Here is a 90,727-nt window from a genome sequence, read left to right as displayed (position 1 = left end):
GCCGCCGGCGCTCGCCCGCCGGGCCGGCTTCGCGCCGGGCGCAGCCGCGCCTGTCCCGAACGGCGGCGCGGTCCCGGCAGGGGTCGCTCCCCTGGCGCGGCCCCTGCCGGGTGCGCCGGTTCCGCAGCCGGGCGTGAGGCCGGGCGCTCCCTTGAATGCCGGCCCATTCCCGCGGAACGCCCTGCCGCAGCAGCCGGGCGGACCGGCCGCCGGCGCCGCCGCGGCGCGGACCGCACCGCCGGCCCAGCCCACCCTCCGCACGCCGCAACCGGGGCAGCCAGTCCAGGATCCGGCGGCTGCACGCGCCGCCCGGGCGGCGGCCCTCCAGCAGCGCGAGGCCGTGGCGCGCCAGCAGCAGGCGGCGCGGCAGGCCCAGGCCCAAGCCCAGAGTCAGGCGCGGGCTCAGGTACAGGCCCAGTCCCGTGCCCAGGCGCAGCAGGCCCAGGCCCAGGCGCGACAGACCGGCCGGATGCAGGCGATGCAGCAGATGCAGGCCGCCCGCGCGCAGCAGGCCCAGGCGATGCGCGCCCAGCAGATGCAGCAGGCGGCCCAGCGCCAGCAGATGATGCAGATGCAGCACCAGCAGGCGGCCCAGCGCCAACAGGCCGCCCAGCATCAGCAGGCCATGCAGCGGGCCCCGGCGCCGCAGCGGCAAGCGCCCCCTCAGGGCGGAGGGGGGCACGGCCATTGCCAGCCGGGCAAGCCCTGCCGCTAGAGCCGGTCCCGATCGCGTTGCAATCGGGCACGGCTCCAAGCTCTTGTTGTGACGCGCTCTCTTGCGCCGAACCGGTGTCCACTTCGGCGGAGAGCGCTTTAAGGCCGCTCCCGATCGCGTTGTGATCGGGGCCGTATCTCCGAGCTCTTTGTCACGGCGCGTTCGCCGAACCGGCGAACGGAGCCGCCCGCACCGCGTTGAGGCACGGCCCGACGATCCCCCGCGCCGAGGAAGAGACCCGCTCCGGCATGCTCGACAAGATCCGCTCCCGGCCGATCGGCCTCGCCTCGGTCGCCGCCGAGCCCCTCGCGCAGGCCGACCGGGCGGCGACCACCTGGAAGATCGTGAGCTGGAACCTCTTGCGCCGCACCGGCGCGGCGGTGGGCGACCTCGTCGCGCTGATCGAGCAGGAGAAGCCCGACCTGCTGCTGATGCAGGAGGCGACGCGCTGCATCGGGGCCCTGCCGGACCGGGTCGGCGGCGCCTATGCCTGGGCGCAGCTGCCGAACCGGATCCACGGGCTCGCCATGTGGAGCCCGACGCCCTGGCCCATGCAGCCCAGGGTGATCGAGCTGCCCTCCGGCGCGATGTTCGACCGCGTCTGCCAGGTGCTCGACCTCGGCGGCTTCGGCGTCGCCAACGTCCATCTCTCGCACGGGCAGGTGCTGAACCGGCGCCAGCTCCGCCGCATCATCGCGACGCTGCCCGAGCGGGCCGCGATCCTCGGCGACTACAACATCGTCGGCCCCGCCCTGATGCCGGGCTTCCGCGATGTCGGGCCGCGCGCCCCGACCCACGCGATGGCGCAGATGGTGCCGCTGCGCCTCGACCGCTGCCTCGTGCGCGGCCTCGCCTGCCACGAGCGCGCGGTGCTGCCGCGCGGCCCCTCGGACCACCGGCCGATCGTGGTGCATCTGCGCGAGGCGCCGGAGACGGAGCGGCCCACGCGCCTGCGGCCGACGCCGATGGACCGCTTCGCGATCCGCCTCTCGGCCTCGATCCGGCGGCGCAAGGAGCGCCGCTAAGGATCACAGATAGGGCAGCATCAGCCGCGCCGCGGCATTGCGCAGGCGCAGGGCCAGCGGCAGCGCGACGATGTCGTCCAGGATGAGTTGCGTCTCCATCTTGCCCTGGATGAAGCGGTCGAGCTCACCCGCCATGGCCTCGTCGTAGAGCTCGACGTTCAGCTCGAAGTTCAGGCGGAAGCTGCGCATGTCCCAGTTGGCGCTGCCGACGAAGCACCAAGCGCCGTCGATCACCAGCGCCTTGGAATGGTCGAAGGGCGGCTCGTCGAGCCAGATCCGGGCCCCGCTCTTGAGGAGCGACGGCACGTGGGCACGCGTCGCCCAGTCCACGAAGGGGTGGTCGCTTTGGCGCGGGATGACCACGTCGACGGTGACGCCGCGCTCGGCCGCGAGCGACAGCGCGCTCATCACCACCTCGTCCGGCAGGAAATAGGGCGTCACGAAGCGCACGCTCTCGCGGGCGCCGTTGAGCGCGTGCAGGATCACCGATTCGATCTTCTCGACATCGGCGTCCGGCCCCGAGGTCACCGCCCGGGCGATGGTCGGGCCCAGGGGGACGAGATCGGGGAACCAGGCCGGCCCGTCGAGGATCTCGCCATCCACGAAGGCCCAGTCGCTGGCAAACGCCATCATCAGTTGCTCGACCACCGGACCCTCGATCCGGAAATGCGTGTCGCGGATCGGGTGGTCCGGCCGCGAGGCGAGCCGGTTCGGCTGCGAGATGTTGACCCCGCCGGTGAAGGCGATCCGCCCGTCGGCGATCAGCAGCTTCTTGTGGTTGCGCAGGTTCAGGAAGGGCATGCGCCAGGGCAGGGCCGAGTGCATGAACAAACCCGCCGGCACGCCGGCCGCCCGCAGGCGCCGATAGGCCAGCGCGCGGAAATAGCCGCCGCCGATGCCGTCGATGATCACCCGCACCGCGACGCCGCGCGCCTTCGCCTCGGCGAGCGCCGCGCAGAAGGTCCGCCCGGTCGCGTCGTCGCGGAAGATGTAGCTCGTCAGGACGAGGCTCTCGCGGGCCGCCCCGATCGCCTCCAGCATGGCCGGATAGGCCTGGTCGCCGTTGCGGTAGAGCCGCACCGCGTTGCCGGCGAGCGCGGGCAGGCCGGTGATGCGGCGCACCGCCCGGTCGAGGGGCCACAGGATGCGGGGCACCACCGCATCCTCCTGGCTCGGCGCCTCCAGCGCCTCGGACGGCTTGGTGCGCAGGCGCCGCGCGCGCCGGGTCACCCGGTTGATGCCGAACATCAGGTAGAGCACGGTGCCGATCACCGGCGTGAGCCAGGCGAGGCCGACCCAGGCCACCGCGACGCTGACCCGCCGCTTGCGCATCAGCGCGTGGACCGTGACGGCGAGCGCGAGCAGCGTGCCGATGACCGCGAGGACGTCGGCCCGCAGGACGGCGGTGGACTGGATCCAGCGGATCAGCGCGTCTTCCAAGGAGCCATGTTCCGTTCGGGGTGCCCGGTGCCGATATAGGCACGCCGCGCCGCCGGGCAGGCGGACCGGCGAGAGTTTTCCTCAGGCAGGCGGTGCAGGATCGGGTCTGCGTCCCGAAAAATGCCGGGCTCGGCTGCGAGGGGCGATCCCATGCCGATGCCGACCCTGCCGCCCGATCCGCCGGCCCTCGTCGCGACGGTCGCCGCCCCGCCCTGCGACGCGGCGACCCGCGCGCGCCTGCTCGCCCCACCCGAAGCCGGCGAGGACGCCGTCGCGCTCACCTGCTCCCTCCGCCTCGCGCCCGGCGACCGGGTGCTGAAGCGCATCGTGCTGGAGGGAAGGGCGGCCTCCGGCGTCACCCTCGATTGCGCGGGCGCCGCCATCGGACATCCGGGCGCGCCGGCGCGCCTCGACGCCATCACCCTCGCCATCCGTTCCCGGCCGCCGTCCCGGCCCGGCGCGCAATGGGAGCGCCCCTCCGGCATCACCATCCGCGACTGCGCGGTGTTCGGCCATGTCCGCATCTGGGGCATGGGCGTGAACGGGCAGGCGCCGGCGCTCCGCGATTCCTCGCACAGCCTCGGCCATACCGAGCGGGCGCAGGCGGCGGCGCCGACCGGCATCGCGATCAGCGGCACCACGATCACCGCGTCCGGGCCGATCCCGCTCTATATCGGGCCCGGCGTGACCCGGGTGACGCTGACCGGCTCGCGGCTTGCCGGCCGCACGGTCGGCACCGCCCTCTACCTCGACGCCGAGAGCGCAGAGAATCGGATCGAGGACAACGACGTCGTCGCCGAGACCGGGCGCGAGGCGATCGCGGTGGACGGCTCGGCGCGCAACCGCATCGTTGGCAACCGCTTCGCCCTGAACGGCCAGGGCGGCGTGCGGCTCTACCGGAATTGCGGGGAGGGGGGCACGGTGCGCCACCAGACCCCGTCCGACAACGTGGTCACCGGCAACGTCTTCCGCGGCGTCGGCCTGTTCGGGGCGGACGCCGTCGTGGCCAATTCCCGCAACGGCTGGCGGCTCTATTGCGGTGAGGATGCCGGCTACCCGTTCGGGAGCAGCATCGACAATTCGGATGGCGGCACGGGGAACGTCGTGGCGCCGAACCGGGTGGAGTAGGGCTCAGCCCCCCGCCATGACCAGAGCCCAGAACCGGCGGTAGCGGGTGCCGGGCGCGTCGACGCGGGCGATGCCGATGCGGCGGATCTGCGGGATCAGCATGTTGGCGTTGTGCTGGGGCGAGGCCTTCCAGCGAGCGAGCACCTGGTCGAAGGTCTCCGAGCCCGCGCTCAGGTTCTCGGCCGTGTGGGTCCGGCCGAGGCCGGCGGCGGCCATGCGCGAGGTGAAGGTGCCGCCGAGATCGTGGCTGAGCTGGCCGGCCCGGGCATTGTTGCCCGCCTGGAAGGCGGCGGCCGTCACGAGGCCGGGATCGATCGTGACCGGGCCGAGCCCGTGCTGGGCGCGGTAGCGCGAGATCGCCGCCGCGGCGGCCGCCTCGTCGAGCACGATTGGAGTCACCGGGCCTGCCGATTCGGGCAGGATCGCGGGGGTGCCGCAGGCGGAGAGGCCGAAGGCGAGGCAGGCGAGGAGGACGGCGCGGAAGGTCTGCACGGCAAGGCTGTTCGCGTGACGGGGAGACGCCTGCCTTGGCTGCAGCTGCGGCGAAAGCGGGGCAGCGACGGCCGCCGCGCCGCCGCGTCCGCCCGGTGTGACATCGGCGTCACGCCGCCCATGGGCCTCAGAGCGCCTGGAACATCACCAGCGCGTCGACCTCGCCCTCGGCCGGATGGTGGAAGGCCAGGGGCAGCCGGCCGACGATCTGGAAGCCGAGCGCCCGCCACAGGCGCACCGCGCGCGCGTTCGTGCTCACCACGAAATTGAACTGCATGGCCCGGTAGCCGCGCGACCGGGCATGGGCGAGGGCGTGCTCGCACATCCGCCGCGCCACCCCGCGCCCGGTGGCCTCGGCACCCGTCATGAAGCCGCAATTGCAGACATGCCGGCCCCCGCCCGCCTGGTTCGGGCGGATGTAGTAGGTCCCGAGGACCGAGCCCTCCGCCTCGGCGACGAAGGTCTCCTTGTCCGGGCCCAGCCAATAGGCCAGCGCGTCCCGCTCGCTCATGTCCCGGTCGAGCGTGTAGGTCTCGCCGGCGCGGATGACGGGCTCGAGGATCGACCAGATGGCGGGGGTGTCGTCGGGACGGGCCGGGCGGATGAGCATGCCCGGGCTGATAGCCGCAACCGCGCCGGGATGCCAAAGGGATCGCCCCTCGCGGGGGATCGGTCAGGCGCCCTGCTCGGCCACCGGCGCGAAGGCGCGCAGGAGCGCCGGGTCGAGATGGCCGCGCTCGGCCTCCATGGCGGCCAGCGCCTCGCGGGGCGCCAGAGGCTTGCGGTAGGCGCGGCGCTCGGTCAGCGCCGAGAACACGTCGCAGATCGCGGTGAGGCGGGTGAGGTCGGAGATGGCGGGTCCGGCGAGGCGGTCCGGATAGCCCATCCCGTCGATGCGCTCGTGGTGGTGGCGCACGACGGCGATGACGGCCGGCTCGATGTCGCCCTGCGCGGCGAGGAGGTCCGCGCCGATCACGGGATGCCGGCACATCAGGCGCCATTCCTCCGGCGAGAGCCGCCCCGGCTTGTTCAGGATCTCCGCCGGGATGCGCGACTTGCCGATATCGTGCAGGAGCGCGGCGCGGGCGAGGCGGCCCTGGTCGGGCCCGTTCAGGCCGAGCACCGCGCCGAAGGCGGCGGCATAGCCCGCCACGCTCAGGGTGTGCTGGTAGACGCCGGCATCGTGGCGCCAGACGATGTCGAGCCAAGTGCGGATGCCGGCCTCGGACACCGCCGCCAGCACGATCTCGGTGCCCTGCTCGATCGCGGCGGGGTCGATCCGGGCGCCGAGCGCGGCGCTGTCGAACAGGTCGGCGACGATGGACGTGGCGGCGGCGCCCTGCTCGTGGAGCTTGCGCCCGCGCGCGCGGACGTCACGGGTCGCCGCCTCGATCATCGCGAAGATGCCGGCGAGCACCGTCTCGCGCGGCGCCGCCGCGGGCAGGACGCGGGAGGCGGCCGGCAGGCGCACCGGGCGGCTGCCGCTACGCGCCAGCACGAGGCGGGGCACGCTGCGCCAGGGGCCCTGGTCGAGGATGGAGGAGGCGGTGGCGAGCCCCGCGGCGTCGAGGTCGATCACGGCGAGCCGCGCATCCTCGCCGCCGGGCAGCGCCTCGCCGATCTCCGCGGTCAGGCAGGTGATGACGTGGCCGATCGCGCGTGCGAGCGCCGACCGCTCGGACGGTCGGTCCGACAGCAGAAGGACGAAGGGATCGTCCTCGATGCGGGCGCCCAATGGCACGTCAGCGCCCTCGACGGTTCGCTAGGGATCAACGGTTTGTTGACCATAGCACCGAATTGGTGAGCGAAACCTTGCGAGGACCACGCAAGCGCGCGAATCGCCTCCGCGCGCGCCACACGTTCGCGAGACCGGACGGCCCAGGGGGCCCGGGGGCCTCAGTCGAGGTAGTGCCCGTAGGTGTCGACGTGCTGGGCGAGGCCGAGCCCGTGGTCGCGCACGAGTTGCTCGGCGCGCTCGGACTCGCGCGCCTCCAGCGCCTTGATGATCGCCACGTGCTCGCGGATCGACTTCTCGGCGCGCTCGCCCTGGCGCAACGCCTTGTTGCGGATGCCGCGAACATGCATCAGCAGGTTGCTCGACAGGCCGGCGATCACCTCGCACTGGCCGAGCGAGATGATCTTCTGGTGGAAGCGGATGTTGGCGTCCGAGTACTCGTCGATGTGCTCGGACGGGCGGCCCTCGTAGAATTCCGGGAACTCGTCGCGCAGCGACTTGAGCTGCGCGTCGGTGGCGCGGGCGCAGGCGAGCCGCGCGGCCATGCTCTCCAGGGCCGCCCAGGCATGGATCATCCCGACGATCTCGGCCTTGGTCTTCTTGATCACGAAGATGCCGCGCCGCGCCTCGGAGCGCACGAAGCCCTCCTGCTCCAGCACGGTCAGCGCCTCGCGCACAGGGGTGCGGCTGACGCCGAGATCCTGCGAGAGCTTGCGCTCGTCGAGCCGGACCTCGTCGGGCCGACCGTACAGGTCCATGTTGGTGATGGCCTGCTTCAGCGCTTCATAAGCCAGCGTCCGCAGGCTGGACGTCGCGACGATCGGCTTGATGCTGAACTGTTCCGTGTTCGACATCCTGGACCCAGAGTCTGCTACATGACCGCGGCTCTGCGACCGCTTCCCAGACGAGACCTAGCGGAATCCGTATTCGGCTCCTAGCGGGCGTTTGCGAAAGCCCACAGAGAGCCGCGCATCCGCGCCGGCCCGGCGTCTCCCCTTATCGGTATTGGGCATACCACGTGTCAAATCCGTTGCGTAGGCACCTCCTGCCGCAGGCTGGGGACAGGGCTCGCGACGCACTCCCCGCGGCCCCAGACGGCACGTTTCAAGCGACCTGCACTTTTATTCCATGGAGATTGACAGGAGCGTGCGATTCGGCACAAAATCGTAACTGGTATACCGTCGACCATGTTGAGGTTGCGGATTAAGACCCGCGGACGCCCGTGCATGGCGGATTCCGTGGCACCCGACAAGAACGAGAAAACGCCAAACCAACGTTCGAGAAGCACCAGGAGGAAAAGACCCATGTCGGAGTCTGGGGTTGCAATAGGCCGTGGCCGCTGGCTGCAGCTGGTCTTCGGGATCGTGTGCATGTGCATGATCGCGAACATGCAGTACGGCTGGACATTCTTCGTGAACCCGATGCAGGAGCGTCACGGCTGGGACCGTGCCGCGATCCAGATCGCGTTCACGCTCTTCGTCGTCACCGAGACCTGGCTGGTCCCGATCGAGGGCTGGTTCGTCGACAAGTACGGCCCGCGGATCGTCACCCTGTTCGGCGGCCTGCTCTGCGGCATCTCGTGGATCATGAACTCCTACGCCGACAGCCTCGGCCTGCTCTACGTCGCGGCGGCCATCGGCGGCACCGGCGCGGGCGCGGTCTACGGCACCTGCGTCGGCAACTCGCTGAAGTGGTTCCCCGACCGCCGCGGCCTCGCCGCCGGCCTCACCGCCATGGGCTTCGGCGCGGGCTCGGCCCTCACGGTCGTGCCGATCCAGGCCATGATCAAGTACCAGGGCTACGAGGCCGCCTTCTTCTGGTTCGGCATCGGCCAGGGCATCATCGTCATGGCGATCGCCCTGTTCCTCAAGGCCCCGAAGGCCGGCACACTCCCGACCGTGGCCAAGGTCAGCCAGAGCCGGCGCGAGTACAAGCCTTCCGAGATGGTGCGCACCCCGATCTTCTGGGTGATGTACGCGATGTTCGTGATGATGGCCGCGGGCGGCCTGATGGCGACCGCGCAGCTCGGGCCGATCGCGAAGGACTTCCACATCGCCGACGTTCCGGTGAGCCTGCTCGGCATCACCCTGCCGGCGCTGACCTTCGCGGCGACCCTCGACCGCGTCCTCAACGGCGTGACGCGCCCGTTCTTCGGCTGGGTCTCCGACCATATCGGCCGCGAGAACACGATGTTCCTCTCCTTCGGCATCGAGGGCGTCGGCATCTACGCGCTCAGCGTCTTCGGTCACGACCCGATCGCCTTCGTGATCCTGACCGGCCTCGTGTTCTTCGCCTGGGGCGAGATCTACTCGCTGTTCCCCGCGACCTGCGGCGACACCTTCGGCACGAAATACGCGGCCACCAATGCGGGCCTGCTCTACACCGCCAAGGGCACGGCCGCGCTCATCGTGCCCTATACCAGCGTGCTGACCACGATGACCGGCTCCTGGCACACGGTGTTCCTGCTCGCCGCGGGCCTGAACATCCTGGCCGCCTTCATGGCCCTGTTCGTGCTCAAGCCGATGCGCGCGCACTACACCAAGGCGGCCGAGGCACCGATCCATCCGGTGGCCGCCCAGTAACGGCCCTGTAGCGGCGACGCCTGCCCTTGGGCTAGGCATCGGATCCGGCGCCCCGCGGCGCCGGGTCCTTTCTTTTCCGGGAGCGCGCATGGCGCGGCACGACGCTTTCAAGGTCCGCACCGCCATCGTGGAGGCGGCACGCAGCCTCAACGGGCTCGGGCTCAACCAGGGCACGGCCGGCAATATCAGCCTGCGCTGGGAGGACGGCCTGCTGATCACGCCGTCCGGCATGCCCTACGAGACGATGAGCGCCGACGACATCGTGTTCATGGGGCTCGACGGCGCCTACGACCACCGGCTGAAGCCGTCCTCGGAATGGCGCTTCCACCGGGACATCCTGGCGAGCCGCCCGGACGTGAACGCGGTCGTGCACGCCCATCCGATCTACTGCACGGCCTTCGCCATGTGCCGCCGGGAGATCCCGGCCGTGCACTACATGATCGCCGCGGCCGGCGGGCCGACCGTGCGCTGCGCGCCCTACGCCACCTTCGGCACGCCCGAGCTCTCGGAGCATGCACTCGCGGCGCTGGAGGGGCGGAGCTGCTGCCTGCTGGCCAACCACGGCATGATCGCGACGGGGCCGGATCTGCCGAAGGCGCTCTGGCTCGCGGTGGAGCTGGAGACGCTCTGCCGGCAATACGCGGTCGCGCTCCAGGTCGGCGCGCCGGTGGTGCTGCCCGACGACGAGATCGCGCGGAACGTCGAGAAGTTCAGGAGCTACGGGCTGAAGGCGCAGGATCGTCCGGACTGACGCCCCATCCGCGGTCTCATACGACATCCGGGTGATCCCTTCGGGATGGCGGATGTCGCCTTCGCTCAAGCGCCGCGCCGGCTTGCCGAGACCGCGTCCGGTCCGATCAACCGGACGCGGTCTCAGGCCCCGAGGATCGTCCCCACGGCGAGTCCGCTCTCGCGGGCGAACTCGGCGGCCGAGACCTTCTTGCCGCCCTCCGGCTTCACGCGGAACAGCTCGATCTGGCCGCCCTGGGCGGTCACCCGGATCGATTCGTCGCCGATCGCCGCGACCTCGCCGGGCTTGCCCTTCACGGCGCCGAGCGTCCGCGTCGGATGCAGGGCGGCGTCGAAGATCTGCAGCTTGGCGCCGTTGAGCGTGGTCCAGGCGCCCGGCGCGGGATTGGCGGCGCGAATCAGGTTGTAGACCTGGCTCGCATGGTTGGCCCAGTTGATGCGCGCCTCGGCGGCCCGGAACCAGCCCTCGTAGCTCGCCGCCTCCTCGTCCTGGTCGATCTCGACATGCTTGCCCGCGACCACCTGGTCGGCGGCCTCCAGCATGGCCTGCACGCCGAGCGGGAAGAGGCTCTTGAAGTAGACGTCGCCGATCGTGTCGTCGGGCCCGATCTCGCAGGCCTTCTGGAGGATGACCGGGCCTTCGTCGAGGCCGTCGGTCGGCCGGAAGATCGTCAGGCCGGTGACCGTGTCGCCCTTGGCGATCGGCCAGTTGATCGAGGAGGGGCCGCGATATTGCGGCAGCAGGGAGGGGTGGTACTGGATCGTGCCGTGCTTCGGGATGGTGACGAAGCTCTGCGGCGCGAATTGCAGCACGTAGGCCATCACCCCGATATCGGCGTTGAGGCCGCGCATGGCCTCTTCGGCCTCGGGGCTCTTCAGGCTCGGGAACTGGAAGACCGGCAGCCCCTTCTCCTCGGCCGCGGTCCTCAGGATGTCGGGCTTGGCGCCCGCCTTCTCGGGTGCGCAGAACACGCCGGCGACCGTGTCGCCGCGCTCCAGGAAGGCCTCGAGGACGGCCTTGCCGAAATCCTGCTGTCCGATGAAGGCGATGCGCATGGGCGGGTCCTTCGCAGATTGTATCACCGGGCCGCGATCGTCCCGTTCGCCTTCTCATGCGAGGCGCCCGCGGGGCGGGCCTCGACGGAGGACGTCCAGGATCACGGCGTCTTCGGGAGGCCCTTCAGGCCTCCGCATCGGTCCGGCGACTCGGGGCGAGGCCGGCGGACGGGAATAGAGCCGTGCCCGATCGCGTTGCAACCGGGCACGGCTCCGACAGGTCACGATGGGCTGAAGCGCCGCGGCCCGGGCCGCGGCGCCGGCCTGCTCACTCCGCGGCGATCTTCTGCACCGCGCCGATCGCGCCCGAATTGGCGATCTCGCCGATCTCGCCGTCGGAATAGCCGAGCACGTCGCGCAGGATCTCCTCGGTGTGCTCGCCGAGCAGCGGCGCGCGCGCCACCTCGGTCGGGCTCGCCGAGAGCTTGATCGGGTTGCCCACCGTGAGATGCTTGCCGCGGGTCGGATGGTCGACCTCGACGACGGTGCCGGTGGCGCGGAGCGCCGGATCCTCGGCGATCTCCTTCATCGACAGGATCGGGCCGCAGGGGATGTCGAACTTGTTGAGGATGTCCATCGCCTCGAACTTCTCGTGCTTCATCGTCCAGGCTTCGATGCGCGTGAAGATCTCGTTGAGGTGCGGCAGACGCGCCTTGGGCGTGGCGTAGTCCGGATCGGTCTTCCAGCCGGGCTCGCCGATGATGTCGCAGATCGGATCCCAGACCGGCCCCTGCGTGATGAAGTAGATGTAGGCGTTGGGATCGTGCTCCCAGCCCTTGCACTTCAGGATGCGGCCGGGCTGGCCGCCGCCGGAATCGTTGCCCGCGCGCGGGGTGGCGTCGCCGAAGGGGACGCCCTCGCCGAACTGGCTGTACTCCTTGAGGGGGCCGTGCTCGAGGCGCTGCTGGTCGCGCAGCTTCACGCGGCAGAGGTTCAGCACGCCGTCCTGCATGGCGCAGTCGACCTTCTGGCCGAGCCCGCTATGGGTGCGGTGGAACAGGGCCGTGACGATGCCGAGCGCGAGATGCAGGCCCGTGCCGGAATCGCCGATCTGGGCGCCCGTCACCATCGGGATGCCGTCGCGGAAGCCGGTGGTCGAGGCCGAGCCGCCGGCGCACTGGGCGACGTTCTCGTAGACCTTGCAATCCTCGTAGCGGCCGGGGCCGAAGCCCTTCACCGAGGCGAGGATCATGCGCGGGTTGGCCTCGTGGATCTTCTCCCAGGTCAGGCCCATGCGGGCGAGCGCGCCGGGGGCGAAGTTCTCGACGAGGACGTCGCATTCCTTGATGAGGCGCCAGAGCACCTCCTTGCCCTTGGGGTTCTTGGAGTCGAGCGTGATCGAGCGCTTGTTGTGGTTCAGCATCGTGAAATAGAGGCTGTCCACATCCGGGATGTCCTGGAGCTGGCCGCGGGTCGCGTCGCCCACGCCGGGACGCTCGACCTTGATCACGTCGGCGCCGAACCAGGCGAGAAGCTGCGTGCAGGTGGGACCGGACTGCACGTGGGTGAAGTCCAGAACCTTGATGCCTTCCAGGGCCTTGCTCATCGTCTTACTCGATCTGAAACCGGTTGATCGGAATGCGGGTGCGGCGTGCCCCTGCCGGGTCTTCATCGCCGTCCGCGCGGAAACCTGTTCACCGATCCGCCAGAGCCCCCTCTGGACGCGGATCGCCTTCGCACGTCGTGTATCTGGTATACGCGATCACGGATACATGGGCCGGCCCTTCGCTCCACCCTCGAATGCCGGGCGTGGCCCAACGGCGGAGGCGTGGCTGGTCCCGGAAACCGGGGCCGAGGACGGGAGGAGAAGGCGGCGTTCGGCGCGCAGGCCCGCGCGCCTGACGATTCCGACGCGGATGTCGGCTCGAATGCGGGCGCCGTGCCCCATGACCGCTCCCTCCGTTGCCCCCGCGATGCCGCCCGTGACGGCATCGTCGTTCCTGCCCGCCCGGCACGCCTGCGCGTCCGGACCCGGCAGCCGCGGACCATTCGGCCGCGATCGGGCATTTGTTGGCATACCAGATGCCATGTGTCAAATACCTCTGACTGTTTCTCCTGTTCGGCCGACTGATTTTCCGGTGATCGGATCCTGCGCCGATGTCGGGCCGGATTCACGCTGCACTGCACACGGAAAGATCTCGCGACCGCGAAAATGGCGATTTCTTCGCGGAGGGATGGATTAAATTGCTTCCCAAGGCTCGGTGGCGCGTTCATCCTGGGTGAAAGAGAGCCGCACAAGCGGCGCCGCCCAAGGAGATCTTCCATGCTGTCGAGCAGCCGCCTGATCAAGGCTTCGTGGATCGCGGTCGAAGTCACGCCCGAGCGCGCGGAGCGGGTTCTGGTGGTCGAGACCTACATCGCGGTGAGCCCGCTGGAGCGGAACTACGATGCCACCAAGTACGAGAAGGTGCTGGGCTGCGTCCGCTCCGTGCTCGAAGCGCATCCGGAGATCGACCGCGCCTCGATCCTGAGCATGCACCGGGATGCGGGCTGCACCGCCCTGTTCCGGGAGGCACCCGCTGCCGCCTGACGACTCCGCCCGGCAGCAGGCCGGAGCGCTCCCCGCCGAGACGGATGCCGTCTCCATGCAAGCGAGCGCATCGACCCGGGAGCCCGGAGCCGCGCCCCCGCGCGGCCCCTGGAACCCCGGCATCGAATCGGCGCTGCCGCGGGCCTTCCTGCCCCTCGCCACGGTCTTCCGCCCGGAGAACGTCTCGACCGCCTTCGCCGAGGCGCAGGAGCTGAGCGCCTTCTCCGGGCTGCCGCCGACCGAGGTGGTCGCCTTCCGGCCCGAGCGGCTCGTCGTCCATGAATTGCTGATCCGGGTGATGGCCGACCTCTCGGTCCCGGTCGGCGAGACCTACGGCGATCTCGGCGTCAACTTCCGGGCGATCGTCGCCCGCATCCGCGCGGCCTATGTCGAGCCGCACATGGACGAGATCCGCGCCTGCCACGAGGCCGTGCGCGGCGAGGTCTCGCAGCGCGTCGCCGCGGAGCTCGCCGCGATCCATGCGCGCCCGGCACCGGCGCAGGACAAGCCCCGGCGCGGCCTCCTCGGCCTGCTCGGCCTCGGCCGGCGAGAGGAGGCGGCCGGCCCGGCCCCGTCGCTCGAGACCCGCGCCCTCGATCATCTCGCGGCCTGGGGCGAGCGGATCGCGAACGCGCCGGTGGAGAAGGCCGCCCATGCCGGCCTCACCCGCGTGGTGTCGTGCCTGATCCGCCATCGCGGCGGCCTGATCGGCGATCCGGGCCTCGTGGCCGCGCTCGCCACCGTGCTCGCGGTGAACGACCTCGGCAGCCGCCGCATCGGCCGCCTGATCGAGCCGTGGTTCGCTGAGGCCGTGGAGCGCGAGGGCTACACCGCCGTGCGCGGCCAGGCCGACCCGATCGTGATGAACGTCAAGGGCGCCTCGGCCTCGGGCAAGAGCACCATGCGCCCCCTGCAGCGGGCCTTCGCCGAGCGGCTCGGCACGCCCTGGTCCGACTTCGCGGTGATCACCCCGGACATCTGGCGCAAGTTCCTGCTCGACTACGACAGCATCGGCGCCGCCTACGGCTATGCCGGCACGCTGACCGGCCACGAGGTCGAGATCGTGGACCGCAAGCTCGACCGCTACATGGCGCGCAAGGGCCGGGAGGGACGGATCTCCCACCTCCTGATCGACCGCTTTCGCTTCGACAGCTTCAACGCCGTGTCCGGCACGCAGGACGGCAGCCAGCTCCTCACCCGCTTCGGCCGGCGGGTCTTCATGCTGTTCATGATCACGCCACCCGAGGCGACGGTGGAGCGGGCCTGGCTCCGGGGCGAGCAGTTCGGCCGCTACAAGGCGGTGGACGATCTCCTCGCCCACAATGTCGAGGCCTTCACCGGCATGCCGGAACTGTTCTTCACCTGGGCGCTGAACGCCGGCAAGGAAGTCCACTACGAGTTCCTGGACAACAGCGTGGCGCTCGGCGCCCGGCCGCGCACCGTGGCCTTCGGCACGAACGGGGCGATGGTGGTGCTCGATCTCTCCGGCATGCTCGCCATCGAGCGCTACCGGAAGATCGATATCGAGGCGCGCTCGGCCGAAGCGGTCTACCCGGACGCGTCGGCCCTCGCGCCGGAGCGCAACACCGGCTTCCTGCGCGCCTGCGTGCGCCGGATGCGCAGCGTCGACTTCACCGACCGGGAGAGCGGGCGCCCCTATGCCCGCCATGCGGGCGGGCGCCTGACCTGCCTCGACCGGGCGCTGTTCACGCGCGTCCTCGCCGAGGCCGATGCGCGCGCCGCCTTCGCGGCGATCGGCGGCGCACGGCCCGAGGCGGTGCCCGACGGCGAGGCCCAGCCGGCCATCGCCCGCGACCAGACCGTCACCCTCGGCGCCTGGGCCGACGCACCGGCCACCATCGCGGAACCGGCCTGATCCGGGATCCCAAAGGGATCATCCCTGTGGTGGGGTGTCGGGGCAAAGCCCCGACGCATCCCGGGGCTCTGCCCTGGACCCGCGAAAGGGGCGACCCCTTTCGAAACCCGGATCAGGCGCGCTTGGCGGCGCGGGTCGCGGGGAAGCGGATCTCGACGAGGGTGCCCTCGTCCTTGCGGCTCGAGATATGCAGCGAGCCGGAATTGGCCTCGACGAGGGCCCGCATCAGCGGCAGGCCGAGCCCGCCGCCGATCTCCGGCCGGGCCGCGGCCTCGCCCGAGAACGGTTCGAGGGCGAAGGCGATCTCGTCCGCGCTGAGGCCGGCGCCGGTGTCGCGCACCCGCAGCGCGACGGTGCCCGCCTCGGCCGTACTCGTCGAGACGATGACCTGCCCGCCGGCCCCGGTGAGGCGGATGGCGTTCGCGATGACGATGCGCACCGCCCGGGCGATCGAGGCCCGGTCGGCCTCCAGCGGTGCCAGATCCTCGCCGAAGCTCGTGCGCAGCACGATGCGGCTGCGCGCGGCCTCCGGCTGCAGCTCCGTGACGGAGGCCGCGATCAGCTCGTTGAGCGGCAGGGGCTCGCGCGCGAGGGCGAGGCCTCCCGCCTCGATGGTGGCGAGATCGATGAGGTCGGTGACGAGGGCCAGGACCTGCTCGCCCGAGGCGCGGATGTCCTGGAGGTAGCCGCGGTAGCGTGGATGGCCGAGCGGCCCGTAGGGCTCCTTCAGGACCACGTCGGCGAAGCCGAGGATGCCGGTGAGCGGCGTGCGGATCCCGCGGTCGAGGGTGCCGAGGAAGCCGCTCGCGAAGGCCGGGACGCTGCCCTCGTCCTCCGGACGATCGGGGGCCCGCAGCATGGCCGCGCGCCGCTCGTCGGCAAGCGCCGCCACGCGCAAGGCTACGGGCCGGCCCGAGACCGCGATCGAGACCGCACCGTCCCCGGGTCGGCCGTCGAGGACGGCCTGCACGGCCGGCACCGCCTCGGGCGCGAACAGGGCGCCGAAGGCCCCGCCCACCACCTCGCGCGGGTCGCAGGCGAAGAGGACGGACGCGGCCCGGTTCAGCGCGAGGACGCGGCCCGCGCGGTCGAGGATCGCGACGCCGTCCTCCAGCGCGTCGAGGGCGGCCAGCGCGTCGGCCCCGCGGGCCTCGCGGACCCGGCGGGCGAGCTCCTCCGCCGAGTGGCGTCCCTGCGGATCGTCCACGGGGACGGGGCGCAGCAGCAGGCATTCGGCGGGGCCGCCGGGCCAGGCCATCCGCCCGCAGGTGACGGCGACGGGCCGGCCCGTCCCGTCCGCGGCCTCGATGGCGACCGTCACCGGCTCCTCGCCCACCCCGGCATGGCGCTCCGGCGGCAGGCCGCGGAACAGGCGCTCCGGACCCGCTGCCTGGAGAGCCGCGAGGTCGGCATAACCCGCGAGCGCGAGGAAGGCCCGGTTGGCGGCGAGGATCGCGCCGCCACGATAGACCAGCACCGCCCCCGGGATCCCTTCGAGGATCGCGGCCGGCTCCGTCTCGGCCGGCGGCCGCGCGCCGGGGAAGGGGGTCACCGAGCCGCCCGCCGGCCGGCCGGAAGGGCCTCCCTCCTCGGGCTCCTCATCGCCCGCGTAGCGCGCCCCGAGGGCGCGGGCGATCTCGCGGAAGGCGGCGTGCTCGGTGAGCGACAGACCTGCATCGGGCGAGGCCGCCACGGGCGGTTGGTCGGCCGTCGGCGTCTCGTCGGCCTCCCTGTCCGGGATCTCCTCCGCATGGCCGACGGCCGGCTGGTGGGCAGGGGACTCGGATGGCGAATCGGATGACGCAGACTGGGAGACGGGCGGTTCAGGCGGCTCGGGTTCTTGGGCCAGCTCCTGAGCCGGCGCCTCCGCGGCGCGGGCCGGTTCCGGGTCAGCCGGCGCCGGGCGCTGCTCCCCGAACCAGGTCTGTCCGATCCAGGCGGCGAAGATCGGCGCCGCCATGGTCGCGAGCGTGATCGGATCGCTTGCCAGCGCCGAAGCGGCGGGGGCCGGCGCCGGCCGGGGCCGGGCCTCGTCCTCGCAGCCGGCGCGCACGATCCCGAAGCCGCCGAAGCCCGCGAAGGGCTGGCCGGCCCGGGCCGCAGGCGCTCCCGAGAGGTCGGCCGTCACGCCGGGCCCGGTGCCGAGGCGGAGTTCGAGCGCGAGCGCCCGGAAGGTGCGGTTGGCCGACAGGGCCGCCAGCAGCGCCTCGACATCGCCGCCGATCCGGCCCGCCTGCGCCAGGGCATCCCAGCTCTGACCGGCGAAGCCGGCGAGCGCGTCCTGCCCGTCCGAGATCTGCGTGAGCGCGCCCTCCGCATCCGTCCGCCACAGGAAGCGGCTGCCGGGCGGCGGCAGGGGCAGGGATGGCGGCGGGGGAGGGGCCTCGGCGGCCGGCTCCGGGGTCGCTCGCCGGGCTGCGGGCGCGCGCAGGCTCGGCAGCGGCCCGACCACCACGAGCAGGAAGACAGTGCGGCCGTCCCCGGCCTCGGCGCGCGCCAGCCGGCAGAGCGTCGGCGGGGCGACGCCGCGCGGATCGAGGCGCAGGCGCAGCAGGCGCGGGGTCGGGCCGGCGCCCCGCAGGATCTGCCCGGCCGGGCCCGGCGGGAGGACATCCGCGCGGCCGAGCTGCCGGAGGAGCCGCCGGCCCGGTTCCGACGCATCGAGCACCCGGGCGCCGTCCGCGTCGAGCACGAGGCGCACCGCCCCCGCATCCGCCAGGGCGGCGGCGAGGTCCGGATCGGCCTGCCAGGCCGCGAGGGCCGGGGCCGGTACTGCTGCGTCGCAAGAGGCGTCGTCCAAACCCGTGTCCTCGGCCATCCCGCCCGATCCGGAACCCTGCCCGATTCCCAGGAATCGGTTCACGCCGCTACCTCCGCGCCGCCCCCGGGCCGGCGGAGCGGCGAGCTTTGCACTGGAAGCATGCCTGCGCGAAAGTGATCTCCGCCGCAGCCCATTCTGTAATCCGATCTGCCTAGGACCGCTGGACACTTCAATCCAGCGTCACACGTTTACGTCATGTCAACCTTAATGGCGCGGCCCAGGGGGGTGGCATTTCGCGGCGCACATGCTATTTGTGCAGTGCACAATGTCCGTGCGACCCGCGCACCATGTGCAAGAGAGGAGACGACATGAGCAACATCCCGAATTACGAGGTGCCGGGCGAGATGCGCGACTTCGCGGAGAAGAGCGTCGAGCAGGCCCGCAAGGCGTTCGACAGCTTCATCAGCGCGGCGCGCCGCACCGCCGACACCGTCCAGGGTTCGGCCGACCTCGCCCGCACCAACGCGCAGGACGTGTCGTCGCGCGGCTTCGAGTACGCCGAGCAGAACGTGAACGCCGCCTTCGACCTCGCGCAGAAGCTCGTCCGCTCGCGCGACATCCAGGAGGCCATGCAGCATCAGGCCGAGTTCGTGCGCAGCCAGTTCGCCGCGATCCAGGCCCAGGCCAAGGAGTTCAGCGGCATCGCGCAGAGCGCGCTGCAGCAGGGTGCCGAGCGCGCCAAGAGCGCGATGCAGGAAGGCGCCGACAACACCCGCAAGGCGTTCGAGCAGGGCCTGAACACGGCCCAGCAGACCGCCGACGACGCCAAGGCCGCCGCCGAGAAGGCCTCCCACTGATTCGCGCAAACCGGCGGCAGCCGCCGCCGGGGCGCAATCATGCTGACCGATGCAGACGGCCCGACTCCCTCGGGGGCGGGCCGTCTCGTTTTCGCCTGCATTGACGCGAGAACACGGTCCGGTCCGGCGCGGGTCCGGACCTGAGACGGAGTTCAGACGCCCCATGCGGCAGATCGGCATCTTCAGCCTCGCTGCGGCCCTCCTCGCCGGATCCCTGGCGACGGCGCAGGCGCAGTATTACGAGGCGCCCTATCGCGGCGGCTACGACGAGCGGCCCTACCGGCCCGGCCCGCCGCGCCGTGCGATCGGCCTGAACTGCGATGCCGTGCAGCAGGGCATCACCGGGCCGCAGCCCTTCTCCTGCCCGCTGCCGGGCCCGCGGCCGCTGGGCACGCGCTGCTTCTGCGACCTGCCGGCTGTCTCGTTCAGCCCGCCGCAGACGGCGGTCGGCCGCGTGGCGCCCTGAGCGCCGCGAAACGCGCGAGGCCGCGGCGCCCCGACGGGCACCGCGGCCTCGATTCGTCCGGTTCCCTGAGCGATCAGTTCAGGACGACGACCTTCGCGCCGATCCTCACGCGCTCGTAGAGGTCGGTGACGTCGTCGTTGGTCATCCGGATGCAGCCCGAGGACACGGCCTGGCCGATGGTGTCCGGCTCGTTGGAGCCGTGGATGCGGTATTCGGTGCTGCCGATATACATGGCGCGGGCGCCGAGCGGGTTCTCGATGCCGCCGGCCATGTAGCGCGGCAGGTCTGGACGGCGGGCGAGCATCGCCTTCGGCGGCACCCACGACGGCCATTCCTTCTTGGCGGTGACCGTCTTCACGCCGGCCCAGGTGAAGCCCGGACGGCCGACGCCGACGCCGTAGCGGATCGCCTCGCCGTTCGGCAACACGAAGTAGAGCCGGCGCTCCGAGGTCGAGACCACGATCGTGCCCGGCGCGTAGGGGGCGTTGAAGGCGACGATCTCGCGCGGGATCGGCTGGACCTGCGCCTGCGGCGCCGCCTGCATGCCCTGGCCGTAGCCCGGCGCGTAGGTCTGGCCGTAGCCGCGGCTCGGCGTGCCCTGGTAGCCGTAGGTGGGGGCGGAATCGCCGTAATAGTCCTCGGCGTCGCTCGAGCCGAACGGATCGTAGGCCGTGGCAGCGAGGACGGGGGACGCGGAGAGAACACAGACGCCGAGAAGCGCGGCGAGCGCGGAGGCCGAGGTCTTCATGAGGAGCCTACCTGTGCAATAACCTTTGCCATTACAAGCGTGGGCATAGGCCGTCGGTTCCACAGACCGACGAAGATTTTGGACGACCCAGGAATACGTAGGCTCGGCTGTAAGTTCGGTGTCTTCGCGCACAGGCCCGTCCACGGCCCGTCCACGGCCTGTCCACCGGTGTCGCTCAGGCGACCTCGTCGGTGCGCACGTCGAACCGGGCGAGGTGGACGTAGCCGAAATTGGTGGTGATGGCGCAGTCGGTGGCGTCGCGCCCGCGCGCCATCACGATGCGGCCGATGCGGGGCCGGTTGTGCCGGGCGTCGAACGTGTACCAGCGCGGGCCCTCTGGGCCGTCGAGGAACACCTCGAACCAGGCCGAGAAGTCCATCGGGTCCGGCACCGGCGGCACGCCGATATCGCCGAGATAGCCGGTTGCGTAGCGCGCCGGGATGTTCATGCAGCGGCAGAAGGCGATGGCGAGATGCGCGAAGTCGCGGCAGACGCCCTCGCGCTGCATGAAGCCGTCATGGGCGGTGCGGGTCGGATCGGCGCGCAGGTAGTCGAACCGGATCCGCTCGTGCGTGTAGTCGACGATGGCCTGGACGCGGGCCCAGCCCTCCGGAGCATTGCCGAACAGCGACCAGGCGGTCTGCGAGAGCTTGTCGGTGTCGCAGTAGCGCGAGCCGAGCAGGTAGATCAGCACGTCGTCCGGCAGATCCTGCACCGCGATCTGGCGCGCCTCCGGCACGACGAGGTCCGGCTCACCGGAATCCTGCACGGTGAAATCCGCCGTGATGGTGAGAGGTCCGGGCGGCGTGACGATCCGGTGGCAGATATTGCCGAATGGATCCAGGTATTCGTGCGCCGGGATCGGCGGATCGAAGCCGATCACGTGCGGGCTCAGCACGTCGGACATGCGCGAGGGATGGACGCTCAGCATCAGGATCATCGGCGTCGGCTGCGCCGATTCGAAGGCGATGTTGAAGCCGGTCCTGATCTTCATGGCGTGCACCGGGCGTTGCGGGAGGGAAGGGCCGGAGAGGACGTGGCCCGGCTCAACGGGCAGCCGTGACGGCGGGTTCGGCGATCGCCCCCTCGGGCGGCGTCGGCTTGGGCCGGTCGTCCGGCAGCTCGATCACCTCGACATCGACGCGCATGCCGAGGTCGTCGCTGGCGAGCCCGAAATAGGAGCCGTGCAGCGGCACGGCCTGGCGGGGATCGCGGGCCACGGCGACGCGGATCAGGTCGCGGTTGCCGACGATACCGTTGGTGGGGTCGAACTCCACCCAGCCGGCCCCGGGCAGGTAGACCTGCAGCCAGGCATGGGTCGAGCCGCCGCCGACATGACGATCGCGGTCGTTGCGCGGGTTGTAGAGGTATCCGGAGACGAAGCGGGCGGCCATGCCGAGCGCCCGCACGCCCTCCATCATCAGCACCGCGAAGTCGCGGCAGGAGCCGCACTTGGTCCTGAGCGTGTGGAGCGGGTCCTGCACGCCTTTCTCGCTGCGCGCCGTGTAGGTGAAGTTCCGGCGCACGCTGCGGGTCATGTCGGCGAGCAGCTCCTGGGTCGGGATCCGACCCGTGGCCGGCACGAAGCTGCGCGCCCAGGCATCGACCTCGTGCCGCGGGTCCGGCCATTGCCGCTCGATCGAGCGGTTGAGGTCGGGCATGTCCTCGGCGCCGTAGCCGAACGGATAATGCGTCGCGTGCGGCGCCAGCGGGAAGACGGGGGCGTGCTCGGGCGCGTGGTCGAGGGTGATGCCGCAGACGAAGCGGAGCGTCTCGGCGCGCCGGTCGAAGGCGACCACGGCGACGCAATTGCCGAACACGTCGAACATCCAGCGCAGCGAGGCCGGCTCGGGCTCGATCTCCAGGGTCGCCTCGATCAGGCGCTGGTCGTAGCTGTCGCGCGGGCGAAACATCAGGCGGTGCTCGCCGAACGCCACGGGCCGACGGTAGCGGTAGGTGGTGACGTGGCGGACGGAGAGGATCGGCACGCGCTGCTGCGGAGGCTTGGGACGGGACAGAGCGGGTCGATGCAAGTCCCGCGCCCGCCTGTGTAGCGGCTCAGCGGCCCGGCGCTCAGACGACCGGCGGCGGCGGATCGCCCGCGGCGCGCTGCGCCTCGGCCAGGACGTCGCGCGGGCGCCAGGGCTTGGGGATGAACACGGCCTCGCGCGGCAGGTCCGGCCGCTCGAGCCCGTGGCCGGAGGTGAGGACGAGCCGGGCCCGCGGCCACAGGGTCGCGACGGCGTGGGCGAGTTGGAGCCCGTCCATGGCGCCGGCGAGGCGCACGTCGGCGAAGACCAGGGCCACCTCGCCGCCGCGGTCCTGAAGCAGGCGGAGCGCGGCCTCGGCGCTGGCGCAGCCGATCACCTCGAGTTCGGTCTCCTCAAGCAATGCCTCGGCGAGGGCGCGCTGCTCGGGATCGTCCTCGACGACGAGGGCGATCCGGTCCTGCGGCGCGCGGGACGGCCCCGCGCCGTCGCCGCCGACCGCCTCCGGCTCGGGCTCGGCCTGGCGCACGCGGCGGACGAGCGCGGCGAGATGCTCCGGCACGCCCTCGGCCACCAGGCTGTCGTAGAACGAGGCGAGGGTCTCGCCGATCTGATCGAGTGGCACGCCAGGCGACAGGGTCTCCATCGGCGGCGCGTGCCGCCCGGTGCCGTCGCGGTTCCCCTTCGTCAAGAACTCCCCCCGGAAGCCGTGGTGTCACGCCGCCCGCGCGGCGCTTGTGGAGAGAAGTCGGGAAAACGTCGTCAGTTGCGCTCCCTGCAGCCGAAACCGCCGTGTGGTCGAGGGCCGGCGGAGCGGGCGGCTACTGCGCCTCGGCCTCCGCGTAGGCCATCATGCCGGAGACGGCGCGCACGTTCTGGTAGCGGGCGCCGCGGGTGCTCATCATCGTCTCGAACTTCTCGTGCACCTGCGCCACCGAGAGGCTGATCGCCTTCTTGCGCCGGCCGTGCTGCTGCGCGGCGAAGAAGATGGTGCGGTTCGCGCGCGCCGGGCCGGGCAGGAGCTGGGCGGCTGCGGCGCCGGGCTTGTCGACCACCTTGGCCAGGAACTCCTCGGCGTCGTCCGGCCCGAGGAAGTGGGCGAGGTAGACCTCGCCGAGGGTCAGCTCGCGGCCGATGCGCAGGGCGATGCGGGCGGCGTCGCGCTTCAGCATCTCGCCGGCCATCAGGGCGGAGAGATAGGGGTCGCGCCGCATCTCCAGGATGCGGGCGCGCTCGGCCGGATCCGCCACGCTCGGCTTGTCGTTCGAATCCGCGACGACGAGGGCCGCATCCTTCTCCAGCCCGTATTTCGCGCCGAAGTCGCGGACCACGCCGAGCCAGGTCCGCTCGATGAACTGGTACAGGCCGGTGGCCGAGGAGGTCTTGGCCTGCACGGCCGTGATGAAGCTCGATTCCTTGTCGGCCACCGCCATCAGCAGGACCGGGTCGGTCTGCACCGCCTGGGCGGCGCGCACGATGGTCTGGACGAGGTGGCGCCGGATCTTCATCGGGCCGAATTCGAGCACCTCGTTCGGGTCGCCCACCGCGCTCTCGGAGAGCAGAAAGTCGTAGGAGACGCGGTCGACGGTGTTCGAGCCGAGATCGGTGTCGAGGTCGTGCACCGCAGCGAAGGCCGAGGAGGCGCGCAGCACGGCGGGCGGGGTCGGGTCGGTCACGGCCTGCGACACCAGGGAGACCGTCTGGACGCGCGGGCGCGGCATCGGGATCTCGGTGGCGGCCTGGGCGGTCGAGACCGCGCGGTCGAGTCCGATCCGGCCGAGCTCGGCGCCGGAGCCGATCAGCACGGCGCTGAGCCCCCCGGCGAGCAGCGACATCGACAGGAGCGAGCGGGCGATGGCCGGGCGGCTGCCGTGGTCGCGCCCGACCCGGGGCAGGGCGGACAGGGCATCGGCCGGGCCCGAGCCGAAGCGGCCGGGGGCCGGGCGGGCGGTCTTGCTGGAGGCGTTGCGCGACGTACCGTCCGGGCGGGCCTGCATGCGACTCGAAATCCTCGTCCCGCGCCGCTGATGGCGCCGTGATCCCGATCTGGCTTGACAGATGTGGCGACAACACGGCCGCGGTTGGGGCCTTCCTGTGGCAAACGCCTCCCACAAGCTGTGGACGGAGCGGTGACAGGTTATCCGTGACTTGAGCGGCGTCCCTCAGCTAAGAGGGCCGGAATGCGGCCAGGCCCCGTCCCCCGGGACGCCCGGCACCGACACGAACGTTCCAGGCAGAGTCTGTCCTCTATGAGCGGCGTCAACGAGATCCGGTCGACCTTCCTCAACTACTTCGCGCAGGCGGACCACACGGTGGTGCCGTCCTCGAGCCTGGTGCCGAAGAACGACCCGACCCTGATGTTCACGAACGCCGGCATGGTGCAGTTCAAGAACGTCTTCACCGGCATCGAGAAGCGGCCCTACCAGCGGGCGACGACGGCGCAGAAATGCGTCCGCGCGGGCGGCAAGCACAACGACCTCGACAACGTCGGCTACACCGCGCGCCACCACACCTTCTTCGAGATGCTCGGCAATTTCTCGTTCGGCGACTATTTCAAGGACCGCGCGATCGAGCTGGCCTGGACCCTCATCACGAAGGAGTTCGGCCTGAAGCCGGACCGCCTGCTCGTCACCGTCTACGCGGACGACGACGAGGCCGCGGGCCTGTGGAAGAAGATCGCCGGCTTCTCCGACGACAAGATCATCCGCATCGGCACCTCGGACAATTTCTGGCAGATGGGCGATACCGGCCCCTGCGGGCCGTGCTCGGAGATCTTCATCGACCAGGGCCCGGCGCTGCAGGGCGGCCCGCCCGGCTCGCCCGACGAGGACGGCGACCGCTTCCTCGAGTTCTGGAACCTCGTCTTCATGCAGTACGAGCAGATCGAGCCGGGCAACCGCCTCGCCCTGCCGCGCCCCTCGATCGATACCGGCCTCGGCCTGGAGCGCATGGCGGCGATCCTCCAGGGCGTGCACTCGAACTACGAGACCGACCTGTTCCGCGCGCTCATCGACGCGGTCGCCCACGCGGTGAGCCGCCCGCCGGAGCCGGCGACGCTCGCCTCCTACCGCGTCATCGCCGACCACCTGCGCGCCTCCGCCTTCCTGGTGGCGGACGGGGTGCTGCCCTCGAACGAGGGCCGCGGCTACGTGCTGCGCCGGATCATGCGCCGCGCCATGCGCCATGCCGAGCTGATCGGCTCGCGCGAGCCGATGATGTACCGCCTCGTGCCGACCCTGGTGCGCGAGATGGGGCAGGCCTACCCCGAGCTGATGCGGGCCGAGAGCCTGATCTCCGAGACGCTGCGCCTGGAGGAGACCCGCTTCCGCCGCACCCTCGAGCGCGGCCTCGCGATCCTCGACGCGGAGAGCCGCGACCTCTCCGAGGGCGGCCGGCTCTCCGGCGAGACCGCCTTCACCCTCTACGACACCTACGGCTTCCCCCTCGACCTGACCCAGGACGCGCTGAAGGCCCGCGGCATCGGCGTCGACACGGCCGCCTTCACGGCCGCGATGGAGCGCCAGAAGCAGGCGGCCCGCGAGGCCTGGAAGGGCTCGGGCGAGGCCGCGACCGAGACCGTCTGGTTCGCCCTGCGCGACCGGGTCGGGGCCAGCGAGTTCCTCGGCTACGAGACCGAGGGCGCCGAGGGCATCGTCACCGCGCTCCTCCGCGAGGGCGCCGAGGTCGAGGCGCTGAAGGCCGGCGAGAGCGGCCTGATGCTCGCCAACCAGACCCCGTTCTACGCGGAATCGGGCGGCCAGGTCGGCGATACCGGCCTCGTCGTCGGCACCGGCCTGCGCGCCCGCGTCACCGCCACCGAGAAGAAGCTCGGCGACCTCTTCGTGCACCACGTCACGGTGGAGGAGGGCACGCTGGCCCGCGACGGCGCGGTGGAGCTGAAGGTGGACCATGCCCGCCGCCGGGCGATCCGCGCCAACCACTCGGCCACCCACCTCCTGCACGAGGCCCTGCGCCAGGTGCTCGGCGACCACGTCGCCCAGAAGGGCTCGCTGGTGGCGCCCGAGCGCCTGCGCTTCGACATCAGCCATCCGAAGCCGATCGAGGCGGCCGAGCTCGCCCGCGTCGAGGACATCGCCAACGCGGTGCTCCTGCAGAACGCGCCCGTCGTCACCAAGCTGATGGCGGTGGACGAGGCGATCGAATCCGGCGCCCGCGCCCTGTTCGGCGAGAAATACGGCGACGAGGTCCGCGTGGTCTCGATGGGCCGGCCCGTGGACGATGCGGGCGCGGCGACCGAGGGCGGGCGCCTGCCGAACTTCTCGATCGAGCTCTGCGGCGGCACCCATGTGGAGCGCACCGGCGATATCGGCCTCGTCAGCATCGTGGGCGAGAGCGCGGTGGGCGCGGGCGTGCGCCGCATCGAGGCGATGACCGCGGATGCCGCGCGCCGCCACCGCGCCGAGGAGGGCCGCTCGCTCGCAGCCCTTGCCGGCCTGCTCAAGGCCCCCGTGACCGAGGCGCCCGACCGCCTCGCGGCCCTTCTGGAGGATCGCCGGCGCCTGGAGCGCGAGCTGGCGGATGCGCGCAAGAAGCTCGCCATGGGCGGCGGCGCGGCGGGCGGCGGCGATGAGGCCCGCGAGGTGGCCGGCGTGAAGCTGATGGCCCGCGTGGTCGAGGGCGTCGAGATGCGCGACCTCAAGAGCCTCGCCGACGAGGGCAAGACCCGCCTCGGCTCCGGTATCGTGGCGATCGTGGGCGTCGCCGCCGACGGCAAGGCCGGCCTCGTGGTCGGCGTCACCGACGACTTGACCGCACGCTACGACGCGGTCGGGCTGGTGCGGGCCGGCGCCGGCCATCTCGGCGGCAAGGGCGGCGGCGGCCGCCGCGACATGGCCCAGGCCGGCGGCCCCAACGGGGACGGCGCCCAGGCCGCCCTCGACGCCATCGCCGAGGCGCTCCAGGCGGCGTGAGGACGACGCCCGGCGATTTGCCGGGCCGCAATCTCTCCTCCCCCTTGCGGGGAGGAGCCGGAGGTGGGGGTGGTGCCGAACGACGCTCGGCGCCCCATCCTGAGCCACCCCCACCCCTGACCCCTCCCCATCCAGATCGGGCCTGCCCGATCTGGACAGGCAAGAACAGATCTCGGGCAGGCCCGAGATCTGCGGGGAGGGGAAAAGGCCCGCAGCGGGCTCTCGGTTACCGCGAGGCGGCGAGCTGGCAGCCGCTCTCCTCAAGCTTGGCGTAGGCGTCCGTGCCGGGGATGGTCGCGAGCAGCTTGTAGAGGTCCCACTCGCCCTTCGATTCGGCGGGCTTCTTGACCTCGAACAGGTACATGTCGTGGACCATCCGCCCGTTCGGCAGCACCTTGCCGCCGCGGGCGAAGACGTCGTCCACCGGCAACTGGTGCAGCTTCTCGTTCACCGCCTCGGTCTCGTCGGTGCCCGCGGCCTTCACCGCCTTCAGGTATTGCAGCACCGCCGAATAGGTCCCGGTATGGATCATGTTCGGCATCTTGCCGGTGCGCTTCATGAAACGCTGGCCGAAGGCGCGGGTCTCGTCGTTGAGATCCCAGTACCAGCCCTCGGTGAGCGTCAGGCCCTGCGCCACCTTGAGGCCGAGCCCGTGCACCTCGGCGAGGGTGAAGAGCAGCGCCGCGAGGCGCTGGCCGCCCTCGGTGATGCCGTATTCCGCCGCCTGCTTGATCGAGTTCGACGTGTCGAGGCCGGCATTGGCCAATCCGATCACCTTCGCGCCCGACCCCTGCGCCTGGAGCAGGAAGGAGGAATAGTCCTGCGCCGCGAGCGGGTGGCGCACCCCGCCCACGATCTTGCCGCCCTTCGAGGTGACGTAGCGCGTGACCTCGGCCTCCAGCGAGTGGCCGAAGGCGTAGTCGGCGGTGAGCATGAACCAGGTATTGCCGCCCTGCTGCACCAGCGCGCCGCCGGTGCCGACCGCGAGCGCGCGCGTGTCGTAGGCCCAATGGTAGCCGTAGGGGGTGCAGAGCTTGCCGGTGAGGTCGCTCGTGGCCGCGCCCGTGGTGATGGTGATCTTCTTCTTCTCCTTCGACAGGCCCTGCACGGCCAGCGCCACCGAGGAGGTCGTCAGCTCCATGATCGCGTCGACCTTGTCGCGGTCGTACCATTGCCGCGCGATGCCGGAGGCGATGTCGGGCTTGTTCTGGTGGTCGGCCGAGACCAGCTCGATCGGCGCGCCGAGCACCGTCCCGCCGAAATCCTCGACCGCCATCTTGGCCGCCTCGATCGAGGAGCGGCCGCCGAACTCGGCGTAGACGCCGGACTGGTCGTTCAGGATGCCGATGCGCACGGCCCCGTCCGAGACCGCCTGCGCCGCGGCCGGGCCGGAGAGCGCCAGCGTCGCGGCGAGGGCGAGGCCCGCTCGCGACCGGGCACGGCCCGCTTTCCTGGCCGGCCGTCCACTGGCTGAATCGATGCGCGCCTTCGTCATGCGTTCCTCACCCGAAGCGATGTTCTTCTTGGAATCGGCGCCTCCGAGGCGCCGTGGGCAGACGGTATGCCAGCGTGGGCCCGCAGGCTACGGGCGGCCGAGACAGGCGAGGCCGGTTGCAAGCAGGCTTACGCAGGCCCGCAAGCGGGCGGAGCCCAATCTTGCCTTTTCGCGGCCGATCCACGAAAAGCCCGCTGTCCCGGAAGCTGCGCGTTGCCGGCTGCCGCGCCGGGGTCGAGGAAAGACGGTTCCATGCTCGATTACGCGCAGGCACGACGCCTGATGGTCGACTGCCAATTGCGGACCTTCGACGTGAACGACAACGCGGTCCTCGACGCGTTCGACACGGTGCCGCGCGAGCGCTTCGTCCCGGCCGGCCGCGAGGCCTTCGCCTATATCGACCAGACCCTGCGGATCGACACGCCCGGGCAGGAGCCGCGCTTCGTGCCGGCGCCCATGATGCTCGCCCGCATGATCCAGGCGCTCCAGCTCAAGCCGGGCAAGCGCGCCCTCGACGTGGCCGGCGGCTACGGCTACGGCGCGGCGCTGATGGCCCAGCTCGGCGCGCGGGTGACGGCCGTGGAGAGCGTGGCGCCGCTCGTTGCGGAGGCGCGCCAGCGCCTCGACGGCACGGCGGAGGTCGTGGAAGGGCCGATCGCGCGCGGCGCCCCGGACCAGGGGCCCTACGACGCCATCCTCGTCAACGGCCGCGTCGAGACCCGGCCGCAGGCGCTGCTCGACCAGCTCGCCGACGAGGGGCAGCTGGTCTGCGTGCTCGGGCCGGACCGGGCCGCCAAGGCGACCGTGTTCGTGCGCGCGGGCGACGCCTTCGGATCGCGCCCCCTGTTCGGCGCCTCGCTGCCGGTGCTGCCGGCTTTCGCGGCCGAGGCCGGCTTCGCGTTCTAGGACGCGAGGCCGCAACCGCACGCGATCGCGGGGTCATCGGGCAGAGCTGCACTTGCCCAGGACAGACCTTACGATCCGCTGAACGCCTCCCTCCAGCCGCGACCGCGCAGCGGGACCTCGGCCGGAGGTACTAATACTAGGTCTCAACGCAGTCCGGGCCTGTTGATAACCTGCATGGATGCGGGCGGGCACTCGCATGCCCGGGACCAAGACTGTCGCCTTTATACGCCACCTGCCGATGATTCGACGCAGCAGGTGCCACGAGTACGTGCGCGCCGAGCGGGCTTTCGGCTAAGGTGCACAGCAGGGCGGGCCAGATCGGGTGAGATCGGGCAGCCGCGCGGCGGACACCGCACGGTCATCCGAAGAAGAGCCGAAACACCGCAAGGGCTGATGGACGTGAAGAGACGTACACCTGCGACACGTTCCGCGCTCCGGCTCGCCACCTCGGTGGCGGCCGCGCTGACGCTGGCCGGTCCGGCCATGTCGGAGACCCTCGAGAGCGCCCTCGCCAAGGCCTATGGCGGCAACCCGCAGCTCAACGCGAGCCGGGCGCTGACCCGCGTGCGCGACGAGGACGTCGCCATCGCCGTGTCCGGCTACCGGCCGACGGCCGCGATCAACGTCCAGGCCGGCGTCACCCAGCAGGGCGGCAACCTCGCCGGCACCAATCTCGACCAGCTCCTCAAGCCGGCCTCGGCCGGCCTCGTCGTCAACCAGACCCTGTTCAACGGCTTCCAGACCGACAACAACACCCGCCGCGCCGAATCGGGCGTGTACAGCCAGCGCGAGACGCTGCGCTTCACCGAGATGTCGGTTCTGTTCAGCGCCGCGCAGTCGTACATGAACGTCCTCTCGGACACGGCGACCCTGGAGCTGCGGCGCAACAACGTCGAGGTGCTCGAGGAGCAGCTCCGTCAGACCCGCGACCGCTTCAATGTCGGCGAGGTGACCCGCACCGACGTCGCCCAGGCCGAGGCGCGCCTCGCGGGCGCCCGCGCCGACGTGAGCGCCGCCGAATCGGCTTTGCGCACCTCGATCGGCATCTACCGCCAGAACGTCGGCGTCGAGCCGCGCCAGCTCGCCCCGGGCCGGCCGCTCGACCGCTACGTGCCGGCCAACCTCGACCAGGCGATCTCGGTCGGCCTGCGCGAGCACCCGCAGGTCCTGTCGGCCTTCCACGCGGTCGACGCCGCCGAGGCGCAGGTGAAGGTGTTCGAGGGCACCCTCTACCCGACGCTCAGCGTGCAGGGCCAGGTTCAGCAGGCCTACGACCAGCAGGTCGCCAACACGAGCGGCTACGCAGCCTCGATCCTCGGCCGCCTGACCATCCCGCTCTACCAGGGCGGCCAGGAATACGCGCAGATCCGCCAGGCCAAGGAGACGGTCGGGCAGCGCCGCATCGAGGCGGAGCAGGTGCGCGATCAGGTCCGCGCTCAGATCGTCGACTTCTGGGGCCGCCTCGAGGCGGCCAAGGCCCGCGTGATCGCCTCGCAGGCCCAGGTCCAGGCCAACGAGGTGGCGCTGAACGGCGTGCGCGAGGAAGCGCGCGTCGGCCAGCGCACCACCCTCGACGTGCTGAACGCGCAGCAGGAACTCCTCAACGCACGCGTGAACCTGATCACGGCGCAGCGTGACCGCGTGATCTTCTCCTACGGCGTCGTTCAGGCGATCGGCCGGCTGACGGTGCGCTTCACCGCCGTGCCGGTGGCGGCCTACAGCCCGAAGGCGCATTTCGACCAGGTCAAGGACCTCTGGTTCGGCATCCGCACGCCGGACGGGCGCTGACCGCGCCCGGGCGGCGCCCGGGTCGAGATGTTTTCCGGGACCAGGGGTTTTCCCCGCACTGTGCTCCCGCAGCGCTTGTCCCGGGAAACCGGCATGGAATACTGCCCTCGGCCTAAAGCAGGCCTGCGTCGATCCCGTTCCCGAGCGCCGTCCGGATGAGTGCAGCCAGCCCCAAGATTCAGGACAAGACGGCGGAGAAGGCCCACGAGCCTTCGATGGAGGAGATCCTCGCCTCGATCCGCAGGATCATCGCCGACGATCAGGCCGCCAAGCCCGGCGACGCCCCGCCCGCGAAGGCGCCCCCGCCGCCGCCCGAGCCGGAGGACGTGCTCGACCTCGCCGAGTTCGCCGAGCCCGCCCCGAGTGCGAAACCCGCGCCGCTCGACCTCGACCCGATCGATTTCGGCCTCGAGGAGATGGATTTCGACGCGATCGTCGTCGAGCCGGACCCCGAGCCCGAGCCTGCACCCCCGCCGATCGCGGCCGCGCCGCCGCCGCCGCCCGTCCAACCGGCTCAGCCGGCGCGCGCCCCCGAGGCGCCATCGGAGCCGCTGACCTCGTCGGCGACCGATGCCAGCGTCGGCAACGCCTTCAACATGCTCGCGCACACCGTGCTGTCGCGCAACGCCCGCACCCTCGACGACCTCGTCGCCGACATGCTGCGCCCGATGCTGAAGGCCTGGCTCGACGACAACCTGCCCGTGATGGTCGAGCGCCTCGTCCGCGCCGAGATCGAGCGGGTGTCGCGCGGGCGCTGACCGCCGGCAGGGCAGGGCGCGCCGCTCAAGGAGCGGGCCCGGCACAGGAAGGCGGGGCCTGCGTGTTGACGCGGGGGCCCCGGCGGGTTGAAAGCGGGCGCTTCCTCAGGACAGCCCCGCGGGCCCGCACTTCCCATGATGGACAAGACCTTCGACCCGGCCGCCGTCGAGGCGCGCGTCGCCACCGCCTGGGAGGAAGGCCAGGCCTTCCGCGCCGGCCGGCCCGAGCGCGCGGGGGCCGAGCCCTTCTGCATCGTCATCCCGCCGCCGAACGTGACGGGCACGCTCCATATGGGGCACGCCCTCAACAACACGCTGCAGGACATCCTCTGCCGCTTCGAGCGGATGCGGGGCAAGGACGTGCTCTGGCAGCCGGGCACCGACCATGCCGGCATCGCCACGCAGATGGTGGTGGAGCGCAAGCTCGCCGCCGACGGCGAGCCGGACCGCAGGACGCTCGGGCGCGAGGCCTTCCTCGAGCGGGTCTGGGCCTGGAAGGCGGAATCGGGCGGCGCCATCGTCAACCAGCTCAAGCGGCTCGGCGCCTCCTGCGACTGGTCGCGCGAGCGCTTCACCATGGACGAGGGCCTCTCGGCCGCCGTCCTCAAGGTCTTCGTGGACCTGCATGCGCAGGGGCTGATCTACCGCGACAAGCGCCTCGTGAACTGGGACCCGAAGTTCCAGACCGCGATCTCGGACCTCGAGGTCCAGCAGATCGAGACCAAGGGCAACCTCTGGCACTTCGACTACCCGGTCGTGGATGAATCCGGCGCCGAGACGGGCGCGGTCATCACGGTGGCGACCACCCGCCCCGAGACCATGCTCGGCGACACCGCCGTCGCGGTGCATCCGGAGGACGAGCGCTACACAGGGCTCGTCGGAAAGCGCGTTCGCCTGCCCCTCGTCGGCCGCCTGATCCCGATCGTCGCCGACGAATATTCCGACCCCGAGAAGGGCACCGGCGCGGTGAAGATCACCCCGGCGCACGACTTCAACGACTTCGAGGTCGGCAAGCGCCATGGCTGCGCGCTCATCAACATCCTCGACGCCGAGGCGCGCATGCTTGTCGCCGGCAACGAGGCCTTCCTGGCCGATGCCCAGCCCGAGGCCGAGACCCTGGCGCTGCACGGCCTCGACCGGTTCGAGGCGCGCAAGCGCGTCGTCGCCCTGATGGAGGAGCGCGGCCGGCTCCGGCAGATCGAGCCGAACACCCATGCCGTGCCGCACGGCGACCGCTCGGGCGTCGTGATCGAGCCCTACCTCACCGACCAGTGGTACGTGAACGTCAAGCCGCTCGCCGAGCGCGCCCTCCAGGCCGTGCGCGACGGGCAGACGAAGTTCGTGCCCGACAACTACGAGAAGGTCTTCTTCCAGTGGCTGGAGAACATCGAGCCCTGGTGCATCTCGCGCCAGCTCTGGTGGGGCCACCAGATCCCGGTCTGGTACGACGACGAGGGCGGCATCTACGTTGCCCATGACGAGGCCGAGGCGCTTGAGAAGGCGAAGGCCGAGCGCGGGCGCGACGTCGCGCTCACCCGCGACCCGGACGTCCTCGACACCTGGTTCTCCTCCGGCCTCTGGCCGTTCTCGACCCTCGGCTGGCCGGAGAGCACGCCCGAGCTGTCGCGCTTCTACCCGACCAGCACCCTGGTGACCGGCAAGGACATCCTGTTCTTCTGGGTCGCCCGCATGATGATGCTCGGCCTCCACGTCACCGATCAGGTGCCGTTCTCGACCGTCTACCTGCACACGCTGGTGCGCGACGCGTCGGGCGCCAAGATGTCGAAGTCGAAGGGCAACGTGGTCGACCCGCTCGGGCTGATCGACCAGTACGGTGCCGACGCGCTGCGCTTCACCCTGGCCGCGATGGCGGCGCAGGGCCGCGACATCAAGCTCGCGGTCAACCGGGTCGAGGGCTACCGCAACTTCGCGACGAAGCTCTGGAACGCCGCCCGCTTCGCCGAGCTCAACGGCTGCCGGCTCGATCCGGCCTTCCGCCCCGAGGGCGTGCGCCAGCCGGTCAACCGCTGGGCGCTGGGCGAGGCCGCCCGCGCCGTCGCCGAGGTCGCGGGGGCGCTCGACGCCTACCGCTTCAACGACGCGGCCACCGCCGCCTACCGCTTCGTCTGGAACATCTTCTGCGACTGGTATCTGGAGCTGGCCAAGCCCGTGCTCCAGGGCGAGGGCGTCGATCCGGCCCAGAAGGCCGAGACCCAGGAGACGGTGGCCTTCCTGATCGACCAGATCGCCAAGCTCCTGCATCCGTTCATGCCCTTCCTCACGGAGGAGCTCTGGGCGATCAAGGGCGAGGCCGTCCCGGAGCGCGGCATGCTGGCGCTGGCGCCCTGGCCGGATCTCGCCGGCCTCGCCGATGCCGAGGCGGAATCGGAGGTCGGCTTCGTGGTCGATCTCGTCTCCGAGGTGCGCTCCGCCCGCTCCGAGACCAGCGTGCCGGCCGCCGCTCAGGTGCCCCTCGTCCTCGTCGGCGCGAGCGAGGCGGTGCGTGCCCGCGTCGAGGCATGGCGTGACACGCTGGTTCGCCTAGCCCGCCTCTCCGAGATCACCTTTGCCGAGGCCGCGCCGAAGAACTCGGTGCAGCTCCTCGTGCGCGGCAGCGTCGCGGCCCTGCCGCTGGAGGGCATCGTCGACCTCGCCGCCGAGGTTTCCCGCCTGCAGAAGGAGGCGGTGAAGGCCGAGGGCGAGATCAAGAAGATCGAGTCCAAGCTCGGCAATGCCGACTTCGTGGCGCGTGCCCCGGAGGAGATCGTCGAGGAGAACCGCGAGCGCCGCGACGCCGAGATCGAGCGGCTCGGCAAGCTCCGGGAAGCGCTGGCGCGGCTGGAGGGGTAGGCCGGCTCACGACACGAACTTGAGCCCGGCGATCCCCGCCACGATCAGCCCGATACAGGCGAGGCGGGCGGCGGTCGCCGGCTCATCGAACAGCACGATCCCGAGAATCGCGGTGCCGACCGCGCCGATCCCGGTCCAGACCGCGTAGCCGGTGCCCACGGGCAGGGTGCGCAAGGCCAGGGACAGCAGCACCACGCTCGCCGCCATGGTGACGAGCGTCAGCACCGAGGGCACGAGCCGCGTGAAGCCCTCCGTGTATTTCAGGCCGATCGCCCAGCCGGTCTCCAGAAGGCCGGCGACGAACAGGATGATCCAGGCCACGATGCGCCTCTCCGCTCAGGTTGCGGCTGCTCTGTGCGCGATCGGCGCGCATCGGCCAAGGCGGGGATGTGCCGCCCCCCCGGAACGAGGTCGGCACGCGGAGACGGCGAACCTGACGAAACCGTAATGCGTCCGCCACGGGCGGGTCAGGGGCGTCTCCCTAAGACGGGCTCATGCCGCTTCCGCGGCGAGAGACCTGCCCACCGGAGACCCCGATGCCCGAGACCCAGACCCGCCCTTCGCGCCGCGCCCTCGCTTCCGTCGCCGCCGCCGCGCTCGTCGCGGGCGGCGCCGTCGGCAGCGCCTACCTGCCCTCGGCCACGCCCGCCTACGCCCAGGCCCTGCCGAAGACCCCGATCGAGGCGCCCGAGCACCCGCCGGGCTCCTTCGCCAACGTCGTCGACAAGGTGAAGCCCGGCGTCGTCTCGGTGAAGGTGAAGCTCGACGACACGGCGGGCGCGGACGACGAGGACGGCCCCGGCCAGGGCAGCCAAGGCGGCCGCAGCCTCCAGAACGTGCCGCCGCAGCTGCGCGAGTTCTTCCGCCGCTTCGGCCAGAACGGCCAGCCCGGCATGCCCCAGCAGCGCCAGGGCGGCCGCGGCGCCGTGGGCTCGGGCTTCATCATCTCGGCCGACGGCTACGTGGTGACCAACAACCACGTGGTGGACCACGCCAAGACCGTGCAGGTGACCCTCGACGACGGCCGCACCCTCGACGCCAAGGTGATCGGCAAGGATTCGAAGACCGACATCGCGCTGCTCAAGATCAACGACGCGGGCAGCTACCCCTACGTCCAGTTCGGCAAGGGCGCGCCGCGGGTCGGCGACTGGGTGGTGGCGATCGGCAACCCGTTCGGCCTCGGCGGCACGGTGACGGCGGGCATCGTCTCGGCCCGCGGCCGCGACATCGGCGCCGGCCCCTACGACGACTTCCTGCAGATCGACGCGCCGATCAACAAGGGCAATTCGGGCGGCCCCACCTTCAACGTCAACGGCGAGGTGGTGGGGGTGAACACCGCGATCGCCTCGCCGTCGGGCGGCAGCGTCGGCCTCGCCTTCGCGATCCCGGCCGAGACGGTGCAGGCGGTGGTCGAGCAGCTCCGCACGGACGGCAAGGTCGCCCGCGGCTATCTCGGCGTGCAGGTCCAGCCGGTGACGCAGGACATCGCGGAAGGGCTCGGCCTCGACCGGCCGAAGGGTGCCCTCGTCGACCATGCCGAGGACGGCACGCCCGCCGCCAAGGCCGGTATCAAGTCCGGCGACGTGATCGAGAAGGTCGACGGCAATCCCGTCAACGACGCCCGGGAGCTGTCGCGCCGGATCGCGGGGCTGAAGCCCGGCGCCAAGGTCGACATCGCCTACCTGCGCGGCGGCAAGGCCGACACCGCCACGATCACCCTCGGCGCTCTGCCGAACGAGGGCACCAAGGTCGCGACCCGCGACAGCGACACCGCCAACGGCCAGCCGCGGCTGGGCCTCAACCTCGCCCCGGCCTCGGATGTCGGCCTCGCCGACCAGGGCGTGGCGGTGGTCGAGGTCGATCCGGACGGGCCGGCGGCGGCCAAGGGCATCGAGCAGGGCGACCTGATCCTCGATGTCGGCGGCAAGAGCGTGTCGAAGCCCTCCGACGTCGCCGCGCAGATCCGTGCCGCCGAGTCGTCGGGCCGCAAGGCGGTGCTGATGCGGGTCAAGAACGGCAAGGGCGTCACCCGCTTCGTCGCGGTGTCGCTGAGCAAGGCCGGCTGATCCAGGTCCAGGGCCCTTCACGGAAGCGCCGGCCCTCTCGCGGGGGCCGGCGCTGCCTGTTGGGGCCGCGGTTTCCCGGCCTGCCGCGGCAGGCTATGAAGCCCCGGCGGGCGCCCCATGGGGCGGCGCCCGCCGGAGGCTCCGAGGACGCCAGGATGCGCGCCGCTCCCGCCCTGCTTCTCCTCGCCGCGACGCTCGCCCCCACCGGCGCGCGCGCGGAGTCCTGCGACGCGCTCGCCGCCCGGGTGATCCGCGTCACCGGCGCCTCGCTGGCCGGGCGGGCGGAGCCGGGGGCAGTGTTCCGGGCCGCCGATGCGGAGCGGATGAGCCTCGATTGCCGCGCGCCGCGGCGGATCGTCCTCGGCGCCCTCGACCGCGAGCCGATTCCGCGCTTCTTCGCCCTGGTCGGCCTCGCCGCACAGGCGCTCGCCGGGACGGAGCCGGGACGCGCCGAGGCTCTGGCCCTGCGCCTCCACCAGGATTCGCTCCTCGCCGGGGCGCCGATGCAGGGCCGGGACGGACGCCTCTCCCTGCGCTGCGAGACCGGACCGCGCGGCGACAGCCTCGCCGGGCTGCTCACCATCTGCGTCGTCGAGATGGACCGGGGCGCAATCCTGCATCGCAAGGCGCACCTTCCGCGGAGCGCCCAGGCCGGCTAGAGGCAGGGCATGTCGAACGAACAGCCCATCACCGTCCGCGTCGGCGACGCCGCCTTCGGCAACCACCTGCCGCTCGCCCTGATCGCCGGCCCCTGCCAGCTCGAGGGCCGCAGCCACGCCCTGGAGATCGCCGCGGCGCTGAAGGAGATGGCCGCGCGGCTCGGGCTCGGGCTCGTGTTCAAGGCCTCCTTCGACAAGGCGAACCGCACCTCCGGCAGCACCGCGCGCGGCCTCGGCCTGGAGGGGGCGCTGCCGATCTTCGCCGAGATCCGCGAGTCGCTCGGGCTTCCCGTGCTCACCGACGTGCACGCGGCCGAGCAATGTGCGCCGGTGGCCGAGACGGTGGACGTGCTGCAGATCCCGGCCTTCCTCTGCCGGCAGACCGACCTCCTGCTCGCTGCCGCGCGCACCGGCCGCGCCGTCAACGTCAAGAAAGGCCAGTTCCTGGCGCCCTGGGACATGGCGCATGTCGCCGCCAAGGTGACGCAGGCGGGCAACCCGAACGTCATCGTCACCGAGCGCGGCGCCTCCTTCGGCTACAACACCCTGGTCTCGGACATGCGCAGCCTGCCGATCATGGCGCGCGTGACGGGCGGCGCGCCGGTGGTGTTCGACGCGACCCACTCCGTGCAGCAGCCGGGCGGGCAGGGGGCGAGCTCCGGCGGCCAGCGCGAGTTCGTGCCCGTCCTCGCCCGCGCCGCCGTGGCGGTGGGCGTGGCCGGCGTGTTCATCGAGACCCATCCCGATCCCGACCGCGCCCCCTCGGACGGCCCGAACATGGTGCCGCTCAAGGCCATGCCGGCCCTGCTCGACGAACTCGTCGCCTTCGACAGGCTCGCCAAGGCCCGCCCCGTCCTCTGATCATCGGGATTCCAAAGGGATCATCCCTTTGGCCGGGTGCCGGGGCGGAGCCCTGGCTTGAAGCCCCAGGGCTCCGCCCTGGACCCGCGAGAGGGATGACCCCTCTCGGCACCCGTCCGGTCAGCCCGCCGGCACGAGGACATGCGCCCGCAGGGGCTGCGTGAGGCCGTAGCCCTCTGGCGTGCGGGTCGCGGCAGCCTCGAAGGCGGCGGCGATGTTGGCCGCGTCGGCCTCGATCGCCGCCTGCCGGGCCGGATCCACCGCGGTGACGCGGGCGAGGAAGGCGGCGAGGTCCGCGAAGGTCTCATGCCGCTCGAAGGTCATGTCGCGGCGGCAGGCGAAGGCGCCTCCGGCGACCGCGGCGGCGATGGCCGCCTGCGCCGCGGCGCGGATCTCGGTCTCGTCCTCGATCGGCTTCAGCGCCGCGAAGAAGCTGCCCTCGGCGAGCGGCTCCACCACGACGATCGGCCGGCCGGGGCCGACCACGCGCCCCGCCTCGGCGAGCGCGGTGCGCGGGTTCGGCACGTGGTGCAGGGCGTTGAGGATCACCGCCCCGTCGAATTCGGCATCCGCGAAGGGCAGGGCTTCGGCGGAAGCCTGCTCGAAGCGCCCCGCCGGAACCCGGGACCGGGCCGCCGCGATCGCAGCCTCGCCCGGATCGATGCCGGTGACGTCAGCCCCCTCGGCCGCGAGCGCCTTGGCGAGGATCCCGGGCCCGCAACCGAGATCGAGGATCCTGCGCCCGGCGATCGGGGCGAAGGTGTCGAGGATGAGCGTGAGGGTGTCCATGCGCGGGTGGCTCCAGATGGCGCGTGCAGCCTAGCTGCTCCACTGCCGGATTTCACGGCCCCGCTTCGCACAGGTCTCCGGCGGCACGAAGCCGGAGACGGTGCTGAGATGAAGCCGGGGCAAGCTGCCCCCTCGCAGGCATTCTGGCCAGGACGGGTCTGATACCGCGCCCGGTTGATCGGACCGGACGCGGTATCGGCAAGCCCGCGCAGCGCTCGAGCGAAGGCGACATCCGCCATCCCGAAGGGATCACCCGGATGTCGTATGACCGGCGCGACCGTCATAGCAAACGCCGCTCATGCCTCGCGCCAGGACAAGTCTCACAAGTCGGCGAACGCGTTCAGGTCGCATTCATTTGCGAGAGTGGCCCGGCCGCACCGTCCGAGAGCGGGCGTGACTTGGTCCAATCCGGCGAAGATTGGCGGAACCCTTTCCGTCACGCTCGCGTTGACCGTCCAACTCCGATCCAAGATCGAGAAAGGGACACATGCGCAAGATCGCTATCGCTTCCGTTGCCGCCCTGTCGCTCGGCGCCTTCGCCGCGACCTCGGCCGACGCTCGCCCGCGCGGCTATTACGGCCACGGCTACGCCCCGCATGCCGGCTACGGCTATGGCGGCTATCGCGGCCGCCGCGGCATCGGGACCGGTGCCGCCGTCGGCCTCGGCATCGCCGGCCTCGCCGCCGGCGCGATCGCGGCGGGTGCCGCCCGTGACGCCTACTACCGTGACGGCTATGGTGGCGGCTACGCCGCGCCGGGCTATGGCTACTACGGCTACCCCTATTAAGGGGAAGCCGCATCGGGTTTCAGGGGCGGTCGGCGCGAGCCGGCCGCCCTTCTCGTTTGCGCCTCGGAGCCGTTGTCCTGACGCGCTCTCTTTCGCCGAACCGGTGTCCGCTTCGGCTCAAGAGCGCTCTAACGCGCGCGGTAGGGCGGAACCCCGGGATCGGGCAGCCACACGGTCTTCGGGGGCTCGCCGGTCTGCCAGAACACGTCGATCGGGATGCCGCCGCGCGGGTACCAGAAGCCGCCGATCCGCAGGTAGCGCGGCTCCAGCAGCCCCGCGAGCGCCTTGCCGATGGCCACCGTGCAATCCTCGTGGAAGGCGCCGTGGTTGCGGAACGACCCGAGATAAAGCTTCAGCGACTTCGATTCGACGAGCCAGCGGTCCGGCACGTAGTCGATCACCAGGATCGCGAAATCGGGCTGGCCGGTCACCGGACAGAGCGAGGTGAACTCGGGCGCGGTGAAGCGGGCGCAGTAATCCGTATCGGCATGGGGGTTGGGCACCCGGTCGAGGCGGGCCTCTTCGGGCGAGGCGGGGAGGGGGATGGCCTGGCCGAGCTGCAGAGCGTCGTTCGTCATGCGCGGGCTATAGCGCGCGCGCGCCGGGCTTGCATCCGCACGGCAGGCAATGCAGCGTCGCGGGCGACAGCCATCCCATGACGAACGGCCGGCACAGGGATGCGACCGCTTGAAGCGGGACCGAGCTTGACCGATAAGCCCGCCGACCGTTCCGCGATCCGGGCGAAGGCGCCCGCGCGGCCCGCACGACGAATCTTGAGGGGATTTCCATGACCGCGATCACCAACATCGCCGCCCGCGAGATCCTGGACAGCCGGGGCAATCCCACCGTCGAGGTCGACGTGCTCTTGGAGGACGGCTCGTTCGGCCGCGCCGCGGTTCCGTCGGGCGCCTCGACCGGCGCGCACGAGGCGGTGGAGCTGCGCGACGGCGACAAGGGCCGCTACGGCGGCAAGGGCGTGCGCCAGGCGGTCGAGGCGGTGCAGACCGAGATCCTCGACGCCATCGGCGGCATGGATGCGGAGGATCAGGTCGCCGTCGACGAGGCGATGATCCATCTCGACGGCACCCCGAACAAGGCGCGGCTCGGCGCCAACGCCATCCTCGGCGTCTCGCTGGCGGTGGCCAAGGCCGCGGCCGAGACCGCGGGCCTGCCCCTCTACCGCTATGTCGGCGGCGTGCAGGGCCGGGTGCTGCCGGTGCCGATGATGAACATCATCAACGGCGGCGCGCATGCGGACAACCCGATCGACTTCCAGGAATTCATGATCATGCCGGTCGGCGCCGACTCGATCGCCGAGGCGGTGCGCATGGGCTCGGAGGTGTTCCACACCCTCAAGAGCGCCCTGAAGAAGAAGGGTCACAACACGAATGTCGGCGACGAGGGCGGCTTCGCCCCGAACCTGCCCTCGGCCGAGGCGGCGCTGGACTTCGTCATGGAGTCGATCCAGGCCGCCGGCTTCAAGCCGGGCCAGGACATGGTGCTGGCGCTCGACTGCGCGGCGACCGAGTTCTTCAAGGAAGGCGCCTACCATTACGAGGGCGAGGGCAAGACCCGCTCGATCGAGGCCCAGGTCGACTACCTCGCCGAGCTCGTCGGCAAGTACCCGATCCTGTCGATCGAGGACGGCATGTCCGAGGACGACTGGCAGGGCTGGAAGCTGCTGACCGACAAGATCGGCGACCGCTGCCAGCTCGTCGGCGACGACCTCTTCGTGACGAACGTGGAGCGCCTGTCGCGCGGCATCGAGAGCGGCACGGCCAACTCGATCCTGATCAAGGTCAACCAGATCGGCTCGCTCACCGAGACGCTGGCCGCGGTCGATATGGCCCAGCGCGCCGGCTACACCGCTGTGATGTCGCACCGCTCGGGCGAGACCGAGGATTCGACCATCGCGGACCTCGCGGTCGCCACCAATTGCGGGCAGATCAAGACCGGCTCGCTCGCCCGCTCGGACAGACTGGCCAAGTACAACCAGCTCATCCGCATCGAGGAGGGCCTGGGCGCGCAGGGTCGCTACGCCGGCCGCGCCGCGATCAAGCAGCTCGCCCGCCGCTGAGCCGGATCCTCGCCGCCTGCGCGCTCCTGCTCGCCCTCGGGGCGGGGGCCCTGCTCGCCCTCGGGGCGGCGGCCGGCGCGCAGGAGACCGCATCGACCTGCCGAGAGGGCGAACCCGCCCTCTCGGCGCAGCTCCTGTTCGGCCTCTCGCGCCGCGATGGACGGCCGATCCCCGAATCGGCATGGCGCCGCTTCCTCGCCGCCCGGATCACCCCGCTTTTCCCCGACGGCCTCACCGTGATCGCCGGCCACGGCCAGTGGCGGGGAGCCGCTGGGCGGCTGCGCGCCGAACGCACCCGCATCGTCCTCGTCGTCGCAGAGGACCGGCCGGAGACGCTGGCTGCGCTCAACGCGATCCGCGACGCCTATCGGGCCGCCTTCGCGCAGGAAGCCGTGGGCCTCGTGCTCAGCCCCGCCTGCGCCTCGTTCCGTTAGGCATTTCCTAACCCTGCGCGGCGATGGTCGGCGCATGGTCGTCCGTCGCCGCGTCAGAATGGTCGTGCTCCCGCTCGGTCTTTGGACCGTGTCGGCCCTCGTCGTCGGCTATTTCGTCTATCAGGCGGAGAGCGGGAACCGCGGCCTCGAGGCCAAGCGCGCCCTGAAGATCGAGGCTTACGGGCTGTCCCAGGAACTCGCCGCGGCGAAGGCCGAGCGCGCGACCTGGGAGCATCGCGTGGCGCTCCTGCGCAGCGAGCAGATCGACCGCGACCTCCTGGAAGAGCGCGCCCGAATCGTTCTCGGTCGCGTGCATGCCAACGACGTGGTCATTATCACCCCCTGAACAGTCTATCTGACCGGCTGGTCACCACGTCCTGACAGATCGCGGCGTCCTGTCAGAGGAACGGCCCTCGCCATCGCCGGTTTCCTGGCCTAAACGATCCTCGCAACGGACAAATGCCGGGGAGCAAGCGATGGCCGCCGCAAAGAACGCGGGACAATCGAAGCCTGACGCCGCCACCCCGCAGAAAGCCGAGGCCGCCCACCGGCCGGCGCCCAATGCGCCCCAGTTCAGCCGCGACGAAGACCTCCACGCCTATCACGAGATGCTGCTGATCCGCCGCTTCGAGGAGAAGGCGGGCCAGCTCTACGGCATGGGCCTGATCGGCGGCTTCTGCCACCTCTATATCGGCCAGGAGGCCGTGGTGATCGGCATGCAGATGGCCTCGGTCGAGGGCGACCAGGTCATCACCGGCTACCGCGACCACGGCCACATGCTCGCCTGCGGCATGGACCCGAAGGGGGTGATGGCCGAGCTGACCGGACGGCGCGGGGGCTATTCCCGCGGCAAGGGCGGCTCGATGCACATGTTCAGCCGCGAGAAGCAGTTCTTCGGCGGCCACGGCATCGTCGGCGCCCAGGTCTCGCTCGGCACGGGCCTCGCCTTCGCCGACCATTACCGCGAGAACGGCAAGGTCAGCCTGACCTATATGGGCGACGGCGCAGCCAACCAGGGCCAGGTCTACGAGAGCTTCAACATGGCGGCCCTCTGGAAGCTGCCGGTCGTCTACGTCATCGAGAACAACCGCTACGCCATGGGCACCTCGGTGGCCCGCGCCTCGGCGCAGACGGATTTCTCGAAGCGCGGCCTCTCCTTCGGCATCCCCGGCGAGCAGGTGGACGGCATGGACGTGCGCACGGTGCGCGAGGCCGCCACCCGCGCCATCGAGCATGCCCGCTCGGGCCAGGGCCCCTACATCCTGGAGATGCAGACCTACCGCTATCGTGGCCACTCCATGTCCGACCCGGCCAAGTACCGGTCGAAGGACGAGGTGTCCAAGATGCGCGACGAGCACGACCCGATCGAGATGGTGCGCAAGCGCCTGCTCGAATTGCACGGCGTGCCCGAGGCCGACCTCAAGGCCACCGACGCCAAGGCGCGCGAGATCGTCAACGACTCCGCCGAGTTCGCGACGAACGATCCCGAGCCGGATCCGTCCGAGCTGTGGACCGACATCCTGCTCGAAGCGAACGCCTGAGCCGGCGCGCGCTCCGCAGATCCCTTCCAGGCCGCCCCGCAGCCCCACCACAGAGCAAGACATGGCGACCGACATCCTCATGCCCGCCCTCTCGCCCACCATGGAGGAGGGCAAGCTCGCCAAGTGGCTCAAGAAGGAGGGCGACGCGGTCAAGTCCGGCGACGTGCTCGCCGAGATCGAGACCGACAAGGCCACGATGGAGGTCGAGGCCATCGACGAGGGCGTGCTCGCCAAGATCCTGATCGAGGAGGGCACCGAGGGCGTCGCCGTCAACACGCCGATCGCGATCATCGCCGCCGAGGGCGAGGACGTCTCCGCCGCGGCCTCCGGCGGCGGCAAGGCCAAGCCCAACGGCTCCGGCGGCCCGCCGGCCCCGACCCCGGACATGCAGGCGGAGGGCCAGGCCGAGAAGCCGGCGCCGGTCGCCAAGTCCGGCGAGGATGCGCCCCGCGCCCCGGCGGCGCCGGCCGTGATCACCAACAAGGCCGAGGCACCGGTGATGGCCGAGTTCCCGGCCGACACGCCGATGGTCACCCAGACCGTGCGCGAGGCCCTGCGCGACGCCATGGCCGAGGAGATGCGCCGCGACCCCGACGTCTTCGTCATGGGCGAGGAGGTCGCCGAGTACCAGGGCGCCTACAAGGTCACGCAGAACCTGCTGCAGGAATTCGGCGCCAAGCGCGTGGTCGACACGCCGATCACCGAGCACGGCTTCGCCGGCATCGGCGTCGGCGCGGCGCTCGCCGGCCTGAAGCCGATCGTGGAGTTCATGACCTTCAACTTCGCCATGCAGGCGATCGACCAGATCATCAACTCGGCGGCCAAGACCCTCTACATGTCCGGCGGCCAGCTCGGCTGCCCGATCGTGTTCCGCGGCCCCAACGGCGCCGCCGCCCGCGTGGCCGCCCAGCACAGCCACGACTATTCGGCCTGGTACTCGAACGTGCCCGGCCTCAAGGTGATCGCCCCCTACACGGCCTCGGACGCCAAGGGCCTGCTCAAGGCCGCGATCCGCGACCCGAACCCGGTGATCTTCCTCGAGAACGAGATCCTCTACGGCCAGTCCTTCCCGGTGCCGAAGCTGGAGGATTTCGTGCTGCCGATCGGCAAGGCGAAGATCCACCGCCCGGGCACGGACGTGACCATCGTCTCCTTCGCCATCGGCATGACCTACGCGCTCAAGGCCGCGCAGGCTCTCGCCGAGCAAGGCATCGAGGCCGAGGTGATCGACCTGCGCACCATCCGCCCGATGGACACCGACACGGTGGTCGAGTCGGTCAAGAAGACCGGCCGCTGCATCACCGTCGAGGAGGGCTTCCCGCAATCGGGCGTCGGCGCCGAGATCTCGGCCCGGCTGATGGTCGACGCCTTCGACTATCTCGACGCGCCGGTCCTGCGCATCACCGGCAAGGACGTGCCGATGCCCTACGCGGCGAACCTCGAGAAGCTCGCGCTGCCCTCGGTGGCCGAGGTCGTCGAGGCGGCGAAGAGCGTTTGCTACAAGTAGGCCCGCGCGCCGCTCATCGCCCCGGCGTGTTCGGCGCGCCGGGGATCCAGAGAGGGCTGCTGCCGTGAGCGAGACTTTCCAAGAACTCTCCGTGCCGCCCGACGTCGCCGAGAACGGCGGCGTCGAGGTGCTGCGCGCCATCGTGGTGGACGGCGCGGTGAGCGTCGCGCTCCGCCGCTCCTTCGACGACCCCGCGACCTGGGGGCGCCTCCTCATCGACCTCGCCCGGCAGGCGGCCCGCGCCTACGCGCTGGAGACCGAGATGTCGGAGGAGGAGGCCTTCGCGCGCATCCGCGCCGGCTTCGAGGCGGAGAGCCTCGACCGCGACGGCCTCAACTAGCGATGGCGAACCGCGCCCATGGCTGAGACCGTTCCCGCTCGACGCCCCGTTCCCCTTCGCCGATCCCGCCGCCCCGGCCCAGCCCGAGACCTGACGCCATGCCCATCAACGTGCTGATGCCCGCGCTCTCCCCGACCATGGAGAAGGGCAACCTCGCCAAGTGGCTCAAGAAGGAGGGCGACGCGGTCAAGTCCGGCGACGTGCTCGCCGAGATCGAGACCGACAAGGCCACGATGGAGGTCGAGGCCATCGACGAGGGTGTCCTCGCCAAGATCGTGGTGCCCGAGGGCACGGCGGACGTGCCGGTCAACGACCTGATCGCCATCATCGCCGCCGACGGCGAGGACGTCTCGGCGGCGGCGTCGGGCGGCGCGTCCAAGCAGGCGGAGGCGCCGAAGCCCACCGAGACCCCGGCGGCGCAGAACACCACGCCCGGCGGCGGCCACATGGCCTATGAGCGGGTGAACGAGGCGCCGGACGCGGCCAAGGGTGAGGCCAAGGCAGACGCGAAGCCCGCCGCCGCGTCTGAGGGTGGCCGCGTCTTCGCCTCGCCGCTCGCGCGCCGCATCGCCAAGCAGGACGGCGTCGACCTCGCTGCGGTGGAAGGCTCCGGTCCGCGCGGGCGCATCATCGCCCGCGACGTGCAGGCGGCGAAGGCCTCCGGCGCGACCAAGCCCCCCCAGGCCGCCGCCGAGGCAGAGAAAGCCGCCGCCGAGGCGCCGAAGGCTGCGCCCGCCGCCCCCGCTCCGAAAGCCGCCGCCGCTGCGCCGGCCGGGCTCTCGCTCGATCAGGTCAAGGGCTTCTTCGCCAAGGACGCCTACGAGGAGGTCCCCCTCGACGGCATGCGCAAGACCATCGCCAAGCGCCTCACCGAGGCGATGCAGGTGGCCCCGCACTTCTACCTCACCGTCGATTGCGAGCTCGACGCGTTGATGAAGCTGCGCGAAACGCTGAACGCCTCGTCCGGCAAGGACAAGGACGGCAAGCCGCTGTTCAAGCTCTCGGTCAACGACTTCGTCATCAAGGCGATGGGCCTTGCGCTCACCCGCGTGCCGGCGGCCAACGCCGTCTGGGCCGAGGACCGCATCCTGCGCTTCAAGCATGCCGAGGTCGGCGTCGCGGTGGCCATCGACGGCGGCCTGTTCACCCCCGTCATCCGCCGGGCCAACGAGAAGACGCTCTCGACCATCTCCAACGAGATGAAGGACTTCGCCGTCCGCGCCCGCGCCAAGAAGCTGAAGCCCGAGGAGTACCAGGGCGGCGTCACCTCGGTGTCCAATCTCGGCATGTTCGGGATCAAGCAGTTCACCGCGGTGATCAACCCGCCGCAATCGAGCATCCTGGCGGTGGGCGCCGGCGAGAAGCGCGTCGTGGTGAAGGACGGCCAGCCCGCCGTGGTGCAGGTGATGACCTGCACGCTGTCCTGCGACCACCGGGTGCTCGACGGGGCGCTCGGCGCCGAACTGGTCTCGGCCTTCAAGGGCCTGATCGAGAACCCGATGGGCATGCTGGTCTGAGCCGGCGCTGCGGCCATCTCTCCTCCCCCTTGCGGGGAGGAGCCGGAGGTGGGGGTGGTGCCGGATGGGGCTCTGCGGCGCCGTCAGGACCACCCCAGTCCTTCGACCCGTTGCCCCTTCGTCCAAGGGAGGGGGGATCTCCTGCTCTGAAGATGGCGCCGATGCCTTGGAACAAGCCGCCGGAAAGGCGCGTCACGGCCCGCGCGAGCGCCCACGCGACACGCCTTCGGCAGGTGCCGACCGAAGCGGAACGGCGCCTCTGGTGGCATCTGCGCCATCGCCTGCCGATCGTCGGCTCGCACGTTCGCAGGCAGGTCCCCATCGGTCCCTACGTCGCCGATTTCTGCTGTCTGTCCGCTCGTCTCATCGTCGAGGTCGACGGCGATCAGCACGGCTCAGATGCCAGCGCGGCATATGATTCACGCCGCGATGCCTATCTCCAGGCTGAAGGCTTCCGCGTTCTACGCTTCTCGAATCGGATGGTCCTGCGAGAGATCGATATCGTCCTCGACACGATCCATGCGGCGCTCGCCGCCGCACCCGCCTCATCCCTTCCGGATCCTGCCGGCCAGGCGGAGCCACCCCCACCCCCTGCCCCCTCCCCGCAAGGGGGAGGGGAGTTCGCGGAGAGGTAAATGTCCGACACCTACGACGTCCTCATCATCGGCGCCGGCCCCGGCGGCTACGTCACGGCGATCCGCGCAGCGCAGCTCGGCTTCAAGACCGCGGTGGTCGACCGCGAGCATCTCGGCGGCATCTGCCTGAACTGGGGCTGCATCCCGACCAAGGCGCTGCTGCGCTCGGCCGAGATCTACCACTACATGCAGCACGCCGCCGATTACGGGCTCTCCGCCAAGGAGGTCTCGTTCGATGCCTCCGCCATCGTGAAGCGCTCGCGCGGCGTCTCGGGCCGCCTCAACGGCGGCGTCGGCATGCTGCTCAAGAAGAACAAGGTCGACGTGATCTGGGGCGAGGCCACGGTCGATGCCGCGGCCAAGGGCAACGCGCCCGGCACGGTCACCGTCAAGGAGACCAAGCGCGCCGAGGCGCCGAAGGGCGCCAAGGGCGCCGGCACCTACCAGGCCAAGCACATCATCGTGGCGACCGGCGCGCGGCCCCGCGCGATCCCCGGCATCGAGCCCGATAAGAAGCAGATCTGGACCTATTACGAGGCCATGGTGCCGGAGGCGATGCCCAAGAGCCTGCTCGTGATGGGCTCGGGCGCGATCGGCATCGAGTTCGCCTCGTTCTACCGCACCATGGGCGCCGAGGTGACGGTGGTGGAGCTGCTGCCGCAGATCCTGCCCGTGGAGGATGCCGAGATCGCGGGCCTCGCCCGCAAGCGCTTCGAGAAACAGGGCATCAAGATCCTCACCGGCGCCAAGGTGACCAAGGTCGAGAAGGGCGGCAACGCCGTCACCGCGACGGTGGAGGGCGCGGACGGCAAGACCCAGCAGATCACCGCCGAGAAGCTGATCTCGGCGGTCGGCGTCGTCGGCAACATCGAGAATCTCGGCCTCGAGACGCTCGGCGTGAAGACCGACCGCGGCATCGTCGTCACGGACGGGCTCGGCCGCACCAACGTGCCCGGCCTCTACGCCATCGGCGACGTGGCCGGCCCGCCGATGCTCGCCCACAAGGCGGAGCACGAGGGCGTGATCTGCATCGAGACCATCAAGGGCCTGCACACCCACCCGATGGACAAGGGCAAGATCCCGGGCTGCACCTATTGCCAGCCGCAGATCGCCAGCGTCGGCCTCACCGAGGCGAAGGCCAAGGAGCAGGGCTTCCAAGTGAAGGTCGGCCGCTTCCCCTTCGCGGGCAACGGCAAGGCCATCGCGCTCGGCGAGCCGGACGGCCTGATCAAGACGGTGTTCGACGCCAAGACCGGCCAATTGCTCGGCGCCCACATGATCGGCGCCGAGGTGACCGAGCTGATCCAGGGCTACGTCGTGGCGATGACCCTGGAGAGCACCGAGGAAGAGCTGATGCACACGGTCTTCCCGCACCCGACGCTCTCGGAGATGATGCACGAGAGCGTGTTGGATGCGTATGGGCGGGTGATCCATACGTGATTGAGAAACCATCGCTATGAGAGTGACTTACGACGGTTAGGTCACGACTAGCGGACTGTCAAACAGCGGTTGTGAAGGGCTTCGGGTCATGGTTCGGAGCCCTTTGCTGTGACAGGATTGTGACCGAAACGAAGCCCTAAAAGTGACCGGATGGAAGGCTGTTGCGACGGTTCTGGAACGCTTGACGAGAGGATGATCAACCGCCGGAAACCAATCATGCAGCGTCAGTGAAGCGTCCTTTTGTCACGGTCTGATCGGAGCTTCAGTTTGATGATGGCTTCGGAGGGTTCGAGAGAATCAATGTGGAGGTGGGAATCGGACGATCTAATCCAGCTTGGGGCGCCCGTTCACAAAAGCTTTCGGGGCCGGGGCAGCACATGGGAACGGTCAGAAAGGCTGGTTGAACCGCATGTGTGAGGATGGCTAGATCATTCACAGCTACAGTGATGCGATCCGCTACAGGCTGCGTTACGAGCGCCCTCGGGGTTAAGCGACATGGAAAGAAGCCGCCTCTTGAGTTAGCTATTGGCGGGCTGAATAAGTAGTTTCGCTCGCGGCCCATGACTTTTTTCATACTGATATAGAGCCGAAGCCATCGTCAGCCAAACTAGTTCTCCATGCGGAGGCAATCATGCCAATCACGCTATGGCAAGCTCTCAAGAGTGTAACAGAAAAAATAGATCCGAACTCGATGGGTCTAGTATCAGTAGATGTTGAGCGGGTATTATATTTCGATGAAGGATACGTAGTACCTATCAACTCGAAGGAATACGTAGATTCGCGAGATGATGCGAAAGCCCTCTGCGGAGGCGGCTCATACTTCGTCGAACTACACACAGGGAAACTTATCCATATACCATCATATGTCAGAGGACACGAATTATTTCTGACCATGTATAGGCTGGGATATACAAAATATGATAACTGGGACTTGATCGTAACTTCAGTGCGCGATGTGGAACAGACGATCTCGATGCTCGATTTCCTCCGCATGACTTACATTATTCCCGAAGAAGAAAACGGAGTGGTTTGGAAGATACCTAAGAAATACAGCCTCGAACAAATTGCCAAGAAACTTACTGATTTACCCGCAAGTTTCAATCTCGGCAGTGCTTTCGTATTCTGGGAGAAGATTGAGAAGTTTAAGAAATACGAACATTTCTCATTCGACTTAACTGAGAATGAAGGATACCTTAATACGCCTTGAGAACGTAGACCGGAGCCGATGTGCTTTCTTGGGTATACGATTGGCAGACTAAGGAGTAAGGCTGCGGCTAATACGCTTCATTTCCTCGGGACTAAATTTCTTTGCACCTTTGTCGTGACAGTATATACGGCCAACGGTCGGCATGGGAAAGGTTAGCTTACATTCATCAGCATCGGAAATAACGACGTCGTGGAAGCCAGAGCGGTCCTTGATTCGCTCATTCCCGCGCATGACTGGTGCAGAACCTACCTGATCAGCACCTGTTGGCGACACATTAGAACCTACCAACTGATCTTTGCGCTGTTCATGCATGCGCATGTTTCTTTCGGCGATCGCTTGTTCAGTTTGTGGTGGCGACATCTCATAAGCTATTGGGTCGTTCCATAATAGGAGAGCCGCACCCGAGATCAGAACGGCGCGCATCTATGCCTCCCTCGACCAAGCCGCAGGATGCCTTGTGATTGCGGTTTACAATCAGAGGCAATGATACACCGCAAAAGCCCATTGCGAAAATGACTTGTTCTTCGATCCGCTTCCGATCAGATAGTGGCGGTGTGGATTCGCAGGGCCGCAGCCGTAGCTGTAAGCAAAGCTCGGCGGGTAGTGGTCCTGGATCGCCCTTATGGTCGTTCCTCCCGATGCCGCCGACAGGAGAATGTAGCTCGGAACGCCTCGATAGCCACGATGCTCCGCAAGGGTCTGTCATGGTCCCAGATCGAGAACGCGGTGGGATGTAGCCGGGCGACGATTGCTAAGATCGCGAAACGGGCGGCCTGACATCACGACAATGGATAGCGCCGTCCGGGCTGTGTCGTTCAAGCTTTCCTAGCCGAGTTTAATCTGGCATTTGGTCGGTTCGACCCCCTAGTCGGACGCCCACTGAGCGCGCGACCGTCTGAACAAAATCTAAGATACGTTCCCTTTGTTCCTTTTCGCCCATACTTGTATAAATCTCTAATATCTCCACCGTGCCGGTGACTTTCAATAAATCCAAGTCAGCAACCGTGATTGACTCTTGCTCAATAATGAATGATATTGGCGCAGAGTAGAACTTCGCAAGAGCATGAAGCCGCGCAACTCCCAGTCGGCATCGTGCCTGTTCGTATTTTCGCAACATTTGCCAAGAGATACAGATTGCGTTGGCTGCTTGCTCCAGGCTCAGACCTTTAGATTGACGGAGCCATCGAATCTTCTCACCGATATAGCGGTCGGCTTCGGTCATTGCTTTTGGTGTATGCGAAGCATTCTTAACCAATGTTACAACTTCTCAGCGACGGACGAAAGGCTTGCCATGCCTTTCTTGGCATATTGCATACAGTCTGTTCGCTGGCAACGGACAGTTCGCTGCCTTCAAGTAAACTGAGCAAAACTCAAGATTTATCGCTTCGCATGCATCGGAAGGAGCACGCGAATGAAATCTATCGAACCAATGGAACTGCCGATACCATTAGTTCTTGATCTAGATCAACGACCCCCTACTCCGTTGCATATGAGCCATGCTGTTGCGGTGCATCAATAGTATACAAACTCCATTCGAATGTCACTCATGACAGAAACCACATAGGTAAGCCACAGTTGATGAGCCCCCAAGATGATGCCCTTATCCTTCAGGGCTGATTCCTAAGATTGAACCTGAGGAGTCATCCATGCCTGATGGAACCTCTCGAATAGAGTTCGCCCAGGTTGCTCTCGATGCATACCTCCACGCTGAGGGTGCGAGACGACGATGGGTCGGTGGTGTACCAGCATGCGATGTGGTTGATTTAATCACGGACTTACTGTTGCTAGCCAAGCACAGAGGGTATGACCCGTGTTCAGTGCTGACGAAGGCTAAGAGGCATGTGGAAGCTGAGATCGGAGAACGGTGTTGATAATCAGTCGAAGCTTGGCGTTAATCGGCGCATAGAGATCAACTGAGCCACGCTGACTTTCTTGACCTCATCATACCAACTGCAGCCGAGGCAGCATAGCACGCTGTCGTATAGTTTAATCATTGAGCCGTTAACGATATCGGGTCGTTACTATCCGCCGACTACAATAGCGGGACGTAGCGTGACGCCTCTAATGGGTCTAACACTTGCCGAAACACGCCTATTGCGACGTATTGCCGGTAGATCTCAGAAAGATTTCGAGGTCTGCGAGGCAAATAGTCTGATAGGCCAAGGACTCGCGAGGTTAGATACAGCAAAGCAAACACTCGTAATCACTGAACGGGGCGAACGCTTATATCTCAATGCCCGTCAATGAGATTGACAGTTCTTGATGTCTATCAAGTTCGGCAGGACATTCAAAGAACAGATATAGCCAGAAGCGCGAACAGCCCTAATAGACTTGGCAGTAAGAAGCCCAGATCTGACTGGCCCAAAATAGGGTTCATCGCTGAGTTTGGTCGATGCGAGAGCGTAGTGGCACCCGAGATGATTCAAAGCGCCTCGCACTCGCTGAGGCTAGCGACAAAGCATCATGCTCCCGCGTTACCGAACGGGGTGACGATAGCGCGTAGGTCGGAGAGGCTAAGCCACGGTCGAGCTACGTGGATCATCCGGTGGCAGTTGGCGCAGAGAAGAGCGAGATCCTGCGATTTGGTCCTCTCGCCAGCGGACAGGGATGAAACCGGCTTGGTATGATGGCACTCGATGAAGCCGTGACCCCGTTCCCCATAGCGCGCCGAGAAGTCGAAGCCACACGCCTCACAACGAAGCGCACCATGCTCATTCAGGATCATGGCCTTCTCGCCTCTGAACAGGATTGAAGCACCCGTCTTCTCAAGCTCGATCGAGAATCATGTTAAATAAATACAGTCACATTCCCGAATGATGATTACCAAAATTGTTATATAGCAAGCACCAATGTTGGACAGCGCATGAACATGCGGAGCAATACTTATAATGTGAGGTTGATTTGCGCATAAACCTCTAGCAGCTTGCCGGACGGAGCAAAAAGTATATAATGATACCTTTGTATAGGGGGCTGGGAATGGGCCATTCGAATGTTGGAAGTTTCGTCATCCCGGATTTCATTGCAAATCGCGCAGAACGTTTTTTTCGGGCAGATCTAAGCGGAGTGTATCTCCATTACGGGCCAGAACCTTCGGCTTTATGTCGGGAACAAAAAGTAGCAGCTTTTACCATTGGCCTCTCGATTTACTTCGATGCGGATAGATTTAAGCTATATTCTGATTCGCACATGCTTGTTCTTATGCATGAACTAGCCCATATAGTGCAAAAAAATAGTTCAAATACAGCATACGCTGGCGATGATTTAGTCGAATATGAAGCGTCGGCGGCGGCTATTGCTTTTCAGTGCGGCCTTCCTTGCCCGCCACTTTCCGCGGATCGGCCTGAAATACCTAGAGCGTGGGGCCCCGAAGGCCATTATTACTCTGTATACCTCGCAGGCCTCCTGGCCGGCGCAGATTGGATTGATGCTCTTGCTTGGGCATTTTATGCTCAGGCCCCGGATCAAATCAATGACTTTGACGCGGTTGTTGCAGGCTCAAACTGGGTATCTGGGACACTCGTTCGATTTGCCCTGCCGGTGTCGGGCCCCTTATTAACAAAAAATCCGGAGAACTTTGTTGATGTGCAGCAATCACTTCATTGTCTGACCGGACTTCCTGGGAAGATTGAAACTAAGTATAGATCTGATGTCATCGAAAGCATTACATTGAGGAAGAAAGAAGACCGATTTGATTTTGGCTTAGCTCTTCATGCCTTTGGCGATAGTTTTGCGCATCGGGATTCTGATGATGAAGACGCAAAAATGTATAGAAGCCCCTATGGACATTTGGCGAAAGGAAAAGGCATTATTCAGTATGCATTGGACACGACAAGTCATTTAGAAAACTTCTTTAAGCTTGGCAAAGAGGTTGATGCGCTAGACGAAAGGCCAAAAACCTATAAATCATATATGATCGCTCTCGTTGAACTTCTTAGTAAAAAGACGAAAAAGAACGATGGCGCGGGCATGAAGCCCGAAGATATTGCAAAGATTGCAGATAAGATATCCGGAGCAGGGGCTGAAAAAAAGCAACGTGAGATTTTGTGTGGGGAGATACGATCCCGAGGCGGAAAGTTAAGCTACCTTCCCGAAGACGAAGATCCAATGCCTCTTAGGGCTTTCGCGAAGGCACATCCAGCTTACTATTTTTCCAGCATTCCAGAACGAGCACGGCGACGGGTGTTTTTGTGGAATCTTAGACGCATTGGCGGATGAGACAAAAGTTTATCCGCTGAGCGAACCAGATACATTTAACATGCGCCGACGCACGCGCTTACCGTTCACGAACTTTGCCGCGAACCATGCAAGAGCCATGAAGATGAAGAACTTGGCTGTGTAGTGGTTCAGGTTGCCTTCATCGTCATAGTTAATGAGCGCAGCCCATCCGACGATCAGGAGGGAGACCACGGCACCCACCTTCATGATGGCGACCAGCGAACCGATGATCAGGCCGTTGTGGCGGATGGAGCTTATGAGGGTTCCAAGAATCGACCACGCCCACCACAGACCCCCGACAACCAGCACGAAGGCGATCGGCGGATATGCCTTCACGAACTCGAAGGTAGTCATGTGCGTCGGACCGTCAGGAACCTCATAGAGCCATAGGAGACCACCGGAAGCCACGCTCGTAACGATCGGGGCGATGATCATACCAGCCGACATGATGGCATCGGACCGGTTGGCGAACACCACCACCCGAGATCCGCATCCGAGAACGAACAGGATCACGGTGCACGAACCGAGGACGACGAACGCCAGCCCAAGGAAGCGAGCCAGATCGTCCTTCGTGAAGAGGTCAGCCTTCCGTCTCTCATCCACCCGCAGAACCTGAGTCTTGGGCTGACCGGTGGTGGTGGTGCCCGGCCGTGTCGTTGTCGATCCTCGCCCATTCTGAGGGGCCGTAGAGGGCGCGGAACGAGAAGGTAGAGGATCCGCAAACGCCAAACCCAATGGGACAAGCAGGAGCATCAGAGGGAGGAACACTGCGGCTAGGACGCGCGACATGAACGAACCGAGGAATGAGAGCCTCTGAACCCTTCAACGGATCAGAGCGAGTCGGACTAAACTCCGTCCCGAGGCCATAATAGCGAAGTTTGATCCGTGGGAAAGTGTCTGACCCGAAGCCACACTCCGTTTCATGAAGCGCGAGTTGAACAAGATCGTGGGGCTGCGGATCAAGCGTGCCCGTGAAAATGCCGGACTCACACAGGAAACGTTGGCTGAGTTGGCGGATAGGACGAAGGAAGCGATTTCGAACGTCGAGCGGGGGGTGAATCTTCCATCTCTCGAAACGCTGAACCGAATCTGTGAGATAACGAACGTCAACATAGGCATGATGTTAGAGGATACAGACCGTTCCCCTAACTTTGTTGATCTAAAGATGCAGATTGATTTGCATTTACTTAAGCTTACCGAAAACGAGCTTAAGTTGTTGCTGACGATCTTGGACGCGATATCGGAGCAACGGAAAGACAGGCCGATCTAAACTGACAACTTGTGTTCGTGGCAGCTATTGGATTACTTCTGGCACACTGATTGAACGAAGCATTATACCTCTAATGTTGTGCGGGATGGGTTCGTCTGTGAGCAAGTAGGCATCAACCAGCGTATGGCGATGTTTTCTCACTGCATCATGAATCGGCTGGTCATCGAATCCTAGACGTGACAGTTCGCCCGCAGCGTCTTTAAACGAAAACCACATCGATTTACAAATGTTACGAGCTACGTCACACGATGAGGTAATATAGAACCTACGACTTAGCTCGATTGCCACACTGAGGATGTTACACAAAACACAGCTAGTTTTGCATTTCTCATGATCTAAATAATAGTAAATATCTACAAGCACTTGCATCGATTTCCTTCTGATATTTCGTTGAACGCACGATACGCTATGAAAATGACTTAATCAGCGTATGAAGTTTAGAAACCGCACGACTTATTTCATAAATGTTCTGACAATCGGCGGTGATCTACACTATTTTGTGAGACGGACTGAATGTGATTAATCCGTCTCACATTGTTTTTATACCGACCCTATGTTCAAATATGATTATGCCAGCGCGGTATCTTTTAATATCTGCGTTTTGTCTTCCACGTCTCCATCAAACCGCGAACTTGCTTCCTCCTATCCTCCGGGGAGTTCGCCATTGATGCTGCCTCATAGAGCAAGTTACTAATCTTCGAACAAGGAAGGTTGATACGGCATAACTTCGAGAACAGAATGGAGATAGCGACATACCCTTGTTTCCGTCCTGTTCCATGAGCCATCCACCAATCCATTGCTTCATTTATAGCAGACTGTTGTTCAGTATTGATCTCACCCGTTGCTGGTTCATAATAGATCGGCCTATCTTCAGCGTCATCTTCTACCTCAATCCCATAAGGTATGTTCTCAAGCCAGTCATTTACATCCAGAGGCATCCGAGGTGGCTTATCGAATGACTTGAAGAACGATTTGGGTCCATTTTCGGCTTGGCACGGCAGATAGAATAGTGAAAATCCTCCAAGCTTACTCATATCAATCCCGTGTAGACGACTATTGGCGCTTACGCGCGGCTTCGCCAGTAACTCTTTCTTACTGGTATAGCCGTTGGACTCGATTGCATGGATCAGACTGCTCGTGATGGCTTTATATTGAGGATTGCTCGTTGGTCTCGTTGCAGGAATGTAGACACGATACCGTTGCTCATCCTTCCTGTTGTTGAAGGTGCTGTAACAGTGAAGCTCTAAGTGAGGGACTATCGTAGCTAGGTCCTCTGGTCTCATCTCGCCTCCATCTACGTCGATCATGAAACCATAGGAACAGATTGCATTGTGCTTTCCACGAGGCCTTTCCCCATCGTAGAGAGGATTCCAGAATGCAGGTGAAATGAGTGGAACGTCGTGTTTGTCCATATACCTCGTCTTAGATTGGTTTTTTAGGAACTGGATGAAGTCCTTCTCTTTCATTAATAGGCAATCTCCCCTGTTACTGTATAGATGCGGGAAGATAGTCCCTCTGAACCTGGCGACGAAATCACTTATAGACTCTATAGTATTAACGTCGCCATCTTTGCCCCTATAGATAGACACGACCGAGATCATTTCAGGTGCAATCTCAGGGATGAACCCGCTTGTTTGTTCCCTCTCCATCTTCTTTCTCAGTTTGGATCGCAGCTTCCTTTCGTTCGCACTTCCATGTTTAGGGGGCCGACCTCTTGTTGCTTCCGCAGGTTGGTCGAGCCCAAGCGAGAGCACAGATGATCCGACGAAGATCCCTGACAGGTATTCAGCGTTAGATCGGCTCGGGACAACCCAACACCTGTCCTGTTCCAAAGCCAACTTCCGCATCGAAGTGCGACTGACAGCCTGATAGATCTTCTGATTCACGCCACTGATGGTTTGTTGCTCTGCGCTTACATTGCACATATCCTCAAGAAACTTACTGGCCCCTGGAGTTTTGTTAAACGCACCACCAACGATTGCGTGATGCACATGATCATATTTGTTTAGTCCATGCGATTTCGCCTTGATGTTCTCTCCGCCGGCAACTCTGAATAACTCGCAGTCATTCTTGACATCCTTGTTCACCAACCAGATGAACGGCTGCCCATTCATTATATCTCGTGCCTTCATCACAAACTGCTTGAATGTGTCGGGATGGGTGTTACGCAACTTCTTAGAAAAGTGGCCTTCGTAACCGTAGTAGATCTTCAGCCTCTCGTATCCTTCATGGGCCTGGATCCGAAGCTGACTGCACAGTTCCTCGTCACGTTCCCACGCTACGCCTTCCGATTGCCACATGAGATAGTGCAACGTTTCGGTGAACCGGGCGCAGAATACAGTGAATGAAGCATATTGCTCGGCGAAACGATGCGTCACAATCGTATAGACAATGAGCTTACGCTTGCTGCCGATCTCACTTACAAGCGCATTGTAGCTCGTAAGAATAGTGTAGTTGACTGCCCATGGAGACAACAAAGATCGGCATACGCCATTTACTAGCTTCCAAGCCTCGTCTCCCTCAGGATTATCAAGCACCTTCTTAATCGCCTTGGCATCAACGACTTTTAGCGTTCCATACTTTGGTCCCTGCGGGCAGAGCTTCAGATTGTCTGTGACAAACTTGTGGGAATGGTGAAGATTGATTTCTTCGCCACTGAACACATCCATTTCTTCGTCGATCAATACATGCCATTCCGACAAGCAATGCTCTGCCCGGATCCTCGAAAACGTCTGATGGGTGACTAGTATAATCCGGCCCTCGTCAGGCATAGTCGTTTCGATTGCGTGCTTCACGGCCAGCGTCACAGAAGGCAGCGCATCGACACGATCATCACCAGTAAAGAACGGTTCGACTCTCTGATTGGTATAGTCAGTTTCAAACCGACAGACGTGTTCCCGGATCAGGTCTATGGTCGGTAAGACGATGATCGTGTTATGTCCTTTGGCTGATAGTTCGTTAGCCTTTTTTCGTAGAACTACCGACTTGCCCGACGACGTAACACCATCTACATATTTGCATATCATACTCTTATTCTCCCAACGTGATTACATTGGGAGGCTACTGAATCTCCTGTCACGTAATGAATCAGCAACGGCTTGGCTTTGCAGGAGGATGTTCTCCAGGCGAGTGCGATTATTGTAGTGTGCGATGTCCGGCGCTTCGCACCTCGGCTTTAGGCTTGAGTATCAGCCCGCGGTCGCTCAGAGAAAAGCATCTGACCGGGGCTATGCGCTCCAGCCTTCGTTAGTGTTGTGGGATTATGAACCCTCTTGGCTAAGCCGTGCCAACTTCTCCGCAAGCACCTCCGGACGAAGATGCACATATCGCGCAAGCATCTTGTAGTCGCGATGGCCGGAAATGAGTGCAACTTCAGGAACACTCAATCCCTTCTCAAAAAACCGCGAGATAGCTTCGTGGCGGAGATCGTGATAACGGAAATCTACAATCCCGCAGCGACGCACTATACGTTGCCACGAAAGCTTGATAGCGTCCTCTGTAGTTTCAAAAACTAGATTTTCGCTTGATGAAAATGCGTTCGATTGCCTCATAAGAATATTTATTGCTTGAACACTTAGAGGTATAGTGCGGGCATAGCCGTTTTTAGATCTCGGTATATGAAGCGTTCGACCCTCCCAATCAATATTTCGCCAGCGGACACGAAGGACTTCACCGCGTCGCATAGCTGTCTCCAGGCCGAATTCGACCATAGACAACACATAGGGATTTCGTGATCGAAGACACGCCGCTTTCAGCTTCTCCCACTCACCTTTCTCAAGCCGTCGCGAGCGTGCGTCACTGACTCTTGGCTTTGTGACGAGGGCAAACGGATTCTCCGCCAACGGAATGCCCCAGGATCGTTGAGCGGTTTCGAAAGCGTGACGGTAAATCGCAAGCTCACGATTGATGCTTGCCGGTTTGATTGTTTGAAGCCGTTGGTCGCGATGCTCCGCAACTCTACTCACCGTAAGTGCGCTGAGCGGGACTTTCGATAAGCCATGCTTCAAGAGCACGCGGATCGCCATACCCTCACGAACGGCGCCCAGTTTAGTTGGTGTGATCGTGTCCCGGTAACGGACCAGGATATCGCCGACCGTTAGGGTATCGAGGACTCTACGGTCCATGGGTAGACCGCGCCGCTCAGCATCGCCCTCAATCTCCCTCGCCCAAGCCTTTGCGTCCGCCCGTGCTGAGAATGTTCGAGAAAGGGGAGGTGAACCTTTGATTCGGATCTGAACCTGATACTTGCCTTGACGCTTACGGATTGCCGCCATCGGACTCTCACTGTGACAGGCGTGTGACAGAGCCCTCACAGCGATGATTTCAATCAGCTTGGACGATCATCCGACATGCGCGCTAACCCTATGATTTGGCAATGATATTTCTACCATCACACTAAGAGTTACCACACGGTCTTCCCGCACCCGACGCTCTCGGAGATGATGCACGAGAGCGTGTTGGATGCGTATGGGCGGGTGATCCATACGTGATTTGGATGCTGTCGCTTTAAGCGTGACTTACGACGGACCGTCGAATGGCGGTCAAATAAGGACTTCGGACTTCGGTTCGGAGCCCTTATTCGTGATGGGTTATTGCCTCAGACGCGCCCTTCAGACCGGCCATCACGAAACTTGAATGACAAGCCTTGAACAATGGGCAGAAAGGGACTGAGCAGGACGACCGGAATGGGTGGATTTGCGACGGTCTGCTTTTGGGGCGGCAATGTATAGAGGCGGACTGCAACGCCCCATTGCGGAGCCGCCTCTCGAAATGCGAAGCTGAACGCCGTCCGCCCTGATCCTCGAAGACGATGCCGCCGCCCTTTCAGGTTGAGTTGGTCCCTCACGATCCTCGGTGGTCGGCAACGGCTCAAGTGGAAGCTTCGATTCTCCGCGCTGCGCTCGGCCCGAACCTACTGGCAGTCCACCACATTGGATCGACAGCCATTCCAGGCTTGAGAGCAAAGCCAATCCTCGACCTCTTGCCAGTAGTCCAGAACCTCGATGAGGTAGACCTCAAGAGGGAAAAATTTGAAAGGGTCGGCTACGAATGGTGGGGCGAGTTTGGGCTCCCCGGACGACGTTATGCCACGAAGAATGAGCCGAACACCGGGCGGCGTCTTGTTCAGCTACACTGCTACAGCGTCGGTGCGCCGGACATCGACCGCCTTCTCGCCTTCCGTGACTACCTTCGACGCAATCCGGAGCTTGTCACCGCCTACGAGGATGAGAAGATTCGCTGCGTCGCGCTTCATCCAGACAACTCGCACGAGTATGGCGCATGCAAGAGCGCATGGCTTGATGCCGTTGAAGCCGCTGCTCTGGCCGATTGGCGAAATTCATGAGCGATCAAAGGCCGCTTTGAAGAAGCGCCGACAACGGCCTGAGCGACCGGGTTGGGTCGAGAGCGGAACGTCCGACTTTAGCCGCAGCGTCAAAGCCCGGTCCGCTCATCGGCCCATAGCTGATGCGCGGTTTGGGCAGAACCTTTGCACGATGGTCGACCGGGCACACCCGAGCCAGCCGGATCCGCTCAGGAACGGGGACGGGCGGCACCATCAGATGCGCCGCCCGTCCCCGTTTCGGGAGTGGCCGACCAGGACGATGTAAGGTCCGAAACGAAAAAACCCGCCAGCCGGAGGGCTGACGGGCTTTTGCAGGGTCCACGCTTGACGGGTGCGATGTGGGAGCTGCCGGCCCGGCCGGCCCTACCGACCGGGGAACTCAACCGCCCATCGCCCGAGAAACCACTATCCCTGCCGGTTCTGGTTCGGTGGCGTGTCCTGATCAGGATCGGCAGTACGAGATGACGGGACGCAGAAGCCTCTATGGCTCATCGCTGACCTCCTCTCTCGGAACCGGCGCGATGCTGTGCGTCGGCAAAGGAAGGCTAGATCCATTCCGGGGCGGCTGGCAAGGGGGGTCGTGCAATCTTCCGGGCACCCGCCGGAACCCCGGCCGGTGACATCGCGCACAGAAGCTCTTGCCGCGCACGCCCCCGTGATCTCCGAGGCGGCCGTTTGGTAGTATGCCGAAGGGCCCCAGTATGGAGAACGCGAATGCCAGTCTCCGACGTGATGCCGATCGAGCCGTTCACCGCGGTCGAGGGCGTGAAGGCCATACTCAAGCTTGCGGACAGCGACGATTACGACGCCCTGACCGGGACACAGGCCCGGACGCTCCTGAAGGCCATCGCCAAGGTGGCCGAGAAGACCTTGCAGGACGTCGAGACGGACCGCGGCGGATAGGGCCGGCACCGGCTGCCCGGAGCCGTCTCCGCCCGCGCCGCGGACGGGCGCGGCTCCGGGCCCTCGCTTCTCGCGCCGGAGCGGCGGCGGGCGCCTCAGCCGGCCTGAAGGCGACGCGCGCTGCTGATCCCGGGGATCGCGAGCATGGCCAGGAGACCGGCCACCACGAGGAGCAGGGCGGTTCCGAGGCAGCGATAGAGCAGGACGCCGAGGATGCCGCCGGCGAGGAAGGCGCTCACCGTCACGAGGTGGAGGCGCAGCTTGGCCCTGTCCGCGGCCGGGCGCCGCTCCAGCAGGTTGGCGAGGCCGATCCCGATATCCGTCACCATGCCGGTGACGTGGGTGGTGCGCACGCGCGCGTCGGTGATCTGCGTCACCGTGGCGTTCTGCAGGCCGAGCAGGAAGCTGACGCCGAGCGCGAGCACCGCGCCGCGCCCGTCCGCCGGCAGCCAGGGCGCCACGGCGCCCAGAGCCGCCAGCATCACCGCCTCGGCGAGCACGCCGTAGGCATAGACCCCGCGCAGGCAGCGCTCGCGGCCGATGCCGATCAGCAGCGTCGCGACCATCGCCCCCGCCACGAAGGTGGCGACCAGGGCGAGGGCGTAGAGCGCGAGGCGGAGATCCCCGAGGCCGAGATGGTCGGCGAGCGCCGAGACGTTCCCGGTCATGTTCGAGGAATAGGAGCCGAAGGCATAGAAGCCGGCGGCGTTGAGCGCGCCCGCGAGCGACGCGAAGGTCCAGGCGAGGCTCTCGTCCTTCGCGCGGGTGCGGGCTTCGCCTTCGTGGACGAGCATGGCGTACGGGTCTTCGATCGGGCCGGGGGCGCCCGCCAGCCAGGATAAAGCGCGACAGTTTACGGTCCGGTCGGAGCCGCGCGCAATGCGGGCTCCGGCGCTTCAGGTCGGCGCCGTCAGCACCCGCAGCGTCGTCGGCGTCAGGATCAGGCCGCCCTCGGTGATGATCCACGGCGTGCCGCTGCCCGCGCGCAGCACGGCGCCCGCCTCGGCCAGGGCCTCGTTGAGGCTCGGCAGCGCGCGCGGCTCCACGGCCTTCGCGTCGATGCTGTGCGGCCACACCGTCAGCATCGCCGGCTGAACCAGGTCCTCGCTGCTCAGCAGCTCACCGCTCAAGGGATGCTCCGCCCGTCCTCCGAACGGGGTCCGGAGCATGGGCCGTGCCACGGGGGCGGCCGGCCCCCGCCAGGCCTGGACGGCCGCCTCCGCTCGCGTATGAAGGGTCCCCGGCCGCAGCCGCGGCGGGTTGCCCCGGAGCCCTGCGCGATGAGCGAGTCCGCCCTGCGTCTGCCCACCTTCGCCGACGTGGCGCGCGCCGCCGAGCGCATCGCGGGGGCGGCCCACCGCACGCCGGTCCTGACCTCGCGCACCGCCGACGCGCGCACCGGGGCGCGGCTGTTCTTCAAGGCCGAGAACCTGCAGCGGGCCGGCGCCTTCAAGTTCCGCGGCGCCTACAACGCGATCTCGGCCCTGCCGGAGGCGGTGCGGAGCCGGGGCGTGATCGCCTATTCCTCCGGCAACCACGCCCAGGCGATGGCGCTCGCGAGCCAGATCCTCGGCGTGCCGGCCATCATCGTGATGCCGCACGACGCCCCCGCCATGAAGGTGGCGGCGACCCGCGGCTACGGCGCCGAGGTGGTGATCTACGACCGCTACGCGCAGGACCGCGAGGCGCTCGGCCGCGCCATCGCGGAGGAGCGCGGCCTGACCCTGATCCCGCCCTACGACCATCCGGACGTCATCGCCGGCCAGGGCACCCTGGCCCTGGAGCTGATCGAGGAGACGGGCCCCCTCGACATACTCGTCGCCTGCCTCGGCGGCGGCGGGCAGCTCGCCGGCTGCGCGCTCGCCGCGGCCGAGCGCTCACCCGGCTGCAAGGTCTACGGCGTCGAGCCCGAGGCCGGCAATGACGGCCAGCGCTCCTTCCGCGAGGGCACGATCGTGCGCATCCCGGTGCCGCAGACGCTGGCGGACGGGGCGCAGACCACGCATCTCGGCGCGCACACCTTCCCGATCATCCGCGAGCGCGTGGCCGACGTGCTCACGGTCTCGGATGCGCAGCTCGTGGAGACGATGCGCTTCTTCGCCGAGCGGATGAAGATCGTGGTCGAGCCGACCGGCTGCCTCGCCGCGGCGGCCGTGCTCAACGGGCTGGTCGACGTGGCGGACAAGCGCGTCGGCATCGTGATCAGCGGCGGCAATATCGACCTCGCCGCCTTCGCCCGCCTCGTCGGCGGGTAGGGCATCCCAATTTCGCCCGATTTGCGCTCAAGCTTGGCCCGCAGCACGTCACCCGCGAACAGTCCGGCACAGATCGGGCATCGGAGCGGGTCACGGCACAGGGTTTCGAAGTGGAGCGGGAGCGCATGCAGGGTATTCGGGCATCGAGAGTCGTATCGGGACTGGGCCTCATTCTGGCCTGCGGTGGACTCGGTGCCTGCAATACGAGCGGCCCTACGGTCACGGGCTCGATCCCCGGCCGCAAGCCGGCGATGATGGTGAGCGAGGCGGAGCGCGACTGCCTCGGCCGGGCCATGTATTTCGAATCGAACCGCACCGATTCGGAGGGCCTGCTCGCCGTCGGCACGGTGGTGATGAACCGCCTGGAGGCGGCCGCCTTCCCCGGCGGCATCTGCGAGGTGGTGGGCCAGCCGCGCCAGTTCGCGCCGGGCGTGCTCACCAAGCCGATGCGCGACAAGGACCTGCCGAAGGTCGCCGACGTCGCCGACGCGGTGCTGGCCGGCGAGCGCCACCCGAAGGTCGGCAGCGCCATGTATTTCCACACGGCGGGCCGGCGCTTCCCCTACAACAACATGCACTACGTGGCGGTGGCGGGCGGCAACGCCTTCTACGAGAAGCGCAAGCCCGGCGCGCCGGTGCCGACGACCTTCGCCGCCGCCCCCGCGAAGGGCGAGCACATCCCCGACGCGCCGGCCCGCGACATCTGCACGGTCGCCGCGCTCGGCTCCGGCGCGCGCCAGGGCTGAGACGGGGGCATCCCCGATCAATGCGAATGGACGCCGATGTGCGCCGGTCCGACCGGCGCACGGCGATGCGTCGCGCCCATTGCCGGCCTGCATCATACGAGTTCCGTTTGGTCATTACGGCTGACCAAGTGCGCCCCCTCTCCCCGCCGGGCGGGGAGAGGCCCGTCTGCACCTTGCCGTGCAGACGGGAAGCGGAGGCGCAAGCCGAAGCGGCGGTGAGGGGGAGCCTCAGGGCAGAGCGCAACCGGAATCGCCCCCTCACGCCGGCTGCCGCCTCGCTTCATGCCGCAACGAGGGCGCATGAAGCCCTCTCCCCGCAAGCAGGGAGAGGGGGCGCGCGGCGGACTGGTCTGCTCGACCGGAAAATGGATCAGTCGTTCCGGCGGCGCGCGGCCTGGGCCATGCGGATCAGCTCGCGCGCCGTGAGGCCGTGCCCGGTCGGAGGCGGTGGAACGGCGGCGGCGGGCGGGCTCTTGGCGCACCCGCTCACCTCGATGCGCACGTCCCGCGCGCGCATGGTCTGCCGCAATCGCACCGCTCGTTTCAGCGCCGCAACCATCATCACTCCCGCCTGGATCCGAGGCCGGTATGGTTAGCGGATTGTTGCGGGCGCGAACATTCTTGAAGGTGCCGGACGCCGCCCTAACCGTGGCCGTAACGGATGCGGCGGTCCGCCTCGACGGAACGCTTCAGACCAGATGCAGAGGCGTCCCGGCATGGAGGGCGGCGGTCAGCTTCTGCGGCAGGTCGGCGACGAAGGGCAGCGGGGCGGCCTTAGAGGGCGACGGGTTCTGGCCGAGCACCGTCCGCAGCGCCTGGGGCACGCGGAGCCCCAGGCCGAAGGGAAATTCCGGGTTCGTGCTGTGCCAGGCATGCGGCACCGTGTAGTCGGCCCGCAGGTCGGGCCGGGAGTTCAGGGCGCCGAACCAGTCCCAGGCGCCCATCACGTCCAGGACGTCGCGGAAGGCATGCGGCATCCCGATCTTGGCGCTGATCGTCACGATGCGCAGGCGCTCGGCGAGCTGCTTCTCCAGCGCCGGATCCTCGGCATGGATCGCGTAGAGCGCTTCCGAGATCACGAGGTTGCCCTTGGAATGGCCGACGAGCAGCTCCGGCGCGAAGCGCGCGTCCTTCAGCAGCGCGATGACGGTCTGCGTGTCGCGGCTGGTGCGGGCGAAGCCGAGCCCGCTGAGGTCCTCCAGCGTCTGCTCGCTGCGCGTGAACAGCTTCGTCACCTCGTCCAGCGGCTCGAAGGCGTGCCGAATGCTGTTGAGCGCCCCGAACATGAAGAAGCCGCCCAGGGCCTCGGTGAGCAGGTCGGCGAGGCCGTAGCCGGAGACCACCGCGGCCACCGGCTTGCCCAGCGCGTCGGCGACGTTGCGGGCGAAGGCAGCGGCCCCAAGCGCCGAGCTGCCGACGCCCGCGACGGCGAGAGCGGCCACCGCCTCGCCCGACTCGAAGTATTTCTGCGGCGTGAGGAAGACCTCCAGCTCCGTCCCGCTCCCGGAGGGCGGGACCACGATGATCGCGCCTTCGCGCGCGAGCCAGGTGGCGAGCTTGACCGTCTCCTCGGGCCGGATCGCCGCAACGTCGTAGAAGACGGCATCGAGCACGGCGTTGCGGCGCTGGATCGTGTCCAGCGCGACGGTGCGCACGGGGTTCTCCGCGAGCTTCTGCGGGAGGGCGAGGCTGCGGTTGACCTGGATCTCGCTGAGCGTGGTGAGCGTGGCCATGGCGGTGTCCCCCGGCGCGCGAATGGGCGGCGCGCATACCTAGAGTACACGTTCGACAGGCTCGCGACAGTCGGGTGCAACCTCGACCGGTGCGCGGACGCACGGGCAGCCCGGAGCCAGGGTTCGACGCGCTCCTTCGCGCCGGACCGGATTCCACTTCGGCCCGCGAGCGCCCCTAATCCTGCACCGGCAGGACCTGCTCGGGCAAAGCGAGGATCTCGGCGAGGCCGATGGTGCTGCCGGCCTCGCGGCAGAGATGCAGCAGGGTCGACTGGCGGAAGCGCAGGTCGCCGGTCACCTCACGGCCGATCCAGTCGGGCCGCGTGAAGTCCTGGCCCTCGTCCTCGAGCTCCACCTCGGCGAGCACGATGCCGGCGAGCTGGCCGCGGAACTCGTCCACCGTCCAGGTCAGGCCGCCGAAGGGCACCACCGAGCGCGTCTTCTCGATGGTCCGGCCGACGCAGATGCCCTCCAGCATGTGCTCGGCATCCGCCACCGGGATCTCGTACTCGAATTCCGGCCGGGCGATGCCCTGGCGCGCGCCCTTCACGGTGAGCCAGGCCCGGCCGCCGTCGAGGCGCACGCGGACCTTGCCGCGCGCGAACTGGCCGACGAGCCCGTCGCGCAGGTCCATCCGGTGGGTCACCGCCGCCCGCCACCCGTCATGGGCGACCAGGAACTTCCGCTCGATCTCGAAACGCATCCAACACTCGGGCTTTGGCGAGGCGGGCCGATTAGCACAGCTTCGCACCGCAGTGCAGCATTCCGATCGCATGCGATGCGGATTGCGGATCCGTGCCCTGCATGGGAGGCCTGCCGGGGCTTGACGCTTGCGCCCGCCTGTCCCTCGCCCGGGCCAGGCGGCCGCCCGCGCCGGTTTGCGGTCGCGGGGCTGAAGCCTTAAGTCAGGGCCTTCCCCCGAGAAAGCCCCGCCGCGGCGGGTGCGCCTGCGCGGTGAGTATGGCCGTCGTCCTCGACCTTCTGATGAACGATCCCCGTCCGGCAACGGCGCGCCCGCGCCATCCGGAGAAGGCCCACCGGCCGGACCAGCCGGTCCAGGCGCGCAAGCCCGACTGGATCCGCGTGAAGGCGCCGGGCTCGGCCGCCTGGGCCGAGACCCGGAACATCGTGCGCGAGCACGGGCTCGTCACCGTCTGCGAGGAGGCGGGCTGCCCGAATATCGGCGAGTGCTGGGAGAAGCGGCACGCCACCTTCATGATCATGGGCGACACCTGCACGCGGGCCTGCGCCTTCTGCAACGTGCGCACCGGCCTGCCCGAGGCGCTCGACGGGGACGAGCCCCTGAAGATCGCCGATTCGGTGGCCAAGCTCGGCCTGCACCACGTGGTCATCACCTCCGTGGACCGCGACGACCTGAAGGATGGCGGCGCCGAGCACTTCGCCCGCACCATCGCGGCGATCCGCAAGGCCAGCCCCGGCACCACGGTGGAGATCCTCACCCCCGACTTCCTGCGCAAGGACGGGGCGCTCGAGGTGGTGGTGGCGGCCAAGCCCGACGTGTTCAACCACAACATGGAGACGGTGCCGGGCAAGTACCTCACCGTGCGCCCCGGGGCGCGCTACTTCCACTCCGTGCGCCTGCTCCAGCGGGTGAAGGAGCTCGACCCGACGATCTTCACCAAGTCCGGCATCATGGTCGGCCTCGGCGAGGACCGGAACGAGGTCGTGCAGCTGATGGACGACCTGCGCTCGGCCGATGTCGACTTCCTCACCATCGGCCAGTACCTCCAGCCGACCAAGAAGCACCACGAGGTCGTGCGCTTCGTGCCTCCCGACGAGTTCAAGTCCTACGAGACGACGGGCTACGCCAAGGGCTTCCTGCTAGTCTCGGCGACGCCGCTCACCCGCTCCTCGCACCATGCCGGCGAGGATTTCGCCCGCCTGCAGGCCGCCCGCAACGCCCGCCACGCCCCCGCCCTGACAGCCTGACATGCCCTCCTTCCGGGTTACGCGCGCGGTGCGCCACACGCCGCAGCAGATGTACGACCTCGTCGCCGACGTGGAGCGCTATCCCGAGTTCCTGCCGCTCTGCGAATCCCTGCGCGTGCTGCGGCGGCAGCCCGGGGAGGAGGGGCGGGAGGTGCTCGTGGCCGAGATGGGCGTCGGCTACAAGGCGATCCGCGAACGCTTCACCACCCGCGTCAGCCTCGACCGGCCGCAGCTCAAGATCGTGGCCGAGTATATCGATGGCCCCTTCCGCCACCTCGAGAACCGCTGGACCTTCCGCCCCAACGCGACGGGCGGCTGCGACGTGGATTTCTTCATCACCTACGAGTTCAAGAGCCGCACCCTTGGGCTGGTGATGGGCTCGATGTTCGACCGCGCCTTCCGCAAGTTCACCGACGCCTTCGAGGGCCGGGCGGACCGCATCTACGGCGCGGCGGCCTGAGGCTCGGTCCGAACGTGCTCCGGCCTGAAGCCGAGCCCGACGATGCGGGCCGGCAGGCGTTGCAGCAGGGGCAGGGCGTCGAGCAGGCGGAGCGCCAGGGGCGGGCGCAGGGGCGCACCGGATTCGTCGAGCACGCGGGCGATCACCCGGTTCTGGACGAGGCGCTGCAACCCTTGCGTCAGCCGCACCGGCAGCATCCGGCGGCGCTGGACCCGGGCGAGGTCAGCCTCCGTCACGGCGCCGCGGCGCAGGGGATCGGCGAGCAGGTTCGCGGCGGCGACCGCATCTTGGATCGCGAGGTTGATGCCGACGCCGCCGATCGGCGACATGGCATGCGCCGCATCCCCGATGCAGAGGAGTCCCGGACGGTGCCAGCGCTCCAGCCGGTCCACCGTCACGGTGAGAACCTTCACGTCGTCCCATGAGGCGATCTCGCCGACCCGGTCGGCCAGGAAGGGGGCGAGGTCCGCGATCCGGGCCCGGAAGGCCGGCAGGCCGCCGGCCCGCAGCCGCGCGTCGCCGCCCTTCGGCACCACGTAGGCGCATTGCCAGTGCTCGCCCCGGTCGATCGTCACGAGGATGCGGCCGCGCCCGAAGCGGCCGGCGGTGGCGTCGGTGTCGCTGGCCCGGCGCGAGACCTTGAACCAGAGCACGTCCATCGGGGCGCCGAAGGCCTGCGGCCGGAAGCCGGCCTGGGCCCGCATCGCCGAGTGTCGGCCGTCCGCGCAGAGGACGAGATCGGCGCGGATCTCGGTCTCGCCCTCCGGCCCGCGCGCCCGCACGCCGACGACGCGGCCGGCCTCCTCGACGAGCGACAGCCCTTCCGTCCGCATCAGCAGGCGGAAACCGGGATGGCGCCGCCCCTCCCGCGCCAGGAAGTCCAGGAAATCCCATTGCGGCATCATCGCCACGAAGCGGTTGCGGCTGGGCAGGTGGCGGAAATCGGCGATGCGGAAGGCGCGGCCGGCGACGACGCCCGAGAGCGTCTCGACGCGCTGCTGCGGCAGGGCCCGGAAGGCCTCGCCGAGGCCGAGCTCGTCCATCAGGTCGAGGGTCGAGGGATGGATGGTGTCGCCGCGGAAGTCGCGCAGGAAGTCGGCGTGCTTCTCCAGCACCGTGACGGGCACGCCCGCCCGGGCGAGCAGCAGCCCGGCCATCATCCCGGCCGGCCCGCCGCCGACGATGCAGACCTTGGCGGAGCGATCCATCGCGGCGACCTCCCACCCCTGCGAATCTAGGCCCTGCGGTGCCTCCGGAAAAGCGCTCAGGCGCCGCCTTTGCGCGCGGCGAGCAGGATGCTCGTCTCGGAATTGGCGATGCCCTCGATCTGGCGGATCGCGCGCAGCAGCGCGTCGAAGGCGACGAGGGAAGGCGCCTCGATCTCGGCGACGATGTCCCAGCGCCCGTTCGTGGTGTGCAGCGCCCGGATCTCGGGCAGGCCGGCGAGGCGCCGGATCACCGCCTCGGCGTGGCGCCCGTCGACCTCGACCAGGGTGATGGCGCGGACCTCGGCGCTGTCGCCCTCGGCGCGCAGCACCACGGTGAAGCCCTGGATGACGCCGCTGGCGACGAGGCGCTCGAGCCGGGCCCGGGCGGTGGCGCGGGTGACGCCGAGCGCAGCGGCGAGCTTGGCGACGGGCAGCCGCGCATCGGTGCGCAGGAGGGCGATCAGGCGGCGGTCGAGATCGTCGAGCATGGCTCAGAATGGGCGGCCGAGCTTACCGGATCGTACGATTCGCTGTCCGGATCGTCCATGAATCCGGCTGTCGCCTGTCCGGGCCGCTCGGGCAGGCTCCCGCGGGTGGAACGCGGGAGCCTGACGTGACGCGGTATATCGGATCCGACGAGATGGCGGCGCTGGTCCGGCGCGAGGGGCCGGAGGCGATCCTCGCCCGGCTCGCCGCCGCCTTGCGCGCGGATTTCTCGCGCTGGGAGAGCTTCGCGCTGGAGGCGCGCCTCGCCAGCCACGCGCCGCAGGGGGTGATCGAGCTGATGCCGGCCGCCGACGGGGACAGCTTCGCGTTCAAATACGTCAACGGCCATCCCGGCAACACGCGCGCGGGCAAGCTGACGGTCGCGGCCTTCGGCGTCCTCGCGGAGCGCGCGACGGGCTATCCCGTCCTTCTCTCGGAGATGACGGTGCTGACGGCGCTGCGCACCGCGGCGACCTCGGCGCTCGCGGCCTCCGCCATGGCGCGGCCGGGCAGCCGGAGCCTGGCGCTGATCGGCACGGGGGCGCAGGCGGAGTTCCAGGCGCTCGCCTTCAAGGCGGTGCTCGGCATCGCGGAGGTGCGCCTCTACGACGTCGATCCGCGGGCGATGGCCAAGGCCTGGGCGAACCTGGAGGGCAGGGGGCTCTCCATCACCTGCACCGGCTCGGTGGCCGAGGCGGTCGCGGGCGCCGACATCGTGACGACGGCGACCGCGGACAAGGCGCGCGCCACGATCCTGACCCCGGACCTGATCGCGCCGGGCCAGCACCTCAACGCCATCGGCGGCGATTGCCCCGGCAAGACCGAGCTGCACGCCGATCTCGTGCGCGCGGCCCGCACCGTGGTCGAGTACGCGCCCCAGACCCGGATCGAGGGCGAGATCCAGCAGATGCCGGCGGATTTCCCGGTGACCGAGCTCTGGCAGGTGCTGACCGGGCGCGCCCCCGGCCGGGCGAGCCCGGAGGAGATCACCCTGTTCGATTCGGTCGGCTTCGCGCTGGAGGATTTCTCGGCGCTGCGCTGCATCCGCGATCTCGCCGGCTCAGGGCCCGCCCTCGACCTGATCCCGGAGGTGGACGACCCGAAGGACCTGTTCGGCCACGTGCTCGTCCGGGGGACGGCGCGGCTGGAGCGGGCGGCCTGACGGTCTCAGGCCGGCTTCAGCACCCCTTCCAGCAGATCCAGCGCCTCGGCGACGGCGAGCCGGCGGATCTCGGCCCGGCCGGGATCGCCGTAGAGGCATGCGCGGTGCACGGACGGGCGGCCCTTCGCGGCGAGGCCGAAATGCACGAGGCCGACCGGCTTCAGGGCGCTGCCGCCGCCGGGGCCGGCGATGCCGGTGACAGCCACCGCCACGTCGGCGCGCGAATGGGCCAGCGCGCCCTCCGCCATGGCGCGGGCGACCGGCTCGCTCACCGCGCCCTGCGCCGCGATGAGGTCGGCGGGCACGCCGATCGCCTCGGCCTTGGCCTCGTTCGAGTAGGTGACGAAGCCGCGCTCCACCACCGCCGAGGAGCCGGGGACGCTCGTGAGCAGCCCCGCCACGAGGCCGCCGGTGCAGGATTCGGCCGTGGCGACGCGCAGGCCCGCCGCGGCATAGGCCTTCACCAGCGCCTCGGCCCGGGCGACGAGCGCGTCGTCGAGCATCGCTCAGCCCTGGCGCATCGCCGTCTCGGCCTGCGCGTCGAGGATCGGCTCCTCCTCGGGCAGGCGCACCGTCGCGGCGGCCTGGGCGGCCAGCCCCTCGGCGCGGCCGACGAAGCCGAGCTTCTCCGTCGTGGTCGCCTTGATCGAGACGGCGGAGAGCGGCACGCCCGCGACCTCGGCGATGCGCGCGCGGATCGCCTCGCGGTGCTGGCCGATGCGCGGCGCCTCGGCCAGCACGGTGATGTCGAGATGATCGATGCGCCCGCCGCGCGCCCGCACCAGAGAGCAGGCATGCGCCAGGAACTGGTCCGAGGCGGCGCCGCGCCAGCGCTCGTCGGAGGGCGGGAAATGCGTGCCGATATCGCCGTCGGCGATGGCGCCGAGCAGCGCGTCGGTGAGCGCGTGCAGGGCCACGTCGCCGTCCGAATGGGCGAGCACGCCGCGATCGGCCGGGATCTTCACGCCGCCGAGCCAGACATGGTCGCCCTCGGTGAAGGCGTGCACGTCGAAGCCGGTGCCGAGGCGGGTGACGTAGGTCGTCATGGCTGGGATCCTCGGATCGGAGAAGGCGCGGTCGGCCTCGATCAGGTCGCCGGGTTGCGTGATCTTGCGGTTGCGCAGGTCGCCCTCGAACACCACCACGTCGAGCCCGGCCCATTCGGCCAGCGCCCCATCGTCGGTGAAGGCGTGGAGGTCCGAGGCGGCCGCGGAGCGGTGCGCATCGAGCAGGGCGGCGAAGGCGAAGGCCTGCGGCGTCTGCACGGCGCGCAGGGCCTCCCGCGCCGGGGTCTCGCGCACGCGGCTGACCAGGGCGGTCGCCTCGGCCACGAGCTTGATCGTGTCGCTCACCGCGATGCCGGGCACCGCGGCGCGGTACTCGCGGCCGGCGGCGATGGCGCGGTCCACCAGGGCGGCGTCGACATAGGGCCGGGCGGCATCGTGCACGAGCACCGTCTCCGGCGCGCCCGCGCGCTCCAGCGCCTCGAGCCCGGCGCGCACCGATTGCTGGCGCGTCGCCCCGCCCTCCACCGGCGGCGCGAGCTTGGCGCGCACGGCCGCGTCGAGCTCGGCCACGCATTCGTCGTAGAAGGCGGCGGCGTCGGGGGCGATCACCACCTGCAGCCGGTCGAGGGCCGGATGGCCGCCGAGCGCCGCCAGCGTCCGGGTAAGCACGGCCTGCCCGCCGACCCGGCGATACTGCTTCGGCGTGCCCCCGCCGATGCGGATGCCGCGGCCGGCCGCCACGACCACCGCGGCGACGCTCGAACCGGTCGTGGACATGCTGGCTTCCTGTACCCTTCGTCAGAGCCTGCGCGCCGGATGCGCAGGGCCTCGCGCGCGCATGGCCCCTTGCGCGTGCGAGGGTACCGGCGGGATTGCCCCGGCTTTAAGCGGGGCATCCCCCGAAATCAAATCGGAAGCCGCTTGCGTCGGCGCTGCTTTTGTCTATTTGTTGTGCAGAATGAGCGATGATCATTATTTGAGCGCACTGCGCAGCCGCCGTCCCGGCGCCGCGCCGCTCGCCCTGCTCGCGCCGCTCTCCGGCGTGACCGACCTGCACATGCGCCGGATCGCCCGGCGCCTCGGCGCGAGCGCCGTGGTCTCCGAGATGGTGGCCGCGGCCGAGTTCGCCCGCGGCGCCAGCGAGGCGCGTCTGCGGGCGGAGGGCTCGGGCGTGGACGTGCACATCGTCCAGCTCGCCGGCTGCCAGCCCGAGCCGATGGCGGAGGCGGCCCGCCTCGCGGTGGGCTGCGGCGCGGAGGTCGTCGACATCAACATGGGTTGCCCGGCCAAGGTGGTCACCGGCGGCGCCTCGGGCTCGGCCCTGATGCGCGACCTCGACCATGCGAGCCGCCTGCTGGAGGCGGTGCGCAGCGCGGTCACGGTCCCGGTGACGCTCAAGATGCGCCTCGGCTGGGACCATCAGAGCCTCAATGCGGCGGACCTCGCGCGCCGCGCCGAGGGGATCGGCCTCGACGGGCTCACCGTCCACGGTCGCACCCGGCAGCAATTCTACAAGGGGCAGGCCGACTGGGCCGCGATCCGCACGGTGGTCGAGGCCGTGTCGCTCCCCGTCATCGCCAACGGCGATGTGGGCGACCTCGCGCAAGCCCAGGCGTGCCTGGCCGCCTCGGGGGCGGCCGGGGTGATGATCGGGCGCGCCGCGGTCGGGCGGCCCTGGCGGGTCGGCGCGGTGGCCGCGGGCCTGCGGGGCGAGGCGCCGCGCAGGCTCACGCGGGAGGAGCGGGGGATTGTCGCGGTGGAGCATTACGACGGGCTGATCGCCCTCTACGGCGCGGCCATGGGGGTGCGCCACGCGCGCAAGCACCTCGCGGCCTATGCGGAGGCCGGCGGCGGGCTCGATGCCGCCGCGCGCACGCGCCTCCTCACCACGACGGACCCGGCCACGGCCCGCGCGCTCCTGCGCGCCGCCTTCCGCGAGCCCGCCCGGGCCGTCCCGGAGGCGGCATGACCGAGGCGAGCCCAGGACCCGAGGATCTGCTCGGCGGCCGCGGGGCGGCCGCCCTCGGGCTGACCGGGGCGGCGGTGCTCAATGCCCTGCCGCTGCCGGTGCTGACCATCGGCCCCGACGAGCGCATCCTCCACTGCAACCACGCGGCCGAGAGCTTCTTCGACTCGTCGGCCCGCCTGATGCAGCGGCGGCAATTGCGGGACATCATCCCCTTCGCCTCGCCGATCATCGCGCTGGTGGCGGAGGTGCGCCGCCGCAGCTCCAGCGTCAGCGAGTACCGGGTGGAGCTGGTCCAGCCGCGCTCCGGCCACGAGCGCAGCGTCGACGTGTTCGCCACGGCGCTCGGCGACAACGGCGAGGCCGTGGTGCTGATGCTCCAGGAGCGCACCATCGCCGACAAGATGAACCGTCAGCTCACCCATCGCGGCGCCGCCCGCTCGATGGTGGCGCTCGGCGCCATGCTCGCCCACGAGATCAAGAACCCGCTCGCTGGCATCCGCGGCGCCGCCCAGCTCCTCGAGCAGTCCGGCGCCGAGGAGGACCGGATCCTGACCCGGCTGATCTGCGACGAATCGGACCGGATCGTGCGCATCGTCGAGCGCATGGAGCTGTTCGGCGACGAGCGCCCGGTGGAGCGCGGCGCGGTCAACGTGCACGGCGTCCTCGATCAGGTGAAGCGCTCGGCCCAATCGGGCTTCGCGCGCCACATCCGCTTCATCGAGACCTACGACCCTTCGCTGCCGCCGGTCCTCGGCAATCGCGACCAGCTCGTTCAGGTGATCCTCAACCTCGTGAAGAACGCCGCCGAGGCGATCGGCGCCGACACGGTGGACGGCGAGATCACCCTGTCCACCGCCTTCCGCACCGGCCTGCGCCTGCAGGTGCCCGGCTCGCGGGAGCGGGTGAGCCTGCCCATCGAGGTGGCGGTGCGCGACAACGGCCCGGGCATCACCGCCGAGCTGCTGCCCGACCTGTTCGACCCCTTCGTCACCACCAAGGCGCAGGGCTCCGGCCTCGGTCTTGCATTGGTGGCCAAGATCGTCGGCGACCACGGGGGCATCGTCGAGTGCGACCCGGTCCCGCGCCGCACCACCTTCCGCCTTCTCCTGCCCATGTCGAGCGCCCGGGATGGGCGCGAATCGGTCGTGGAGGCCGAGTAGAGTCATGCCGAACGGCCACATCATCGTCGCGGACGACGACGCCGCCATCCGCACGGTCCTCAACCAAGCGCTCTCGCGCGCCGGCTACGAGGTCCGCTCCACGGGCAATTGCGCGACCCTGTGGCGCTGGGTGGCGCAGGGGGAGGGCGACCTCGTCATCACCGACGTGGTGATGCCCGACGAGAACGTGTTCGACCTGCTGCCGCGCATCAAGCGCGTGCGGCCGGAGCTGCCGGTCATCGTGATGAGCGCGCAGAACACCTTCATGACGGCGATCCGCGCCTCGGAGCGCGGCGCCTACGAGTACCTGCCCAAGCCCTTCGACCTGAAGGAGCTGACCGCCATCGTCGGCCGCGCCCTCTCGCGCCCCCGCGGCGCGGCCCCGCCCGGCGCCGGGCCTGAGAACGAGGACATCCCGCTGGTGGGCCGCTCGCCGGCCATGCAGGAGATCTACCGGGCGCTCGCCCGGCTGATGCCCACCGACCTGACCGTGATGATCACGGGCGAATCCGGCACCGGCAAGGAGCTGGTGGCCCGCGCCCTGCACGATTACGGCCGCCGCCGCTCCGGGCCCTTCGTGCCGGTCAACATGGCCGCGATCCCGCGCGACCTGATCGAATCCGAGCTGTTCGGCCACGAGAAGGGCGCCTTCACCGGCGCGCTCCAGCGCTCGGCCGGCCGCTTCGAGCAGGCCGAGGGCGGCACCCTGTTCCTCGACGAGATCGGCGACATGCCGATGGAGGCGCAGACCCGGCTGCTGCGCGTGCTTCAGCAGGGCGAGTACACCACCGTCGGCGGGCGCGTGCCGATCAAGACGAACGTGCGCATCATCGCGGCCACCAACAAGGACCTGCGCATCTCGATCCAGCAGGGCATCTTCCGCGAGGACCTGTTCTTCCGCCTGAACGTGGTGCCCCTGCGCCTGCCGGCTTTGCGCGAGCGCTCGGAGGACGTGCCCGACCTCGTGCGCCACTTCTTCGTGCTGGTCGAGCGCGAGGGGCTGACCCGCAAGACCCTCGACGCCGACGCCATGGAGAAGCTGAAGCGCTACCGCTGGCCCGGCAACGTGCGCGAGCTGGAGAACCTCGTCCGGCGGCTCGCCGCGCTCTACCCGCAGGAGACGATCACCGGCCCGGTCATCGAGGCGGAGCTCGACACGCTGCCGCTCAGTGCGCCGCCCTCCGCGGCGCCCGGCGGCAACGGCGCCCGCAAGGCCGGCGAGTCCGAGAGCCTGTCGAACGCCGTCGAGCGGCACCTGTCCGACTATTTCTCGAACTACCGCGACACCCTGCCGCCGCCCGGCCTCTATCACCGCGTTCTGCGCGAGATCGAGGGCCCGCTGATCGGCGCGGCGCTGGCCGCCACCCGCGGCAACCAGATCCGCGCGGCCGAGCTGCTCGGCGTGAACCGCAACACCTTGCGCAAGAAGGTGCGCGACCTCGACCTGCAGGTGCTGCGCACCTCGCGGTGATCGGCCGCGCGCCCGGCCCGCACGGTCCTCTCCTCCCCACAGATCTCGGGCTTGTTCGAGATCTGCCCTCGCCTGTCCAGATCGGGCAGGCCCGAACTGGATGGGGAGGAGCCGGAGGTGGGGGTGGTGCAGGCTTGGGCGTCGCGGTGGCCTTCCGCACCACCCCCACTCCGACTCTTTCCCCGCAAGGCGGAGGGAGCTGCCGCTGCGGCTCGGGCCATCGATCGGATTCGGTGAAATCCCTCGGGTGCCGGGGTCCACCCCCGCATCGTGAACGGGCTCCTGCCCTGCGGGATGGCAATTTCGCCACAAAAGCGGGTAGTTTCGAGGGGAAGCGGCCCAACCCGACGCGGGACGACGCCCAGGCCCGGCCCACGGACCCGGCCCGGGCGTCCGCCCGAGCAGGATTTTCATGTTCTTCCGCAGACGCAAGACGCTGGATTCGACGCCGATCACGCGCGACGAGACCCCGTTCCCGACGCGCCTGTCCCCGCGCTCGCCCAACGAGGCGATCAAGCCGACCGCCGCCCCCCCGCCGCCCGAGCGGCCCGTGCGCGAGCGCGGCGGCCTCGTCGCCACGATCAGCGGCCTCCTGACCTTCTCCGTGGTGCTCGCCATCGGCGCGATGATCGGGCTCACCCTGTTCCAGCGGCAGATCCACGAGCCCGGCCCGCTGCCCGCCGACAAGGTCGTCGTCATCCCGACCCGCAGCGGCACCAGCGAGATCGCCGAGATCCTGCGGCGCGAGGGCGTGATCGGCCATACCGGCCTGTTCGAGTTCGCCGCCCGCTTCGGCGGCCGGCCGCCGCTGAAGGCCGGCGAGTACAATTTCAAGGCGCGGGCCAGCATCAGCGACGCCATCGACACGGTGACGACCGGCCGTCAGGTCCAGCACGCCATCACCTTCCCCGAGGGGCTCACCAGCGAGCAGATCGTGGGCCGGCTGAACGAGAACGACATCCTGACGGGCGAGATCGGCGAGATCCCGGCCGAGGGCGCGCTCCTGCCCGACACCTACAAGTTCGAGCGCGGCGCCACCCGGCAGCAGATCGTCAACCTGATGAAGGCCAAGCACCGCGAGGTGCTGAACCAGATCTGGCAGCGCCGCAGCGCCGAGGTGCCGGTGCGGACGCCTGCGGAGATGGTCACGCTCGCCTCGATCGTCGAGAAGGAGACCGGCAGAGCCGACGAAAGGCCGCGCGTCGCCGGCGTATTCGTCAACCGCCTGAACAAGCGCATGAAGCTGCAATCGGACCCGACGATCGTCTACGGCCTAGTCGGCGGCCGCGGCACCCTCGGGCGGGGTATCCTGCGCTCCGAGATCGAGCGCGCGACCCCCTACAACACTTACGTGATCGAGGGCCTGCCGCCGGGCCCGATCGCCAATCCGGGCCGCGCCGCCCTCGAGGCGGTGGCCAACCCGTCGCGCACCAAGGACCTCTACTTCGTCGCCGACGGCACCGGCGGCCACGCCTTCGCGGATTCGCTGGAAGGCCACCAGCGCAACGTCGCCAAGTGGCGCGCGGTCGAGCGCGGACGCCAGAACCCGGCGGCGCCCGATGCCGGCAACGTCGACAAGGTCGAGCCGCCGGCGGACCCGAACGCCGCGCCGGGCCGGGCCTCGGCCTATGCGCCAGGCACCAACGTCGCCTTCGACGGGCAGCCCGGGGCCCCCCGCTCGAAGGCCTTCGACGCCTCCGAGGGCACGAAGCTCGATCCGCTGAAGAACAAGACCTACGATCTCAACTCGGCCAAGTCCGTGCCGGTGCTGAAGGAACTGCCCGGACGCCCGTGACGGGCGCGCGCAGGATTGGTAAGGCTCCCGCTTCCACGGTTCGGGGCCTGACGAGACCATGATCGCGAGCATGACCGGGTTCGCCCGGGCCACCGGTACCACGGGCCCCGTGCAATGGGCCTGGGAGGTCCGCAGCGTCAACGGACGCGGGCTCGACGTGCGCCTGCGGGTGCCGAACGGCTTCGAGGCGGTGGGCGAGGTCGCCCGCACCGCCCTCCAGAAGACCCTGGCCCGCGGCCAGTGCCAGCTCTCCCTCACCCTGACGAAGCCCGAGACCGCCGTGCGGGTCCGGATCAACGAGGCGCTGCTGGCGAGCCTCGCCGCGGCGGTCGCCCGCGTGCCGGTGCCTGAGGGCGTCGCGCCCGCCACCATGGACGGGCTGCTCGGCGTTCGCGGCGTCATCGAGACGGAGGACGAGGCCGCGCCGGAGACGGATTCCCTCGCTCGCGACCTCGCCGAGGGCGTGGTGCGCCTCGTGGCCGACCTCGTCGAGGCTCGCCGCGCCGAGGGGCGGGAACTCGCCGCCATCGTCGGCGGGCAGGTCGAGCGCATCGCGGCCCTGACCGAGGCCGCGGAAGCAAACCCGGCGCGCAAGCCGGAAGCCGTGCGCGCGCGCCTCGCCGCGACAGTGGCGAGCCTGGTGGAGGGCGGCAGCCTCGACGCCGACCGGTTGCATCAGGAGGCGGTGCTGCTCGCCGCCAAGGCCGACGTGCGCGAGGAGCTCGACCGCCTGCGCGCCCATATCGGCGCGGTGCGCGAGCTGATGGCGCAGGGCGGTGCGATCGGGCGGCGCCTCGATTTCCTCGCCCAGGAGCTCGGGCGCGAGGCGAACACCCTCTGCGCCAAGGCCAACGATGTGAGCCTCTCGCGGATCGGACTCGACTTGAAGGCCGTGGTGGAGCAATTCCGCGAGCAGGTTCAGAACGTCGAGTGAGCGCGATGCGGCAACAGGGGTGGCGATGACGGAGCCGGCACGGCACAAGCCCGACGTGATCGCCCGGCGCGGCCTGATCCTGATCCTGTCCTCGCCCTCGGGCGCGGGCAAGACGACACTGACCCGGGCCATCGCCCAGGACGGCGGCTGGGGCCTCGACCTCTCGATCTCGGTCACCACGCGGGCACGCCGCCCCTCCGAGATCGAGGGCCGGCACTACCACTTCATCGATCGCGAGGCCTTCGACGACCTGCGCGCCCGCGACGACCTGCTCGAATGGGCGGAGGTGCACGGCAATTTCTACGGCACGCCGCGCCGCCCGGTGGAGCGGGTGCTGGCGAGCGGCCGGGACATGATCTTCGACATCGACTACCAGGGCACGCGCCAGGTCCGGAGCAAGCTCACGGACGACGTGGTTACCGTGTTCATCCTGCCGCCGAGCCTCGCCGAGCTGCGCCAGCGCCTGGAGCGCCGGGCCGAGGACGCGCCGGCCACCATCGAGAAGCGGCTGCTCAACGCCCGCAACGAGATCCAGCGCTGGAGCGAGTACGACTACGTCATCGTCAATGACGACCTGCAGAACGCCTTCACGGCGCTGCAGAGCATCCTCACCGCCGAGCGCCTGAAGCGCACCCGCCGCACCGGTCTCGCAGGCTTCGTCGAGGGGCTGCTGTCGGAGGGCGAGGAGGCCTGAGCGGGGCGCGTCGGGTCAGGCCGCGCGCGCCGCTGCCTCCGCGCAGAGCCAGTCCCGCATCGCCGCGAAGGTCGCGACGGCGGCCTCGGTGAGCGCCGCCTCGCCAACCGGATCGCCCTCGAACAGGGCCAGCCGCGCGCGGAAGGCCGCCCACATCGCCCCCGTCGCCGGGCCGTGCGCCCGGTAATAGGCGAGGCCGTCCCCGGTCAGACCGTGCAGCGCGCCGATATGGCGGCCGATGACTTGGCCTCCGAGGGTCGAGCCCTCCAGCACGTAGAGCGCACCGGTCGCCGCGGCGGGGTTTGGGAGGTGGATGGGCTCGGCGTGGGGCAGGGCGGCGAGTTCGCCTTCCGGGAGACCGAGATGGCGCAGATCCGCCTTAAGGCGGGGGAGCCTCCGCCTCGAAGCCAGGAAGGCCTCGTCTGCAAGCGCCTGCGCGATCGCCGGCTCGTAGGCGGCGTGGAAGCCGTGAAGGCGCGCGAGCAGGGCGCGGTAGCCGGCAAGCGTCGCGACGCGCGCCCGCCAGTCGAGATCGCGCTCCAGACCCTCGTGCTGCGGCGCGGTGGCCGCGCGCAGCCGGGCATGCAGGCCGTCCCTCATGTGGTGGTGACGGTGAAGCAGGCGCCGGGCGTGTTGGCGACCTCCAGGCGGGCGTTGATCTGGTCGAGCATCGCCCGGATCAGCTTCATGCCGAGGCCGGTGCCGCGCGGCCGGTTCTCCCAGCCGTCCGGCAGCCCGCCGCCATCGTCGCAGACGCGGAGCTGGACGCCCGGTCCCGCCGCCGAGACCGTGACCTCGACCCGGCCCTCGCCCGGACGGTTTGTCCCGTACTTGAAGGCGTTGGTGACGAGCTCGGTCGCGATCAGCGAGAGCGCCACCGCCTTGCGGTAGGGCACCATCAGCCCGCTCTCGGCGGTGAGGTCGACGGCGTGGCCGTCGCCCGCAATCCCCGCGAGATCCTTGCACAGGCTCTCGATGGTCTGGCCGAGATCGACCTCCTCGATGCGCTCGGCCTGGTAGAGGCTGTCATGCACGCGCGCGACGCTCATCACCCGCGCCGAGGTGTCGGAGAAGGCCTGCCGCGCATCGGCATCGGCGATCTGGCGGCGCTGCATCTGGAGGAAGGACGAGACGATCTGGAGCGAGTTCTTGACCCGGTGATCGATCTCCCGGGTCAGGATGTCCTTCTGGATCAGCAGCTTCTCCTTCTCGGCGAGAAGCCCGGTCAGCTCGTCGATCTTGCGGCGCTGGCGCAGCACCACGCCCTCCACCGCCTCGGCGAGGGATTCCGCCAGCGAGACCTGCCACGGCGCCCAGGGCGCGGCGAAGCCCGTGCGCTCCTCGACCCAGCGCTCGAAGGAGCGGCGCGGCAGCACCGCCACCGGCCCGCTGCCGGCGAGCACGGGCTTGCGGGGGTCGCCGCCCCAGGTCACCGTGCTCGGCACCTCGGGGCGGAACCAGAGCAGCAGGTTCTCCCGCGCCTCGCCGACGGCGACCGCGAGGATGCCGCTCGCGATCTCGCGATAGGCGGCGGCCGCCGGGAAATCGGCGGTGAAGGCGCTGCTCGCGAAGCTGGAGCCGTTCCCGATTGCGCTGCGATCGGAAGCGGCTCCGGGTCTCTGTCGTGACGCGCGCTCTTGCGCCGAACCGGCATCCACTTCCGCGGAGAGCGCTCCGGCCTCGTTGCCCGGACGCTCGCGCAGCCACGCGGCGATGGCGCGGACCGCGGCCTCCGGCGGCGCCCTGCCGATCAGCGTGACGCGCTCGCCCGTGACGATGCCGGCGCCGGTGGCGCCGAACAGGTCGAGGATCGTGACGGGCCCGGCCGTGAGGGCCGAGACGAAGTCGTCGGCCCGGGTCAGCTCGCGCACGAGCCGCCCCTCGGTGTCGAGATGCGCCTGGCGCTCGGCCCAGAGGCTGCGCGCCTCGATCTCCTGCACCCGCATGGCGAAGGCGTCGGTGAGCACGGTGGCCGCCGCGCGGGTCTCCGGCGCCACGTAATGCGGGCGCCGGTGATGGCCGATCATCAGGCCCCAGAGGCGATTCTCGACCATGATCGAGACCGACATCGAGCCGTTCACGCCGAGGTTGCGCTGGTACTCCAGGTGGATCGGCGAGAGCGTCCGGTGCTGGGCGAAGGTCAGGTCGACGGGGGCGTTGCCGGCCTCGGCGCTCGCCACCAGCGGCACCGGCACCGAGTCGCGGTCGATCACGAAGCGGCTCTTCGCCTTGGTGTAGAGCGCGCGCGCCTGGGCCGGGATGTCGGAAGCCGGGAAGCGCAGGCCGAACAGGCTGCGGCCCCAATCGGAATCCTTGTCCTCGGCGATGGCCTCGCCGTTCCACTCGGCGTCGAAGCGGTAGACCAGCACGGATTCGAAGCCGGTGAGCGCACGGATCTCCAGGGCGGCGATGCGCGCGGCGCCGGCGAGGGTCTCGGCGGCGCGCAGGCGCGCCACGGCGAGCTCGGTATCGGTCTGCCGGGCCTCGGCGAAGTCGTCCGGGTTGTCCGGCGCGCGCTCCAGCTCGACGATGACGCGGCCGGCATGGGCATGCGCCACCGCGTGATAGGGCGTGCCGCCGTCGAGGCGCAGGGTCCGCCGCACGGTGCGGCCGTCGCTCAGGGTGCCGCTGGCCAGCCGGGCGCGGATCAGGTCCACGAAGGGCAGGGGCAGCACGGCTGCGAGCGGGCGCCCGGCGGGGAGCGGCTCGCCCGCGGGCAGGATCTCGCCGGCATTGGTGCTGTGCGCGACGACGGTCAGGCTGCCCACGTCGGCGGCGAGCATCACGGCGTTCGGCTGGATCGAGCCGGGGATGTGGATCGGCTCGCGCTCGCACAGGCCCGGATCGACCGGCTCCGCGCGGAAGCGGCTGTCGATGGCCGCCATCACCGCCTCGCGCGGAGCGCCGACGCCGAGGCTCTCCAGGGGCTGGATGGTCAGCCAGCCATGGGCCTGGCCGCTCTGCAGGCGCACCCGCGCGCGCAGGGGCTGCGGCATGCGGCCGAACACGAACTCGAAGTTCTCGTCGAAGGCGCCGCGGCGGTGGCCGGACAGGAAGCGGCCGAAGAAGCCCGGCGTGTTGGTGCCGGGCGCGACCTCGCGGAAGTAGTTGCGTCCGAGAACCGCCTCGCGCGACAGGCCGGAGAGGGCGCTCGCGGCATCGTTGAAGACGAGGATGCGTCCCACCGGGTCGAGCCCGATCACCCCCAGGTCGAGCCGATCGAGCTCGTCCGAGGACAGGGTATCGAGATCGGGATCGACGGCGCCGGGGGTTGCGACCTGCGGCATCAACAGGGTGACCAACTCATCGTACAGTCGGTATGCAGGCCCCTCGGGAGAAGCGCAATCCTGGGCTTTCCGCGATCGACTGCGCTGTTGTCACAGTTCGGAACCAGCACAGATCGAGTCGGACAGGTCGGATCGCTCAAACCAAGTTCAGTCCGCGGCTGCGCTGTCCGCGATCTCGGAGAGGGCGCCGCTCAGGCCCTCCTCCACGGTGGGATGATAGACGGGCCGGTCGAGCATGGCCGCCGCTGTGAGGCCCCGGCCGATCGCATCGGCGAGGATGTGGCCGAGATGCTCGGCGGCGGGCGCGATCATCTCCGCCCCGAGGAGCCGCCCCGTCCGGTCCGCCCAGAGCCGCAGGGCCCCGCGGTTGTGCCCCTCGATGCGGGCGCGGCCCTGGTCGCAGAAATCGGCTCCCCCCTCGATCCGGTCGGTCGCGTCGGGGTCGTAGGACGCGCCGACGCTCGCCGTCTGCGGATGGGTGAAGACCATGGCGAGGTTCGTCCAGGGCTCCGGCGCCTCCGGCGCCGCGCCGCGGGCGATCGCGGCGGCGTTGGCGCCCGCGATCCCGCCCTGCCGGCTCGCCTCGTGCAGGACCGGCCGCAGCGCGGCGGCGTCGCCCGCGATCAGCACCGGCGCGCCCGCGCAGAGCAGTCTGCGAGCGTCGAAATCCGGCATGCCCTTGTCGCCGAGATGCAGGCCGCCCCGTTCGAGGTCGAGGCCCGCCAGGTTCGGCGGCCGGCCGGTGGCGGCGAGAACCCGCTCGAACGCCGCCTCGCCCCGGCTTCCGTCGGGGCCCGTCCAGGCGAGGCGCAGACCCGCGCCGTCGGCCTCGGCGGAGGCGATCTCGCTCTCCATGTGGAGATCCAGCTCGGCGGCGAAGATCTCGCGCGCCGCACGGACGAGATCGGGATGGCTGAGGCCGGCGAGCGTCGCGCCGGTGTCGAACAGGGTGACGGCGACGCCGAGGCGGGCCATGGCCTGGGCCAGCTCGATGCCGACGGGTCCGCCGCCGAGCACGGCGAGGGAGCGGGGCAGGTCGGGGACCTCGAACAGCGTATCCGTGGTGAGCACCCGCTCGGCGAGCCCCTGAAGGGGTTTGGGCACATTCGGGCTCGATCCGGTGGCGATCACCGCGGCGCGGAAGCGGACCAGGGTGTGATCGTCCACCGCGAGGGTGTGGTGGTCGCGGAAGCGGGCCTGACCGGAGATGCGGCGATCCGGCTCGATCCCGTCGAGGGATTCGAACACGCCGCCGACGAAGCGGTCGCGCTCGGCGCGCAGCCGCGCCATCACTGCCTTGCCATCGACCGTGACGGAGCCGACCCGCACGCCGAACAGCCCGGCCCCGCGGGCCTCGTGCGCGGCGGCGCCCGCGGCGATCAGCAGCTTCGAGGGCATGCAGCCGACACGGGCGCAGGTGGTGCCGCCGGGCCCGCGCTCGATCAGCACCGCCTCGGCGCCGGCCTTCGCGGCCGCGCGGTAGGCGGCGATGCCGGCGGTACCCGCCCCGATCACCGCCACGTCGCAGGTCAGTTCACGCATCCCGCCTTCGCAAGCCCTTCGCTGCCGGCGATGCGGAAGGCATCGCCGGCTCGCGCTGGCAACAGTGCGGATGCGCGAACGTTCCCCGTTGCAGGAGCCGGTTGGCGCGACGTCCCCGGGACGCTCAGGATGGTTCCGAAACGCCTTCCGCTCGATCGGAGCGAGCGGCCACGGATCCCCTCTCCCTGCGCGCGGGGAGAGGGGGGTGCTTCGCGAGGGACGATCTGTAGGATCCCCGCCAGCCCTCAGCGAGGAGAGGCTTGCGGACGGTTCGTCCCCGCGAGCCCGAGTCAGCTCGGGCGGTTGGCCGCGCCGCCCAGGTGGAACACGCGGTGCGGAACCAGCTCGCCGCGCTCCACGTCGCCGACGGCCACGAGGATGCCGCCGCAGGTCGCGAAGATCTTGCCGCCCACCGGCGCGTCGCGCCCGCGCAGGATCACCGACTGGCCGCGCATCAGGCGCAGGGCCATGTCGCGCGAGACCGCGGTCGAGGGCACGCCGTCGAGGGCGGTCTCGACGGGGTGGAGGCGGGTGAGGTTGGCCTCGGGGTTCTCGGCGTCGAGCGTGTCGACCGCGCAGGAATCGGCCTCGGTGAAGGGGCCGACGCGGGTGCGGCGCAGGGCCGAGACGTGGCCGTAGCAGCCGAGCATCCGGCCGAGGTCGCGGGCGAGCGCCCGGACATAGGTGCCCTTGCCGCACTCGGCCTCGATCACCGTGTGGTCGGCATCGTGCTCGACCACCGCGAGACGGTCGATCTGCACGGGGCGCGCGGCCAGTTCCACCACCTCGCCGTCGCGGGCGAGGTCGTAGGCGCGCTCGCCCTGGATCTTGATGGCGGAGTAGCGCGGCGGCACCTGCTCGATGGCGCCGAGGAAGTTCGGCAGCGCCGCCTCGACGGCCTCGCGGGCCGGGCGCGCGTCGCTGGTGGCGACGGGGCGGCCCTCGCCGTCGTCGGTATCGGTCTCGGTGCCCCAGGCCACGGTGAAGCGGTAGGCCTTGCGGCCGTCCATCACGAAGGGCACCGTCTTGGTCGCCTCGCCCAGCGCGATCGGCAGGATGCCGGAGGCCAGCGGGTCGAGGGTGCCGGCATGCCCGGCCTTCTTGGCGTTGAACAGGCGCTTCACCACCGCGACCGCATGGGTCGAGGTCATGCCGACGCCCTTGTCGAGGATGACCCAGCCGGACACGTCGCGCTTGCGCGGCCGGTCGGTCCGCGGCGCGCCGCGCTGCGGGCGGCGCTCGGGTCCGGGCCGGCGCTCACGGGGGAAGGGCATCTCGGCGGCGGCCGGGCGTTCCGGGGGCGGCAGGTCGTTGATCAAAACGGTCACTGTCCTCTCAAGCGGGGGGACGACCACCTCGCGCCCCGACCCACGGTCCAAAAACTGAATCGACGCCGTCCCGGCTGTCCGGGATTCGAAAGGGGTCCCCCCTTTCGCGGGTCCAGGGCAGAGCCCTGGGATCATCATGTCAGGGCTTCGCCCCGACACCCCACCGAAGGGACTTGTCCCTTCGGGAACCCCGAACTCTCAGGCGTCGGGCTCGTCGTCCGTCGGGGCGACGAGATCGCGCTTCACCCGCTCGTCGCGCAGCAGGCGGTCGATGCGGGCCGCCTCGTCGAAGGTCTCGTCGCGGCGGAAGCGCAGCTCCGGCGCGTATTTCAGGTTCACGCGGCGCGCCACCTCCTGCCGCAGCACCTTGCGGTTGCGGTCGAGGGCGGCGAGCACCGGCGCCTCGTCCTGGCCGCCGAGCGGCATGACGTAGGCAGTGGCGAGTTTCAGGTCCGGCGACATCCGTACCTCCGGCACGGTGATGACGTGCGAGGACAGGGTCGGATCCTGCACGTCGCCGCGCTGGAGCACTTCGGCGAGCGCATGACGCACGAGTTCGGCCACGCGCTGCTGGCGCTGCGAGGGACCGGCGGATTGGGGTTTCTGAGCCATGTCTCAACAGATGTCCGGCCCCGGCGCGGGATCGGCCGCGGGCGGGGGTTCGAAAGGAAACGGCGGCCGCAGCGGAAGGCTGCAGCCGCCGTGCCAGGCCGTCGACGGCCGTATCAGAGCGTGCGGCGGATCTCCTCGACCCGGTAGCACTCGATGGTGTCGCCAGCGCGCATGTTCTCGAAGTTCTCGAAGGCCATGCCGCATTCCTGGCCGGAGGTGACCTCCTTGGCGTCGTCCTTGAAGCGCTTGAGCGTCTTCAGCTTGCCCTCGTGGATCACCACGCTGTCGCGGATCAGGCGGACATGGGCGCCGCGCTCGACAGTGCCGTCCATGACGCGGCAACCCGCGACCTTGCCGACCTTCGAGACCTCGAACACCTCTTGGATGACCGCCTCGCCCAGCCGCTCCTCGCGGAGCGTCGGCGGCAGCATCCCCGACAGCGTGGCTTTGATGTCGTCCACGAGGTCGTAGATGATGTTGTAGTAGCGGATGTCGACGCCGTTGCGCTCGGCCGACTCGCGCGCTTCCTTGTGGGCGCGCACGTTGAAGCCGATGACGAAGGCCTTCGAGGCCTGCGCCAGGGTGATGTCGGACTCGGTGATGCCGCCGACGCCCGCGAGCAGGATGCGCGCGCCGACCTCGTCGTTGCCGAGCTTCTCCAGCGCGCCGGAGATCGCCTCGACCGAGCCCTGCACGTCGCCCTTGATGACGACCGGCAGCTCCTTGCGGCCGGCGCCTTCCTTCATCTCGCGCATCATGTCGACGAGCGAGCGGTTGGCGCCGCCGCTGCGGGCGGCCGCGCGCTCGCGCTTCAGGCGGGCGCGGTACTCGGTGACCTCGCGGGCGCGGGCCTCGCTCGGCACCACGATGACGCGGTCGCCGGCATCGGGCGTGCCGTTGAAGCCGAGCACCTCCACCGGCACCGACGGGCCGGCATACTGGACGTGCTCGCCCTGGTCGTCGATCAGCGCGCGGACCTTGCCCCACTCGGCGCCGGCCACGACGATGTCGCCGGTGAAGAGCGTGCCGCGCTGCACGAGCACGGTGGCCACCGGACCGCGGCCGCGGTCGAGCTGGGCCTCGATCACCGTGCCCTCGCCGTCGCGCTTCTCGTTGGCGCGCAGGTTCATGATCTCGGCCTGGATCTGGATGCCCTCCAGCAATTCGGGCAGGCCCTGACCGGTCTTGGCGGAGACCTCGAACTCCAGCGTCTCGCCGCCCATCGACTCGACCTGGATGTCGTGCTGCAGCAGCTCCGTGCGGACCCGCTCCGGCTTCGCATCCGCCTTGTCGATCTTGTTGACGGCGATGATCATCGGGACGTTCGCCGCCTTGGCGTGCTGAATCGCCTCGATCGTCTGGGGCATGACGCCGTCATCGGCCGCCACCACGATCACGACGATGTCCGTCACCTTGGCGCCGCGGGCGCGCATGGAGGTGAAGGCCGCGTGGCCGGGGGTGTCGATGAAGGTGACGAGGTCGCCGGACGGCGCCGCCACCTGGTAGGCGCCGATATGCTGGGTGATGCCGCCGGCCTCGCCTTCGACCACGTTCGCCTTGCGGATGGCGTCGAGCAGCGAGGTCTTGCCGTGGTCGACATGGCCCATGATCGTGACGACCGGCGGACGGGGATCGAGATCCTCCTCCAGATCCGGCTCGTCCGAGGTCAGGCCCTCCTCGACGTCCGACTCGGCGACGCGGCGCACCGTATGGCCGAGCTCCTCGGCGATGAGCTGGGCGGTGTCCGAATCGATCACGTCGGTGATCTTATGGATCTGGCCCTGCTTCATCAGCAGACGGATGACGTCCACGGCCCGCTCCGACATGCGGTTGGCGAGTTCCTGGATGGTGATCGTCTCGGGGATAACCACGTCGCGGGACAGCTTCTCTTTCTGCTCAACGTGCCGGTGGCCGCTCATGCGCTGCTGCCGGCGGCGGAACGAGGCGACCGAGCGCGTGCGCTCGTCCTCGCCCGAGGTGGCGTTGGCGATGGTGAGGCGGCCGCGGTTGCTGCGGTCGGCGCCGGGGGATTTCGGCGTCTTGGGCGCGGCGATGATCTTGAGCGGCTGACCGGGGCGCCGGATCACGCGCTTGGTCTCGCTCTCGTCCTCCATCGCGGCGGCGCGGCCGGGGGCCGGACGGGCGGCGGTGGCCGAGGCGGGACGCGCGGCGGTGGTCGGCGTTGCGGGCTTCTCCGGCTCCGGCGCGGGCGCCGGGCGGGCCATGAAGTTCAGGTCGCGCGGCTTGCGCACGTCCGCCGTGAGGGTGCGGCGCGGCTCGGTGGAGGCCAGGCGCGGGGTCAGCGGCGGGCGGGCGGCGGGCGCGGCCCCGGCGGGGCGCGCGGCGGCCGGGCGGGGCCGGGGGGGAGCCGCGCCGGCACGGGCTCTTATAAACATTCCCCAACCCCGAGGCCTCTGGGCATCTCACAATCCGTCTTCTTCTTTGACAAAAAAACACAA

General features: G+C 68.6%; 81 protein-coding genes. 42 read left to right on the top strand and 39 right to left on the bottom strand.

What is annotated here, in order from left to right; all coding sequences use genetic code 11:
* A partial coding sequence (locus tag MTDSW087_RS16595) for a hypothetical protein (protein WP_144765818.1) occupies positions 1-655 on the bottom strand: 655 nt, incomplete at its 3' end.
* A gap of 308 nt (positions 656-963) precedes the next feature.
* On the opposite strand from MTDSW087_RS16595, the gene MTDSW087_RS16590 reads away from it, so the two are divergent.
* Entirely contained in the window at positions 964-1,740 is a 777-nt protein-coding gene (locus tag MTDSW087_RS16590) for an endonuclease/exonuclease/phosphatase family protein (protein ID WP_238178766.1), read from the top strand.
* A 3-nt stretch (positions 1,741-1,743) separates the two neighbouring features.
* Here the strand turns inward: MTDSW087_RS16590 and MTDSW087_RS16585 are convergent, their stop codons facing one another.
* A complete protein-coding gene (locus MTDSW087_RS16585; protein ID WP_144765816.1) occupies positions 1,744-3,180 on the bottom strand; it encodes a phospholipase D-like domain-containing protein in 1,437 nt (478 codons plus the stop codon).
* A gap of 150 nt (positions 3,181-3,330) precedes the next feature.
* On the opposite strand from MTDSW087_RS16585, the gene MTDSW087_RS16580 reads away from it, so the two are divergent.
* Entirely contained in the window at positions 3,331-4,308 is a 978-nt protein-coding gene (locus MTDSW087_RS16580) for a right-handed parallel beta-helix repeat-containing protein (RefSeq protein WP_186383874.1), read from the top strand.
* Between the two features lie 3 nt (positions 4,309-4,311).
* On the opposite strand, the gene MTDSW087_RS16575 is transcribed toward MTDSW087_RS16580, so the two are convergent.
* The 4 genes from MTDSW087_RS16575 to MTDSW087_RS16560 all read right to left on the bottom strand — a co-directional run bounded on the left by MTDSW087_RS16575 (position 4,312) and on the right by MTDSW087_RS16560 (position 7,389).
* On the bottom strand, positions 4,312-4,800 hold the full coding sequence (locus MTDSW087_RS16575) for a CAP domain-containing protein (RefSeq protein ID WP_144765812.1): 489 nt from the start codon (positions 4,798-4,800) through the stop codon (positions 4,312-4,314).
* Positions 4,801-4,927: 127 nt separating this feature from the next.
* Positions 4,928-5,410, bottom strand: coding sequence for a GNAT family N-acetyltransferase (locus tag MTDSW087_RS16570; RefSeq protein WP_144765809.1), 483 nt, complete (start codon positions 5,408-5,410; stop codon positions 4,928-4,930).
* Positions 5,411-5,473: 63 nt separating this feature from the next.
* Positions 5,474-6,541 (bottom strand): HD-GYP domain-containing protein, encoded by a 1,068-nt coding sequence (locus MTDSW087_RS16565; RefSeq protein WP_144765807.1) that lies wholly within the window; start codon positions 6,539-6,541, stop codon positions 5,474-5,476.
* A 155-nt stretch (positions 6,542-6,696) separates the two neighbouring features.
* Positions 6,697-7,389 carry a GntR family transcriptional regulator gene (locus MTDSW087_RS16560; RefSeq protein WP_144765805.1) on the bottom strand — a complete coding sequence of 231 codons (693 nt, stop codon included), beginning with the start codon at positions 7,387-7,389 and terminating at the stop codon, positions 6,697-6,699.
* Positions 7,390-7,839: 450 nt separating this feature from the next.
* Between MTDSW087_RS16560 and oxlT the strand changes: the two genes are divergently transcribed.
* Positions 7,840-9,117, top strand: a complete 1,278-nt coding sequence (gene oxlT / locus MTDSW087_RS16555) for an oxalate/formate MFS antiporter (protein ID WP_144765803.1) — start codon at positions 7,840-7,842, stop codon at positions 9,115-9,117.
* 88 nt (positions 9,118-9,205) lie between these two features.
* Positions 9,206-9,868 (top strand): class II aldolase/adducin family protein, encoded by a 663-nt coding sequence (locus MTDSW087_RS16550; protein WP_144765801.1) that lies wholly within the window; start codon positions 9,206-9,208, stop codon positions 9,866-9,868.
* Positions 9,869-9,990: 122 nt separating this feature from the next.
* On the opposite strand, the gene MTDSW087_RS16545 is transcribed toward MTDSW087_RS16550, so the two are convergent.
* Positions 9,991-10,923 (bottom strand): methionyl-tRNA formyltransferase, encoded by a 933-nt coding sequence (locus MTDSW087_RS16545; RefSeq protein WP_144765799.1) that lies wholly within the window; start codon positions 10,921-10,923, stop codon positions 9,991-9,993.
* Positions 10,924-11,191: 268 nt separating this feature from the next.
* Complete coding sequence (gene frc, locus MTDSW087_RS16540; RefSeq protein WP_144765797.1) at positions 11,192-12,469, bottom strand: formyl-CoA transferase; 1,278 nt, start codon at positions 12,467-12,469, stop codon at positions 11,192-11,194.
* 717 nt (positions 12,470-13,186) lie between these two features.
* Between frc and MTDSW087_RS16535 the strand changes: the two genes are divergently transcribed.
* Positions 13,187-13,453, top strand: coding sequence for a hypothetical protein (locus MTDSW087_RS16535; protein ID WP_142584592.1), 267 nt, complete (start codon positions 13,187-13,189; stop codon positions 13,451-13,453).
* 55 nt (positions 13,454-13,508) lie between these two features.
* Positions 13,509-15,329 carry a DEAD/DEAH box helicase family protein gene (locus tag MTDSW087_RS16530; RefSeq protein ID WP_144765795.1) on the top strand — a complete coding sequence of 607 codons (1,821 nt, stop codon included), beginning with the start codon at positions 13,509-13,511 and terminating at the stop codon, positions 15,327-15,329.
* Between the two features lie 112 nt (positions 15,330-15,441).
* Here the strand turns inward: MTDSW087_RS16530 and MTDSW087_RS16525 are convergent, their stop codons facing one another.
* Positions 15,442-18,147, bottom strand: a complete 2,706-nt coding sequence (locus MTDSW087_RS16525; protein ID WP_144765793.1) for a sensor histidine kinase — start codon at positions 18,145-18,147, stop codon at positions 15,442-15,444.
* 311 nt (positions 18,148-18,458) lie between these two features.
* Between MTDSW087_RS16525 and MTDSW087_RS16520 the strand changes: the two genes are divergently transcribed.
* Together MTDSW087_RS16520 and MTDSW087_RS16515 are read left to right on the top strand one after the other, a co-directional pair.
* A complete protein-coding gene (locus tag MTDSW087_RS16520) occupies positions 18,459-18,947 on the top strand; it encodes a phasin (RefSeq protein WP_144765791.1) in 489 nt (162 codons plus the stop codon).
* A gap of 163 nt (positions 18,948-19,110) precedes the next feature.
* On the top strand, positions 19,111-19,413 hold the full coding sequence (locus tag MTDSW087_RS16515) for a hypothetical protein (protein ID WP_144765789.1): 303 nt from the start codon (positions 19,111-19,113) through the stop codon (positions 19,411-19,413).
* A 73-nt stretch (positions 19,414-19,486) separates the two neighbouring features.
* On the opposite strand, the gene MTDSW087_RS16510 is transcribed toward MTDSW087_RS16515, so the two are convergent.
* The 5 genes from MTDSW087_RS16510 to MTDSW087_RS16490 all read right to left on the bottom strand — a co-directional run bounded on the left by MTDSW087_RS16510 (position 19,487) and on the right by MTDSW087_RS16490 (position 24,146).
* Positions 19,487-20,161, bottom strand: coding sequence for a L,D-transpeptidase (locus MTDSW087_RS16510; RefSeq protein WP_144765787.1), 675 nt, complete (start codon positions 20,159-20,161; stop codon positions 19,487-19,489).
* Positions 20,162-20,336: 175 nt separating this feature from the next.
* A complete protein-coding gene (locus tag MTDSW087_RS16505) occupies positions 20,337-21,155 on the bottom strand; it encodes a transglutaminase-like domain-containing protein (protein ID WP_144765785.1) in 819 nt (272 codons plus the stop codon).
* Between the two features lie 52 nt (positions 21,156-21,207).
* Positions 21,208-22,149: a transglutaminase family protein gene (locus tag MTDSW087_RS16500; protein ID WP_144765783.1), complete on the bottom strand. Its 942-nt coding sequence runs from the start codon at positions 22,147-22,149 to the stop codon at positions 21,208-21,210.
* An 85-nt stretch (positions 22,150-22,234) separates the two neighbouring features.
* Positions 22,235-22,774 carry a response regulator gene (locus tag MTDSW087_RS16495; protein ID WP_144765828.1) on the bottom strand — a complete coding sequence of 180 codons (540 nt, stop codon included), beginning with the start codon at positions 22,772-22,774 and terminating at the stop codon, positions 22,235-22,237.
* 196 nt (positions 22,775-22,970) lie between these two features.
* The gene (locus MTDSW087_RS16490; RefSeq protein WP_144765781.1) at positions 22,971-24,146 is read right to left on the bottom strand and encodes a transglycosylase SLT domain-containing protein; all 1,176 of its coding nucleotides are present in this window, start codon (positions 24,144-24,146) and stop codon (positions 22,971-22,973) included.
* A 252-nt stretch (positions 24,147-24,398) separates the two neighbouring features.
* On the opposite strand from MTDSW087_RS16490, the gene alaS reads away from it, so the two are divergent.
* Positions 24,399-27,080, top strand: coding sequence for an alanine--tRNA ligase (alaS, locus tag MTDSW087_RS16485; RefSeq protein WP_144765779.1), 2,682 nt, complete (start codon positions 24,399-24,401; stop codon positions 27,078-27,080).
* Between the two features lie 226 nt (positions 27,081-27,306).
* Here alaS and MTDSW087_RS16480 read toward each other — a convergent pair whose 3' ends face one another.
* Positions 27,307-28,575 (bottom strand): ABC transporter substrate-binding protein, encoded by a 1,269-nt coding sequence (locus MTDSW087_RS16480; protein ID WP_144765777.1) that lies wholly within the window; start codon positions 28,573-28,575, stop codon positions 27,307-27,309.
* Positions 28,576-28,827: 252 nt separating this feature from the next.
* Between MTDSW087_RS16480 and MTDSW087_RS16475 the strand changes: the two genes are divergently transcribed.
* The 4 genes from MTDSW087_RS16475 to MTDSW087_RS16460 all read left to right on the top strand — a co-directional run bounded on the left by MTDSW087_RS16475 (position 28,828) and on the right by MTDSW087_RS16460 (position 34,877).
* Positions 28,828-29,481 (top strand): protein-L-isoaspartate O-methyltransferase family protein, encoded by a 654-nt coding sequence (locus MTDSW087_RS16475; protein WP_144765775.1) that lies wholly within the window; start codon positions 28,828-28,830, stop codon positions 29,479-29,481.
* A 393-nt stretch (positions 29,482-29,874) separates the two neighbouring features.
* Positions 29,875-31,269, top strand: a complete 1,395-nt coding sequence (locus tag MTDSW087_RS16470; protein WP_144765773.1) for a TolC family outer membrane protein — start codon at positions 29,875-29,877, stop codon at positions 31,267-31,269.
* Between the two features lie 155 nt (positions 31,270-31,424).
* Positions 31,425-32,027: a PopZ family protein gene (locus tag MTDSW087_RS16465; RefSeq protein WP_186383873.1), complete on the top strand. Its 603-nt coding sequence runs from the start codon at positions 31,425-31,427 to the stop codon at positions 32,025-32,027.
* A gap of 135 nt (positions 32,028-32,162) precedes the next feature.
* Positions 32,163-34,877, top strand: a complete 2,715-nt coding sequence (locus tag MTDSW087_RS16460) for a valine--tRNA ligase (protein WP_144765771.1) — start codon at positions 32,163-32,165, stop codon at positions 34,875-34,877.
* A 6-nt stretch (positions 34,878-34,883) separates the two neighbouring features.
* Here the strand turns inward: MTDSW087_RS16460 and sugE are convergent, their stop codons facing one another.
* The gene (sugE, locus tag MTDSW087_RS16455) at positions 34,884-35,198 is read right to left on the bottom strand and encodes a quaternary ammonium compound efflux SMR transporter SugE (protein ID WP_144765769.1); all 315 of its coding nucleotides are present in this window, start codon (positions 35,196-35,198) and stop codon (positions 34,884-34,886) included.
* Between the two features lie 215 nt (positions 35,199-35,413).
* Here sugE and MTDSW087_RS16450 point away from each other — a divergent pair, with 215 nt between their 5' ends.
* From MTDSW087_RS16450 to kdsA, 3 genes are all read left to right on the top strand, one after another.
* Positions 35,414-36,943, top strand: a complete 1,530-nt coding sequence (locus MTDSW087_RS16450) for a Do family serine endopeptidase (protein WP_144765767.1) — start codon at positions 35,414-35,416, stop codon at positions 36,941-36,943.
* Between the two features lie 155 nt (positions 36,944-37,098).
* Positions 37,099-37,602, top strand: a complete 504-nt coding sequence (locus tag MTDSW087_RS16445) for a hypothetical protein (protein WP_144765765.1) — start codon at positions 37,099-37,101, stop codon at positions 37,600-37,602.
* A gap of 9 nt (positions 37,603-37,611) precedes the next feature.
* Positions 37,612-38,463 carry a 3-deoxy-8-phosphooctulonate synthase gene (kdsA, locus tag MTDSW087_RS16440; RefSeq protein WP_144765763.1) on the top strand — a complete coding sequence of 284 codons (852 nt, stop codon included), beginning with the start codon at positions 37,612-37,614 and terminating at the stop codon, positions 38,461-38,463.
* Between the two features lie 120 nt (positions 38,464-38,583).
* Here the strand turns inward: kdsA and MTDSW087_RS16435 are convergent, their stop codons facing one another.
* Positions 38,584-39,270: a class I SAM-dependent methyltransferase gene (locus MTDSW087_RS16435; RefSeq protein ID WP_280525276.1), complete on the bottom strand. Its 687-nt coding sequence runs from the start codon at positions 39,268-39,270 to the stop codon at positions 38,584-38,586.
* A 469-nt stretch (positions 39,271-39,739) separates the two neighbouring features.
* On the opposite strand from MTDSW087_RS16435, the gene MTDSW087_RS16430 reads away from it, so the two are divergent.
* Entirely contained in the window at positions 39,740-40,039 is a 300-nt protein-coding gene (locus MTDSW087_RS16430) for a hypothetical protein (RefSeq protein ID WP_144765759.1), read from the top strand.
* Between the two features lie 128 nt (positions 40,040-40,167).
* Here MTDSW087_RS16430 and queF read toward each other — a convergent pair whose 3' ends face one another.
* Positions 40,168-40,617: a preQ(1) synthase gene (gene queF / locus MTDSW087_RS16425; RefSeq protein WP_144765757.1), complete on the bottom strand. Its 450-nt coding sequence runs from the start codon at positions 40,615-40,617 to the stop codon at positions 40,168-40,170.
* A 209-nt stretch (positions 40,618-40,826) separates the two neighbouring features.
* On the opposite strand from queF, the gene eno reads away from it, so the two are divergent.
* The 10 genes from eno (at position 40,827) to MTDSW087_RS16375 (ending at position 50,737) form a co-directional block, all read left to right on the top strand.
* Positions 40,827-42,116, top strand: a complete 1,290-nt coding sequence (eno, locus tag MTDSW087_RS16420) for a phosphopyruvate hydratase (RefSeq protein WP_144765755.1) — start codon at positions 40,827-40,829, stop codon at positions 42,114-42,116.
* A complete protein-coding gene (locus tag MTDSW087_RS30855) occupies positions 42,113-42,550 on the top strand; it encodes a DUF3574 domain-containing protein (protein ID WP_238179619.1) in 438 nt (145 codons plus the stop codon). Before eno ends, MTDSW087_RS30855 begins: the two co-directional genes overlap by 4 nt.
* A 34-nt stretch (positions 42,551-42,584) precedes the next feature.
* Positions 42,585-42,896 (top strand): FtsB family cell division protein, encoded by a 312-nt coding sequence (locus MTDSW087_RS16410; protein ID WP_144765751.1) that lies wholly within the window; start codon positions 42,585-42,587, stop codon positions 42,894-42,896.
* A 130-nt stretch (positions 42,897-43,026) separates the two neighbouring features.
* Positions 43,027-44,091: a pyruvate dehydrogenase (acetyl-transferring) E1 component subunit alpha gene (gene pdhA / locus MTDSW087_RS16405; RefSeq protein WP_144765749.1), complete on the top strand. Its 1,065-nt coding sequence runs from the start codon at positions 43,027-43,029 to the stop codon at positions 44,089-44,091.
* Positions 44,092-44,152: 61 nt separating this feature from the next.
* Positions 44,153-45,598 (top strand): pyruvate dehydrogenase complex E1 component subunit beta, encoded by a 1,446-nt coding sequence (locus tag MTDSW087_RS16400; RefSeq protein WP_144765747.1) that lies wholly within the window; start codon positions 44,153-44,155, stop codon positions 45,596-45,598.
* A 64-nt stretch (positions 45,599-45,662) separates the two neighbouring features.
* Positions 45,663-45,938, top strand: coding sequence for a DUF5076 domain-containing protein (locus MTDSW087_RS16395; RefSeq protein ID WP_144765745.1), 276 nt, complete (start codon positions 45,663-45,665; stop codon positions 45,936-45,938).
* A gap of 98 nt (positions 45,939-46,036) precedes the next feature.
* Positions 46,037-47,455 (top strand): pyruvate dehydrogenase complex dihydrolipoamide acetyltransferase, encoded by a 1,419-nt coding sequence (locus MTDSW087_RS16390; protein ID WP_144765743.1) that lies wholly within the window; start codon positions 46,037-46,039, stop codon positions 47,453-47,455.
* Between the two features lie 161 nt (positions 47,456-47,616).
* Positions 47,617-48,090 (top strand): endonuclease domain-containing protein, encoded by a 474-nt coding sequence (locus MTDSW087_RS16385; RefSeq protein ID WP_144765741.1) that lies wholly within the window; start codon positions 47,617-47,619, stop codon positions 48,088-48,090.
* Entirely contained in the window at positions 48,091-49,530 is a 1,440-nt protein-coding gene (gene lpdA / locus MTDSW087_RS16380; protein ID WP_144765739.1) for a dihydrolipoyl dehydrogenase, read from the top strand.
* A 631-nt stretch (positions 49,531-50,161) separates the two neighbouring features.
* The gene (locus MTDSW087_RS16375; RefSeq protein ID WP_144765737.1) at positions 50,162-50,737 is read left to right on the top strand and encodes a hypothetical protein; all 576 of its coding nucleotides are present in this window, start codon (positions 50,162-50,164) and stop codon (positions 50,735-50,737) included.
* Positions 50,738-50,785: 48 nt separating this feature from the next.
* Here MTDSW087_RS16375 and MTDSW087_RS16370 read toward each other — a convergent pair whose 3' ends face one another.
* From MTDSW087_RS16370 to MTDSW087_RS31440, 3 genes are all read right to left on the bottom strand, one after another.
* A complete protein-coding gene (locus MTDSW087_RS16370; protein ID WP_144765735.1) occupies positions 50,786-51,160 on the bottom strand; it encodes a hypothetical protein in 375 nt (124 codons plus the stop codon).
* Positions 51,161-51,572: 412 nt separating this feature from the next.
* The gene (locus tag MTDSW087_RS16360) at positions 51,573-51,959 is read right to left on the bottom strand and encodes a helix-turn-helix domain-containing protein (protein WP_144765733.1); all 387 of its coding nucleotides are present in this window, start codon (positions 51,957-51,959) and stop codon (positions 51,573-51,575) included.
* A gap of 1,239 nt (positions 51,960-53,198) precedes the next feature.
* On the bottom strand, positions 53,199-53,462 hold the full coding sequence (locus MTDSW087_RS31440) for an HNH endonuclease (protein ID WP_144765729.1): 264 nt from the start codon (positions 53,460-53,462) through the stop codon (positions 53,199-53,201).
* 251 nt (positions 53,463-53,713) lie between these two features.
* On the opposite strand from MTDSW087_RS31440, the gene MTDSW087_RS16345 reads away from it, so the two are divergent.
* Entirely contained in the window at positions 53,714-54,952 is a 1,239-nt protein-coding gene (locus MTDSW087_RS16345; RefSeq protein WP_186383872.1) for an eCIS core domain-containing protein, read from the top strand.
* A 9-nt stretch (positions 54,953-54,961) separates the two neighbouring features.
* Here the strand turns inward: MTDSW087_RS16345 and MTDSW087_RS16340 are convergent, their stop codons facing one another.
* Positions 54,962-55,555, bottom strand: a complete 594-nt coding sequence (locus MTDSW087_RS16340; RefSeq protein WP_144765725.1) for a hypothetical protein — start codon at positions 55,553-55,555, stop codon at positions 54,962-54,964.
* 319 nt (positions 55,556-55,874) lie between these two features.
* Between MTDSW087_RS16340 and MTDSW087_RS16335 the strand changes: the two genes are divergently transcribed.
* A complete protein-coding gene (locus MTDSW087_RS16335) occupies positions 55,875-56,222 on the top strand; it encodes a helix-turn-helix domain-containing protein (protein WP_144765723.1) in 348 nt (115 codons plus the stop codon).
* A 587-nt stretch (positions 56,223-56,809) separates the two neighbouring features.
* Here the strand turns inward: MTDSW087_RS16335 and MTDSW087_RS16330 are convergent.
* A complete protein-coding gene (locus tag MTDSW087_RS16330) occupies positions 56,810-59,248 on the bottom strand; it encodes a hypothetical protein (RefSeq protein WP_144765721.1) in 2,439 nt (812 codons plus the stop codon).
* Between the two features lie 234 nt (positions 59,249-59,482).
* Positions 59,483-60,496, bottom strand: a complete 1,014-nt coding sequence (locus MTDSW087_RS16325) for a site-specific integrase (protein WP_144765719.1) — start codon at positions 60,494-60,496, stop codon at positions 59,483-59,485.
* Positions 60,497-61,032: 536 nt separating this feature from the next.
* Here MTDSW087_RS16325 and MTDSW087_RS16320 point away from each other — a divergent pair.
* Complete coding sequence (locus MTDSW087_RS16320; protein WP_144765717.1) at positions 61,033-61,566, top strand: GrpB family protein; 534 nt, start codon at positions 61,033-61,035, stop codon at positions 61,564-61,566.
* Between the two features lie 714 nt (positions 61,567-62,280).
* Positions 62,281-62,469: a hypothetical protein gene (locus tag MTDSW087_RS16315; protein WP_144765715.1), complete on the top strand. Its 189-nt coding sequence runs from the start codon at positions 62,281-62,283 to the stop codon at positions 62,467-62,469.
* Positions 62,470-62,564: 95 nt separating this feature from the next.
* On the opposite strand, the gene MTDSW087_RS16310 is transcribed toward MTDSW087_RS16315, so the two are convergent.
* Both MTDSW087_RS16310 and MTDSW087_RS16305 read right to left on the bottom strand, forming a co-directional pair.
* A complete protein-coding gene (locus MTDSW087_RS16310) occupies positions 62,565-63,263 on the bottom strand; it encodes a YoaK family protein (RefSeq protein ID WP_144765713.1) in 699 nt (232 codons plus the stop codon).
* Positions 63,264-63,365: 102 nt separating this feature from the next.
* Positions 63,366-63,599: a hypothetical protein gene (locus tag MTDSW087_RS16305; protein ID WP_144765711.1), complete on the bottom strand. Its 234-nt coding sequence runs from the start codon at positions 63,597-63,599 to the stop codon at positions 63,366-63,368.
* Between the two features lie 150 nt (positions 63,600-63,749).
* Between MTDSW087_RS16305 and MTDSW087_RS16300 the strand changes: the two genes are divergently transcribed.
* Both MTDSW087_RS16300 and MTDSW087_RS16295 read left to right on the top strand, forming a co-directional pair.
* Positions 63,750-64,724, top strand: a complete 975-nt coding sequence (locus MTDSW087_RS16300) for a threo-3-hydroxy-L-aspartate ammonia-lyase (protein WP_144765709.1) — start codon at positions 63,750-63,752, stop codon at positions 64,722-64,724.
* A gap of 251 nt (positions 64,725-64,975) precedes the next feature.
* Positions 64,976-65,470 carry a cell wall hydrolase gene (locus MTDSW087_RS16295; RefSeq protein ID WP_373321981.1) on the top strand — a complete coding sequence of 165 codons (495 nt, stop codon included), beginning with the start codon at positions 64,976-64,978 and terminating at the stop codon, positions 65,468-65,470.
* Positions 65,471-65,840: 370 nt separating this feature from the next.
* Here MTDSW087_RS16295 and MTDSW087_RS30195 read toward each other — a convergent pair whose 3' ends face one another.
* The 3 genes from MTDSW087_RS30195 to MTDSW087_RS16285 form a co-directional block, all read right to left on the bottom strand.
* Entirely contained in the window at positions 65,841-65,987 is a 147-nt protein-coding gene (locus MTDSW087_RS30195; protein WP_186383871.1) for a hypothetical protein, read from the bottom strand.
* Positions 65,988-66,159: 172 nt separating this feature from the next.
* Complete coding sequence (locus tag MTDSW087_RS16290; protein WP_144765705.1) at positions 66,160-67,203, bottom strand: hypothetical protein; 1,044 nt, start codon at positions 67,201-67,203, stop codon at positions 66,160-66,162.
* A gap of 175 nt (positions 67,204-67,378) precedes the next feature.
* On the bottom strand, positions 67,379-67,906 hold the full coding sequence (locus MTDSW087_RS16285) for a CYTH domain-containing protein (protein WP_144765703.1): 528 nt from the start codon (positions 67,904-67,906) through the stop codon (positions 67,379-67,381).
* A 257-nt stretch (positions 67,907-68,163) separates the two neighbouring features.
* Between MTDSW087_RS16285 and lipA the strand changes: the two genes are divergently transcribed.
* The gene (lipA, locus tag MTDSW087_RS16280) at positions 68,164-69,153 is read left to right on the top strand and encodes a lipoyl synthase (RefSeq protein ID WP_144765824.1); all 990 of its coding nucleotides are present in this window, start codon (positions 68,164-68,166) and stop codon (positions 69,151-69,153) included.
* A gap of 1 nt (position 69,154) precedes the next feature.
* Complete coding sequence (locus MTDSW087_RS16275) at positions 69,155-69,613, top strand: type II toxin-antitoxin system RatA family toxin (RefSeq protein ID WP_144765701.1); 459 nt, start codon at positions 69,155-69,157, stop codon at positions 69,611-69,613.
* Here MTDSW087_RS16275 and MTDSW087_RS16270 read toward each other — a convergent pair.
* The gene (locus tag MTDSW087_RS16270; RefSeq protein WP_144765699.1) at positions 69,595-70,821 is read right to left on the bottom strand and encodes an FAD-dependent oxidoreductase; all 1,227 of its coding nucleotides are present in this window, start codon (positions 70,819-70,821) and stop codon (positions 69,595-69,597) included. The genes MTDSW087_RS16275 and MTDSW087_RS16270 overlap by 19 nt on opposite strands.
* Before the next feature lie 56 nt (positions 70,822-70,877).
* Entirely contained in the window at positions 70,878-71,309 is a 432-nt protein-coding gene (locus MTDSW087_RS16265) for an Lrp/AsnC family transcriptional regulator (protein ID WP_144765697.1), read from the bottom strand.
* Between the two features lie 125 nt (positions 71,310-71,434).
* Between MTDSW087_RS16265 and MTDSW087_RS16260 the strand changes: the two genes are divergently transcribed.
* Positions 71,435-72,469 (top strand): ornithine cyclodeaminase, encoded by a 1,035-nt coding sequence (locus MTDSW087_RS16260; RefSeq protein WP_144765695.1) that lies wholly within the window; start codon positions 71,435-71,437, stop codon positions 72,467-72,469.
* Between the two features lie 5 nt (positions 72,470-72,474).
* Here MTDSW087_RS16260 and MTDSW087_RS16255 read toward each other — a convergent pair whose 3' ends face one another.
* On the bottom strand, positions 72,475-72,972 hold the full coding sequence (locus MTDSW087_RS16255) for a CinA family protein (protein WP_144765693.1): 498 nt from the start codon (positions 72,970-72,972) through the stop codon (positions 72,475-72,477).
* A gap of 3 nt (positions 72,973-72,975) precedes the next feature.
* A complete protein-coding gene (locus MTDSW087_RS16250) occupies positions 72,976-74,253 on the bottom strand; it encodes a bifunctional 2-C-methyl-D-erythritol 4-phosphate cytidylyltransferase/2-C-methyl-D-erythritol 2,4-cyclodiphosphate synthase (RefSeq protein ID WP_144765691.1) in 1,278 nt (425 codons plus the stop codon).
* 181 nt (positions 74,254-74,434) lie between these two features.
* Between MTDSW087_RS16250 and MTDSW087_RS16245 the strand changes: the two genes are divergently transcribed.
* From MTDSW087_RS16245 to gmk, 6 genes are all read left to right on the top strand, one after another.
* Positions 74,435-75,445 carry a tRNA dihydrouridine synthase gene (locus tag MTDSW087_RS16245; protein WP_144765689.1) on the top strand — a complete coding sequence of 337 codons (1,011 nt, stop codon included), beginning with the start codon at positions 74,435-74,437 and terminating at the stop codon, positions 75,443-75,445.
* Positions 75,442-76,605: a two-component system sensor histidine kinase NtrB gene (locus MTDSW087_RS16240; protein ID WP_238179129.1), complete on the top strand. Its 1,164-nt coding sequence runs from the start codon at positions 75,442-75,444 to the stop codon at positions 76,603-76,605. Before MTDSW087_RS16245 ends, MTDSW087_RS16240 begins: the two co-directional genes overlap by 4 nt.
* 4 nt (positions 76,606-76,609) lie before the next feature.
* On the top strand, positions 76,610-78,076 hold the full coding sequence (ntrC, locus tag MTDSW087_RS16235; RefSeq protein ID WP_144765687.1) for a nitrogen regulation protein NR(I): 1,467 nt from the start codon (positions 76,610-76,612) through the stop codon (positions 78,074-78,076).
* 412 nt (positions 78,077-78,488) lie between these two features.
* Positions 78,489-79,871 (top strand): endolytic transglycosylase MltG, encoded by a 1,383-nt coding sequence (gene mltG, locus MTDSW087_RS16230; RefSeq protein WP_144765685.1) that lies wholly within the window; start codon positions 78,489-78,491, stop codon positions 79,869-79,871.
* Between the two features lie 58 nt (positions 79,872-79,929).
* Complete coding sequence (locus tag MTDSW087_RS16225) at positions 79,930-80,805, top strand: YicC/YloC family endoribonuclease (protein ID WP_144765683.1); 876 nt, start codon at positions 79,930-79,932, stop codon at positions 80,803-80,805.
* A gap of 25 nt (positions 80,806-80,830) precedes the next feature.
* On the top strand, positions 80,831-81,499 hold the full coding sequence (gmk, locus tag MTDSW087_RS16220; protein WP_144765681.1) for a guanylate kinase: 669 nt from the start codon (positions 80,831-80,833) through the stop codon (positions 81,497-81,499).
* A 15-nt stretch (positions 81,500-81,514) separates the two neighbouring features.
* On the opposite strand, the gene MTDSW087_RS16215 is transcribed toward gmk, so the two are convergent.
* The 6 genes from MTDSW087_RS16215 to infB all read right to left on the bottom strand — a co-directional run bounded on the left by MTDSW087_RS16215 (position 81,515) and on the right by infB (position 90,658).
* Positions 81,515-82,099, bottom strand: coding sequence for a biliverdin-producing heme oxygenase (locus MTDSW087_RS16215; RefSeq protein ID WP_144765679.1), 585 nt, complete (start codon positions 82,097-82,099; stop codon positions 81,515-81,517).
* On the bottom strand, positions 82,096-84,786 hold the full coding sequence (locus MTDSW087_RS16210; RefSeq protein ID WP_144765677.1) for a histidine kinase dimerization/phosphoacceptor domain -containing protein: 2,691 nt from the start codon (positions 84,784-84,786) through the stop codon (positions 82,096-82,098). Before MTDSW087_RS16210 ends, MTDSW087_RS16215 begins: the two co-directional genes overlap by 4 nt.
* 147 nt (positions 84,787-84,933) lie before the next feature.
* Positions 84,934-86,328 (bottom strand): dihydrolipoyl dehydrogenase, encoded by a 1,395-nt coding sequence (locus tag MTDSW087_RS16205; RefSeq protein WP_144765675.1) that lies wholly within the window; start codon positions 86,326-86,328, stop codon positions 84,934-84,936.
* A 290-nt stretch (positions 86,329-86,618) separates the two neighbouring features.
* A complete protein-coding gene (gene truB / locus MTDSW087_RS16200) occupies positions 86,619-87,602 on the bottom strand; it encodes a tRNA pseudouridine(55) synthase TruB (RefSeq protein ID WP_144765820.1) in 984 nt (327 codons plus the stop codon).
* A gap of 252 nt (positions 87,603-87,854) precedes the next feature.
* The gene (gene rbfA / locus MTDSW087_RS16195; protein ID WP_144765673.1) at positions 87,855-88,268 is read right to left on the bottom strand and encodes a 30S ribosome-binding factor RbfA; all 414 of its coding nucleotides are present in this window, start codon (positions 88,266-88,268) and stop codon (positions 87,855-87,857) included.
* 113 nt (positions 88,269-88,381) lie between these two features.
* Entirely contained in the window at positions 88,382-90,658 is a 2,277-nt protein-coding gene (gene infB / locus MTDSW087_RS16190) for a translation initiation factor IF-2 (RefSeq protein WP_425324725.1), read from the bottom strand.
* Positions 90,659-90,727: the final 69 nt, after the last annotated feature.

Source organism: Methylobacterium dankookense, assembly GCF_902141855.1.
GTDB lineage: Bacteria > Pseudomonadota > Alphaproteobacteria > Rhizobiales > Beijerinckiaceae > Methylobacterium > Methylobacterium dankookense.
This window is presented reverse-complemented; position numbering and strand designations above follow the sequence as displayed.

Excerpts from the sequence above, each read along its gene's own strand:
- MTDSW087_RS16505 (WP_144765785.1), bottom strand. The coding sequence starts at position 21,155 with ATGAAGATCAGGACCGGCTTCAACATCGCCTTCGAATCGGCGCAGCCG.
- rbfA (WP_144765673.1), bottom strand. The coding sequence starts at position 88,268 with ATGGCTCAGAAACCCCAATCCGCCGGTCCCTCGCAGCGCCAGCAGCGC.
- MTDSW087_RS16335 (WP_144765723.1), top strand. The coding sequence starts at position 55,875 with ATGAAGCGCGAGTTGAACAAGATCGTGGGGCTGCGGATCAAGCGTGCC.
- queF (WP_144765757.1), bottom strand. The coding sequence starts at position 40,617 with ATGACGAACGACGCTCTGCAGCTCGGCCAGGCCATCCCCCTCCCCGCC.
- mltG (WP_144765685.1), top strand. The coding sequence starts at position 78,489 with ATGTTCTTCCGCAGACGCAAGACGCTGGATTCGACGCCGATCACGCGC.
- MTDSW087_RS16530 (WP_144765795.1), top strand. The coding sequence starts at position 13,509 with ATGCAAGCGAGCGCATCGACCCGGGAGCCCGGAGCCGCGCCCCCGCGC.
- MTDSW087_RS16225 (WP_144765683.1), top strand. The coding sequence starts at position 79,930 with ATGATCGCGAGCATGACCGGGTTCGCCCGGGCCACCGGTACCACGGGC.
- MTDSW087_RS16385 (WP_144765741.1), top strand. The coding sequence starts at position 47,617 with ATGCCTTGGAACAAGCCGCCGGAAAGGCGCGTCACGGCCCGCGCGAGC.
- MTDSW087_RS16300 (WP_144765709.1), top strand. The coding sequence starts at position 63,750 with ATGAGCGAGTCCGCCCTGCGTCTGCCCACCTTCGCCGACGTGGCGCGC.
- MTDSW087_RS16210 (WP_144765677.1), bottom strand. The coding sequence starts at position 84,786 with ATGCCGCAGGTCGCAACCCCCGGCGCCGTCGATCCCGATCTCGATACC.
- eno (WP_144765755.1), top strand. The coding sequence starts at position 40,827 with ATGACCGCGATCACCAACATCGCCGCCCGCGAGATCCTGGACAGCCGG.
- MTDSW087_RS16480 (WP_144765777.1), bottom strand. The coding sequence starts at position 28,575 with ATGACGAAGGCGCGCATCGATTCAGCCAGTGGACGGCCGGCCAGGAAA.
- MTDSW087_RS16470 (WP_144765773.1), top strand. The coding sequence starts at position 29,875 with ATGGACGTGAAGAGACGTACACCTGCGACACGTTCCGCGCTCCGGCTC.
- MTDSW087_RS16330 (WP_144765721.1), bottom strand. The coding sequence starts at position 59,248 with ATGATATGCAAATATGTAGATGGTGTTACGTCGTCGGGCAAGTCGGTA.
- MTDSW087_RS16450 (WP_144765767.1), top strand. The coding sequence starts at position 35,414 with ATGCCCGAGACCCAGACCCGCCCTTCGCGCCGCGCCCTCGCTTCCGTC.
- MTDSW087_RS16410 (WP_144765751.1), top strand. The coding sequence starts at position 42,585 with ATGGTCGTCCGTCGCCGCGTCAGAATGGTCGTGCTCCCGCTCGGTCTT.
- MTDSW087_RS16430 (WP_144765759.1), top strand. The coding sequence starts at position 39,740 with ATGCGCAAGATCGCTATCGCTTCCGTTGCCGCCCTGTCGCTCGGCGCC.
- oxlT (WP_144765803.1), top strand. The coding sequence starts at position 7,840 with ATGTCGGAGTCTGGGGTTGCAATAGGCCGTGGCCGCTGGCTGCAGCTG.
- alaS (WP_144765779.1), top strand. The coding sequence starts at position 24,399 with ATGAGCGGCGTCAACGAGATCCGGTCGACCTTCCTCAACTACTTCGCG.
- MTDSW087_RS16255 (WP_144765693.1), bottom strand. The coding sequence starts at position 72,972 with ATGCTCGACGACGCGCTCGTCGCCCGGGCCGAGGCGCTGGTGAAGGCC.
- MTDSW087_RS16205 (WP_144765675.1), bottom strand. The coding sequence starts at position 86,328 with ATGCGTGAACTGACCTGCGACGTGGCGGTGATCGGGGCGGGTACCGCC.
- MTDSW087_RS16325 (WP_144765719.1), bottom strand. The coding sequence starts at position 60,496 with ATGGCGGCAATCCGTAAGCGTCAAGGCAAGTATCAGGTTCAGATCCGA.
- MTDSW087_RS16270 (WP_144765699.1), bottom strand. The coding sequence starts at position 70,821 with ATGGATCGCTCCGCCAAGGTCTGCATCGTCGGCGGCGGGCCGGCCGGG.
- MTDSW087_RS16265 (WP_144765697.1), bottom strand. The coding sequence starts at position 71,309 with ATGCTCGACGATCTCGACCGCCGCCTGATCGCCCTCCTGCGCACCGAT.
- MTDSW087_RS16345 (WP_186383872.1), top strand. The coding sequence starts at position 53,714 with ATGGGCCATTCGAATGTTGGAAGTTTCGTCATCCCGGATTTCATTGCA.
- MTDSW087_RS16370 (WP_144765735.1), bottom strand. The coding sequence starts at position 51,160 with ATGCGCGCCGTTCTGATCTCGGGTGCGGCTCTCCTATTATGGAACGAC.
- MTDSW087_RS16550 (WP_144765801.1), top strand. The coding sequence starts at position 9,206 with ATGGCGCGGCACGACGCTTTCAAGGTCCGCACCGCCATCGTGGAGGCG.
- lpdA (WP_144765739.1), top strand. The coding sequence starts at position 48,091 with ATGTCCGACACCTACGACGTCCTCATCATCGGCGCCGGCCCCGGCGGC.
- MTDSW087_RS16400 (WP_144765747.1), top strand. The coding sequence starts at position 44,153 with ATGGCGACCGACATCCTCATGCCCGCCCTCTCGCCCACCATGGAGGAG.
- pdhA (WP_144765749.1), top strand. The coding sequence starts at position 43,027 with ATGGCCGCCGCAAAGAACGCGGGACAATCGAAGCCTGACGCCGCCACC.
- MTDSW087_RS16570 (WP_144765809.1), bottom strand. The coding sequence starts at position 5,410 with ATGCTCATCCGCCCGGCCCGTCCCGACGACACCCCCGCCATCTGGTCG.
- MTDSW087_RS16475 (WP_144765775.1), top strand. The coding sequence starts at position 28,828 with ATGCTCGATTACGCGCAGGCACGACGCCTGATGGTCGACTGCCAATTG.
- MTDSW087_RS31440 (WP_144765729.1), bottom strand. The coding sequence starts at position 53,462 with ATGATCCTGAATGAGCATGGTGCGCTTCGTTGTGAGGCGTGTGGCTTC.
- MTDSW087_RS16490 (WP_144765781.1), bottom strand. The coding sequence starts at position 24,146 with ATGCAGGCCCGCCCGGACGGTACGTCGCGCAACGCCTCCAGCAAGACC.
- MTDSW087_RS16445 (WP_144765765.1), top strand. The coding sequence starts at position 37,099 with ATGCGCGCCGCTCCCGCCCTGCTTCTCCTCGCCGCGACGCTCGCCCCC.
- lipA (WP_144765824.1), top strand. The coding sequence starts at position 68,164 with ATGGCCGTCGTCCTCGACCTTCTGATGAACGATCCCCGTCCGGCAACG.
- MTDSW087_RS16275 (WP_144765701.1), top strand. The coding sequence starts at position 69,155 with ATGCCCTCCTTCCGGGTTACGCGCGCGGTGCGCCACACGCCGCAGCAG.
- MTDSW087_RS16545 (WP_144765799.1), bottom strand. The coding sequence starts at position 10,923 with ATGCGCATCGCCTTCATCGGACAGCAGGATTTCGGCAAGGCCGTCCTC.
- MTDSW087_RS16515 (WP_144765789.1), top strand. The coding sequence starts at position 19,111 with ATGCGGCAGATCGGCATCTTCAGCCTCGCTGCGGCCCTCCTCGCCGGA.
- MTDSW087_RS16375 (WP_144765737.1), top strand. The coding sequence starts at position 50,162 with ATGCCAATCACGCTATGGCAAGCTCTCAAGAGTGTAACAGAAAAAATA.
- MTDSW087_RS16285 (WP_144765703.1), bottom strand. The coding sequence starts at position 67,906 with ATGCGTTTCGAGATCGAGCGGAAGTTCCTGGTCGCCCATGACGGGTGG.
- MTDSW087_RS16215 (WP_144765679.1), bottom strand. The coding sequence starts at position 82,099 with ATGAGGGACGGCCTGCATGCCCGGCTGCGCGCGGCCACCGCGCCGCAG.
- MTDSW087_RS16580 (WP_186383874.1), top strand. The coding sequence starts at position 3,331 with ATGCCGATGCCGACCCTGCCGCCCGATCCGCCGGCCCTCGTCGCGACG.
- MTDSW087_RS16360 (WP_144765733.1), bottom strand. The coding sequence starts at position 51,959 with ATGACCGAAGCCGACCGCTATATCGGTGAGAAGATTCGATGGCTCCGT.
- MTDSW087_RS16315 (WP_144765715.1), top strand. The coding sequence starts at position 62,281 with ATGCCAGTCTCCGACGTGATGCCGATCGAGCCGTTCACCGCGGTCGAG.
- MTDSW087_RS16590 (WP_238178766.1), top strand. The coding sequence starts at position 964 with ATGCTCGACAAGATCCGCTCCCGGCCGATCGGCCTCGCCTCGGTCGCC.
- MTDSW087_RS16460 (WP_144765771.1), top strand. The coding sequence starts at position 32,163 with ATGATGGACAAGACCTTCGACCCGGCCGCCGTCGAGGCGCGCGTCGCC.
- ntrC (WP_144765687.1), top strand. The coding sequence starts at position 76,610 with ATGCCGAACGGCCACATCATCGTCGCGGACGACGACGCCGCCATCCGC.
- MTDSW087_RS30195 (WP_186383871.1), bottom strand. The coding sequence starts at position 65,987 with ATGCGCGCGCGGGACGTGCGCATCGAGGTGAGCGGGTGCGCCAAGAGC.
- MTDSW087_RS16295 (WP_373321981.1), top strand. The coding sequence starts at position 64,976 with ATGATGGTGAGCGAGGCGGAGCGCGACTGCCTCGGCCGGGCCATGTAT.
- MTDSW087_RS16525 (WP_144765793.1), bottom strand. The coding sequence starts at position 18,147 with ATGGCCGAGGACACGGGTTTGGACGACGCCTCTTGCGACGCAGCAGTA.
- MTDSW087_RS16560 (WP_144765805.1), bottom strand. The coding sequence starts at position 7,389 with ATGTCGAACACGGAACAGTTCAGCATCAAGCCGATCGTCGCGACGTCC.
- MTDSW087_RS16250 (WP_144765691.1), bottom strand. The coding sequence starts at position 74,253 with ATGTCCACGACCGGTTCGAGCGTCGCCGCGGTGGTCGTGGCGGCCGGC.
- MTDSW087_RS16510 (WP_144765787.1), bottom strand. The coding sequence starts at position 20,161 with ATGAAGACCTCGGCCTCCGCGCTCGCCGCGCTTCTCGGCGTCTGTGTT.
- MTDSW087_RS16320 (WP_144765717.1), top strand. The coding sequence starts at position 61,033 with ATGCCGCCGCCCTTTCAGGTTGAGTTGGTCCCTCACGATCCTCGGTGG.
- MTDSW087_RS16390 (WP_144765743.1), top strand. The coding sequence starts at position 46,037 with ATGCCCATCAACGTGCTGATGCCCGCGCTCTCCCCGACCATGGAGAAG.
- gmk (WP_144765681.1), top strand. The coding sequence starts at position 80,831 with ATGACGGAGCCGGCACGGCACAAGCCCGACGTGATCGCCCGGCGCGGC.
- kdsA (WP_144765763.1), top strand. The coding sequence starts at position 37,612 with ATGTCGAACGAACAGCCCATCACCGTCCGCGTCGGCGACGCCGCCTTC.
- MTDSW087_RS16240 (WP_238179129.1), top strand. The coding sequence starts at position 75,442 with ATGACCGAGGCGAGCCCAGGACCCGAGGATCTGCTCGGCGGCCGCGGG.
- frc (WP_144765797.1), bottom strand. The coding sequence starts at position 12,469 with ATGAGCAAGGCCCTGGAAGGCATCAAGGTTCTGGACTTCACCCACGTG.
- truB (WP_144765820.1), bottom strand. The coding sequence starts at position 87,602 with ATGCCCTTCCCCCGTGAGCGCCGGCCCGGACCCGAGCGCCGCCCGCAG.
- MTDSW087_RS16520 (WP_144765791.1), top strand. The coding sequence starts at position 18,459 with ATGAGCAACATCCCGAATTACGAGGTGCCGGGCGAGATGCGCGACTTC.
- MTDSW087_RS16465 (WP_186383873.1), top strand. The coding sequence starts at position 31,425 with ATGAGTGCAGCCAGCCCCAAGATTCAGGACAAGACGGCGGAGAAGGCC.
- MTDSW087_RS16310 (WP_144765713.1), bottom strand. The coding sequence starts at position 63,263 with ATGCTCGTCCACGAAGGCGAAGCCCGCACCCGCGCGAAGGACGAGAGC.
- MTDSW087_RS16535 (WP_142584592.1), top strand. The coding sequence starts at position 13,187 with ATGCTGTCGAGCAGCCGCCTGATCAAGGCTTCGTGGATCGCGGTCGAA.
- MTDSW087_RS16290 (WP_144765705.1), bottom strand. The coding sequence starts at position 67,203 with ATGGCCACGCTCACCACGCTCAGCGAGATCCAGGTCAACCGCAGCCTC.
- MTDSW087_RS16245 (WP_144765689.1), top strand. The coding sequence starts at position 74,435 with ATGAGCGATGATCATTATTTGAGCGCACTGCGCAGCCGCCGTCCCGGC.